The organism is Cohnella cholangitidis, assembly GCF_014107495.1.
GTDB classification, from domain to species: domain Bacteria; phylum Bacillota; class Bacilli; order Paenibacillales; family Paenibacillaceae; genus Cohnella; species Cohnella cholangitidis.
Map to the genome: position 1 here is coordinate 6080311 of NZ_CP041969.1, position 115343 is coordinate 6195653.

Below are 115343 nucleotides of genomic sequence, written 5' to 3' on the forward strand. Positions count from 1 at the left end.
CCAAGAGACGACGATCGAGCAGATCGCCGATCAATCCGACGTATCACCGAGTACCGTTTTTCGTTATTTTCCGACTAAGGAAGCGATCGTCCTGCAAGACGAATTCGATCCGCTTCTGATGGCCTATTATCGTAAGCAGCCCCCGGAGTTAAGTCCGATACAAGCATTCAGGCGGACGGTTAAGGAAGCCTCTGAGATTATTACCGCGGAAGAGCGTAGGGCGATTCGAGAACGGACCGAACTGATCATGTCGGTACCCGAGCTGAGGGCAGCCAATATGAGCCAGTACTCGGATACGCTGCTCATGATTGCCGGATTGATTGCCGAGAGAGTAGGGCGAGAGAGCGAAGATTTAGTTGTTCTTGGTTTAGCGGGCTCGATCGTAGGAGCGATTCTCGGCGCACATATTTACTGCAGCATGAATGCCGAAGCGGATTATGTCGAGACGATTGAACGTACGATCGAGCAGTTTGAAGAAGGATTCCAATTTCAGAATGAATGAAGATGACGCTCCGACAGAGGGGCGTCTTTTTTTGGGTCGTTTTTCATAGTTGTTTCCCGACGCTAATATTTATAGCAAAAAATTGACATGTAATTCCAGACTATTGACATAGATACAATTTGTATCATAATATTAGAGAGTGAAATCGGGAAAGGAGAAGCTCTTTAATGGATAACAAAAGCAAATACAGAGAGTTATGCAAAACGAACTTTGACATCCCTATTTTCTCCATGGATTGGTGGTTGGACATCACGGCAGGCGAGAGAAATTGGGATGTAAGCATCGTAGAGAGAAATGACGAAATCATCGCCAGCCTGCCCTATTACATTACGAAAAAGTACTTTTTTAACATGATCAACATGCCCAAGCTGACCCCGTCGATGGGCGTTTGGATTAAATATCCGAGCCAACAAAAGTATACGACGAAGCTCTCTTACGAAAAGGAGATTTTTCAAGCTTTAATCGAGAACCTTCCGCAGTTCGATTTTTTCTATCAGCACTTCCATTGGTCGATTACGAATTGGATGCCATTTCATTGGCAAGGCTTCAAGCAAAGCACCGACTACACTTACGTGCTCGAGAACACTCAAAATTTGGAGTTGCTATTTTCCGACTTCCGGGAAAATATCCGCCGAGAGATCCGCAAAGCGGAGAAGTTGTTGAAGGTTGTAGAAGAAGAGGATGTCGAAAGGTTTTATCAGATCCATAAAAAGACGTTCGACAGGCAACAGATGAGCAATCCTTATAAATTCGAGTTAATCAAGCAAATCGATGAAGCTTGCCGCGCTCGAAACTGCCGCAAAATGTGGTTCGCCATCGATGATATCGGACAGGTGCATAGCGCGATTTACGTCGTGTGGGATGAACAATCCGCTTATTACATAATGGGAGGTGCCGACCCGCTGCTCAGAACAAGCGGCGCGACGTCGTTGCTGTTATGGACGGCGATCAAGGAAGCTTCCCGGCAAGGAAAGCAATTCGATTTCGTAGGCAGCATGTTCGAGCCGATAGACCGGTTCTTTAGGGGGTTCGGCGCCGTTCAGAAGCCGTATTTGCAAATCTCTAAGACGAACGGGAAGTTGATCAAAAGTTCGTTTTGGATAAAGGAAGGCTTGAAATTGTTACGATGATCGCATAAACGGCGGAATTCAACCCTTGCGAAGCAAGGGTTTTTTATTGTTGTTCGTAACCGATAAGAGATGTGGAGTGGATATCTGTAATATTGTTCTTGACCCCGTACTTAGGTACGGGGATTATCATAATTTTCGAGGAGGTAACGAAGAGATGGCCTATACGATTAGTCAGATTGCCCGCGAATCCAACGTTAATATTGAAACGGTAAGATATTATGAAAAGCGTGGGCTCATCTCGAAGGTTGCGCGCAACGAATCCGGATATCGCATCTATACGCAAGACGACGTCAAAGACATTCAATTTATTAAGAGGGCGCAAGAAATCGGATTTACCCTGGAAGAGATCAGAGAGGTCTTGTACTTGTATAAGCATGATAACGAACGGCACGCGTCGGACATGTACCAGTTCGCTTTAGCTAAGATCCAGCAAATCGATCAGAAAATCGGTCAGTTACAAAACTTCAAATCTCTGTTGGAGTCCGTTACCGATCGGCCGCCGTCCTCGTTGCCGTTATCCAAGTCCCAATGCCCGGTCATTCAAAAATGTACGGAAGGGGAGTAATGACATTGAGCGCGAAAGTCGAAGTATTCGTGGATGGCAGTCCGAGATGCGAGGATGTCGTAAGGCAAGTCAAGGAGCTAGCTTGTTCCAAATGCGAAGTGATCGTTTACAACCTGAATGATCCAATCAGTATCGCAAACATGGCGAACAAAGCTTCGGATTACGGAATCGAAAATTTTCCCGCGGTTACGATAAACGGGAAATTAGTTGAAATCGATAAACTAAAAAACGTAAAAGCATCTCATTCATAACGTGATGAAAGGCAGATCGGCACTCGAATTTCGAGCGTTGAACTGCCTTTTTATTAGAAAAGTTAAAATCGTTCATAAATGTGAAATTACTAAAAATGAATAGAATTAGCACCTATTTACATTTAAAAGAATCGATGACATAATGTTTCGTAGTTACCATGCAAACGTTTGCATTAAAATGTAATTCCATTTCCGACTTATTTCAATCTCCGTGTTTTACGGCCTAAAAGGCTGAAAACAAATAAATACCAAGAGGAGAGTAGGTCATGAGAAGAAAGGGAAGGTCATTTTGGAGTGCGGTTTTGTTCGTGGCTTTATTGTTGCAGACATTCGGCTTTACGGCAGTCGCGCAAGACGACGCGTATTCGCAAACGAGCGGCGCGGCCAATGTTCAAGGTGCCGCGACGCAGAGTTACGGACTTCCGGCTAACACGAAAGACGGTCTTATTTTCCATGCATGGAACTGGTCGTTCGATACGATCACGGACAATCTGCCGGCGATAGCCGCCGCAGGGTTCAAATCGGTTCAAACTTCTCCGATTCAAGGCACGAAGGAAAATTCGATGGGAGGCTCTTATTGGTGGGTTCTGTATCAGCCGGTGAACTTCAAGATCGGAAATGCGCAATTAGGCGGCAGGGATCAATTCAAGCGCCTGTGCGAAGAAGCGGAAAAGCACGGTATCAGCATTATCGTGGACGTTGTCGCTAATCATATGGGCAATGCCGGCGGAGGATCGCTCGAGTACACGCCGGCTTACAATGTCGATCCGGCAATTCGTAATAATCCGTATTTCTGGCATGAGGCCAGGGGGATTACAAGCTATGATAGAAGATGGGAAGTTACGCAGTGGGGAATCGGTCTGCCGGATTTGAATACGGCCAATCAGGAACTGCAGGACATGATTATCGGTTTCCTGAACGATGCGATCAATTTAGGAGCGGACGGCTTCCGATTCGACGCCGCCAAGCATATCGAGCTTCCTAACGATGAGGCCCCGTCCAACTTCTGGCCACGAGTGTTAGGTTCTTTGAACAACAAGCAAAATTTATTCAATTATGGCGAAGTGCTTCAGGGCGGCAAAGATTATATCGGTGCATATGATGATTATATTTCCGTGACGGCTTCCTATTTTGGACGCAACGTCAGGCACGCCGTTGGCTATAATAGCGGTAAAAACGTAAACGATGCCAAACATTTCAGCGTCGACGGAGTGGCTCCAAACAAACTGGTCACCTGGGTGGAATCCCACGACAGTTATGCGAATGATAGCAGCGAATCGACGTATATGAACGATTGGCAAATCAAGATGGGGTGGGCGCTTATCGCTTCCCGCGCGGAAACATCCTCCTTGTTCTTTAACAGACCCGTCACTAATGGCGGAAGATTCGCAAACACTCTTGGAGAGGCGGGTAACAATCTGTGGAAGGATGCCGATATTGCCGCGGTCAACAAATTCCACAATGCGATGGTCGGCCAGAACGAATATTTGAGAACGCAAGGAAACGAAATCATGCTCATCGACCGGGGGACGAAAGGGACGACGATCGTCAACTTGGGCAGCGATGCCCAAATCGATTCCGCAACGAACCTCGCAAATGGCATCTACACGAATAAAGCGAGCGGGGGCGGGACGTTCACCGTATCGAACGGAAGAATAACGGGAAGTATCGGCGGCGGTAAAATCGCCGTTCTGTACCAAGGGACGGACGTGCTTGAACCGACGGTTTCGATCGACGTTCCGGAAGGCGGATTTTATTCCGATACATTGAACGTCAAGATGTCATACGCCAACGCGGATTCGGCGACCTACTCGCTCAACGATGGAACACCGGTGTCCTTCGGCTCCGGACAAAGTATTAGCATCGGAACGGGAGTTCCCTTCGGCTCTACATTCGCGCTTAAGATTACGGCGATTAAAGCTCAACTGCAAACAACCAAGACTTTTACCTTCGTCAAAGAAAATCCTAATCCCGCACTGAAAGTCCATTATTACAAGCCATCCCAGTGGGGCGCTCCTAACCTGTATTATTATGATGATTCGGTATCTCCGACGAAGATCGGTACGGCCTGGCCCGGCGTCGCGATGCAGAGCGAAGGCGATGGATGGTATGTATACGAAGTGCCAAACTGGAAGCAAGCGAAAGTCATTTTTAACTCAGGAGGCAATCAGACTCCGGGTGCTAACCAACCGGGTTATTCGATAACGGGGGAGAAGTGGATCAAAGACGGGGTCGTCACGAATCGTAAGCCGGATAGCGGCAATCAGCTTGTTCCCGTTACGTTTAACGTCAACAACGCCACGACCGTTCCGGGCCAAAACATTTACATCGTAGGCAGCGCAGCAGAGCTTGGCAATTGGAATCCCGCAAACGCGATCGGTCCGGGAGCCAACCCGAACTATCCGAATTGGACGATTACCGTTAACCTGCCGGCAGGGGCGCATGTCCAGTTCAAGGCGGTTAAGAAGGACGCGAACAACCATGTAGTATGGGAGAGCGGCTCTAACCACAGTTACACCGTATCGGCTAGCAATCCGGTAGTGAACTTTAATTTCAACAATTAAGAAGGCATAAGCCGGAGACAGCCCCACCATCCTAATCGGAAGGTGGGGCTGTTGTTTGCCCTGAAACAAGGATATCCAGTCAAACCGTTTACGACCCTACCAAACTAAGGTAATCTATATTCAGACTAGGAGGCGGGTCGAGGTTGCATTTCATACGAGCCATGTTGCGCTATTTTATTCCATATAAGTTTTTGATGGCTATTTTCTTATTCAGTTCATTCATTGAAGTCGCTTACGCAGTTGCCGCGCCGTTGAGCTTGAAATACTTGGTGGACGATGCTTTTACGCCTAAGGACTTTGGAGCGTTTGTCTTCATTTTATGTTTGTTGCTGGGCGGGGGATTTTTGAATATCGTCGCGGGCGCAAGCGCGGACTATTCGATAGGGAAGCTGAGCGGAGAAGTCATTCGGATATTGAGAGAGAGATTATTTAGCCATTTGCAACGACAATCTCTTCCTTTCTATCAACGATATCGGGTTGGCGATCTTGTCACAAGGTTTGCTTCGGACATGTCTTCGATAGAGAGAGTGATCCGTACTTCGAGTCCGTTCTTTATCAAGGAGACTTTAAGTGTCTTGCTCGGGCTCTTCATGTTATTCTCCATTGAATGGAAGCTAACGTTAGCCATGTTGGCCGGTTCGGCGCTCATGTTCCTTGGCCCCCGCTTACTGCAAGGGAGGGCGGAAACCGATAATTTGAAGTACAAGGAAGCCCAAGAGCGATTCTCCAATACGATCGACGAAGCGGTCAAAGGCCACAAAACGATAAAAGGCTTGCATCAACAAGCACGGTATCGGGAGAGGGCAGGAAAGCAAATTCGCGAGTTGTTTTCTTTCGGGATGAAGCTTCACGTAACCAATTCATTGATGGAACGCCTGCCTTTAACGGCATTAATGATATTGAACGGGATCATGATGGGCTTCGGCGGTTATTTGATTTTCCATGACCAAATGTCGGTCGGCGGGTTTATTGCTTTCTTTACTTTATTTATGAGCGTAGGCCAAGCCGGCACCAATCTATCCTTCCTCATTCCGAGCATTATCGAATCCAGCATAAGCTTTCGGAGAATCGAAGAAATCTTCGATCAACAGCCTTCCGTCCAGGAGGCGGCGCGTCCGGTGGAGCTGAGTTCCGATATGGCTTCGTTAGAGATGGACCGGGTTACTTTCGGTTATACGGAAGATACGAATCAATTGCAGGACGTCAGTATGCGCATTACTGCAGGTACTTACGTTGCATTAGTAGGAGCGAGCGGTTCGGGCAAAAGTACGGCTCTGCAGCTATTGTCGCGTTTCTATGATCCGAGGCAAGGCGCGGTTAGAATCAACGATCGCGATCTGCGCACGGTTAGCGAAGCTTCATTGCGCCAGCTGACTACGCTGGTCAGTCAGGATACTTTCCTGTTCAACGCGACAATCAAAGACAACTTGCTGTTAGACAACGCCGATCGTTCGGAAGAGCAGATGCTTGAGGCTGCTAAGAAAGCAAAAATTCACGATGTTATCTCGCAATGGCCTGAAGGCTACGATACATGGATTCATCATGAGGGAGGATCGTTGTCAGGCGGCGAACGACAGAGAATCGCGATTGCCAGGGCACTGTTGCGTCAACCGAAGCTGCTTCTCCTAGACGAGGTGACGTCCGCTTTAGACCCGGCGACCGAAGCGGATATCAATGGCCTGATTCAAGAAATCCGGCCTCATACGACGATCGTATCCGTTACTCATCGGCTGGCGTCCGTAATGGAAGCGGATATGATTCATGTTTTTCAGGGAGGTCGAATCTTGGAGTCCGGCACCCATCAAGAGCTTCTGAGCAAGCAAGGCCTATATGCGGGACTTTGGGACAAGCAGCATGGCTTTCAACTGTCAGGCGATGGGCTCCACGCTACGGTGGACGTGGAATGGCTTGCGAAGCTGCCTTTCTTCCATGGCATCGAGCTTCCGTTGCTTCGCGAGATCGCCGGCATGCTGTCGACCGAAACGTGCAAGGAGGGCGATGTCATCGTACGCGAGGGAGAGGAAGGCCACAAATTTTATATTATCGTTCGCGGTAAATTCGAAATTCTAAAGGCGTTCCCCGGCGAGGGGGAGAAGAAGGTAGCGGCATTAGCCGATGGCGATTATTTCGGCGAGATCGCGCTGCTTAGAGGCATTCCCCGCACCGCCACAGTCAAAGCGGCTAGTCCGGCCGTTCTGTTGTCCGTAAGGCGGGAAACGTTCCATCGGCTTGCGACGCAATATCCGCAAATCGTAGAGACGTTGGAGTTTGCTCTGGAGCAGCGGAAATGATCCGCTTTGTTTTATGGAGGAGCCTGTTCGACTTGGCTTGAGCATAGGAGGCAACAGAACTTGAGAAAATACGGGGTATGGGGCGTTGCCGTTCTCGTTGCACTGTTGGCGGGATGTCAGTCCGTCAGCAAGGAGGAAGAATCGTATCGACAGGGAATGCGATTGATTGAGCAAGGCAGTTATCCGCAAGCCATAGGCGTGCTAACGGATTTAGGCGATTATAAGGAATCGAGAAGCGCCGTTGCTCGATTGAGATATTTGATTAACGGCGATTATATCGGAGCCGGCAACTCCGTGATCGCCGCGATCAAAAGCGATGGCACCGTCGTCTATACAGGAGGATACGAAGACTCGAAGAGCGCTGGGGATTGGAAGCAGTTAACCGCACTATCGACAGACGGAGAGTATATGGAAGGACTGGATGCGAACGGGAAATTATCGACGACTTCTCCCTGGACTTCCGAGCAGCTGCAAGCTTCTACCGTAGGTTCGACATCGGCTATGAGCCTTGTAATAGAGGCTATGCCTAAGTTGGAGCATATCCTAGCATTCGATGGAAATTATCCGGCCAATTTAATCGCGCTGTTAGAGAATGGCGCCGTTAAAGTCGTAAGCGCGAGTATGGTCGAGGAGGACATAGCCGCTGCGGAAGCATGGGTAAAGATCGTGTCCGTTGCCAACGGGGGCCATTACGTAGCGGGATTACATGCGGACGGTACGGTGTCCGTAGCCGGCAATGAACTTATACGAGTCCTTACTAAGGATTGGAAAGACATTGTAGCGATAACGTCCTCAGGCGGACTTATCGGCTTGAAGGAAGACGGCACGGTTGTCGCAGCGGGCGACAACCGGTTCGGAGAGTGCAACGTGGACGGTTGGAACGATATCGTGGCAATCGCCGCGGGAGACCGGCATACCGTCGGATTGCGCAGTGACGGTACGGTAATCTCCACGGGCAGCGGAGCTTTCGGACAACGCGACATCGAAGATTGGAAGGATATCGTTGCCATCGATGCTAGCGAGTATTTCACGCTAGGGTTAAAGCGTGACGGAACATTGGCGATTGCCGGCGATAATAGCACAAGCGGCGGAGCGAAACCGGACATAGCGGATATTTCGGGATTGTTGGTGCCGACCGTTCCCGGGATGTAGCGTCTTACAATGATTTTAAGGCAAGCAACACCGCTCCGATCATCGCGATGACACCGCCTACCTTGCACATGAAATAGTAAAAAACGTTAGGTTCCGGGTCCCGTACCCATATCCAGCGTAACGAGAGAATGAACATTAATTTTTGAAACCTGAGATATCGGTATCCGCACCATCCGTAAATCAATAAGAGGAAAGATAGGCCGAATAAGACCGGGCTGCCTTGTTTGGAGTGATACTCGGAATAGGCGGCGATAACAAGGGAACTAGGAAAGAACCGTTCTTCTCCTTCATGAATAACTCTTTGGCCATTAACGTAAAACGAGGACTCCATTAACGGTTCTCCGCTGGAATCGACGCTCATTAGAGTTCCGGAATGATCGTCGACTTCATATTGATGCCCGTTTGGGTAGAGGATTTTAAATCGCGTGCCTTGCACGTTTGAGCTTCTGCTGATCGTATAGGTTTGACCGTCGATGATGAGTTTTCTATTCTGGATCTCGATTTGCACTTCGACGGAAGGCGCAGCGCCGGAACGGTATCGAATGGACTCGCCGTGCTCCTCATGCGTTTTATATCTGTGCTGATTGATGTAAAATACGGATTCGGAGAAATAGGAACGGGCAAAGAACGCGATGCCGGTTGCCGCTATTATTAAGCAGACAATAACCATTGGTCTCTGGTGTCCGTAAGGTATGATGGCTGTGTAGAGCAACGATGACAATAAAACAAAAAATAGCGTCGGAAGGATGAGCCTTCCGACGCTATTTTTTCGAGGTTAGCCGTTTACCACGTCTCGCCGCTGTCGTAATTGAACTGCCATTCGATTCCGAACTTGTCTTTAAGGCTTCCGTAGCATTTGCTCCAGAACGTTTCTTGGAGCTCCATGCCTACGGTGCCTCCTTCTTTTAATTTGTGAAAGAGCGATTTAATTTTGTCGATGTCTTTGTTGACGACGGAGAGGCTAATGTTGTTTCCCGGGTTAAACGGCATGCCGGGAAAGACATCGGAAAACATCACGTTGCTGCCGTCGAGATTAAGCCGCGTATGCATGACTAAGTTTTTGGCCTCTTCGGGAAGCGGATACTCGGGGTTAGGCGGCGTTTCGCCGAATGTCATGATCTTCGGTCTCTCCGTGCCGAACACCTCTGCATAAAACTCAGCAGCTTCGCGGCAGTTGCCATTGAAATTAAGATAAACATCGATAGACATTTACTTCACTCCTTAATGGTAAATGAGGGAAACAAGCCTTTCATCCCTATTGTATCATTTACCTGTAAATAAAAAAAATACGCATGCCGACATTGAAGGTTCCGCGAATGCGCAAGGGTGATTGAGGTTGAATACGAAGTGCCTATATTGATAATTTACATAAGACGATAGATACTATCTATTAGCGTTGTAATTGACAATAAAATACAGTCAGTGCTAGAGTTGTTTCAACTATAATTCCAATATAAACCATAGGAATTATAAGTTTAATCGAAGTTAACATTGGAGGAAATCATGTTGAAAAAAATCACGGTTTACGTATTGCTGCTCATTGTTGCGATTATCGCAGCCGGTTGCGGATCGAACTCGACTTTGGACGAATCCGCGCAAGTCAAGAAGATCACCGTCGGCACGGCCAACGATTTCGAGCAGGTAGCCTTTCTCGACGAGAACGGTAAGCTGACCGGATACGACGTCGAGGTCATTAAAGAGATCGATAAGCGTCTGGCCGAATATGAATTCGAGTTCCAAACGATGGATTTTTCCAACATCCTACTTAGTCTTGAGACGAAGAAAGTAGATATTGCGGCCCATCTCTTCGAGAAAAATCCGGAGCGGGAACAGAAGTTTTCGTTTAACAAGGAGCCTTACGCTTACTGGAGGAACAAAATCATTGTAGCGGCGAGCAATAACGATCCGATCGAGACCTTAGCCGATTTGGCGGGAAAGAAGGTACTGATCGGGCCGACAAGCGCGCAAGCCCAGTTACTTGAAAAATATAACAAAGAAAACAAAGAAGGCATTGAGATCGTTTACCAGCAAGGGGATGCCAACGACGAGGTTCCGCAGATCTCATCCGGACGCGTATACGCGACGCTCGGAGCCGATTTTCTGCTCCCGATCAAAGATCCAGAAGGCAAGCTCAAAACGGTAGGCAATGCACTTAACGAAGGGAACATTCTGTATGTATTCCGCAAGGACGATGCGGAGTCCCAGAAGCTTGCGGATGCCGTTGATGCGACAATTAAGCAGCTAAAAGCGGACGGTACGCTGGCTAAGCTCAGCACGGAATGGCTTGGTCAAGATTTTTCGAAATAAGAGAGGTCGATCAATAATGGGCATCGCCGTAATCTACGGAAGTTCGCGTCATAACGGAAATTCGGAGCAACTTGCCGATTTGTTAGTCGAAGGATTTGAAGCCGATAAAATTCGTTTGTCCGAGTATATCATTGAGCCTATAAGAGACTACCGCCACGGGGAAAAGGGGCCTTATCCCGATGACGACTATCATCATGTGATCGAACGAGTGCTGGTCCAAGACGTTCTTGTGTTCGCGACGCCGATCTATTGGTACGGCGCGTCGGGTTTAACGAAAACGTTCATCGATCGTTGGTCCCAGTCTTTGCGGGAGGATCGGGCAGGGTTTTTGACAAAATTCGCCACGAAAACGGCTTGGCTCATAGGCGTCGGCGATGACGAGCCGCGAATAAAAGGGAATGCGCTCGTTCAGCAATTCCAGCATATTTTCGATTTTACGGGAACGAAGTTTGCCGGGCATATCCTTGGTCAAGGCAATAAGCCTGGGGATATCGCGCAAGATGCCGAGGCATTGGCGAAGGTACGGGACATCCGAGCAAAATGGCGTCCATGAAGGCGTTCCGGCGGTTGTTCGTTCGACAAAATCCTACCCGCAGCGTTCGACAAACTCTATCATAATTACCACCTTTATTACTATTTACAGTAAAATTTCCCAAAGCTATAGTGAAGGAAGGGAACCGGTTTCCTAAATGAAATGGCTACTGTTGTTTCCAATAGACCACAGAAGGGAGGGACGATTTAGTACTCGTCTAACAAAGTATTTTTTGCATCATGTCAGACTAGAAAACCAATAGAGAAAAAAATAGGATAAGAGGAGAGATCGCAATGAAAGCAATGAAAAAGCTAGTAGCAGGATTGATGATGTTTGCCGTGATTTTTGGTGTTTCCTTCGCAGGATCGGCGTTTGCAGCCGGCAATGAGGTCAAGCTTATCGATTCTCATATTTTCACCTACAAATACGGTTATGTCGAGTTTAGCGGCAACATCGAGGTCGAGAATTTGGGATACGCGAAGGAAGTCGTCGTCCATTACACGACCGACAACGTTCAATGGCACGATATCAATGCTAATTACGTGGGACCTACGGATGCAACTCACGAGAAATGGAAATTTCTGATTTCCACGAGCTCGTTTTCCACCTATCATCCCGAGTTGCAGAACCTCACTTTCATAAAGTTCGCGATTCAATACAAGGTTAACGGCAATATTTACTGGGATAACAACGGAGGCGCGGACTATAACAACGTACCGTATTACATGGGCACGCCTTCCGTTATTTTAGGTAAAGCAAGCGTGCTGAATGGTTATGCGGAATTGTCTAACGGCACTTTCAGCGGCACTTTCTACGTTAAAAATCTAAGCCCGACGAAAACGGTGAAAGTTCGGTACACGACCGATAACTGGGCAACCTATCAAGAAGGAAACGCTACTTACTACAGTAACGCAAATCCTTCGGGCACGGTGGAAAACTGGAAATTCAACTTCAGCGTCCCGGGTGCGACCGAGATCAAGTACGCGTTATCCTTAACCGCAAACGGACAAACGTATTGGGACAATAACTATGGCAATAACTTTGTTCTAAACTAACTAATCCTTCAAGAAACAGGATCGAAGGCGGTTTATTCCGCACTCGGTCCTGTTTTTTATGTTTCCGATTTACACCCATTCCAATCGTGCACGAAAAGTCGGATGGAAGTTAACGACTTCTGCTATTTTATAGATATGCGAAGGAGGTGTTCATGAATTGCTTGAGAACATGAACAAAGCGTTAGCTTACGTTGAAGATAACCTTGATCAAGAGATCGACTTCAAAGAAGTGGCGAGATTGGCTTTGTGCTCGGAGTATCATTTTAAGAGAATGTTTTCTTTCCTAGCCGGTGTATCGCTATCCGAATACATTCGACGCAGACGGCTTACTCTTGCGGCGTTTGAGCTAAACCGGAGCGACATCAAGATCATCGACCTGGCGGTCAAATACGGATACCAATCGCCAGACGCCTTTGCAAGAGCTTTCCAAAGCTTGCACGGGATTACGCCAAGCGAGGCAAAAGGCAAAGGCCAATCGTTAAAGGCCTATCCAAGAATGACCTTTCAGCTGACCATTAAAGGGGGAAACGAAATGAATTACCGCGTGGAACAAAAAGAAGCGTTTCGAATCGTAGGGATCATGAAAAGAGTTCCGATTCGATTCGAAGGCGTGAATCCGGAAATCGCCGCGTTGGCGGGTAGTCTAAATGAAGAGACGATACGATATTTGAAAAAGATATCCAATGTTTCTCCGATTGGAATGCTTAGCGCATCAGCGAATTTCTCCGAAGGGCGAATGGAGGAAAAAGGGGAGCTTGATCATTATATCGGCGTGGCGACGACGGAGGAGTGTCCGGCTCATCTCGCGCAGCTTGAAGTTCCCGCATCGGCTTGGGCCGTATTCGAAGCAGTCGGCCCCTTTCCGGGCACGCTTCAAAACGTATGGGGACGCATTTATTCCGAATGGTTTCCGTCCACGAACTATGAACTTGCGGAAGGGCCGGAAATATTGTGGAACGAACATCCGGACATCTCTTCGCCGACCTACAAAAGCGAAATTTGGATACCCGTAGCCTTAAACCCTCGATCGATTTAACCACTACCCTTCATGAATAAACGACCTTCAGCCGATTTATTGTCTGAAGGTTTTTTTGCGGAATTCAAAGCAAATGGGAAAAAAATACTCAGTCAATAAAACCCTTTTTATTACAGCTCATGTAAATTTTTAATGGTTTTTTAACGGGCGCCTCACTATGATATTGTTAGTTAGTGCATATTTTTACCAATGCCAATCGCAACAGGGGGAGAATAATGAGATCGGTAAGAACGAAATTGCTCGGCTCTTTTTTAATCGTGCTCGTATTTGTCGTCGTGCTAGGGTTGAACGGATTAACGCAAATCAAGAAAATGGGAGATTTTACGAAGGATGTTACGACGAATTGGATGTTCGGGATCGAGACGATTAACCAAGTCAACTTGAACATTGAGCAATTTCTAAGCAATTATTACCAAACCATGATTCAAAAAGATCCCGAGCAAGTAAAGGCATTAAATGAAACAAGCAATTCTTTGGTCGTGTCCATCGATAAGGGGATTATTAAATATGGGGACACATCGGGCGAAGGGGATATGAAAGACTACGAAGCTCTTAAGGATGCTTGGGGACGGTTCCAGAAAGCGCTTGCAACAACCAAGTCGACGACCGCGACTAAAGAGGAACAAGCTCAAGCCATGCAGGACGTGGGACAAGCTTTCGCGGATGTACGGACTTCCGTTAATGCTTTAATCGAATATAACCACAACGGAGCGGAACAAAGCCTGACGGATAGCGACGATATGTACACGCAAACCTCGTCTGCGCTGTTCTATCTCGGGATCGCGATTTTACTTGTCGTCGGGCTTCTGGCTTGGGCATTGATCGTGAACTTGATAAGGCCGTTACGAGCGACGACCAATATGATGAATCGTATTTCCGCTGGTGATCTTAAAGTGGATCCGCTCGTGATCAAACGCAAGGACGAATTCGGCACCATGATGGAATCCGTTAATAAAACATTGGCGAGCTTGCAACAGTCGGTTAGACAAATGCAAGACGCTTCGACATCGGTTGCGACGGCATCCGCGCAGCTGTTTGCCAGCTCCGAGCAAAACTCCGAAGCGGCGAGACACGTATCGGAGTCGATCGGGCATGTGGCAACCGGCTCCGAGGAACAAGCGAACACGGCGACCGAATGCGGTCGCGTCATAGACGAGATGGCCGAAGGCGTGCAGCGAATCGCCGAGACGACCGGCGAAGTATCCGAACTGTCCCAGAACGCGGCAATCCTCGCGAATAACGGGTTGGAGCGCATCGAAGACGTAACGGATCGCATGCACAGAGTGTATCAGTCGGTTGAAAGATCCAGCGATACGATTCGCAAGCTGGAAGAGCAGTCCGTTCAAATCAGCGAAATCTCCGCGCTTATTAGCGATATTGCCGCGCGTACGAATCTGCTTGCTTTGAATGCCGCGATTGAAGCCGCTCGGGCGGGAGAACATGGCAAAGGATTCGCGGTTGTAGCCGGCGAGGTTCGCAAGCTGGCTTCACAGAGCGATGAGTCGTCCCAAGGCATTATCGAGTTGATCTCGTCGATTCAGCACGATACGGTCAGCGCGGCGGAGACGATGAAGAAAAGCTTAGCCGAGGTTCAAGAAGGCGTACTCGCGGTAGAGCATGCCGAGCAAGCGTTTAAGGAGATCGTCGGTTCCACCGGCGATGTATCGAGCCGCGTGCAAGAGGCTGCCGCGGCAGCCGAGCAGCTTGCCGCAAGCTCGGAGGAAGTCGCGGCATCGATCGCGAACATGGGTCACATTGCAAGGCAAACCGCTGGTATGTCGCAGCAGGTTGCCGCTTCTACCGAAGAACAGCTCGCATCTAGCGAAGAGATGACGCAATCCTCGCAGACTTTGTCCGGAATAGCCAAAGACCTGCAGACGATCGTAAAGAAGTTTACGGTATAACTTGGCTCCAAAACATTGATGGCCTATGAATGAACACGATAGCGAACGGCGATTTCTTCCCGGTTAAAACCCGGGCGGAAGTCGCCGTTTTTGCGTTCCCGTGAACGATGATTTCGGCTTTTTTCACAAATATTCAAATTGTTCACTATGAAATCCTTTGATTTGTTCATCTTTTTCGCAATGTTTCTCTACCCCGAGTGCATAGAGCGGCCTTAGACTGTGGTCATGCAACCCGGTTGTACGAAGCCGTTCGCAGGACGCGGTGCGGCTATCGTTCAATCGATTCTGAACAATCGAGTTCACACCTGTGAACGAATAGGGGGAGGCTTACTTCTAATGCCGTCTAGAAAAACGTTATTCGGTGAAATGGTCGCCAATCGGATTTTGTTTTTGATGCTGCTGCCCGCGATCGTTTTTTTTCTAATTAACTCGTACGTTCCCATGGTCGGAATCTATTATGCCTTTACCCGATTCGACTTCAATACGAGCTTATTTAACAGTCAATTCGTTTGGTTCGAAAATTTCGAATTTCTGTGGAAGTCGGGCATCTTGACGAAGCTGACCTTGAACACGCTCGGTTACAATCTCGCATTTATCCTATTCGGCAATGTACTCGCCATAATCTCCGCGGTTCTATTAAGCGAATTAAAAATCAAGTGGTTCAAGAAGCTGACGCAGTCGATCATGTTTTTACCGTACTTTATCTCCTTCGTTATCCTTAGCGTCATCGTCTATAACTTGTTCAGCTACGAGAACGGATTCCTTAACACCTTTTTGAAATCGTTCAGCATGGAGCCGGTCGACGTATACAACACGCCGTGGGTATGGGTTATCCTCGTCGTCGTCTTTTATATTTGGAAAAACCTCGGTTACAGCATGATTATCTACTTGGCGGCCATCACGGGCATTAGCGACGAATACTACGAAGCGGCGAAAATCGATGGAGCTAACATCTTCCAACGTACGTGGTACGTGACGATTCCGATGCTGAAGACGACCTTCATCGTTCTTCTGCTGTTCGCCCTGGGCAGCATTATGAAGGGTCAGTTCGATTTGTTCTATCAATTGATCGGCAACAACGGAGTCCTGTACAACGCGACGGATATTTTGGATACGTACGTATATCGTTCGCTTAAAGTGACCTTCGATATCGGAATGGCAAGCGCGGCAGGCTTGTATCAATCGCTGTTCGGATTCGTCCTGGTCATGACGGTCAATTCGATCATTCGCAAAGTAAACGAAGATTACGCGTTGTTCTAGGGGGGTAACCATGAAGATCAAAGACGACAAATATACGGGATTGTTCCATGGGATTGCCTATTCGGTCATCATCATGGCAACGGCGGCTTGTCTATTCCCTTTCTTGCTAGTCATTTCCGCTTCGTTTACCCAGAACGAATCCATCTTGAAGGACGGATTCCACCTGATTCCGAAAGTGTTTTCTCTGGAAGGTTACCGATTGGTGTTCCGCTTCCCCGAACATATCCTTCGGGCATATGGGGTTACCGCCTTCACGACGGTCGTCGGAACGTTGCTCGGCCTGCTCTTCATTACGATGGCGGGTTACGTTCTGCAGCGAAAAGATTTCAAGTACCGTAACGGATTTTCCTTCTTCATCTATTTCACGACGTTGTTCGGCGGGGGATTGGTACCGTGGTATATCCTCCTTACCAAACATCTTAAGCTGACGGATACGTACACCGTGCTGATCTTCCCGGGATTAATGACTCCGTTTCTCATTATCTTGATGAAAAATTTCATCCGTTCGGCGGTGCCCGACGAAATCATCGAATCCGCCAAAATCGACGGAGCTAACGATTTCAAAATCTATTACCGCATCGTTCTTCAGCTGTCGATGCCCGGAATCGCAACCGTAGGACTGTTCTTGGCGCTGGCGTACTGGAACGATTGGTTTCTTTCCTCGCTGTTCATTAACAACCAAGACTTATACCAGCTTCAGTTCTATCTCTATAACGTAATCAACACGATCCAATTCATTAACCAACTCGGTGCGGGTACGGGGGTTTCGCTCGGAGGGGACATCCCGACGGAATCGACCAAGATGGCTATGGCCATCATCGCCACGGGACCAATCGTGTTCCTCTATCCGTTCGTCCAGCGTTACTTCGTGAGAGGTTTGACGATCGGAGCCGTTAAAGGATGAAATTGGGGTTATTCCCGCAGAGGAATTTCAACCTTCTGCGGCTAACATATTAAACACGCGAAAAGGGAGGATTCAAATGAAGAAGAAAGGCAAGCTCTTATCTTCGGTACTGGCAAGCTTTATGATCGTTTCCGCATTGGCGGGTTGCAGCGGCAGCGACGGGAATAATTCGAGTCCCAGCGCCTCTCAGGCAAGCAATGCCTCGCCGTCCGAATCCGCTTCGGCATCCGCTTCGTCTTCGGCTTCATCGAGCGCCGGACTTGATACTTCCAAGAAAGTCGAGCTCCAGTTCTATATGCTCGGCGACGCGCCTAAAGATTTGCCTACGATTCAAGCCGAAATCAACAAAATGGCGGAAGCGGAATTGAACGCGACCGTAAAATTCAACTTCACCTCTTGGACGGACTGGGATCAGAAATACAAGCTGTTATTATCGTCCGGCCAGCCGGTAGACCTGATATTTACCGCGGAATGGACGCAATACCAATCTTACGCGAAGAGCGGAGCATTCCTGCCGCTAGACGAGCTGCTGCCTGCGGCCGCTCCCAAACTCCAACAATTCGTGCCTCAAGACATGTGGGACGCCGTAAGAATCGACGGGAAAATCTATACCGTTCCGGCAACTTACAAAGAGTATGTCAACAACGGCTTCGTCTACCGCGAAGATCTTCGGGAGAAGCACAATCTCCCGGTACCTAAAGATATTGCCAGCTTTGAAGCGTATCTTGACGGAATTAAAGCCAATGAGCCGGGCATCCAACCCTTGTCCATGAACTCAGACGTTAGACAGAATCTGATGGACGTCTTCCGGGAAGTCAACGACGATACGATCGGCGGCCCTCTTCCTTACGGCGTAGGCATTAAATACAATAAACCGGGCGAATTTTACTCGTATTGGGGCTCCGATGAGCAGAAGAAAGATCTGGAAACGATTCAACGTTGGCAGCAGAAGGGCTTTTTCGCCAAAAACGTACTGAACGTCAAAGACACGTTGCAGGACCCGATCACAAGCGGTAAAGCCGCTGCCATACTAGGAGATAATCCGACCCGTTACAACGATACGTTAAGAAAAATGCAATCGACCCATCCGGACTGGAAGCTCGGTTACACTCCATACGCGGAAACGAGAGGTTTCGCGACGCCGGTGCATCCGATCCATAACGGCTTCGCTATTCCGCAAAGCAGTAAAAATCCGGAACGCGCGCTTGCCTTCTACGAGAAGATGGTTACGGACAAACGGTACAATCAATTAACGCAATACGGCATCGAAGGCAAGAACTATACAGTAGAAGACGGATACTATACAATGGTTGGCGACAGCACGTCCAACGGTTTCTTGCGCGAAGGCATGCAAGGCTGGGCATGGAGAAATCCCGAGTACATGCTGTTCGATAAGAGCTACGACGGCGTTAAAGCGATATTCGATCAACTCGACAAGATCGCCAAACCCGATTTGTTCACCGGCTTCGTCGAGGATTATTCCTCCTATCAGCCGGAGAGGGCGGCCCTGGAACAAGTCGAGAAGCAATATTTCTATCCGTTATACGCCGGGCTTGTCAAAGACATAGACGAAGGCGTACAGACGGCTATGGACAAAGCGAAAAGCGCCGGACTCGAGAAAATACATGCTTCTTATAAACAGCAGTGGCTGGATTACGTTGCGAAAAACGGAATTAAATAGAACCGATCGCAACCGTTATAGGAATACCGGGTTCCCTAAGCGAAGGCTTAGGGCTCGGTATTTACGGAATAATTGCCGGCTAGTCGATAAGCTTCTGGAGGTGGTCGGTATGAGCTTTAGAAAAACAGGGGAGAGCAAGGGCTTCTACGGCAAGATGCTGCTTAGCATCGTTTTGTGCACCGCTCTGACTCTAACCGTTTCTTCTACGATTTTAATCGTGTTTTTTAACCGGATCGTTCTCAATCAAGTGTACCAATCCGACTTGAACAACTTAACGTTAACGAGCCGCGAAGTGCTCAACATGACCGAAAACGCGCAGTCTCTTACTTTCCAAATATACCGGAATCTCAACGTCATGAAGCTGTTGTTTTATTCCAATCCGAACATTTACGATACGATAGGGGCTATGGGCGAACTGTCCAATTACTTGAATTCCATGCCTTATATCGAATCGATTTACGTATATAACCCTAGATCATCAAACGTCTATATTGCTTCCGATTCCGGGCAAAACGGCGTGCTTACCAAAAACGAACTGACCGACAAAGAGATCTTGAACCTGCTGGATCATTATAAGGATTACAAACCGTTCACTCCTATTCCGCGGACTTACAAAACAGGCGATTCCGAAGAGGAGCAGAAAAGCGTATACACCTATTTGTGCTACGACGCGATCGGCGCCAAGGGCAGCGTAAATTCCGCGATTATCGTCAACATTTCGGCGGAATGGATCAATAAAGATATCGGCAACCGAAATCCGAATCATTCGGGCGAGTCTTTTATTATCGACAACCGCGGTACGTTGCTGAACGGAGAGAACTTGCAGCCGGATATATCCGACTCCATACTCGGTCCCATTCTTAATACGGAAGAAGCAGGGTTTCGAATCCAAAAGGTAGCGGGCGTAAAGTCGTTTATTTCCTATACGGTGCCGGACACGCTGGAATGGCGCTACGTACGCGTAACTCCGTACCGGTTAATTACGCAAAAGGTCGACGATATTTTATGGACCACGATTTGGATTGCCGGCGGAATTATCGTGGCGGGCTTGTTCCTATCCTGGTATTTGTCCCGCAGGTTATACGTTCCTTATGGACGAATGGCTAATCGAATGCACGCGCTTGAGAACGAGAAGAGAAACAATCTGTATACGATACGCCAGCAGTTTCTGCGCAGCCTCATTCAAGGAACGGAAGCGATCAATATGAAATCGCTTCGTTCCAAGATGACGGAATGGGGCGTATCCGTAGATTTTAATAAAAGGTACAGGCTCATCTTGATCAGAATCGATGGCTTCCGGGAATTCTCGGAACAGAAGGGCGCCGATCTTCGGGTGTATAAGTATGCCATGATGAATATCGGGTCGGAGCTCGCCATGCAGTCCTTTTCCGTCGAGACAGTGGAGCTGGAAGATGACCGCGTTCTGATTATCGTAGGCGAATCGTCCGACGTGGACATCGAGAATGAAGGATATTTGCATTCTTTGCTGCTTCAGATTCGCCAAGCGGTTCACGAGCACTTGAAGATCGGCATCTCGTTGGCCTATTCCCCTATTGAAGAGCAAGTGCTCCAATTACATGGGGCCTTTAGGCAGACGAACGATGCATCCGATCACCGGTTCTTTACCGGCCATGGAGCAATAATTCGCGTTAAGGACGTCGAGCTGACAAGAGCGGAAAATTACGTCTTTCCGGTCGATAAGGAGAAAAAACTCGTAGACTTCATGATGGCAGGGAGGATGGAGGAGGCGAAGACGGTATGCCGGACTATGATCAACGAGACTGCGTCCTATCCGCTTCTCGTAGTCCAGTCTGCGGTTACGAGGCTGAACATTACCATTAACAGCGTCATTCATACTTTTCAGAAAAATCGGATAGTGGATTCCATTGCCGGCAAGGATCCAGCAATTCCGCCGATGGAGCAGCTCGAAACGATACTGGAGCTAGATAATCGGTTCACGCAAATTTTCGACGAGCTCCGGGAGAAGCTGGAGGGCAAACGCAATATGAAACACGAAGAGCTCATTCGTCGAGTCAACGAAACCATCGATATCCATTACGGAGACCCTAACCTAAGCTTAAACGGGATAGCGGCCGAACTCGATATTACGCCGAGTTATTTGGGCAAAATTTATAAGCAAGCGACCATGCATGCTTTATTAGACGTAATCAATCGTGTCAGAATCGAGAAGTCTGCCGAGATGCTTAGGAATACGGATAGCCCGATAGCGGAAATCGCCGAGAAATCCGGGTTTACCAATTCATCTTATTATTATAGAATGTTCAAACGGCATTACGGTTTAACGCCTACGGATTTTCGTAAAAGCATTAGCCGTAATCAACAAGAAAGACTTGGTTAGCTTATAAATAAAGCCCCGTATCGGAAGCGACCGATACGGGGCTTTGGATTAATGGGCGATGTCCGCCCACATTTCGTCTTCGACGTCCAACTGAATTTGCGAAGGGTAAACGCGTAGTCCGAACTGTTGGAGAACGTACCGCATAATGGCTTCCTTAAGGTTGGCTTCGATCAGGAAACGGCCACGCCCTTGAATCCAAACCTCGGCGCTGAAGCCTTGATCCTCATCGTACAGAAGCTCCACCTCGACTGAATCGACGGAAACCTCATGCCTCTCCGCCATATGAAGACAGATCGCGTTAACGATTTGATCCATGGTTAATCTCATCTGCGGTTACCAGCGTCTTTGGTTAGGATCGTTCGATTGCCTGCGGCGTTTAATCGCATTGTAAATCCCTCTGACAGCAATGAACAACACGATCAAAGCTGCTACGTTAACGATTAGGCCAAGCATGTTTGCGAAAAATCCGGTCCCGAACATGCCTCCGAACAACAAGCCGGCCAACCCGCCGATCATTAATCCTTTCATGAAGCTGCCGCCGCTGAAAAATCCGCGTTTCGTAGAAGCTCCCGTTGAAGATGTTGCCGAAGATTTATTTGCAGTCGAGCTTTTGCTCACGCTATCTTGTGATTGTGCCGGCGTTTTGTTGAAGGATTTTTTTCCCGAGCTGAACGATCTTGGGCGAGCATCCGCGCTGTCGACCGGAATCGTGACGGCTGCGGTGAATGCGAATAAGCTGAGCACGAGCAGTGCTTTTTTCCACATGATGTTGGTTCCTCCTGCGATAGTTGTTATTGCTTACGTATATTTCATACGCGCATAGGGTTTCGGGGTTTCAAAATAAGATAGGGATGCCAGCTAGTAAATTTTGAGGTATGCTTGTCACTAGGAAGCGGAAGAACGAGGAAAGAGGAGTTATACGATGACAACGATTGCGTATCCCTTTGAATATATCCGATATTTAGCAGAGTACAACGGTTCGCGAGATTATTTCGAATGTCACGAGATCATGGAGGAGTATTGGAAGGAACATCCCGAGTCGGAGTATTCGACTTGTTGGCTGGTGCTCATTCGGATTTCCGTCTGTTTGTATCACGGAAGGCGCGGGAATTGGACTGGGGCGATCAAGCTTATGAGGAAAGCAGCCGGCGAGGCGAATGCCGATCAATTCGAAGAATTGGGGCTGGATGGCAAGAAGCTTGTGGAGGAGATCAAACGAGCGGCGATCGTATGGGCGGAGCCGGGAGTCGTATATGAGGATTTACAATTGCCGATACGCGATCTAAGCCTGCGTGAAGCTGCGCAACGGTTATGCCGCGAGCTCGGTTATGAGTGGGGATCCTCCGGCATCGAAGCAGGAGAAGAGGTCATTCACCGGCATCTGACGAGAGACCGAAGCGAAGTCACGCAAGCGAGGGCGGAATCGGCTAAACGCAAAGCGCTTATACGCGAGATTGCAAATACCGATAACCGTCCGTGACCATTTCGAGCTCTCCCGTATCGGGATGGATGATCAATCCGTGTACGGGCGTGCCGGGAGGGAGCAGCGGATGATTGCGCACGATCTCGACGCTGTTCTCGACGCTCTCCTTGACGCTGTCGAAACCCGTTAACCAACGGAAGAGATTAATTCCGGAATGTCGTAGCGTATGGATGACGTGCTGCTCTACGCCGCGAGCCTCCATATGAGCGACTACGTTGTTCGGATCGATCCCGGTCATCCCGCATTCGTGGTGGCCGATAATGAATACTTCATGCGCATTCAATTCGTATAAAGCAACGAGAATGCTGCGCATGATGTTGCCGAACGGGGATGTCAAGATGGCGCCGGCGTTCTTGATGATCTTGGCGTCGCCGTTCTTGAGGTTCATCGCTTTGGGCAGCAGCTCGGTTAGTCGCGCATCCATGCAAGTGACGATGACGATGCGTTTATCCGGGAACTTGGTCGTCAAATATTCCTCGTAATTTCTATTTTCGACGAAATCTTTGTTGAAAGCCATAATATCGTCTTTAATCCGCAACGCAATTCCCTCCAGTTCAATCTATCTCGCGGCGTCCGCCGTGCGTTTATCTTCCAGCCTCAAACGATTGCTATAGATTTGCCCGTCGCTTGCCAATTGGAAAGCGCGATGGTCCGGCAAGTAAGTAACGCGCATGGATTCGTCGAAAAAAACCTCGTGACGCTGCTCGAACCATACTTCGAAGACGTTGCTCTCCGCTTGCAAATCGCCGGTTTCCGGAGCATTCAACGCCCAGAACGTGGCGACACCGTCCATGGAGCATCCGCAGCCTTCCGAATCGGAAACGAGCTTCCAAGTCGTGGCGTCCGCGCCGAATCTAGCTTGTACTTCTTTGATGGCCTGTTCGCTCCAATGTATTTTCATCCGTACGATCTCCTCTCCGGGAAACAAGTTGCATGTGCCAATATTTAACCCGGTAAGTTGATTATAAATTTAGCTGGGGGTATGATCAAGTTGACAATATCTATAATTTAGAAAGGCCGTGAACCTATGAGCACCGTGGAGTTGGCGGTATCATCGCCATTAAAGCGTTTTCGTGAGATCATAAGCCAAATCAAACAATACGAAGAAATTTTAGGCGTAGTCTATTGGGATATGAGGACGGGCGCGCCGCGCAAAGGAATCGAGCTTCGTTCGGAAGCGGTTGGCGCGTTGTCTTCCGAGACGTTTAAGCTGTCTACGTCGAGCGAACTAGGAGAATTGCTTGCGAAGCTTAACGAGCCCGAAATCCAAGCGGAACTGAGCGAGATCGATCGCCGCCTCGTCGAGGAATCGACGAAGGAATACGAGCGCAACCGGAAAATACCTCCCGAGCTGCACCGCGAGTACGTCGTCCTGACATCCCAAGCCGAGTCCGCTTGGGAGGAGGCGAAGGAAAACAACGATTTCGCGGGTTTCGTCCCTTATTTGGAGAAAATCGTCGCCATTAACCGTCGGTTCATCGAGCTATGGGGAGTGAAGTCGACTCCGTACGATACTCTATTGGATATGTACGAGCCGGGACTAACGACGGTTGAATTAGATCGATTGTTCGGAGAGCTGAGAGCGCGTCTTGTTCCGTTGGCGGAACAAATCGCCAATGCCAAGGATAAGCCGGATACTTCATTCCTCGAGGGAACGTTCGATAAGGAAGCGCAGAAAACGTTCAGCAAGCTCATTCTGAAGGAAATGGGTTACGATTTCGAGGCCGGCAGGCTCGACGAGAGCGTTCATCCCTTTGCGACGGGGTTGAGCATCGGCGACGTGCGGATTACGACCCGCTATTTGACCGACGATATCACAAGCGCTTTGTTCGGAACGATCCATGAAGGCGGGCATGCCCTGTATGAGCAGAACATTGATCCGGAGCTTGCGCGGACCACTTTGAGCACGGGGACTTCAATGGGGATCCATGAATCGCAGTCTCGGCTGTGGGAAAATATGGTCGGGCGCAGCCTCGGATTCTGGAAACGGTATTTACCGGATCTGAAAGCCCATTTCCCGGGCCAATTAGATAACGTGACCGCCGAACAGTTCTATCGCGGGATCAACGTCGTTCAGCCGTCGCTAATTAGAATCGAAGCGGATGAACTCACTTATAATTTGCATATCATGATTAGATACGAGATCGAGAAAATGCTGTTTAATGAAGATTTGAACCCGCGCGATTTGCCTGAAGTATGGAACAAGAAGTATTCGGAGGCGCTCGGAATTACGCCGTCGACCGATTCGGAAGGCGTATTGCAGGACGTTCATTGGTCGGGCGGGGCTTTCGGTTATTTCCCTTCGTATTCTCTCGGGAACATGTACGGGGCGCAGATGGTGGACGTCGCGCGCCGGGAGATCCCGGACTTGGATGATCAAATCGCTTCCGGACAGCTGTTGCCTCTAAAAGAATGGTTGACGAAGCAAGTGTATCAATACGGCAAACTGCTTCAGCCTGCCGAGATTATCGAACGAATCAGCGGCAAACCGTTGCAGTCATCGTATCTATGCGACTACTTGGAAAATAAATACCGGGAAATTTATCGCCTGTAAGGGAAGGAGAGTTACGATTTTGACGTCCGCGAAGAGAATGTCGAGACTGGGTCTCGTGATGCTCTTGACCGCGGCGCTGCTTCCGGCCGACTCCCTAGTAACGACTGCATTCGCCGTGGATAAGCTGCCAGTCATAGGAGCCAAGGTTGTAAAGCAGAAGGGGAATAATGCGAACATACCTTCGCAGAATGGAATTACCGCTAGCAAACCATCCGAGCAAACGATCGGATCGACGGGATTCGAAAACCGATCGTCGGATGGCTGGGTTTCCCATACGGGGAATGAAACCGTAACGGTAACGGATTCCGACGCGAAGAGCGGCAACAATAGCTTGTTCACGTCCAATCGCCATGAACCGTTTCAAGGTCCGTCTCTCAACGTAACAGGCAAAATACATAAAGGCAATAAGTATCGGATAAAGGTTTGGGCCAAGCTGGCGAAAGGAGAAGCGGATGCCAAGCTAAAGCTTACGATGCAGCGCAAGATCAAGTCGACCGTTTCGTATGAATCGATAGTAGGCGAATCCAACGTTACGGACGGAGAGTGGGTGCCGTTTACCGGCATTTACACGGTGGACCGGCAAGCGGATTCGATGACCGTCTATTTGGAATCGAGCAATCCTAACGTATCGTACTATATCGACGACTTCGAGCTTACGTATATTCCGCAATTGGAGATAGAAGACATTCCTCGGCTGTATAAGAAATTCGAAGGGAAGTTTAAGCTCGGAGTCGCGGTAGAACCGGAGCAGACGAAGGACCAATACGCCAAGTTAGTCAGCAAGCACTACAATTCGCTCGTCGGCAGCAACGTCATGAAGCCCGTATCGATCATGCCGGCCGAGAACCGATTCACGTGGGACAAAACCGATCGGCTTATCGCGTTCGCCAAGAAGAACGGGATGGACATTCGTTTCCATACTTTGGTATGGCATCAACAAACGGGAGAATGGATGTTCAAGGATAAAGCCGGAGCGGAAATGACGCCAACGCCGGAGAACAAGAAGCTGCTTCTTGAGCGGTTGGAAACCTATATTCGGGCAGTCGTTGGCCGATACGGGCGCGATATTACCGACTGGGACGTCGTGAACGAAATTATCGATCCGAATCGTCCGGACGGACTGCGGGATACGAAGTGGTATCAAATCGCGGGCACCGATTATATCAAACTCGCGTTCCGGGTTACGCGCGAAGTACTGGATGAAATGGGCGTCGATCATGCTCGTCTGTACATCAACGATTATGATACCCATGATCCGGTGAAACGGGATATATTATATGATTTAATCGAGGATTTGCGGGAAGAGGGAGTTCCGATTGACGGGGTAGGGCACCAAATGCACGTGAATATCTCGAATCCGTCGCTAGAGGAAATCCGCGCATCGATCGAGAAGTTCGCCGCCCTGGGATTGGATAATCAAATTACCGAGCTTGATGTTAGCGTATATACGAACGGTACGGATACGATGGCGGAAGTTCCTGAACGATTGTTAGTCGTTCAAGCTCGCCGATATAAGCAGTTGTTTGATCTATTCGAGGAGTTGCACGAAAATATCAGTAACGTAACGTTATGGGGCACGGATGACGGTACGACGTGGTTAACGAAATACCCGATCGAGAGGCTCGATATGCCGTTGCTGTTCGACCACCAACTTCAATCCAAATTCGCTTACTGGGCATTAATCGATTCCGAGCAAATACCCGATAAGCTCTAACTTGCCGAGGTAAACGATGCTAATGGGATTTCGCGTCATCAAGACCGCTGCCGCTACTCTGACTGCAATCGGGACGGCAGTGCTGTTCGGAACGGAAAACCCGCTGTCGGCGGGATTACTGGCGATACTCGGAGTGGATACGACGCGGTGGCGGGGATTGCGCACCGTGTTCGCCCGTTTTTCGGCATCGCTTCTCAGCCTGCTGCTGGCTTCCCTTTTGTTCGAAGCCATAGGTTTTCAAATCTGGGTATTATCCTTATATATCCTTATCGCGTTTCCCTTGTTCGCCAGATTCGGTTTGAAGGACGGTCTCGTTACCGGAGCCGTAGTCGTCTTCCATGTATTCGCCAAAGGGGAAGTCTCTTTTCGCGTGATCGGCACGGAGCTGGAGTTGCTGGCGATCGGCTTGGGTTGGGCGACCGTCTTTAATCTTCTCTATACGCCTAAATATTATGGAAAGCTTAAAGAACTGAGAGCCGTCACGGAGTCGGGCTTCTCGGATATTTTCCGTCAACTGGCCATCCATTTGCGCAATCCGGAGTCGGTATGGAGCGGCGAGGAAGTGCTCATGACGGGAGCCGCCATCGAGGAAGGAATCGAAATCTCCCAACGCGCGCGCGAAAACAGGCTGATCCCCCAGGACGAGCCATGGCAGCTGTACTTTCAGATGCGGAGGCAGCAAATGGAATCCATTCAATTAATGATGGAATCCGTAGCGTTCGTTTCGCGGCACGTCCCGCAAGCCGAACTGATCGCGGTATTGTTCGACAGGCTGACGGAGGACGTCAAATCGGACTATTACGAAGGCGAAACGGAGCGAATGCTGTCCGAATTGGAGAAAAGCTTCAGAGGAATGCCGTTGCCGGCCACCAGGGACGAGTTCGAGACCCGCTCGGCTCTCTTTCAACTCACTCGCGAATTGAGGCGCTATTTGGGAATAGCGAGCCGCGAGAAAAAACAAAAGTCAATTTCCGCCCAAGCGATCATACAATGAAACGTAAAGTCTATCCCGGCGAAGCCGAGTCTATCGGAGCCGGGAAACGGTTGCGGGTTGCATGAACACATTTTTGTCACTCTAGACGAATGTCCTGCATAGACTTTAAGTGACTTGATCGTATGGAGGAGGTCTACTGAAATGGCTATTGCGGATAAACGGCTGCAGCGCAGGGAAATCATCACGAAGGCGGTTTGCGGCAAAGGCCGTAAGTTCTCGACGATTACCCACACCGTAACGCCGCCGCACCACCCGACCAGCATACTGGGCGCGTGGATCATCAATCATCAGTATGAAGCGGTGAAATCAGGGGACGGAATCGAAGTCATCGGGTCTTACGATATTAACATCTGGTATTCGTACAACAAAAACTCGCAAACCGATGTCGCGAAGGAAACGATCTCCTATGTTGAGCTCGTTCCCCTTTCGTACGTAGATCCGAAGCATCGCTCTTCCACGGAAGAGGTTTCTGCGGATGCGACGCAGGAGCCTAATTGCGTGGAAGCGACGATCAGTTCCAATGGTTCATCCGTGCTCATCCGCGTCGAACGGGAATTCGCCGTGGCGATGGTTGCGGAAACGAAGGTGTGTGTCGTAGTAGATCCGAATGGATTCGACGACGAAGGGAAAGACGTCGACTTCGGCCTTGGCGACGATGGAGATTTCGAGGATCTCGATTCCGATTTACTGGAAGACGATTTGTAATCGGTTCGGTCATCGGCCGGTACTTAAGTCTATGCAGAGGCGGAACAATAGTCGAGGGCGGATGCCCTGTCGTAACAACAGGATAAGCCTGTTTTTAGCAGCGGCGCACATAGGGAAGGGTCATTCGGCTTCGGCGTTTATGCGCCGCCTGCGGGACGGCCCTTCCCGTGTTTCGCGGGAGGAGGCTCCTAATGATTGGGCATGAAGGGACCGTATGGCTCTATAATAGTGGCGGCAAGCGTAGAAGCGCGTTGGAGCGGACGGGGCTGCCGGAGCTGAGCGACCTTGCCTTGGCCGGAAGGCACGATTGCGTCATGCTGGTCGGAAATGCGGAAGAGAGTAGTATTGAGGCATCGAGATCGGCAACGTCGTTATCCCCTTGGCTCATGAACGATAGCGCGGCACGGGTAGCGGCACTGCGCAGCGAAGAGATAGAGCGTCGGCTTCGACGGGAAGGTGTCCCGGCGAACATGAGAGCCGACGATCATTCCAGATCAAGCACCCCTATTACGGTGCTCGTTTGGGGACACGATGCCATCGAGATGAGACGATCCTTTCCGGATACCAAGAAATTTAATGAGGTTAAATACAGGGATGACCCTTGGAATAAATCGCTTATTACGAAAGAGCATCCGATCTGGAAAGCGGCGGAAAGAACGTCCGTGCGCGCGGTTTATTTGCTTGGTCTCGACTATGGCCGAGTCGAGCTGTTGTTAACCGAGAGCGGAAAGCTCATCGTCACCGAGGTCGCAGCGGAGTTGAAGATGGTCGGAGGGGAATCGCTTTTCCGGTTGCGGGAAATGGTCCAAGCGTTCTCGGCCGCTTGGGCCGCGGAAACGTCCGGAGGAGTGCGAGTAAAGCTCGGCGCCGATCCGGAATTCCTCTTGTTATCGAGGGAGGGGCGAGTCGTTCCGGCTTCGAAGTATTTTACGCCGAAAGGGGAAGCGGGGTGCGATTCCGTCCGTATACGGGGAGAGAAACGTTGGCCTTTAGTCGAGCTAAGGCCTAGGCCCACGGAAAATCCGAATCATTTGACTTCGGATTTGCGTCGGCTGCTTGCGTTAGCGACGGAACGGACGGCGGGAGCTTCGCTCACTTGGAAAGCCGGCGGGCTGCCGGTTCCCGGATTGCCGTTAGGCGGCCATGTCCATTTGAGCGGAGCGGCCTTAACCGGCGAACGCTTACGCGCGCTGGATAACGCGGTCGCGTTGCCGCTTCGCTTGCTTGAGCCGGCCGAAGCGGCGCGCAGGCGTCCTCGCTACGGCTCGCTTGGAGACGTGCGACGCCAGCCGCATGGCGGATTCGAATATCGGACGCCTCCAAGCTGGCTGGTATCCCCCCGTCTGGCGCTAGCGACTTTCGCGCTTGCCAAAGTCGCCGCGGAGCACTCGCGCGAGCTCGCAACCGACCGTCCGCTCGATGAAGAGCGGTATCGCGAAGCGTTCTATTCGGGTGAACGCCAACCGTTGTTAACGGCCGTTTCAAGAATATACCGGGCTATATCGGGAACATCCGGTTATGCAGCCTATCGAGAGCCCATCGATTTTTTGTTCGATGCGATTTCTCGAGGACGCAGTTGGGATGAGGGTGCGGATATCCGGACGAAATGGCGTATCCCGATAAATTGACGCGAAAGCGGAACAAGCTGTATCGGTTATCGTCGTTTGCCGTAATTCGGACGGTTGTTGGACAACCTTAGTTCAAGGCGATGACAATGATGATTCTCATACGGGGGCTTTAACAATGGAACATAAAGAATGGCATCCGGACACAGAACCGGATATCGGGCGGAGAAAAAGAGAGCATATCGAAGTCTGCCTTCAAGAGGACGTGCAAGGAAGAAGCGAAGGTAACGGATTCGATCGGTACAGGTTCCGCCATCAAGGCCTACCCGAAATCGACTACCGGATGATCGATACGTCGACGGAATTTCTCTCCCGCGCCTTGAAAGTTCCCCTCATGGTCAGTTCGATGACCGGAGGGACGGACGAATCCGGACGAATCAACGTGCGGTTGGCGGAAATCGCCGAGCATAGAGGATGGGCTATGGGATTAGGCTCGCTAAGGGCCGCTATAGAAGTTCCGCATACGGCAAGAAGTTATCAAGTGAGAAAGTATGCGCCGACCATTCCGATCGTTGCTAATCTGGGCGCTGTCCAATTGAACTATGGATACGGGATAGCGGAATGCCGCCGGGCGGTCGAGATGACGGAAGCGAATGGGCTAGTTCTACACCTTAACGGGATGCAAGAGCTGTTTCAGAACGGCGGAGATATCGATTTCAGCGGATTGCTAAGCAAGATCGAACGTTTATGCATGGAAGCGGAATTTCCGATCGGAGTAAAGGAAGTGGGGTGGGGCATTGACGGATCTGCGGCTAAAACGCTGATAGAGGCCGGCGTGTCCTTCGTTGACGTTGCCGGGGCGGGAGGCACTTCCTGGATCGAAGTGGAGAAACATCGTTCGGAAGATCCGGTTAAGAGGGAAGCGGCAAAAGCGTTCGAAGATTGGGGAACGCCTACCGCTCAGTGTATCTTGGAAACTAGGGAGGCATTGCCGGAGGTCTTCTTGATCGGCAGCGGAGGCTTGGCGAATGGCGTGGACGCCGCCAAGGCATTGGCGCTCGGCGCCAATCTTGCCTCGTTCGGCCGGGCGTTATTGGCACCGGCCGTGCATTCGTCCGAGCAGCTGTCCCGATTGTTCGAAAGGCTGGAGTTCGAATTGAAAGCGGCGATGTTCGGAATCGGAGCCGCCGACGTAAGTCAGTTAAACCATACGAACCGGCTTCTGGGAAGATGAGTCTCGGGAAGCCGGGCATATCTTTTTGGACGGAAGCTGTCCCGGTACAATTCATTTTTGCTATAATGAGATATTGAACTTGTTAAGTACTGCTTAAGATACCGGGAGGAAGACCATGGCTGGATATACCCCCATGATGGAGCAATATTTATCGGTTAAGGCGACGGCTAAAGATGCTTTGCTGTTTTTCCGTCTTGGCGATTTCTATGAAATGTTTTTCGAGGATGCGATAACCGCTTCGCGCGAGTTGGAGATTACGTTAACCGGACGCGGCGCCGGCCAAGAGGAACGGATTCCGATGTGCGGCGTTCCGCATCATGCCGCTGAAGGATACATAGCGAGGCTGATCGACAAAGGCTACAAAGTAGCCGTATGCGAACAGGTGGAGGATCCGGCAAGCACCAAGGGCGTCGTTAAGCGCGAGATCGTCCGCATCGTCACGCCGGGTACGGTCATGGATTCGAAAATGCTGGGCGACGCTTCGAACAATTTTATCGTCGGGGCCGCGCAGCAAGGCGGACGCGTCGGCATAGCCGCATGCGATTTGACGACGGGCGAGCTGTACGTGACTTCCTTCGCCGAGTCGCGCGAAGCGGTAAAAAACATTATGAACGTATACAGGCCGGCGGAAGCGGTCGGAGACGAGGCATCGATCGCTGCGATTAACGCCGATCTTAACCCGACGTCCCGCGCAGTGCTGACAACCGTGCGGGAAGAGGCCGATCTGACGAGACTCGTCAGCCAATTTCCGGACGAGCCTTGGAGCGCGCATGAAGCGGTTCGCCAACAAGCGGTGTCGCGCCTTGTTGCTTATTTGGACGAGACTCAGAAGCGGTCGCTTGCGCATCTGCGTTCCGTTAAAGCCTACGATTCCGAAGCTTACATGTCTCTCGACGCGTTCACGAGACGTAATCTGGAATTGACGGAAACGGTGCGCGATCGTTCAAGGAAGGGCTCGTTGCTGAGCTTGCTCGATCGGACCCGAACGGCGATGGGCGCGCGATTGCTGAAGCGGTGGATCGACCAGCCCCTGCTGAACCGCGACGAAGCGGAGCGCAGGCTGGATGCCGTCGAAGCCTTAAATAAAGACTGGATCAAGCGCAAGGAGCTTCGCGACGAGCTGGGAGAGGTGTACGATCTCGAGCGGCTCGCGGGAAGAATCGCTTATGGAACCGCCAACGCTAGAGATTTGAACGCGCTGAAAAATTCCTTGCGACGCATTCCTTCGATTCAAGAACTGTGTCAAAGCCTGAACGCGTCGCCTTTGAGCGCGTTAGCGGATCGTATGGATGCGTGCGCCGATATCGCGGACGCCATCGAGAAAGCCATCTCGGACGAACCGCCCGTGACGCTGAAGGACGGAGGCATCATACGTCAGGGCTACGACAAGAAGCTCGACGAGCTGCGCGAGGCGAGCCAGAACGGCAAGCAATGGATCGCCGAACTGGAACGGATGGAGCGCGAAGCAACGGGAATTAAATCTTTGAAAATCGGCTTTAACAAAGTTTTCGGCTACTACTTGGAGGTAACTCGGGCGAACTTGGTCAATCTTCCGGAAGGAAGGTACGAGAGGAAGCAGACGCTGGCGAACGCCGAGAGATACGTCACTCCCGAGCTTAAGGAGAAGGAAGCTCTTATCCTTGAAGCGGAAGATCGGATGTTCGATCTGGAGTACGAGAGCTTCATCGCTTTGCGCGACAGCATCGCCGGCCAGATGGCCAGGCTGCAGCGGCTTGCGGAAAGCGTAGCGGCGCTCGACGTTCTTCAGGCTTTCGCGGAAGCGAGCGCCGAGAGGAGATATACGCGACCGAATTGGACGGAAGGCGACGGGTACGATCTGATCATAGAAGACGGCAGGCATCCGGTCGTGGAATCGGTGAACGAGAACGGAGTGTTCATCGCGAACGAAACCTCGTTGACCGCCTCCGGGGGTTCGATTCTGTTAATAACGGGACCGAATATGGCGGGTAAAAGCACGTACATGCGTCAAGTGGCGATGATTACGATCATGGCGCAGATCGGTTGCTTCGTGCCGGCTCGTCGGGCGATACTGCCGTTCGTCGATCGCATTTTCACGCGGATCGGCGCTGCCGACGACCTTGTCGGCGGACAAAGTACGTTCATGGTCGAGATGAAAGATATCCAAGTGATGACGGAACAGGCGACTTCTAAGAGCCTTATCATTATCGACGAGCTCGGACGCGGAACTTCGACGGACGAGGGGATGGCGATCGCCCAGTCGGTCATCGAATACGTACATGACCACATCGGCTGCAAAGCGCTAGTGTCGACCCATTTCCATGAATTGGCGCATCTTGAGAACTCGCTGCCCGGCTTGCGCAACGGCTGCATGGCCGTCAAAGAAAGCGCGGACGGCGTCACTTTCCTGCGTAAGCTGGTGCCGGGCGCGGCGGATTCCAGTTATGGAATTTACTGCGCGCAGTTAGCCGGATTGCCTGAGACGATCGTATCCCGCGCGTATACGCTGCTGAGCGACCACGGCTCCATCGAGAGCATCGCAGCTCGGAATAGCGTTACGGTCAAGGAAACGGCAGCGACGTTAACCGAGACGGACGAAACGGCAGCCCGTTTGGGCAAGCCTGCCGAACACTCTCCCGGCATCGTGCAACTTTCCATGTTCGCGGAAGCGACGGCTCCGTCCAAGCCGGCGAAACCGAACGCGAACGATAAACTGTTAGAGAAGCTTAGAAAGCTTGACGTCATGAGAATGACACCTATGCAAGCGTTGGAATGGTTAAACGACGCGAGGAACCAATTGGCGGAAAGCGGGGATCATTAATGAACGTATTCAAGAAATTGCGCATCGCTCTAGCTCTTCTGCTCACGGTCGCTTTACTGACGGTAGGGGCTCCGGTCGCGTTAGGGGCCACCGAAGATCAGGTCGAGGAAGTCCGAGAACTGCTCGAGCAATACCACCTCAGCAAACCTAACGATGATGAATTGACCGATAAGGAAATGGAAGATATGGTCGATTCCCTTCACGATCCTTACACGCAATATTTCGACGAGGACCAATGGGAATCGTTCAATTCGTCCCTGGAGCAAACGTTCGTAGGCGTCGGAATCGTCATGATCGAGGACCAAGGAGTCGTATACGTCGAGGATGTCATACCCGGAAGCCCGGCGGAAGCGGCCGGCGTTCAACCGGGCGACGTGCTTGCGGGCGCCGACGGCAAATCTTTCAAAGGAAAATCATCTTCGGAAATACAGAAAGAGCTGCGCGGAGCGGAAGGTACGGTCGTCGGATTAAGCGTGACGCGCGGCGGCAAAGCGCTGAAATTCAAATTGACGCGAAAATCGGTGCAAATTCCGGTAGTTACGACGAAGATGCTCGACAAAGGCGTAGGTTACTTGTCGCTATCGGGATTCACCTTGGAAGCAGGCAAGGAATTCAAACAGCAATTGTCGAAGCTGGAGAAGAACGGGCTGACGTCATTGGTGCTTGATCTGCGCGACAACGGCGGCGGTTACGTTAACGCCGCCCAGGATATTGCCGGCTCGTTCGTAGAGAAAGGCGTTCTTGCCCACATGCGCGACCGGGAAGGCGTTGACGAGCCTTTAGATATAAGCGGCACGTCCAAACCCTATTCCGTCGTCGTTCTCGTGAACGGGAATTCGGCAAGCGCATCCGAATTGCTCTCCGGAGCGTTGCAAGATTACGGAGTAGCCAAGCTGGTCGGCACGAAGACTTACGGCAAAGGCGTCGTGCAATCCCTTATCCCCGTCAAGAGCGGCGGGATGCTTAAAGTGACGATACAGGAGTACTATACTCCGACCGGACGCAAAGTAGATAAAGTGGGGTTGACGCCGGACCTGGTCGTGAACGGGGTTGCCGAGCAGTTAATCGGCGCCTACCGTTTGGCGGGAGGCAAAAAACTGTCCGTGACTTCCGGCAAAGGCGTCCTGACGGTCAACGGAGTGCGGATGGCGCAACCTGGAGCAGCTTGGAAGGAAAATACCGTCTGGTATGTCAATCTGAAGCTGGCCGCGACCGTGATCGGCGCTAAACTAAGCTATAATTCTAAAAATCATACTTACACGCTTGCGAAAGGCGATCAGGTTCAAACGATCAAGACTACCGATTCCCGCTTGAAGATGAAAGATGGCCGATCCAATATCGACGTAAGGTTGTTGAAAAAATGGTTCTCCGGCTTTACGTATTCCGCCGGGGGAGACACGATTAAGCTAATCGCGAGCTAAAAGGAAGGAGCGAATCGGCATGGGTATCATTCGTCCCCTCGACGAACATTTAGCGAATCAGATCGCGGCAGGCGAGGTGGTCGAACGGCCGGCCTCCGTCCTGAAGGAATTGATCGAGAACGCCGTGGACGCCGGCGCGACGAGAATCGACGTGTCCGCGGAGGAAGGCGGCTTGCAGCTGTTGCGGGTTGCGGACGACGGCGGCGGCATTCAGCCGGACGACGTCCTGCTTGCTTTCCAGCGTCATGCGACGAGTAAAATCTCGACGGGCAAAGATCTGTTCCAGATCGCTACCTTAGGGTTCCGGGGAGAAGCATTGCCAAGTATCGCGGCTGTCGCCAAGGTGAAATGCGTAAGCGCAACGGATGACAGCGGATTAGGCCGACTGCTTGAGATCGAAGGAGGCGCTATTCTCGCCAATCGGGAGACGAGCGCGCCGAAGGGCACGGAGATGGTCGTTAAAGATTTGTTCTATAATACGCCCGCCAGACTTAAATACATGAAGACGATTCAGACGGAGCTGGGACATCTGTCCGATGTCGTTTACCGGCAAGCGCTTGCTCGTCCCGACATCGCGTTCACGTTTTCCCATAACGGCAACATCCTGCTGCGCACGCCGGGCAACGGCGATCTTCGCCAAGTGGTAGCGGCGATTTACGGAACGGCTTCGGCGAAAGCGATGCTCGAAGTGCAAGACGAAAGTCCGGACTACTCTCTGAACGGGCTAACCGCCATGCCGATCGAAACGCGGGCGAATCGCAATGCGGTGACCGTGCTGGTCAATGGCCGATACGTTCGCAGCCAAGCCGTCGTTCAGCCGCTCATGCAAGCCTACCATACTTTGTTGCCGTTGCACCGTTTCCCGCTCACGGTTATAGAGCTGAAGATGCATCCAAGCCTGGTGGACGTCAACGTACATCCCGCCAAGCTTGAAGTAAGATTCAGCAAAGAGAACGAGCTGCGCTCCTTCGTGGAAAGCGCGATTAAAAAGGCGCTGAGCTCGGAAGCCTATATCCCGTCGGGCGCCGCGACGCGCACGCCCAAATCGCATACATGGGTTCAGGACCAGATCCGTTTTCAAGTTCCCGCGGAGGCGGCTGCTTCAACGCAACCGGTCGTTGCGGAACCCGAGTCGGAGTACCGGGTTTCAACGCCGAATCCCTCTAGTCCTGCTTTTCCCGCTAGGAGCGAACTTGCTTCGCCGGCAGGACGAACCGCCAGTTATAACTCGGAGAGAGCCGCTTCGGTCCGTTGGACGGAGAAGCCCGTCGCGGAAAAAATCCCCGAACAAGTATGGGAACGGGCATTCGCTCAGCCCGATCGCAAGCCTCAAGCGCCGGAGTTTCCGGAACTGAGCTGGATCGGGCAGTTGCACGGCACGTACATCGTCGCCCAGAATCCGACGGGATTGTACTTAATCGATCAACATGCCGCCCATGAGCGGATTCACTACGAATTTTACTATGATAAATTCGGGCGACCCGAGGAAGCGAGCCAAGAGCTGCTTCTACCGGTTACGCTGGAGTTCGCGCCGGACGAAGGCACGGTTCTGCGCGGACGAATGGCAGCATTCCAAAGCGCGGGCGTATACATGGAGGATTTCGGCGGCAATACCTTTATTATACGTGCCGTTCCGCATTGGTTTCCCGGCGGCGACGAAGCCGCGATCGTGCGCGAAATGGCGGAATGGGTCATTCAAGAGCGCAGCGTCGACTTGCATGCCTTGAGAGAGAAGGCGGCGATTATGTGCTCGTGCAAAGCCTCCATCAAAGCCAATCAAGCGCTCACGAGAGAGTCCGGCGAGAAGCTGCTGGAACGATTGGCCGCATGCCGGCAGCCGTACACTTGCCCTCACGGACGTCCGATCGTCGTAAGCTTCAGCACGTACGAGCTCGAAAAAATGTTTAAGCGGGTGACGTCTTGATCGTTACGACCTCGGAGAGCCCGTCGGCTTGCACGGTAAATCAGGCAAATCTGTTAGCTTCCGAACTGCAAGCCGCGTATGTTCCGCGCGCTAACAAAACGATTCGCGCTTTGCGCGAGAATTGGGACGCGGATGAGATTGTCGTCGTCGGTCCCCGGGAAATCCGGCTCATGCAGGAGGGGCAGCCGCCGTTTTATTTTCACCCGAGCATGGCGCTTGTTCGGTTAAAGAGGTTAATAGCTGGGGGCAAAGATACGCTTGTGGCGGTATCGGGAGTTATGCCCGGCGATTCGGTGCTGGATTGCACGGCGGGGTTATGCTCGGATTCCCTAGTGTTCAGCTATGCGGTTGGACAACAGGGGCAGGTCACAGCATTGGAAGCCTCGCGCCTGTTGCATGCGATCGTGAGGGAGGGCCTTCGTACGTACGAGACGGGCATTCCCGTTATCGATCAGGCAATGAGAGCGATTCAACCCGTTCATGGACGGCATACGGAGCATCTGGCCTCTATGCGGAACAATAGCGTAGACGTCGTCTATTTCGATCCGATGTTCGAGCGCCCCGTCACGACCTCGAGCTCGATGGTTCCGCTTCGCTCCCAAGCTCTGAGAGAACCTTTGTCGGCCGATGCCGTTAGGGAGGCGATCCGCGTCGCCCGCAAGAAAGTGGTGCTTAAAGATCATCGCGACAGCGGCCGATTCGAACGGCTGGGCTTCCGCCTAGCCCGGGTATCCGCATCGTCGGTAGCATACGGAGTGATAGATATTGAATAACGAATCGGAAGACAACCGTCCTCCGTTGCTCGTCTTGGTCGGTCCGACAGCAGTCGGCAAAACCGCGCTTAGCCTTAAGCTGGCCCAAGCTTTGAACGCGGAAATCATTAGCGGAGATTCGATGCAGGTGTATCGCGGCATGGACATCGGCACGGCTAAACTAATGCCCGAAGACCGGGAAGGAGTTCCTCATCATCTCATCGATATCTGCGAGCCTGAGCATCCTTTTTCCGTATCCGAGTTTCAAAGCTTGTGCAAGCGGCATATTCAAGATATTCATGGCAGAGGCCGGCTGCCGTTTATCGTTGGAGGGACGGGATTATACGTAGAGTCCGTTTGTTACGGATTTCAATTCCGGGACATCGGAGCGGACGAAGCGTACAGGGCGGAAATGCGCGACTTCGCGCGCGAACACGGAGCGCAGGCGTTGCACGATCGCTTGAACGCGATCGATCCGGTTACCGCGTCCAAGCTTCATCCGAACGACGAAGGCAGGGTCATAAGGGCGCTGGAAGTTTATCGTCTGACAGGCAAGCCGCTGTCCGAGTCGCAAGAGCAGAAACGCGGGGATGACAAGAAGTCTCCTTATCGGTTGTGCATCGTCGGGTTGACGATGGATCGCGCGGAATTGTACGGCCGAATCGAGCAACGCGTCGATGCCATGCTGGCGGACGGCTTGGTAGATGAAGTTCGCTCTTTGCTGGAAGTGGGCGTGCCGAGGGACTCGGTCTCTATGCGCGGACTCGGTTATAAGGAAATTGCGGCATACTTGGCTGGAGAGACGAGCTACGAGGAAGCGGTAGCCATTCTCAAGCGGGACACGAGGCATTTCGCCAAGAGGCAGCTGAGCTGGTTTCGCCACATGAAAGCGCTGGAATGGGTAGATGTTGGCGAAGCGGCAAAAAACAACGATCTTTTCCCGCGGATTTGTGCTATAATAGCAGGAAAGTTTAAGATTGATATTGAATATATTTCTTCATAAATCAGAGTAGCGGTGGGGGGTACGGCCAATGAACAAGTCCATTAACATCCAGGATACATTTCTCAATCAACTTCGCAAAGACAGCATTCCGGTCACTGTTTATTTGACCAACGGGTTTCAAATTCGCGGCGTTGTCCGCGCCTTTGACAACTTCACCATCGTGATCGATAGCGAGGGGCGCCAACAGATGGTTTACAAGCATGCGATCAGCACGTTTATGCCACAGCGCAACGTTTCCCTTATGCATCAAGAAAGCGGATCCGACAATTAATCCGAAGTCCATCGGGCAACGGGTTCGTGAAACTTTTCCAAGGTAATAAGCGTCTAACACAATAGGCCGGCACCTGAGCAACCCCTCACCGGGTTGTTCTTTCTTTATGGGGCCTATCGATCCGGCTACGGGTAGAGTCGCTTATGTTGGGTAAATTAGAGAAAAGAGAGAGTACCGGATAGAAGGGGAGAATAAGATGAACCAACCTGAAGTTCACAGCAATTCGGGCATAGCGGGAAGAGGGTCAAAGAACGGTAAGGTTAAAGGCAAAGGGAAAGGCAAAGGACCTCGCAAAGGAAGAAAAAAGGCTGCGCTAATCTGGCTTTTCTTCGTGGCGTTGTTCGGAATCGTTTGCGCGGTCGTCGGTTATTTGCTAGTCATCTTGAACGGCGAGCGCATTCTCAGCGCGAATATTAATAAATTGAACTTGGACCAAGCGTCGATTATCGTGGACAGCAACGACAATCAGGTAGCCAAGCTATACGTTGCCGAAGGAAATCGGGAATTCGTGCCGTTCGCTGATATTCCGAAAATCGTGCAGGACGCTTTCGTGGCGACCGAGGATAAGCGGTTCTATGAGCATAGCGGGGTAGATTTGCTCGGGATCGGCCGAGCGCTAGTGAAAGATATTATCGCCAGAAGCGCCGTGGAAGGCGCGAGTACGATTACGCAGCAGTTGGCCAAAAACTTGTTCCTGAACGCCGACAAGACGATATTCCGCAAAGGGACGGAAGCTTCCATCGCGCTCGCTCTCGAGCAGCAGAAGAGCAAGCAGGAAATATTGGAGCTCTACCTGAATCGGATTTATTTCGGTAAAGGACAATATGGAGTCAAGACGGCGGCGAAATACTATTTCGGCGTGTCCGATCTCGATAAGCTGAAGTTATGGCAAGTGGCTACATTGGCCGGTATCCCCAAAGCTCCGGGCGTATATAATCCGATCTCCAATCCGGAGAAATCGATGGAGCGCAGAGCCGTCGTGCTGAAATTGATGTTCGACCAAGGATTGATAACGGAAGAAGAGAAGGAAGCCGCGGCAAAGGTCGTATACAAGGCGACGGCGGCAACCGGGAAGAACGCGAAGTATTTGACTTACGTCGATTACGTCGTGGACGAAGCGGTGGAAAGAACCGGCCTAACCGAGGAAGAATTGAGAAGCGCCGGTTATACCATTAAGACGACGATAAATACGAAAGCCCAACTGGCGATGGAACAGGAGTTCGCCAACGCCGAACGGTTCGATAAGAGCGTCGACGACAAGATCGTTCAAGGATCCATGGTCATCATGGATCAGCATGACGGCTCGTTGATCGCGATGGTCGGGGGAAGGAATTACGAGACGCAAGGCTGGAACCGCGTGACGAAGAAGCGGCAGCCCGGTTCTTCCTTCAAACCGATCATGGACTACGGTCCGGCTATCGAGACGGGAGACTACTTCCCTTGGTCCCTCGTGCAGGACGAGAAAAAATGTTACGGAGACTACTGTCCTTCGAACACGAACGGCTACAAGGGAGCTATTCCGATGAAAGAAGCGATCAAGGAGTCCCGCAACGTGTCCGCGGTTTGGTTGCTTAATGAAATCGGAATCGGAAAAGGAATGGATTTCGCGGAGAAACTCGGCATAGATCTGGAAAAAGAAGACCGTAACCTCTCATCGGCGTTAGGCGGATTATACCGCGGCGTTACCCCTCTCCAAATGGCAAGAGCATACGGTGCTTTCGCGAACGGAGGGAAGCTGCAGGATCCGCACAGTATACTGGAAATCGTCAACAGCTCGGGAAAATCCATTTATAAGTACGACGATTCCAACGTCAAGCGGGTCATGGACGAGAAAACCGCTTACTACGTGACCGACTTGCTTAAAGGAGTCGTCCAGAAGGGCGGTACCGGAGTAAGAGCGGCTATCAGCGGCCGTACGGTCGCCGGTAAGACGGGGACGACGCAGGCCGGCATTCCGGGCTACAAGACGAGCAAGAACCGCGACGCCTGGTTCGTCGGGTTTACGCCGGAGTGGACGGCCGCGGTATGGATGGGATACGACGAAACCGACAAGCAGCACTTGCTGGATTCCAGCAGCAGCAAATCCGCGCAATTGTTTTCGGCGGTCATGTCCAAGGCGCTGGAAGGCGTCAAACGCCAAAGCTTCCCCGTTCCTGCCGACATGCAGGAAGATGAGGAAGAACCTACGCTTCCGGGCGTGAGCGGGCTAATGGCCTCCTACTCGCCGGAGTTGATCACGGTTGAATTGATGTGGGGACCAGTCGAGGGCAAAGATATTACCTACAAGGTCTACCGCAAAGGCAATGACGAGGCGGAGTTCAGGCTGTTGGCGGAAACGGCGGAACCCGCGTACGACGATCTTGCCATATTGCCGGATCAGACGTTCACCTATTACGTTACTGCTTATCAAGCTGACAAGAAGCTGGAAAGCGAGCCTTCCGAGCAAGTCACGGTCACGATTACGAGCGGCATGGAAGTCACGCCTCCTCCCGGAGAGGGGGACGGGGAGAACATCCCGCCGGATCAATCCGGGGAACCTGGCGAAGCCACGGAGCCGCCTCCGATCGAGATCGAGGTTCCGGGCGAATCTCCTTCCCTGACGCCGCCGCCAACGGAGAGTCCGTCGGAGACCCCTTCGCCATCTCCTTCTCCCAACGAGAACGCAGTGACGCAGTCAGAAGAGGTCCCCGTACAAAACTCCGCGCAGCCATGATAAACGGATAAGCAACGACAAACAGCCGAACCCGGCCGGGTTCGGCTGTTTGTGTATCCGGAAGTGGAGCGGGCGGTTAGTCAACTGGTTCGCGCAGGCAAGTTGTGGTAAGCTTTGAGTATATGGAGCTGTCTATGAGGCAGCAATGGGTCACATACTATCGTTGGACGGACGGAAAGGAATTGCCTATGAAACGTAAATTTTCGGATCGGGCCAATTGGCGGCGAATCTTAAAGAAAAGCTACGCTTGCATCCCTATGGAAGAGCCTCAGTTCAGAGGTTTCGTCACTTTATATCGCATCCATGAGCTGAGGGATCCATTGTGGAAGGAATACAACGGCCGTAAAATGTGCTTGGCCGATCGCGGTTATTTGTGGATGCAGCATTTTCCGCGCGGAGAGCATTTCGTGGTCACCACGATGTTCGATGACAAGGGACAGGTCGTTCAGTGGTATATCGATATTTGCAAAATCCAAGGGCTTACGGATCAGCAGGTGCCGTGGTTCGATGATTTGTTTCTGGACATCGTCGTTCTGCCGACGGGAGAGAAGCTTCTGCTTGACGAGGATGAGCTGGAAGAGGCGCTCGACGAGGGGCAGATCACTCCCCGAGATTCAGCGATGGCGCAGAAAACGGCTAGACGTTTAATGGAGTTAATTAATCACAATAAATTTCCGTATTTCGACCTGAGCTTGACGCATCGTAAACAGTTGCTCGACAAGCTAGGGTGGGAGAAAGGAACCGTTTAATGAACGGATTTGCCAAAGGTAAAGGATACCCAACGTCATTGATCTATGCTGTTCCCAAACGGCGTCCGAGGTGGCTGAAGTGGACATTATGGTTAGTTTTGGCAGGTGCGATCGCGCTTCTCGCGTGGTGCTCGATTTTGTATTATTGGATTACCCGATTCGAAGGAACGCCGGCTCCGGGTACTCCTATTCAAGCAGACGTAGGCATCGTGCTTGGAGCCACTTTGTGGAACGACGAGCCAAGCCCGGGCCTGAAGGAAAGGTTGGATCACGCGCTCGCCTTGTATCGATCCGGATCGTTCAAGAGCTTCATCGTGACCGGCGGATTGGACGCCAACGGGGCGACGATTACAGAGGCGGAAGGAATGCGCAACTATTTGATCGGACAGGGGGTGCCTGCGGGCGCAATCCTGATGGACTCGCTGTCCAGGAGCACATACGAGAATCTGGTCTTCGCGCAACGAATCATGGAAGATCATGATTGGAAGTCCGCCGTCATCGTGACCCACGACTATCATGGATCCAGAGCGGCCGATATCGCCGAGAAGGTGGGATATCATCCCGTTCAAGTCAGCATAACGAAATCCAAAGTGTTAAAGATGTCTTACCATGAAACCCGCGAAGTACTTGCCTATACGAAATGGCTCGCCACTAAGCTCTTCCTATGACTAGGGATCGGACGAACGGAATACATTGGTATTGCGGCATATTCGTCGACACAAGCCATATGGGGTGAAGCTTGATGAACGCTAAAGCGAGCACGTCGGACGCAAGGGAAGCTTCGGCCGCGCAGAAAAGGCCCTCCCGCCAGATCAACGTGATTTTGCGTAATTCGGAACACGATTCGGCGCCCGGAACCGCGAATGCGGCGGATGTTTCGGGAAGCTCGAAAACGTTGCCTCAATCCGGTCCATGGGCGGAATGGCGGAAGGAGCTCGACCGGATGGTCGGGTTAGACAACATTAAGGAGCTTGTGTACGAAATATACGCTTTGCTGCAGATTATGCAGTATCGTCAGGATGCCAGTTTGCAAGCCCACGCTCACGTCTACCATATGATTTTCAAAGGAAATCCCGGTACGGGCAAAACGACCGTAGCGAGGCTGCTCGCTAAGCTGTTTCAGAGTATGGGGCTGCTTGCGAAAGGACATCTCGTAGAAGTGGAAAGAGCGGATCTCGTCGGGGAATACATCGGGCATACGGCTCAGAAGACAAGGGAATTGGTTAAAAAATCGCTGGGCGGCGTATTGTTCGTAGACGAAGCCTATAGTCTGGCCCGAGGCGGCGAGAAGGACTTCGGCAAGGAAGCGATCGATACGTTAGTGAAAGCGATGGAAGATTATAAAAATCAGTTCGTGCTCATCCTTGCGGGTTATACGCTGGAGATTGAGACGTTCTTAATGACGAATCCGGGACTTCCTTCCCGATTTCCGATCCAGATGGAGTTTCCCGATTACTCGGTCGATCAGCTTGTGCAGATCGCCGAAGGCATGACGAAAGAAAGAGATTACACGTTGATGCCCCAATCCCTGTTCAAGCTGCGCCAGTTGCTCGTTCAGGAGAAGGCGGATTCGGAATACGATTTCAGCAATGCCAGATACGTCCGCAACGTTTTGGAGCGGGCCATTCGCAATCAAGCGGTTCGGCTCTTGTCCCAATACCCGGTTCAATCTCCCGGGCGGTCTGAGCTGATGGCGATTCGCCCAGAGGATATTCGTAATTTGACATAGCGCTAACCGCAATGAGAAAGAGGGTTATGAATGAGACAAAGTACATACGAAACGGGAGCCGGGGAACAGGAAAAAGCGTTGCTTGTCAGTCTGGTCACCGACGATGTCAGAAGATCGGGCGCCGACCCGCAGCATTCCATAGAAGAACTCGCATCGCTGGCTGATACGGCCGGCGTTGCGGTTATCGATTCCATTATGCAAAACCTGGACGTACCGGACAAAAGATATTTCGTCGGCAAAGGCAAAGCCCAGGAAATCCGCGAGTTGGCGGAGCAGACCGGCGCGACGACCGCGATCTTCGATCAAGAGTTGTCCGGCGCGCAGGTGCGCAACCTGGAAGAAATACTGGACATGAAGATTATCGACCGCACCCAGCTCATTTTGGATATATTCGCGGGACGCGCCAAGACGCGGGAGGGCATTCTTCAGGTGGAGCTTGCCCAGCTGTCTTATTTGCTTCCGAGATTGTCCGGTCATGGCAAAAATCTATCCCGGCTAGGCGGAGGGATCGGTACGAGGGGACCGGGCGAAACGAAGCTGGAGACCGACCGCAGGCACATCCGCAACCGGATTACCGAGCTGAAACGCCAATTAGAAGCGGTAACGGCCCATCGGAACCTGCATCGCGAGCGCCGGCGCAAAGTCGGCGCGGTTCAGGTCGCGCTCGTCGGCTATACGAACGCGGGCAAATCGACTTTGCTTAGACAGTTGACGGAAGCCGACGTCCTGGCGGAAGACAAGCTGTTCGCCACCTTGGATCCGACTTCGCGCAACTTGATATTGCCGAGCGGCAAAGAGATTATTTTAACGGATACGGTCGGTTTTATCCAGAACTTGCCACATGATCTCGTAGCGGCTTTTCGCGCCACTTTGGAAGAGGCGGCGGAAGCCGATCTTCTGCTTCATGTCGTTGATGCTTCGTCTCCTATGCGCGTTCGTCAGCAGAAGGTCGTGGATGAAGTGCTTCAGGAGCTTGGCGCGGGAGGCAAACCGACTCTGATCGTTTATAACAAAATCGATCTCAGCTCGGAGGAAGCTTTGTCGATGTTGACCGGCGGGCAGGACACGATTCGGGTAAACGCCTTTTTCGAGCAGGATATGACGCGTCTTAGGGAAGCGATCGAGGATCGGATTCTCGGCGAAGTGGCGGAGTTCCGGATTCCGGCGTCCCGCGGCGATTTGGCGGCATTAGTATACCGCGTCGGCGAAGTCTTGGAGCAGGATACGGACGAGGACTTCCTGGTGCTTAGCGTTCGGCTTAATCCGGCGGACATGGAGAAATCGGGACGAGCGCTCGAGCCATATCGCGCATCCGAGTAAATATCGTTTGTTTTTTCGATTCAGAAAGGGAGAACATAATGCAGGTCCAAATACAAACAGAGTTTGAGCAGCAATGGGAGCAGTGGGCGGAAGCGGCGGAAGAACTGGCGGCTTCGCGGTTTCGCGTCATCGATCGGATCGTGGAGAACAATCAGGGAAAGGTTATTCGTGCTTTCCAGAAGCACCGGGTGAGCGATTTTCATTTCGCGGCGTCTACCGGATACGGATATAACGACAGCGGCCGCGAGGTACTCGATCTCGTGTACGCTGACGTATTCGGAGCCGAAGCGGCTATCGTAAGACCGCATCTCGTTTCGGGAACGCATACGATATCGGCAGCCTTGTTCGGTTGCTTGCGTCCCGGAGACGAACTGCTGTTCGTTACGGGGCGGCCGTACGATACGCTGCATAAAGTCATCGGCAAGCCGGGAGACGGATTAGGTTCATTGGCCGATTGGGGCGTCCATTCGAAAATCGTGCCGTTGCAAGCGGACGGAAGCGTCGATTGGGACGGCGTAGCGGCCGCGACGACGGAACGAACGAAAGTGTTCGCGATCCAACGTTCGAGAGGTTATGACTGGAGGCCGTCTTTCAGCGTGGATCAGATCGGAGAGATGGTATCCCGTATTAAATCGATATGTCCCGAAGGGATCATATTTGTAGATAATTGCTACGGAGAGTTTACGGAAGAGAAGGAACCTACCGAAGTCGGCGTCGATTTGATCGCAGGGTCGCTCATCAAGAATCCGGGCGGCGGTCTGGCCGCTAGCGGCGGATATATCGCCGGCAAACAGCGTTTGGTCGAGCTCGCCGCTTATCGAATGACGGCTCCCGGAATCGGTGGAGAAGTCGGAGCGATGCTCGGAACGACGCGTTCGATCTATCAGGGATTGTTCCTCGCTCCGCTGCTCGTGGGACAAGCCGTTCGCGGCAGCATTTTCGCATCGGCGATTTTCGCGAAGCTTGGCTTCGAGACTCATCCCCGTTGGGACGATCCCCGCACGGATCTTATTCAGGCGATCCGATTCGATGGCGCCGATCAACTCGTTCATTTCGTTCAATCGATTCAAAAAGCGGCGGCGGTCGATGCCCATGTCGTGCCAGAACCGTGGGATATGCCGGGTTACGAGCATCCCGTCATCATGGCTGCGGGAACGTTCATTCAAGGGGGGAGCTTGGAGCTGTCGGCCGACGCTCCGGTTCGCGAGCCTTATATCGCCTATATGCAGGGAGGGCTCACTTACGCGCATGTGAAGTTTGCCGTAAAACAAGCTCTTAAGGAGTTTCGGACGCGCGGATATTTGTGAGTTTCGTCGCCAGAAACCTTACATGCCTTGACATGTTTTGGGGTCGAGGGTACAATGTAAGTGATTTCAATAACAACAAGTCAAGTTGGAAGGTTGGTATGACATGGGCGACGAGATTCGCAGGAATATGGCGTTGTTTCCGATCGGCATCGTAATGAAGCTGACCGACCTAACCGCCCGCCAAATTCGCTATTATGAGCAGCACGAATTGATTCAGCCGGCTCGTACGGACGGCAACCAACGTTTATTTTCTTTCAATGATGTCGAGAGATTAATGGAAATTAAATCGTTGATCGAGAAGGGCGTAAATATCGCCGGAATCAAACAAGTCATGAACCCGGTAGGGCAGGACGAGAACGAAGGAACGATTATTAACGAGGTATCCGAAGTCAAGAGACGCGAGATGAGCGATTCCCAGCTTCACCGGATGCTCAAGCAACAGCTCATGACCGGCAAGCGGCCGGGTCAGGTTTCTCTGATTCAGGGCGAGTTATCCCGTTTTTCAAAAACAAATAAGACTAATATGAAGCATTCTAGGAGGCTGTCATGACTTATACCCGCGAGGACATTACTCGGATTGCCAAAGAACAGAACGTTCGGTTCATTCGTTTGCAGTTTACGGATTTGCTGGGATCGATCAAGAACGTGGAAATTCCGGTCAGCCAATTGGAGAAGGCGCTCGACAACAAAATGATGTTCGACGGCTCTTCGATCGAAGGGTATGTTCGCATCGAGGAATCGGACATGTACCTGTATCCGGATCTGAGCACTTGGGTCGTATTCCCGTGGGTTACGGAGAATAAAGTCGCCCGTCTTATTTGCGACATCTATATGCCGGACGGAACGCCGTTCGCGGGAGATCCGCGCGGCATTCTGAAACGCGCTTTGCAAGAAGCGGAAGAGATGGGGTTCACGACGATGAACGTCGGTCCCGAGCCGGAGTTTTTCCTGTTCCAGACCGATGAGAAGGGCAACCCTACGATGGAGCTTAACGATCAAGGCGGATATTTCGACTTGGCGCCGACGGATCTGGGCGAGAACTGCCGCCGCGATATCGTGCTGATGCTGGAAGAGATGGGCTTCGAAATCGAAGCTTCTCACCATGAGGTCGCTCCGGGCCAACACGAAATCGACTTCAAATACGCTCCCGCCATTAAAGCGGCAGACCAAATTCAAACGTTCAAGCTCGTCGTTAAGACGATCGCGCGCCAACATGGCTTGCACGCGACGTTCATGCCTAAGCCGCTGTTCGGAATGAACGGCTCCGGCATGCACGCTCATCAATCGTTGTTCCGCGGCAAAGAGAACGCCTTTTATGACGCGAACGACAAGCTCGGCTTAAGTAACGTTGCCCGTCATTACATGGCAGGCATACTGCGCCATGCCCGCGGAATCGCGGCGATTACGAATCCGACAGTCAACTCTTATAAACGTCTCGTGCCTGGTTACGAAGCGCCTTGTTACGTAGCCTGGTCCGCAAGCAACCGCAGTCCGATGATTCGGATTCCGGCGTCCCGCGGCTTAAGCACGCGTATCGAAGTTCGTAACCCGGATCCGGCTGCTAATCCGTATTTGGCTCTCGCCGTCATGTTGAAAGCCGGCTTGGACGGAATCAACAACAAATTGCCGATTCCGGCGCCGGTCGATCGCAACATCTACGTGATGAGCGAAGAAGAGCGTCAAGACGCAGGCATTCCGAGCCTTCCGATCAACTTGAAGGAAGCTCTCGCCGAATTGCTGCGCGACGACATTATTTGCGAAGCGCTTGGCGATCATGCGTTAAGCCACTTCTACGAGCTGAAAGAAATCGAGTGGGATATGTACCGGACGCAAGTCCACCAGTGGGAACGCGACCAGTACTTGACGATGTATTAATAAGCGGAACGGAACCCTTCGGCGCTTTGGCGCTGAGGGGTTTTCTTTCGTAACCCCGTAACCCCGTAACCCCGCAACCCCGCAACCCCGCAACCCCGCAACCCGAACTAATGAATAACTGTATAAATACAGTTAAATGATAAGAAATCCGAGCAATCAACTGAAATAAATGTATAAATACGTTTATTTCTTTCAATAACTATAAATTTTGCGGGTTTCACACAGGATAACTGTATAAATCCAGTTATTTTAGCCAACACGGCTAACTATCAACTTTTTAACTGTATTAATACATTTAATTTTGAGGTTAAGCGTAGAAATGACAGACAACATTATTTTTAAGCAAGATTCATGAGGGATGAGTTTTAGAGAGGAAACGGAAACGGACCTCTAGCAGAGTCTATAGATAAAGATGAAAATCCCCATAGGCGCACATTAACTAACAAAGGACTGCCTCGACAGGTCATCAATCGACCAACTGAGACAGTCCTTTGTAAACAAACAACGATAGATCTTACATGAAAGATCGGATTAAGCCGATTACTTTGCCCAGAATGCTCACATTCGGCAAACGAATAGGCTCCATGCTGGAATTCTCGGGCTGAAGACGAATGTGGTCTTTCTCTTTGTAGAAGGTTTTGACGGTTGCCTCGTTTTCTTCGGTCATCGCGACGACAATGTCTCCGTTCAACGCAGTAGGCTGTTGACGAACAATAACGTAGTCGCCGTTGTGGATTCCGGCTTCGATCATACTATCGCCCGCTACGGAAAGCATGAAGACCGGCTGGTCGCCTACCATATTAATTGGAAGCGGATAGTATTCCTCGATGTTCTCCGTAGCCGTAATCGGTACCCCTGCCGTAACTTTTCCTAAGAGGGGGATCGGACGGACGGAGGACGAGATTCTGTAAATGGAGTCGTCTTCGTCTCCGAGAATCTCGATTGCCCGAGGTTTGGTCGGATCGCGACGAATAAGGCCTTTCTTCTCCAAGCGGTCGAGATGACCGTGGACAGTAGAGCTGGAAGCGAGCCCTACGGCTTCGCCGATCTCGCGGACGGAAGGAGGATAACCCTTCTCCCGTACTTCATTCTTGATGAATTCAAGTATGGAATTCTGGCGATTGGACATCTTGGACACGCCAAACCCTCCCTATGTATTAGCTCATGATGACAAATTATAACACAGAACCCGAGTTCGTACAAACATTCGTTCTTCCGAACAAACGTTCCGAATTTTGTTGACATGAACATACGTTCGTGTTACGATGACACCAGAACAAATGTTTGGGGTGAACTTAATGGTGCATTCTTGGGTAACCGTAGGCTCTGCTAACGTATCTAACATCCGTAAATCTGCTCCTTATAAGTCGGGACGTGCTGTCATGCAGCGTACTTCCGCGGCTCGGAATTGGAAGTTTGCAAGGAGCGTTTTCTTTTTGTTCGCATTCCTGATTCTGTTTAGCGGTTTCGCGCTTTTCCATACATTCGCTTCCTCGGAAGAAACAACGCCTGCTACTAGCGAGGAGATTGTAATTTCCGTAGACAGCGGTGATACGCTATGGGAAATCGCCAGAGACTACAAGAAGGATTCCATGGATACGCGCCAAGCCGTTCATCATATCGTTCAAAGGAATGGGCTGTCTACTTCCGAGGTCAGTGTTGGCCAGTCATTGATTATACCGGCTCGGATAATTCCATAACCTATATTTAACAACACTTCCAGACCGGAGACTTCCGGTCTTTTTTTTGCGTATGCGCTCTTCTTGACAACATATCTGCGAAAATGGCAAAGTAGAGTAGGATTGAAAGGGGAGTGAGACTGAAATGGAAATGGACAAATTGATCAATAGAATTAACGAGTTATCCCGTAAAAATAAAACCGAAGGCTTGAACGAGAGCGAGCTAGCCGAGCGCGATCTTCTCCGTCGGCAATATATTTCAATATTCAAACAAAATTTCCGTCAGGAACTGGATCGTATCGAGATCGTCGACGAACCGGGCGAGCCTACGATCAAGCATTAATAAGGAGGAAGTTTATGTCCCGCTCATGGGAACGAATGGTTGAGAAAAATTCTAAGCAAATTAACAAGCGCCGCAAAAAAGAAGGCAAAAAAGGCATTAGCTCCAGCGCGCCGCAGATCGATCGTTTTCAAGGACGGAATTACGTCGTTCCGATTTTGTTGCTCATGCTGATCGTGTTATATATTACGCTCGCGCAGCCTTGGTCCGACTCCTTCATGCAAGACCAGACGCTGTTCTGGGTAACGATCGGATGTTATGTCGTCCTAGCGTTGTTCTACTATATGCGCCGTCCTTATTTGGCCGTCAGCCGAGACACGCTTGAAACGCGTAAGTTTACCGGGTATAAAACATTGCGTCCGACTGAAATTCGTAAAATTACGATCCAACCGGGGTATGTCATCGTGGAATCCGTTAAGGGCGCGAATTGGGTTTTCTCGCGATTAATGAATCGCTTCCCGATCGAACGCATGGAGGAAAGGCTGAAGACGTTCACGGAGCTTCATAAGATTGATTGGGAAGTTAAAAAGAAGTGAGGAGAAATCACCATGTCGGTCAAGGCTGTTCTGTTTGATTTGGACGATACGTTATTGTGGGACGACCGGAGCGTAAGCGAGGCGTTTAAGGACACTTGCAGATTGGCCGCGGAAGCGGTCGGACTGAATGAGGAAGAGCTTGAAGCGTCCGTGCGTCGCGAAGCCCGAGCGCTGTACGAAACTTACGAAACTTTCGGATTTACGCAGATGATCGGGATCAATCCATTCGAAGCTCTGTGGGGAAAATTCGAACGCGGAGAACATCCGATGTTTCGTAAGCTGCAGCAACTGGCACCGGATTATCGCGTGAACGCTTGGACGAAAGGACTTGCCGCGGTTGGCGTGGACAACCCCGAGCTAGGCCGGAAATTAGCTGAATTTTTCCCAGCCCAACGGCGCAATTTGAAGTACGTATACGAGGAAACATTCGCCGTTTTGGACGAGCTGAAAGGCAAGTACAAGCTGCTGCTTCTGACCAACGGTTCTCCCGACCTTCAGCAAGAGAAGCTGGACGGGATGCCCGATCTGATTCCTTATTTCGATTCCATCGTCATCTCGGGCAACTTCGGCGAAGGCAAACCATCGCCGAAACTGTTTGCTCACGCGATGGAGCAAATCGGGATTTCCCCTGAAGAAGGCATCATGGTAGGGGATAAGCTGACGACCGATATTCTTGGCGCGAATCGCGTCGGAATGACATCGGTATGGATCAATCGTCACGGTGCCGTTCGTAACGACGAGATCATTCCGGCTTACGAGATCAAGTCGCTGACCGAGCTTCACGGACTACTCAAACAATTGGGATAAACGTAAACAGTCTTCCGCCTCGATGCGGGAGGCTTTTTTTTGCGACTTATTGTGACTTAGTTACAGAAGGACTAGTCCGTTGACCGTTACTATGGAAATAGGAAACGGAAAATAACGGAGGGATACGAATGAAAAACGTAGGAAGCATGGATATGGTTTTGCGGATGCTCTTAGGAATGGCGCTTATCAGTCTGTTATTCATCGTAGATGGCAATATGAAATTTATCGGAGTGTTGGGAATCCCGGTGATGTTAACAGGATTGATGAGATTCTGTCTCATGTATAGAATGTTGGGCATCAATACTTGTAAGCGTTGAGGCAACGAACAAAAAAGGAGCCCTCCCGTCAGGGGAGAGGCTCCTATAACGTTTAGATGATTACTTTACGAACGTAGGATCTTCGTATGGATCGGCGATCCAACCTGCCGGCTCGATGAATAGGCGAACCGCGACGATGGCCTTGTTATCCATCAAGGTAAAGAAGTGAGGCTGGCCCTCCGGTACGGAAATGACGTCGCCTGCGCTCAGTTCGACATCGAAATATCCGGTTTGCTCATCGCCTTTAATTATGAAGATTCCACGACCGGCCGTAATGGCACGAACTTCGTCTTCGGTGTGCGTGTGGACTTGCTCGAATTTTTTCAGCAACTCGGGTAAGTTCGGCGTTGCTTCGGACAGGGCGACGATGTCCCATACTTTGTAACCGCGTCTTTCGGCCAGATCGCGAATTTCCGTGTCGTAAGAAGATAGAAGGGTATTTTTCTCCTCGTCGGACAAGACGAACTTCTCATACAGCTGCGAAGGAAGTTTGCTCACATCCCAGTGCTCGTACAAAACGTTTTGTTTTGTAAGAAACTCGAGTACTTGGTCTTCGTTCTCAATTCGTTCGTTAGTATTACGGATACGAATTTGCGCCATTTTCAATTCCTCTTTTCCCAATAAGAATTTATGCATTTATTATAGTCCAAATCCGAAGCACTGTCGATGTACATCTTTTCGTTCCTGATGGATTCTGTTACTATAGAGTTTAATGATTTGACAGACAGGGGAAGCGAACTAATTATGACTTTAACGCAAAATAAACCGTCTCTGCAAGAGGCGCTGAAAAGCAGAATTCTTATACTCGACGGTGCAATGGGAACGATGATCCAACAAGCGAATCTGACGGCGGAAGATTTCGGCGGCGAAGAGCTTGACGGATGCAACGAGCTCCTTGTTCTCACGCGTCCCGACGTTATCTCTGGCATACATGAAGCTTATCTTGAAGCAGGCGCGGATATTATCGAGACGAATACGTTCGGCTCGACCGCCGTCGTCCTCTCCGAATACGATATTCCCGAGAAAGCCAGAGAGATCAACCTTGCTGCCGCCAGGTTGGCTCGCGCGGCGTGCGACAAATATTCCACTCCGGATAAACCGCGTTTCGCGGCCGGAGCTCTAGGGCCGACAACGAAGACGCTCTCCGTTACGGGCGGCGTAACTTTCGACCAGCTCGTCGCCGACTACCAGGACCAAGTCGTCGCTTTAATTGAAGGCGGAGTCGATTGCATTCTGATCGAGACGTGTCAGGACACTTTGAACGTTAAGGCCGCGAGCATCGGCGTGCGCCAAGCGTTCAAACAGATGGGGCAGGAGCTGCCGATCATGATCAGCGGCACGATCGAACCGATGGGAACGACGCTTGCCGGACAGAATATCGAATCCTTCTACATCTCTCTAGAGCACTTGAATCCGATCTCGATGGGATTAAACTGCGCGACCGGTCCGGAATTCATGCGCGATCACATTCGAACGTTGTCAGGTATCGCGAAATCCGCCGTCAGCTGTTATCCGAACGCGGGTTTGCCGGATGAGAACGGTAACTATCACGAATCCCCGGATTCTTTGGCGAAGAAATTGAAAGGATTCGCCGAGCAAGGCTGGATTAACGTTGCCGGAGGCTGCTGCGGGACAACGCCGGCGCATATCGCGGCCATGGCGGAAGCGATGAAGGGTATGTCTCCGCGTCAGATCGTTGGGGAGCATCCACCCGCGGTTTCCGGTATCGAGACGGTGTATATCGAGAACGATAACCGACCGTACATGGTCGGTGAGCGTACGAACGTTCTGGGATCGCGTAAATTCAAACGGCTGATCGCGGAAGGCAAGTACGAAGAAGCGTCGGAGATCGCAAGAGCTCAAGTGAAGACGGGGGCGCACGTCATCGATATTTGCCTTCAGGATCCGGATCGCGAAGAGTCCTCCGATATGAAGCAGTTTCTGGAATTCGCCACGAAAAAAGTAAAGGTACCTTTCATGGTCGATACGACGGATGCTTCCGTCATCGACATGTCACTGAAATATATACAGGGTAAATCGATCATTAACTCCATTAACCTTGAGGATGGAGAGGAGAAGTTCGAGAAAATCGTTCCGATCCTGCACCGTTACGGAGCTGCCGTCGTCGTCGGTACGATCGACGAGAGGGGACAAGCGATATCTCGCGAGGACAAACGCGATGTCGCGATTCGTTCCCACGACTTGCTCGTGAATAAATACGGACTTAAGGCGGAAGATTTGATCTTCGATCCGCTCGTATTCCCGGTCGGAACGGGAGACGAGCAATATATAGGTTCGGCCAAGGAAACGATCGAAGGTATTCGTTTGATCAAAGAAGCTTTGCCTGCTTGCCAGACGATTCTTGGTATAAGCAACATTTCATTCGGTTTGCCTGAAGCCGGGCGCGAAGTGTTGAATTCGGTATTCCTGTACGAATGTACGAAAGCCGGATTGGATTATGCCATCGTCAACACCGAGAAGCTGGAAAGGTACGCATCGATTCCCGAACACGAGCGGAAACTATCCGAAGATCTGCTTTACAATACGAATGACGACACTCTAGCCGCATTCGTTGCCGCGTTCCGCGACAAGAAGGTGGAGAAGAAGGTTAAGGTCGAGAACCTTACGCTCGAAGAACGCCTTGCCAATTACGTGGTCGAAGGAAGCAAGGAAGGGCTGGCTCCGGACCTTGACGAAGCGTTAGGCAAATACGCGCCGCTCGATATTATCAACGGTCCTCTTATGGCCGGGATGTCGGAAGTCGGACGTCTGTTTAACAATAACGAGCTAATCGTAGCGGAAGTGCTGCAGAGCGCCGAGGTCATGAAAGCGTCGGTAGCTCAGCTAGAGCCGCACATGGAGAAGAAGGAGTCGGCGGTCAAAGGGAAAATCATGCTCGCGACGGTCAAAGGCGACGTCCATGATATCGGCAAAAACCTCGTCGAGATCATTCTGTCCAACAATGGCTATCAAATCATTAATTTGGGCATTAAAGTGCCGCCGGATCAAATCATCGAAGCGGCTCGCAAGGAAAATCCGGACGCGATCGGATTATCCGGGTTGCTAGTTAAGTCTGCGCAGCAGATGGTCATCACGGCACAGGATTTGCGCAACGCCGGAATAGACGCTCCGATTCTTGTCGGAGGCGCGGCGCTAACGCGCAAATTCACGAAAAACCGGATCGCCCCCGAATACGACGGCGTTGTGCTCTATGCGAAGGACGCGATGGACGGCCTCGATCTCGCGAACAAGTTGAGCGATCCCGGCCATCGGGCGCGTATCATCGAAGAGCACTGGGCAGCGCAAGCGAAGCTGGCGGAAGAGGCGGAACAACCTGCGAAGGTGCTTCCGGAGCTGACGAGAGCACGCCGTTCCAACATTTCGCCCGATGCGCCGGTATTTACGCCGCCGGATTACGACCGGCACGTATTGAGGGATTATCCGATGTCTCACGTGCTTCCTTATGTGAACATGCAGATGCTGCTCGGTCATCACCTTGGGTTGAAAGGCAACGTAGACGAGTTGCTCGCCGCCGGGGACGAAAGAACGGTGAACCTGAAAGAGACGGTCGACGATATCATGAAACAATCGCAGGCGCAGGGTTGGTTGAATCCGCAAGCGATGTATCGTTTCTTCCCGGCCCAATCCGAAGGCAACGATATCATCATCTACGATCCCGAGGACCTGTCCCGGGTGCTGAAGCGGTTTACGTTCCCTCGCCAACAAGTAGAGCCGTTCCTGTGCCTAGCGGATTTCTTGAAATCCGTCGAGAGCGGAATTATGGACAGCGTCGGATTCCTTGTTGTCACCGCTGGCCAAGGCGCGCGCGAGCAAGGGGAGAAGTGGAAGGAAAGCGGGGATTATTTACGCTCCCATGCTTTGCTGGCGACGGCGTTGGAAGTCGCGGAAGGTATGGCGGAGCGCGTTCATCATATCATGCGGGATAGCTGGGGATTCCCGGACCCTGCGGATATGACGATGAAGAAGCGGTTCGGAGCCCGTTATCAAGGCATCCGGGTGTCGTTCGGCTACCCGGCGTGCCCGGATTTGGAAGATCAAGCTCCGCTATTCGAGCTTATGCGACCGGAGGATATCGGCGTCCATCTGACCGAAGGGTTCATGATGGAGCCGGAAGCATCCGTGTCCGCTATGGTATTCGCTCACCCGGAAGCGCAGTATTTCAACGTCGAGAAGACGTAAAATAATGAATGGAAACGTAAAATCCCCGGTAGTTCGCCTCTTAACGAGTGCGTTCTCCGGGGATTTTTTCCGATTAGTACTATTCTAATTCATCGTTACGAATTCGCGTTTTTCTCGTCTTCGATCTCGCTGCGCATGCTTTGAATCGCATTACGTCGTCCTTCGTTTTTGGCGGTAAGAACATCGGCTTCCTGCGGATTCAATTCTTCGGAATGCTCATCGAGATAATGCTCGGATTCCTCAAGATTCTCGATCGTGTTTTGAACGGCTTCTTGCAGCTTCGCTACATTGTCTGAGCGGTCGTCCGGTTTGGCCATCTGTTAGTCACTCCTTGATTCATTTGAGTTCGCTTGCCCGACGAGTAGTATGGTTCAAACGACGCGCTGCTATTCGTGATAATGGCACAATTAGCAAAACCTCGAAATAGGATAATCTGTCGTTAACAGTACTCTGTTATGTTGGAAGTAACGTTAACGAAAGGGGAATGACTAGTGGATACAGGCTCGCATTTGTTATTCGGGGTCACGTTGGCCGGCCTTGCGTCATTTAGCCCGGAAGTGGCTTCCGAGCCGTGGTTGGCGGCTGCCGTTCTTTCCGTTACGCTTATGGGTTCGCACGCGCCCGATCTGGATTCTATCCTTCGCTGGAAGGGCCAGGATGTTTATCTGAGGCACCACCGCGGACTTAGTCATTCGATACCCGCATGGTTCGCATGGGCCGCCGCAATCGGTGCATTAGCGTCATGGGGGTGGGGGGGAGGCGAGCATATTTTCATGCTGATGGGTTTTGCTTTTGCCGCCGTGTCCCTTCACGTGTTATTCGATTGGACGAACGCCTACGGCGTACAGATGTTGCTTCCTTTCCGCAAAGCATGGCTTCATCTGGACGCCGTTTGTTTAACGGATCCTTTGCTGGTTATCGCGCATACGGCATCAGCGGTCATATTTGCGGTTTCAGGGGCGGGGCCGCTCGCGAAGTGGGCTTGCGCAATTTCATGGGGACTTACTATAGCGTATGTCGCATGGAGAATCGTCCATCACGAAGTCGTCGTTCGAAGAGTCAGAAGAAGGTATCGTCGCTGGAAGGCGGTACACGTTCTCCCGGGATTATGGTGGTTTCGTTGGCAATACGTCGTCCAAACGGACGAGGGCTACGAGATGGGAACGATCGACGGCAAGAGGTGGCTTCCTTGCAAGCATTTGCCCTTTAGTTCGCATCACGAATGCGTGGAGGCTACGCGCCATGTCTCCGCGGTCAGGACGTTGCAGGAATTCGCGAAACGCGAATACGTCAGCTGGTCGGTCGAGTCCGATGGAAGTTATTTGGTTACGTGGACCGATCTTCGCTTTTGGCGGGAAAAAGATTGGCCGTATCGGGCCGAAGTCAGATTGGACGGTCAAATGAACGTAGTGGCCGAAAAGATCGGATGGTATAAGAAAGCGTGGGAAGCTCCATACGTTTAATCTAATAGTTTGCAAGTAATGCCCTTCGGATAGCTCGCTTGATTGCGTGCTTCGGAAGGGCATTTTTTATGGGGCATGCCATTATGAGGCCGGTCGGCTCGATCTTCTTCAGCGGGAAATACTTTCCCGGGAAAGCGCAGGAGCCGACACGAATTGTCGCATTTGGCTCTATTGTTGCGAAACGGGAAGACAATTCATCCGTTTAACGAACGCATTTGTCGAAAATCGGTTATAGACTCCCGTTGATGTGCGAACATGTATTCTGTACAATGGATGTATTATGAGATTAGGGAGAATTGCCATGAATCCGTGGACGGAAAAAACGGAGTCGGTGGAGGAGTGGCTCGGGCTGCTGCGAAGCCGGCCGGAGCTGATGGAGAACGTAACGTACTGGCATACCCAGCCCGCCAAGCCGCCGCGGACGGTTCGGTTGCCGGAGCACGTGCATCCTAAACTTGCCCATGCGCTCCAGCAGAAGGGCATTACGCAATTATATACGCATCAAGCGGCTTCTTTTCGAGCCGTCGCCGACGGGCATCACATCGTAACCGTTACGCCGACTGCTTCCGGAAAGACGTTATGTTATAATCTTCCGGTTATCCAGAAGCTTCTGGAGGATGACAGCGCTAGAGCGCTGTACTTGTTCCCGACGAAAGCGTTGGCCCAGGATCAAGTAGCCGAGCTTCAGGAGCTCGCCAACCTCATGGAAGCCGATATCAAGACGCATACTTATGACGGAGACACTCCGCCTACCGTGCGGCAGGCGATCCGCAACGCCGGCCATATCGTAGTCACGAACCCGGACATGCTCCATTCGGCCATATTGCCGCACCATACGAAATGGGTTAAGCTTTTCGAAAATATTAAGTACATTATTATAGATGAGTTGCATGCCTACCGAGGCGTATTCGGAAGCCATGTCGCTAACGTCATTAGAAGACTGAAGCGGATTTGCCGGTTTTACGGCAGCAATCCGCAGTTTCTATGCGCTTCTGCGACGATTCGCAACCCTCAGGAGCACGCTGAACGTTTAATCGGCGAACGGGTAGCGCTCGTTGACGATAATGGCGCTCCGACCGGAGAGAAGCACATGGTGTTCTACAACCCTCCGGTCGTCAACAAGCAGCTCGGCATTCGGCGGAGCAGCGTACTGGAATCGCAGAAGCTTGCGGCGATGCTGCTCAAAAGCGGCATTCAGACGATCGTGTTCGCCCGCAGCCGGGTAAGAGTGGAGATTCTTCTTACCTATTTGCAGGAAAACATCAAACACGAGCTTGGCAAGAAGTCTATTAGAGGTTATCGCGGAGGTTATTTGCCCAAGCTGCGCAGGGAAATCGAACGAGGCTTGCGGAACGGAGAAATACGCGGAGTCGTCAGCACGAACGCTCTGGAGCTCGGCATCGACATCGGGCAGCTGCAGGCGTGCGTGTTGAACGGATATCCGGGAACGATCGCCAGCACTTGGCAGCAATCGGGTCGGGCGGGAAGAAGACAAGGAAGCTCGGTGACGTTCCTCGTCGCCAGTAGCAATCCGCTGGACCAGTATTTGATCCAGAATCCGGATTACTTCTTAGGCCGTCCGCCGGAAGAAGCCCGGATCCATCCGGACAATTTGCTCATTTTGCTCGACCATCTGAAATGCGCCGCTTACGAGCTTCCTTTCGAGGAGGGAGACAGCTTCGGCGGAGAGAAGCTGACGGATCTGCTGGAATTTCTAGCGGAGGAGAAGGTGCTTCATCGAGTGGGCAACCGCTGGTACTGGATGGAGCAAGCATTCCCGGCCCATAATATCTCGCTGCGCTCGGCGGCGCAAGAGAACTTCGTGATCATCGATCAGACCGAAGGGCATCGCGTAATCGGCGAAGTAGACCGGTTCAGCGCTCCGACGCTCATACACGAGGAAGCGATATACCTGCACGAAGGGGTACAATACCAAGTAGAGAAGCTGGATTATCCGGAGAAAAAAGCATACGTGAGAGAAGTGAACGTGGATTACTTTACGGACGCGAATCTGGCTGTGGAACTTAAGGTGCTTCACGTCGACCTGGAGTCGTCCTCCGGGCCGCTTGAGCGCCAGTACGGCGAGGTCACGGTGATGGCCAAACCGACGATATTCAAAAAAATCCGGTTACGGACGCATGAGAACATCGGTTCGGGTCCGATCCATTTGCCGGAGGAAATCTTGCATACGAGCGGTTATTGGTTTTCGTTTTCGGAGGAAGAATCCGGCAAGCGCAGCGCCAACGACATGCAGATGGCTTTGTTAGGGCTCGCGAACGTGCTGATTCATCTCGCGCCGTTGCACTTAATGTGCGATCCGCTCGATATTCGCGTGGTGCCTCAGGTGAAGTCGACGCACACGAAACGTCCGACGATCTACTTCTACGATCGATATCCCGGAGGCATCGGCTTAAGCCAGCGTCTATACGAGAAGCATGACGAGCTGTTGGAAGAAGCCCAGAGGCTGATTACGGGTTGCGGCTGCTTAAGCGGTTGCCCGGCTTGCGTGGGGCCGATCGAAGAAGTGGGATTATTGGGTAAAGATCTGGCGCTGACGTTGCTGCAAGGGACGAGGGAAAGCTCATGAGCGGATTGAGGGAAAAGCTTGGCCGATTGCGGGCAAGCACGGCTGATCCTACGGTCGCGCCGGAATCCATATCGACGGCTCAGGCAGAAGCGTCTCCCCTATCGCCGGATTTCGCGAGTATCGGAGTTCATCTTCACCGTAACGAGGCAGGCGAGTTTCTTCTGCGAAAGGTAGAGTATCCGCTGCCTTACAAGCATGGCAGCTATGATCTGGCGGATCTGATTTCCGTCGCGTCTCATCTACAGCCGATCGCTTCGCGTCAGAATCGACAAAGCCCGGCCGCTTCGATCGAACCGCGCGGCCTCTTGTTCCTCGATACCGAAACGACCGGGCTTGGCGTAGGTACGGGTAACGTTCCGTTCATGATCGGATTCGGTTATTATACCGAGAGAGCCTTCGTCGTCGAACAGACCCTTATCCGTCATCCCGGCGAAGAAAGAGCCATGCTTACTTATTTATTGGGACATATGAAGGACAAGACGCATCTAGTCACTTATAATGGAAGAACGTTCGATTGGCCCGTGATCGTCAACCGTTTTATTCTAAACGGCTGGCGCCAGAGCGGGCAGGAGCCGGACCATCTCGATTTTCTGCATCCTTCGAGAGCGCTATGGCGGAACACGCTGCCCTCCTGCCGGTTAAGCATGGTTGAGGAAGCCAGGCTAGGCATACAGAGAGGGCACGACGTTCCGGGATCTTTGGCTCCGTCCTTATATTTTCAATACTTAGCCGACGGCAACGGTCAACATCTCCATGGCGTTTATGCCCATAACGAGAAAGATATTTTGACTTTGGCTTCTCTCTGCGTTCACTTCGGATTGTTATTAAGCGGTAACGCAGCAATAGAAGATCGCAAAGGTCTCGAAGGCGAGGAACTGTTTCGTACCGCTTGTTGGCTGGAACAACATCATCGCACGGAAATCGCGGAGCGGCTGTTCGCCCGACTGAGCGAGATGGAAGACGTCGCCGAAGGCGGCGGTTGGAGCTTGGCATTGGCTGCGCGTTACAAGCGCGCCGGACAGCATGAACGAGCGCTGCCGCTGTGGAGAAGAGCCGCGGACAAGGCGGAAAACTCATCCTTGCCTAAGCTGGATGCCCACGTGGAGCTGGCGATCTATTACGAGCATCGCGACAAACAATTATTAATGGCATTAAATTATGCGGAGAGAGCTTTGGAATTATCTTTGCGCAGAACCAGGCTCATTAGCAATGCCGCGAAGCGGCAAGAAGAGAAGGAAGCTTTGCAACGCAGGGTAGCTAGACTGAAGGATAAAGCGTCGCGCGAAAGGAAGTAACGCACATCATGATTTCACTTCTTAATCAGAATAAGGAATACTCCGTGCCGGAAGCGCTCTTGTTCGACCTGGATGGTACCTTATACCGAGGCAACGAACGGATTGCGGGGGCGGATCGGCTAATCGCGTCCATGCAGAGCAGAGGGTTGCCCTGTCTGTTCGTGACCAACAATTCAACCCGCACGCGCGAAGAGGTAGCGGAACATCTCGAGCACATGGGAATTCCGGCGGAAGATGAAGCGATCGTCACGTCGGCCATTGCCGCCGCGTATTACGTTAAGATGCAACATCCCGGTGCCGATACATACGTTATAGGGGAAAGAGGTTTGCGCGTCGCGCTGACGGATGCCGGATTGCGTGTACTGGATGAACGCGAACCAGGCAAACGCGCTGAAATCGTCGTTCAAGGATTGGATCGAAAGGTCACGTACGATCAGATCACGGTTGCCGTGAAACATCTGCTGAATGGAGCCGTTTACGTGCAGACGAATCCGGACCGTCTGCTGCCGGTCGACGGAGGATTTCTTCCCGGAGCGGGAAGCCTAGGAGCGATGCTTCAAACGGCATCGGGCGTGGAGCCGATCGTCATCGGCAAGCCGTCGACGATTCTTATGGATTATTCGTTGAAAATATCCGGTACGGCCCCGGACAAGTCATGGGTGATCGGGGACAATCCGTATACGGATCTGGCAGCGGCTCGCAATGCCGGCTGTCCTTCGATTCTGGTGTTGACGGGGTTGTGTACGGCCGACAATTGGCGGGAGCATTGCGCGGCGGCCGAGGTGTCCCCCGATGCGGTGTGCGAAGTCCGGACCAATTGGAACAGTTGTTGAACGAATTATTGCAAGCGAAGGGTTAAACTTTCGCGACTCCTATTCTTGGTGCGCTTACGAGCAGAAGGGAAGAACATAAAATGCCGGAATTACCGGAAATGGAACATTATCGCTCTCAACTATCGGAGCTTCTATGCGGACAGAAAATTACTGGCGTTACCGTCAATCGTGAGGCTACGATTAATGAATCGATCGAAAATTTCACAGCGGGCCTAACGGACCGCAGCATTCTCTTCGTAGAGCGCAAAGGCAAGCATTTACTCTTCCATCTGGATGACGGACGTCGTTTGCACCTTCATCTTATGCTCGGAGGATGGCTAGCGTTTGGCGAACAAGGGCCGAAGAAGGATAGCCACTTTCAGGTCATTTTGACATTCGGCAACGGCTATTCGCTGTATTTCGGCGGCTTGCGTCTTGGTTATCTCCATCGGATTACCGCAAAGGCGGCTATCGAAGAGTTGAAGGAGCTCGGACCCGATCCGTTCGATTCGCGCTTGACGTCGGAAGCGTTCAAGAAGCGATTAGCCGGGAAAAAAGGGAAGCTGAAGACGACGTTAACCGATCAACGGTTTTTGGCCGGGATCGGCAACTGTTACAGCGACGAGATTTGTTTCGATGCCAAGATTCATCCTGCTCTATCGTCTAACGAGTTGGATGAGGCGCAGATTGAACATCTTTATACCTCTATGCGCAAAGTACTTACGGAGGCTAAAGAAGCTGGAGGTTACATGGAACATCCGCTCACGACAAGCGATACGGTGACCGGCGGCTACAATGCGAAATGCCGGGTATACGACCGTCAAGAGGAGCCTTGCTATGATTGCGGTACGGAGATTAAGCTGGAAACGTTAACCGGCCGCAAAATGTTTTACTGTCCCGTATGTCAACCACGGTCCTAAAATGATTAGAGCCGGAAGCCACGTAAGCACGAGACAGGGGTATAGAAAAGCGGCCGAATACGCGGTTTCCATCGGAGGAAGCGCGTTTCAGTATTTCCCGAAAAATCCTCGCACGCTAGAGCTTAAGGCATTCAACAGAACCGATGCCGCGAAATGCGCCGAATGGTGCAGGCTGCACGGGATTTCCTCGATCGCTCACGGGCCATATCCCGTCAACCCGGCTTCGGAGGGCGAAGCGGCGCGGAGAATGACGCTATGCACGCTTAACGATCTAGACATTGCCGAGGCTTGCGGTTCGATCGGAGTGATCGTTCATTTCGGGCATGGCAAAGGGAAAGATCCGTTACAAGGCTATCGAAATATCATACAATGGATCAATAGCGTAACCGAGCATTGGCACGGCGAGGCGCTCATCCTGTTGGAAAATCAAGCTGGAGATCACGGACCGATGGGGACGGCGCCGGAGGAATTGGTGCAAATTCGTTCTCTAGTCCAGCAGCCGGACAAAGTCGGCTTTTGCCTAGACACGTGCCATTTGTTCGCCAGCGGGGAATGGAAGCATGGAGAATGGTCGTCGTTCGCGGAACGAGCGAGGCGGATCGGCTTCTGGGATCATGTTCGGGCAGTGCATTTGAATGATTCCCGTTATCCTTCCGGTTCGCGCAAAGATCGCCACGCCGCAATCGCGGAAGGCTGGATCGGCCGGGAGGGGTTCCTGGACGTGTTCGCAACGCCGGAGCTATTCGATGTTCCTTTCGTCTTGGAGACGCCCGCAAGCATGGACGGGACGCATCGGGATCAGCTTACGCTCGTGAAGCAATTGTCGGGGGAGGCGTTCAAATGATTAACGTATATTTAGATGACGTAAGACCTTGCCCGCGGGGGTTCATCGCGGCCCGTTCGGCGGAAGAATGCTTATTGCTTCTGTCCGTCAGCGACGTCCGTTTCTTATCGCTTGATTTCGAGCTTGGTTACGGCCAACCTAACGGTCTTGAGGTCGTTCGCGGCATTATCGTAAGCGGGAAATACCCGAAGGAAATTTTCGTCCATTCCTCGAGCCCCATGGGCAGAGCTCAGATGGTTGCCGAGCTTAGAGCGGCGAACCCGCCAGGCGTTATTATTCATGACGGGCCGGTTCCATCAACCCTTCTTGATGCGGTCGCGTCGGGAGATAACGGCGATGCGTGAATGGGATGCCGGCGATTGGAAACGCGAGTGGACGTTCACGCCGACGCCGTTCGCGCTTTTCGTCCATACGCCGTTGTGCGGGACTTGCCTTGCGGCCAAGCGCATACTTGCCGTAGCGGTAGAAATCGTTCCCGAGGTGCAAGTGATGTCGGCGAACATTAACGTCATGCCGGATTTGGCGCAAACGTTCCAAATCGAGAGCGTGCCGTGTCTGCTGATTAAACGCGATAACGGAACTTGGATCAAACAATATCGGTTCCCCTCCGTCACGGAGCTTGTGGAACAGTTAAGGAACGAGAGGGATAGATCATGATTCATTTACAAGGTTTAACATTTCGCAGAGGTGAACGGGAAATTCTTCGCGGAGTCGATCTTACGGTCAATCCCGGAGAGCACTGGACGCTCTTAGGACGCAACGGCTGCGGAAAGTCGACGATTCTGGAGATGATTACGGGTTATTTGTTTCCGACCTCCGGCAAGATCGATGTGCTAGGCCATCGTTATGGCCAAGTAGACGTGAGGGAAGTTCGCAAGCAAATCGGATACATAAGCCCTTCCTTGATCGAGAAAATGACGCTGAGGGATCCGTTGTGGGAAATCGTGGCGAGCGGCGCGTTCGCTTATTTGCGGTTTTACGAAGAAGTAGCGGACGAAGTTCGGGAGCGGGCATACGCGGAGTTGGACAGAGTCGGCTTGCGTTCGCTGGCCGAGCAACCGTTCGGTACCTTATCGCAAGGAGAGCGGAAGAAAGCGCTGCTAGCGCGTACGATGATGGCTTCTCCTCAATTGCTTATCTTGGACGAGCCTTGCGCGGGATTGGATTTGTACGAACGCGAGAAGTTTCTTAATGCCTTATCCGAGTTATCGACGAATAAGTTGTCCATGCTATACGTAACCCATCATATCGAAGAGATCATTCCGTTGTTCACTCATGTTGCGTTGATGGCGCAGGGTCAGCTTGTCGGGACCGGTCTTAAACGCGATGTGCTTACGCCGGAGAAGCTGCGCGAAGCTTACGATTTGCCGATCGAGATTAATTGGAAGGGCGACCGGCCGTGGATCGAAGTCGGGAAGGTGGCAGGACAATGATCACATTCGTCGGAACGGCGAATCCCGGATTTTCCCCTTATGCAATGGAAGAGCTGCGTAGAAGAATCAAGGGCACTAAAGTATCGGGGTTAGCCCCTGGAGAAACGTTCTCCTTTACGAGCGGGGAACACGACACGACACAATTGCTGACCGATCTTCGCCGCAAAGAGCCGATTTTCCTTAGGCATATGTTCCCGATTGAGGTTGAGCAAGATGTTTCGGAGAGCTCGGACGATACCGCGCTTAAGTTGAAAGCCTACGCCGCGACGTTGGGGGAACGCGTCCTAGGCAAGAAGGTCGCGATTCAGGTCCGCAAGGAGCAGGATAGCCCATTCCCTTATACATCCGCCGAAGGCAGGGATATTATCGCTTCCGTCGTACGCGAGCTCGGCGGGGAAGCCGTAGCGCGCGAATCCGATTGGATCGTATCGGTGTACGCGACGAAGAAGAAGCTGTATATGGGTTGTTCGCTGCCCAAGGACAACCTGTCGGATTGGCCGGGCGGAGCGGTTCGGTTCCGTAAAGACGAAGGTTTGATCTCGCGGGCGGCATTCAAGCTGCTGGAAGCGGAGCGGGCGTTCGATTTGCCGCTCAATCGGTTCTCGAACGCGCTGGATTTGGGCGCAGCCCCCGGAGGATGGACGTCCGTGCTTCTCGATAGAGGCTTGAAGGTGACCGCGGTGGATCCGGCGGAGATGGATCCCTCGTTGGAACTGCATCCGAATTTGCGCCATATGCGGCGCAACGCCGCCGACGTATCCTTCGCGCCGGGAAGCTTCGATCTACTCGTATGCGACATGAGCTGGGATCCGTATCACACTTGCCGCATCGTTTCGGAACTTGCTCACGTGCTGTCGGCCGGGGCTTCGGGAATCATTACGTTGAAGCTGATGTATCGCAAACCGTTCCAGAGCATTCAGGATCTCATGGAGGATTACAGCCATGAATTCGATATTCGCAAAGTAAAACAGTTGTTTCACAATCGGGAAGAAGTTACAATGTGGGTGAAGAGAAAATAAATCACCGTATCGGGAAAGCATCCCGCATCCGGGCGAAGTCTTGCTAACGCAAGGTTTCGCTCCGTGGTGCGGTTTTTTTTATTCCGTCATTGAAGAGGGGGATGCCAGATGCAGGAACAGATACAGCAACGGTGCCAAGATGGTCTTATGCTCACGTCGGGCAACTTTACGGAGAGCGGTACCGGATTTTGACGCCGATCGGCAAAGGAGGGATGGGGCGCGTTTATTTAGCGGAGGACATTCGGCTCGGCTGTAAGCAGAGAGCGTTAAAGCTTACTCGTCCGTTGCCGGACGAGAGGAGAAGCTTCTTGCCGGAAGCGCAACTGCTGAGCGAATTAGACCATCCGCACCTCCCGGCGATCGTGGATTATTATCCTCCCGATCCGGAAGGGGTTGCTTGCATCGTCATGGATTATATTGCGGGAGATACGCTAGCGGAAAGATTGGAACGTTACGGGTATCATCTCCCGTTTAGCTTCGTTCTTGGAGTATTGATCGAATTATGCGAAGTTTTGGTTTATTTGCATGCGCAGACGCCGTCCATCGTGTTTCGCGATTTGAAGCCGGCGAACGTCTTATTGGATCGGCACAATAAAGCGATGTTAGTCGACTTCGGCATTGCTCGCCGTTACCGGGACGACGTGCATAAAGATACGCTGCAGCTCGGTACGCCCGGTTTTGCGGCACCCGAGCAGCTGCGGGGCGAGCAGTCCGACGGACGAACCGATTTGTACGGAATAGGAGCAATAGCTTATTTTCTGTTAACCGGAGGACAATTCGCCATCCGTCATCGAGGAGAGATGAAGCGGGTGCTCCAACAAGACGTTCCGGCTCAGTTTGCCTCTTTGTTGGAACGTTTGCTGGATAGCCAGCCGGACAACCGTCCTCAATCGGCGAAGGAACTATTAGGTGAACTCGTGTACATCCGGGAGCCAGCCGATGACGTCGGCATGTCGCAACGTCGACAGTTACATAGCTATGTTCACGATCCTTACGACCCGCGCGAGTACGGGAGCAAGGAGCAAACCGTCGTCATCGGCATGGCATCGGCATATCCGGGAGCAGGAGGAACCTTCTCTTCGCTCGCACTCTCTTCCTCACTGGCCAGAAGCGGAATCTCGCATGCTTTAGTGGAATGCCCGGGAAGCGATGCCGAGCTCTACGCGCTCCTTAACGGAACGAGAAGAATGCCCAAGGGAGCGGTATATGCGCAGGCGAACGGTCAACAAGCCGCCGCTCCGGCTTGGCGTGACGGATATGCGGCTTATTATCCATTGGAGCCAAATGAAGCCGGTACTCAACCGCCGGAATTTGCTTTTGCAAGCTGGCTTCGCAGATTAGGGGCGCCTATCGTCGTGCTTGACCTCTCGAGCAGGTGGGAACAACCTGCCATTAAGGAGTGGATGATGAGATCGGTGGATCAGCTGGCGATTATCGCCGATTGTTATCCGATGAAATGGTCGAGACGTCGGCAGCAATCCTGCATGGAAATTTTGAAGCTTGCTAACCAACGCAACATTCGAAGCTTCTGGATAGCCAACCGCGACCAACCGTTCCCCGACAGAAAACAGTGGCTTTCCTTGTTTCCCGATAAACCGGAAATCTATTTACCCGATTTGGCGGGGCCCGCCATGCTGAATTCGTTATGGCACGGCGAGGGATTGTTTTCTAATCATCCTGCTATGCAGAAGGCGGAGCGGGCATTTAACCATTGGATAGTCAGCATCACTAAGCGCAGATAAGGGAATCGGAGTTGTTCCGGCAGCTCCGTTGTTCGACGGATTTTCCAAGCCTTTGACAGGCATGTTACAATAAAGATGGGAGAAAGCGTTTAATAGGGGAGAAATCAGCATGTCGGGCAACCGCTGGCGGAGGCTGGAAGTAGGATTAACGGCATTAAAGCTCGGAGTGTCCTCGTTCGGCGGACCGATTGCCCATATCGGATATTTTCGCCAGGAGTATGTCGTCCGCAAGAAATGGTTGTCCGAGCAGTCGTTTGGGGATTTGGCGGCACTGTGTCAGTTTCTGCCCGGGCCTGCCAGCAGTCAATTAGGAATCGCGATCGGCATTCAACGTGCCGGGCTTCTTGGCGGAATGTTCGCTTGGCTTGGTTTTACGCTTCCATCCGCATTGCTTCTCATTGCTTTTGCCTATGGACTACAGTGGGGAGGCATCGTGGATTCCGGCTGGTTAACGGGTTTGCAGTTGGCTGCCGTAGCCGTGGTCGCGCAAGCGGTCTGGAGCATGGCGCACGTCCATGCGCCCGACAAACCGAGAATCGCGATTGCTGCACTCTCGTCATGCTGTGCGATACTTATTCCCGGCACCGCGGGTCAGATTGTTCCTATCGTAGCAAGCGGAGTTGCCGGTGCATTTTTACTGAAGCCTCAAGCCGTCGGCTCGTCAAACGAACAGCATCCAAATGTGAAAGCTGCTACAGCGATAATTTTTCTAGCAGGATTCTTCATTCTGCTTATTCTTCTTCCGATCCTATCCGCGATGAATCATGATCCGTTATGGCAGCTAGCGGACATCGGGTATCGGGCAGGGGCCCTGGTGTTCGGCGGAGGGCATGTCGTTTTGCCGATGCTGGAACATCACGTTATAGCTATGGGAATCGTGAACGAACAACAGTTTATGGCCGGTTACGGAGCCGCTCAGGCTGTTCCCGGACCTTTGTTTACTTTCGCTGCTTACTTGGGCGCCGTCTCTTCCAGCGGTATAGAAGGATTGATTAGGGCAACAGTGATGTTGATGTTTATTTTTCTTCCTTCCTATCTGTTAGTTGCCGGCGTGTTGCCTTTCTGGTCGCGATTGCGGAATCGCACGCGGATTAGAGCGGCTTTGAACGGAGTTAACGCATCCGTAGTCGGAATATTGTTTGCCGCGCTTTATGATCCTGTTTGGACTAGCTCGGTTAACGATAAATTGGATTTTATCTTTGTCGTTATCGGATTTGTATTGCTCGTCGTCTGGAAATGCCCGCCTTGGTTGTTAGTGTTTTTGGCGGCGGCGTCAGGATGGCTGCTATAGCGGCTAATGGGCTTGTACTTATTATCGTGGGGTGACTGAAATGAACAACGAGAATATTTTGATCATAGAAGATGAAGACGCGATCGCGAGAATATTGCAGTTGGAGCTGGAACATGAAGGCTACGGCGTCGGACGTGCCGCGGATGGCCGCAAAGGCTTGGAGATGGCGAACACGGGAGAGTGGGATTTGGTGCTGCTCGACGTAATGCTGCCCGAATTGAACGGCATCGAAGTGCTGCGCAGACTACGGCAGAACGACGGGGCGGTGCCCGTCATTCTTCTGACCGCCAGAGATACCGTGCCGGATAAGGTGAGCGGTTTCGAGCACGGAGCGAATGATTATATTACGAAACCCTTTGCCATGGAGGAGCTGCTCGCAAGGGTACGGAATTTGTTGCGTATCTTCAAAGCGTCCCGAGAAGGGGAGAGCGAGGATATTCTCAAGATCGGGGATTTGTCCATCGAGCTCATAACCCGCAAAGTATACCGTAAGGACCACTCGATCGAGCTTACGCCGCGCGAGTTCGAATTGCTGCTTTATCTGGCCAGGCATAAGAACGGGGAGAAGACCCGCGACGAAATTTTGTCCGACGTGTGGGGATACGAGTACATCGGAGATACGAACGTCGTAGACGTCTATATCCGTTATTTACGGCAAAAGATGGACAAGGGGTACCGTCATAAGCTGCTTCATACGGTACGCGGAGTCGGTTATATGCTGAAGGAGCCCGATGCATGACCCTCAGATCCCGATTTACCTTATTTACGGTTTTCTGGCTCATTTTTATCCTGATTCTGTATAACATATTCGTTTATTTTTTCGTCATTCGGGTAACGACGCGCGGCGAACTGCAATTGCTCACCAACAAAGCGGACCTGATCATCGAAACGCTTCGCAAACAGGAAATGCGCGGTCTTGAAGACCCGAAGCTTCTAAGCGATATGTATAACTACAACGAGATGATCAGAATCGTTACCGGCGACGTGCGGGTTGTGAATAAGGTCGGGACGGACGAAGAACTGTTGTCCATTCCGCCGCAAATGCAGGTGTACAACCTATCCGAGACGCGTCAAATTAACGGGCAACGGGTGCTGTTTTTGTCGATGCCTTTTTCGAAAAAGGACACCTGATCGGCACGGTCGAAGCTGCACGCCGGTTGACGGTTCTGGATAGTTATTTGCAAATACTGGTAGGCGCGTTAAGCGTCACGAGTATCGGAGCGATCGTATTCGCGATATTCGGAACGTACTGGTTCACCTCGCGATTGACCGGGCCAATCGGCCAGATGGTTCAGACGATGAGGGAAATCGATCGAAGCGGAAAGCTGTATAGGGTTAAGTTGAACGGAAGGGAAGAATCGGTAGAGCTGCAGCAAATGGTGAGAGCTTTTAATCAAATGATCGATCGATTAGATCGAACGATCGAACACCAGAAGCACTTCGTTGCCGACGCATCCCACGAATTGAAAACTCCGCTCACGGTTATTTCGAGCTATGCGGATATGCTAAAGCGCTGGGGAAGAGACAACGCAGAAGTCCGGGATGAAGCGATTGAAGCGATCTCAAGGGAAACCGAAAGGCTTCAGAACTTGATTCGATCGATGCTTACTTTAGCGGAAGCCGAACAGGATGATTGGCTTAACGTTTCGCGGTTCGAAGTGACGACCGTCGTGCGGGAGCTCTCCGAGGTGCTAGGCAAGACGTTCCATCGGGAAATCCGCGTCCATTCCGATAACCATTCCGTTCATATGAAGGGCGATAAGGAAAAAATCAGGCAATTGCTGCTCATTCTGATCGATAATGCGATCAAATACAGCAAGGAGCCGATCGATGTTCGCATTCGTACGCAGAAGAACGGGATCAAGCTGGAAGTGACAGATTACGGCATTGGCGTTCCGGAGAGCGAAATTCCTTATATGTTCGAGCGTTTCTACCGGGTGGACGAGGCTCGCCACCGTTCGACGGGAGGAAGCGGACTGGGGCTTTCGATCGCAAAGAAAATTATCGATATTCACGAAGGTAACGTAGAAGTATACAGTAAGCCTGGTAACGGGACTACGATTTCCATTCAATTGCCGCGTAAATTATAGTTTTAAACAAGGAAAGCATGAAAAAACCGGCAATTCGGATTTACCGAAATCTGCCGGTTTTTTAATGCAACTTTACGTGGATCGTAGACGTTATAAACAATAATAAGAGAATTAGAGAACGCGACGCGCAGTCACGTAGTTCTTTTTCCAGTAGCTGGAGCTAAGCGAAGAGATCATAACGCCTGGTTTGCCGTAAGTGTGCAGCATTTTGTTACTGCCGACATAGACGCCGACGTGCCCGATTCGGGTGCCTGTACGAGAAGGGACTTTAAAGAAAACGAGATCGCCCTTCTTCAGATTGCTTTTGGCGACTTTATATCCGCGTTTGGCTTGCGAGCTGGATACGCGCGGAAGTTTAACTCCGTACTTGCCGTAAATATATTGCGTGAAGCTGGAACAATCGAAAGCGGAAGTCGAACCGGAAGGTGCACCGAACCGGTACTTTACTCCCATATATTTTTTGCCCAGCGATATGATTTTCTCCGCTTTAGTTGCCGCCGAAGCTTGGGGTGCTTGTGCCAAAGAAATTCCGGTAAACCCGATGACCGCGCAAAGGCTGACGCCGACTACCTTACGGACTAGTGTGTTTTTGATGCTCATGTTGTTGTTCCCTCCATGTAATCGTGTGCAGTTGCTATGGACCTGAGTATATCAGACTATAAGTCCCCTAATGATTCCCAAGGAGAGAATAAGAGCGAGCACAAGAACGGTTTGAACCGCTTTCTTAGAAAACGATGAGAATTCTCTCATATGTATCGCTTATTTGCCTGGTTCAAGTAATTCCGCGTTTATACTAATAGCAATGCAACTTGCCCCTTATTAATGAATTCCTATAATATAGGAAGTGAGTATGGGGTATTTAGTCATGTTTCCAAACGGAGTTCAGGGGACGGGAGGTGTCTTTTTGCTTAAGCAGCTAAGAGTATCGGACGGAAATCGCATGCATCCGGTAACGATAAGAAACTATGAAAGGGGGGATTTCGCGAAATTGATCTCTCTGCAAGCTCTCTGCTTTCCTCCGCCGTTTCCTTCGGAGCTATGGTGGAACGAAGAGCAGTTAAGCGAGCATGTGACCCGATTTCCCGAAGGAGCGCTATGCGCCGAGCTTGAAGGCGAGATCGTGGGATCCATGACCGCGCTGCGGATAACGTTAGACGATCGGCATACTCACGATTGGGCTTCCGTAACCGATGAAGGCTACATAAGAAATCATGAGCCCACTGGCGATACCCTTTACGTCGTAGACATTTGCGTTGCGCCCGGCTATCGAAAGCTAGGGCTCGGCAAGTGGTTAATGCAATCGATGTACGAGACTGTCGTGCATCTAGGCTGCAACCGTTTGCTGGGAGGCGGACGGATGCCCGGTTATCACCTTCATGCGGGCAAGTTAACGCCACAGCAGTATGTGGATGAAGTAACAACCGGGGGAAAGTACGATCCCGTATTAACTTTCTTGTTAAATTGCGGGAGGTTGCCCGTCGGCATTATTCCCGATTATTTAGACGACGAACAATCCGCTCACTATGCAGCGTTGATGGAATGGCGAAACCCTTTCAAATGAGAGTTCAAAAGTCAGGTTTTCAGCACAACCCCTAAGAAGGAGCGAGAATGATGGAATATATACGCGTAAGATCAATCGAGGAACCTCATTTTGCCGCGATGCACCGTTTGATGAGTTCGATTTTCCCTGCGGAGGAAGTGCTGGAATTCGATCTATGGAAGGAACCGATAGAAGATCCGGATATTCACGTATACGTAGCGCTTCATGAGGGCAACGTCGTAGGAGCTACGGAATACCGCTATTATCCGGATCTCCGCGTAGCGATGACCGACTTTACGATCATCGGCGTGATGGGACTCGGCATCGGACGATTCTTATACGTGCAGCGCGCTCAGGATCTAGAGCGCCTTCAACGCGAGAGCGGTACGTCTTCGATTGGAATGTTCGCTGAAATTTATAGGCCGCATGCCGTATCGTCGTTCAAATTCGGCAATGTGCTTCCGATGCATCCCGCGGTAAGAAGAGAAGTGCTGTCGCATATCGGATACGAGAAACTCGATTTCGCTTACGTGCATCCTTCGTGGGATCATGAAGGCAAGGCGGTTACGGAGCTTGACCTAGGCTTTTTGCCGACGGACGAGACAATGCGGACGTTGCCGGCCGCACTCATCGTGCGGTTCCTTACTACTTACTACACCGCTCTTCCGAATAAGCCGCAGGAATGGTTGGAGATGATAAGGCGGCTCGAGGACCGTACCGAGATCGATCTTCTGCCGCTTTAGGTTAACGGCGGTGGATTTTTCCTTTATATTTGCCTGAATGGATGATTTGCAAGTCAAACTTGATCGATTGGATATCCGGGACGTCCTCGACGTCCCGGATATATTTTTTCCAAACCGAGTGATGATATTTATAAATAGGATAACCCAGATTCAGCACGTCGGCATTAAACTCTCGTCCGGAATCGTAGGTCAAACGGATGTTTTTCTCGATATGTTCCATAATTCGTGCTCTCATTTCGTCCTGCGACATGTTTTCCAGCATCTCATCCAGAAAAGCTTTAAGTTTGACCTCGATCTTGTAGGATAGTTTGCCGTTGTCAATGGAATACCGGACTTTGATTTTTTGCGTATGGACCACGAAGGTGATGATCGGTTTGTTATTCTCTAAGAGGATGAGCGGCGCCCGTCTCATATTTTTGTCCAGATACTGTTTGCCTTGCAATCGTTCGGTATCGAGTTCGCCCGACCACTTTTCCTTGCCGAAAAAATACATGCCGGACATCTTTAATTCCCGCAGCGTTTTACCGCCTTCCTTCCAGTTGGATTTATCGGTTGAAAGGATGGGGATCATGGCGGTTTTTCCTTTTTCGTAAAAGTCGGCCAGGAATCGGTTAAGATAGATCGGTTTTATGAAGGAAGACTGCTTATAGGTTTCGAGCGGCTTCATGAGGATGGAGTCGTATGCGGATAAGTTGAAATAGGGGTGGTTGAACAGAAACTTATCCATCGGCTCCTCCGTTCCGAACACCCATAAATTATAACGGATTTCACGATATCGGTTGACCAGATCCGTTAGATCCACCAACCCTATTTTTTGCAACGCTTTTTTGGAAAGGACAAGCGTTTTGATATGACCGTAATAGATGGGGATTTGTTCGGTTTCATAGAGCTGGAACAACGCATCGCCGATCGAAATGCCTTTTCCGATTCCGATGACTTGCGTCTGTTTGCTTGCGGAAGGGGTTCCTTCTCTTTTGGCTATAGCGGAGAAGTCTGTCGATTGCAAGTACACGACGAATTGATTTTTGTCGTAATCGATGCCTAATGTCGTTAAATAATTCATGCGGTCGATATTTTTAAAATCCCAGCATCCCGTAAGCAAGCTTGCGATTAGACATACGGCCAGCAGCGTGCGGACCAGTTTAATCCTCTTCAAATTCGGCTCATTCCTTTACGGCTTCTTGTTGAGATATTTCGGCACGAAGGATTTTAATTTCCGAGGGTAATTGAGGATGGATCTTCCGATGTCTTTTAGCGAGACCGGCGCGAACGGAGCGATATACGAGACGCCATATGAAGACAATCCAGACAAATAGACGATAACAACAATAACGGAGATCATGAAACCGTACATGCCAAGCAAAGAAGACAAAAAGACGGCCGCATACCTGATGATACTCACGGAGCCCGATAACGTTTGACTGATTAAAGTCGAACCGGAAACGATGGAAATGGCAGCTATGACGACCATCGACGGTGAGGTCAGGCCGGCGCGTATCGCCGCTTCTCCAATAATCAGCCCTCCAACGACCGTTAACGTTTGTCCGATCATCGAGGGAAGCCGGTAGCCGGCTTCCTTGAAGGTCTCCAATAAGGTCAGCACAAGAAACATTTCCATCGGGGTACTGAACGGAACGCCGAATCTCGTGTTCACGATAGTAGCCAGCAGAGGAAACGGTATTTGATCCTGATGGTAACCCGTTAACGCGATATAGAAGGACGGAAGGAACATCGCTACCAGAAGGCTCAGCAAGCGCAACAATTGTCCGAAAGAGGAGGAAATGTAATTGAAATGATTATCCTCCGGCGTTTTCAGCAGCATCGTTAAGGTTGCAGGTCCGATCATCGCCCCTGGAACGCCGTCGATTAACAAGGCGAAGCGGCCTCTAAGTACGCAGCTGGTTAGAAAATCGGGCCGTCCCGTGTAGATCGATAACGGAAAAAGGCTATACGGATGATCCGAAATCCTTTCCTCGAGCTGCGTAGCGCTATTTAATTCCTCTATTTGATCCGATAATTCGCGTAATCTGACGCGAATGTCGTTCAAAAGGCCGGGATTGATTTTGTCGGTATCATAGACGATGCTGACCCGCGTACGGGTCTTGGTTCCGACCCTCATCGTTTCTATGGCAACCGTATTAACGGGCAGCCGTCTTCTGATCAACGCTAAGTTCGTGTCAACCGATTCTACAAAACCGTCCTTAGGTCCTCGAATAGATACTTCGATATTCGTTTCTTCCGTCTGGCGAACCGGAATTTGCGGAGAGCAATACGCGAACATGGCGGATAGGTGCGAAATCTCGATCACGATCGTTCCCTTGAAAAGCAGGTCATCGCATATGCCGACAGTCATATTATCCAAGCGTTCGATTTGGATCGCGGCGAATTTTTCGATCTCTTCGAACGTATTCATTTCATCGCGGCTGTACAGTCTCTTGAATTCGGGAAGCAAGTTACGGTTGATCATCTTTTCGTCGCATAACGTTTTACAATACAGCAGGGTTATGTTAGAACGGATGCCCAATGGAATCGAGCTATATCTTACGTCGGCGCAATGCGCATAAGCATCGACCAACGTCTGCATAGGTTTCGATAGGCTCATGACGGATTCACCCGCTTGGATTTATTCGGCAATGCAATTAATAAGTAGAGAACGGCCGTAAACGACAGCATCGCATAAAAGCATAAAGGGAAGTAGAATCTACTGAGCAAGTCAACGAATGTAATGTCCCCGACGGGGAAAAGAATCATGCAAAATACGAGCAATGAGGCTATGGGCAGAACGAGTTTCTTCGTGCCGCAGACCTCGGTTATCAACAGGAAAGTAAAGCTTAACCGGACGAACGCACCGCTGACCCATTGAAAGATCGACAGAAAATCAAGATGCTCGAGGAAGTCGCCGATCTTAACGAGCCGCCATTCTTCGAACGCGGGATACCTTTGCAGAGCGCTTTCTTCCGGCCCGAACTCCGCTATTCCCCCAATCAACGGGCCCAAAGTGAGTCCCGAGAGCAAGAAGGCGATCAGAAGAATATGCCGTTTTTGAATCGGGGTTGAAATTCGGTGCTGAACGAATAACAATAAGAGAATCTCGACTAAACCGGTTCCCGGATAGGATACTCCTCTCCCAACGGAGGCGTATCCCTCTTCGAATACAGGAAATAGAAGACTGTAGTCCTTATGAGGAATGTTGGCGACCATGACGAATTCTCCGAAAAGGACGATAAACGGAAATAAGATCGCGGCGGAATAGGCAACCGACCGTAAACCTTTGGAAGCCGTAAACATAGCCAGTATGATGAATGATGCGGCAATGACCAGAGGCGGTGTTTGCGGTAAATAGGAGGCATTCGTCCAAGTCGTTAAGTCTTTGCCCGTTATGGCGGCTGAAAGAACGAGGTAAACCGATAGGGTGCAAGCGATCCAACGGGATAGCCATTTGCCGTAACGCGATTCGATTTCATTCAGATAGGACCGTTGATTCGTCAGTTTGGAGATTTGGGCTACTATCAGGAAGAAAGGGATTAGAACGACAAAAGTTACGATCGTCGAGATCCATGAATCCCTTCCGGATGCATCCAACAACAAAGGGATGACGAGAACGTGATTCATCATTCCGATAGAAAGGATAAGAACCATGCTGATCTGGAGCAGGGAGAAGGTTTGGTTTTTCAACAGCATTAACTCCTTGGACGGTGTGGCATGCTTCATGTAAATCGTTTCCTGCTCCCCCGTAAAATATACGAATAAGTAAGGAGAACGCAGATGAGAATTACGTTTATAGGAACTGGAGATTCCATGGGGACGCCAAGAGTTTATTGCGATTGCGCGGTATGCGCTGAAGCGCGCGCGACGGGGGAAAACCGCCGCCTTCGATCCTCGCTTCTGCTCGAGGCCGAGGGACAATCGCCGTTATTGCTGGACTGCGGACCGGATTGGAGAGCTCAGATGGAAGGGCTCGGCCTTAGAATGATATCTCAAGGCCTGCTCACGCATGCGCATTTCGACCACATCGGCGGATTGACGGAATGGGCGGATAGTTGCAGATGGACGGAAAAAAAGGCGCGACTGTTCGCTCCGCAAGAAGTATTCGCCGAAATACGCTCGCGATTCCCGTGGATCGAGCGTCAGCTTACGATGGAAGATAATGATCAAGGAATGGCCTACGGACAATGGCGGATCGCCCCATGGAAAGTGAATCACGGAAAAAACGGGTACTCTTATGCTTATCATTTCGAGAACGCGATGACGGGAGTTAAGTGGGCCTATTGCTCGGATGCGATTAATTTGACGGCACGCCAAAAAGCGCCGTTAGCGGGGTTGTCGCTATTGGTACTCGGGACAAGCTATGCGAAAGAACCGTTTCCGATGGATACGCGATCCGTTTACGATATGGCGGAAGCTTTGCGACTCGCCGAGGAAGTAAAGCCGGGCAAGCTCGTTTTCACGCATCTCTCGCATGACGTGGACGTTCGCAAGGATTACGGATTGCCTAAAGGCGTAATGCTCGCTTCAACAGGGTTAAGCCTGACCGTTTAGTCTCGGCTTCGAATAACGAGCACTATTCCATCCGTGATCGTAATCGTTCCGACGGGGGCATCAAGAACGTTGCTGATTCCCAGAGACGATCCCAACTGAATGGCAGCCTGATGAAGCGGGTAACGAAATCCTTCTAAAGTAATTCCCCTTACTTCAAGCGTTAGCGGGAGCAGCGAGATATAAGGGAAATAAGAGTTCCGCTCTAACCGAAGAGTATCGGCGCACAGTCGTATTTCGTTATGTTCGTCGAGCAATTTGAGCGAACAACCGTGTTCATGCGCGAGCCGAAGAAGTTGAACGTTGGCTAGGCCGTGGTCGAAGCGGGTTCCCAGCGCTCCTACGAGAGTGATCTCCCGAAAGCCTCGGGCGATTGCTTCCCTTACGGCGAGCTCCGTGTCGGACCAGTCTTTATCCACCGCGTCGCACGTTATCAATTCGAGCGCGCTATCGCGGATGAACTCCATTCGATCCGGCGTTACGGAATCGAAGTCGCCTACGGCAAGGTGAGGGACGCGGCCGTGGCGAAGTAGAAAATCGGCTCCGCGATCGGCGCCGATCAAATAAACGTCATCAAGCGGTTGAGAGTCTATCGCCCATTGTCCTAAACGGCCTCCCGTGAATATGTAAGCGCGAGTATATGGATGATCATTCATAGACATGATGGGGGAGAACCTCCAAAGGAATACAAGATTCGATGTCGAACGCACATCGTGCACTTTTCGTGATGTCGGGACGGCTCATTAAACAGCCCTTCATAGTATAACGGAAAATGACCGTTGCGGAACAGCGAAGCTTCCCGCTACAATGAGTAAGGATTCATACTAGTCGACATTTATTGCAGGCTGTATGCTTCGTATAGGAGCCCGCGGAGGAGAGACCTAAGTTGGATTTGGACGAAATTTTTCATGTGTTTAGCTTAATCGGGACGATTGCTTTCGCCGTCAGCGGTGCGATCGTGGCCATGGAAGAAGAATACGATATTTTGGGCGTGTTCGTATTAGGCCTTGTAACCGCGTTCGGAGGCGGAGTCATCCGTAATTTGCTTATCGGCGTCCCCGTTACGACGCTGTGGAGCCAAGGGCTTTTCCTCAAAATCGCGTGCATTTCGATACTGGTCGTATTCGTGTTGCCGATAACGCTCATTCATCATTGGAAACGCGGGGAAGCGTTTTTCGACGCGATCGGCCTTGCCGCGTTCGCCATTCAGGGCGCCTTGTATGCGGTTAAGGCCAACCTTCCGCTAAGCGCCGTAATGGTGGCTGCTATGCTCACGGGCATCGGCGGGGGGATGGTTCGGGATATTATGGCGGGGCGCAAGCCGCTCGTGTTGAGGGACGAGATCTACGCGATGTGGGCCATCGGAGCCGGGCTCGCGATCGGGATCGCGGATCTTCAGAAGCCGTGGGAACTGTTCACGCTTTTCATTATTGTCGTATTGTTCAGGATGTTGTCGGTCTATTATAAATGGAAGCTGCCGCGCCGTTCGTTGCGCGGCACGTCTGGAGGCTAATCATGAGTTATTCCGTTCTATTCGTTTGTCTGGGCAATATTTGCCGTTCGCCGATGGCGGAGGCGGTGTTTCGTCATAAGGTAGAGAAGGAAGGGCTGGAAGGAGCGATCACGATCGATTCCGCCGGAACCGGAGATTGGCATATCGGTCGCCCTCCGCACGAGGGGACTCGCAAGCTGCTGGATCGCCATTCGATTTCCTACGAGGGGATGAAAGCCAGACAACTTGCCGTTCAAGACGGCGGAGACTTCGACTTGATCGTGGCGATGGATTCGAAGAACGAGCGAGATATCGTGGAGAGGCTAGGAGGTTCGTCGCGGTCGAAGGTCATTCGGTTTCTGTCGCTATTGCCGGAGAAAGGGATGGCTGACGTTCCGGATCCCTATTATTCGGGTAACTTCGACGAGACGTACGAGCTGGTGTCGGAAGGGTGCGAGAAGTTGTTGGAGTACGTGAAAAGGAAGATGAGCGATGAGCGATAAACCGGACATCGCGGACGTTGGTCCATCTGTTCCGCTGCCTCTGTCTTTCAAGCAGATCGGAATGGTTACGCAGGATGAACTTACTCGCCGAATGGAACCCGTTAAGACGCTTATAGAAGATGACGCTCGGCTATATCGGATGATTAAAGACAAGGAAACCGGCGAGCACTATTTGCATTATGCGTTGTTCCACATAAACGTGGCGGGAGGAGGCGCGGAAGAAGAATATCACCATCTGCTTCCGTTGGAGCATGACGACGTTATTGCTTTGGCGCTGGGAGCTCCGCTTACGGAGTATCCGAGCGAGTGGAACAAAGCGTACTTGCGCAATGGCCCCGATGGCGGATTCGTCTGGTTCGATCCGAGCGGAGCGGCGGAAGAGGAATCAGGCTATGCCGAGACGGAAGCCTATATTCGCGAGCAACTGTTAGCTTTTCGACGGCAAGGGTCGCACGGAGAGGAAGAAGTGAAGCGGCTATTGGACGCGATAGACAACCATCTTCCTCCTCGTACGGAATTCGAATAGTCGTAAGCTAATTTCGGAACAGAGGCGTTGGCCCTAAGAATGCGGCTAGCGCCTCTGGCAACTCGTTTTGCCAAAATCCCCATTTGTGTTCCCCGTCTTTTTCTACATAGCGCAGCTTCGCGCCTCGTTCTTCTAACATGCGTACCGCGTTTCTATTCAACTCAACGAAATCGAAAGTTCCCCGATCCGTCGCGTATTCCGTCTCTTGAAGGCCGACCAACATCCACAGCTTAAGCTTCTCCAATGAAGAAAATCGTTCGATCTGCTCTACGTAAACACCATAGTATGCGCCGGAGAGCGAGATGATCCGATTGAATAGGTTAGGATACGTCAGCGCGAGAGACAACGAGATCGCGCCCCCGAGCGAGTCGCCGATCAATACTCTTTGGTCGGGTACGTCGCGAACCGGATAATGGGATTCTACCCAAGGGATGAGCTCTTCCGCGAAAAAACGGGTATATAGGGAGTAACGTTCGCCGTCGGGCGCATATTCCGACGTACGGTGGGCGATATTCACGTCAACTCCGACGATAATGAACGGATCCCAGTTTTCTTCTAGAATAAGTTTCTGGGAATGGGTGGCGATTCGCCCGAAATTAAAAAATTCTTCCCCGTCCTGGCAATAAACGACAGGATAACTGATCCATTGTTGAAAACCAGGCGGCAAATAAACTCGAATACTGCGGTTTCCTTCCGGAAGAAATTCGCTGGGGACTTCATGTTTGTGAATCGTTCTCTTGAATAACGGATTGTCGCTCAATGGACAAACCTCCTTGCTAGGTATGGGAAATCACAGGCATGGGTAAACCAATTGAAGGCTTAAGACTTCGGATTGTATTACACTGTTGCACAAATTTTATGTTCCTGTTATATAAACATGAAAAGGTCAAAAGCTATATAAATAAAGGATTTTTAGAGTTTTTCTTTGACCAAAACACTTAAACAGGGATATAATAATTCTATAACAGAAAGCCCTCTTCCACAATTAAAGATGAGGTGAACCTTATGAGCAAAGTATCCACTGAAGCACCGGTCGCGAAGATCGGCGCGCAATCGCACGAAGTTAGGTCCGAAAATGTAACGCCATTGCAAGTATTGTCTCCGGAAGGCGAGGTCGTCAACCCGGAACGCATGCCTAAGCTTTCCGACGATCAACTGAAAGAAATCATGTACCGCATGGTATTCACGCGCACATGGGATGATCGCGCGGTTAATCTTGGCCGCCAAGGCCGTCTCGGCTTCTACGCTCCGGTCTCCGGACAAGAAGCGACAATGGTCGGAAGCGAATACGCGCTGACGAAGGAAGATTTCATTTGTCCGGGTTATCGCGATATGCCGCAATTGGTATGGCATGGATTGCCGCTGTATCAAGCATTCTTATATTCCCGCGGTCATCAGCACGGCGGGCAAATTCCCGAGGGCGTTAACGTATTGATGCCTCAAATTATTATCGGCGCGCAAATTTTGCACGCAACCGGTATCGCGATGGGCTTCAAGCTCAAAGGCGAGAAACGCGTCGCTATCACTTATACGGGTGACGGCGGTTCTTCCGAAGGCGATTTCTACGAGGGCATGAACTTCGCCGGTTCGTTTAATCTGCCGGTTATCTATTTCGTACAAAACAACGGCTACGCGATTACGACTCCGTTCGCTAAGCAAACCGCGGCCCAATCGATTGCCCACAAAGCGTTGGCAGCCGGTATTCGCGGTCAGCAAATCGACGGCATGGACGTGTTGGCTGTTATTTCCGCGGTACAAGAAGCTGCCGAGGTCGGTCGCAACGGCGGCGGAGCAACGTTGATCGAAGCGTTGACTTACCGTTTCCGTCCGCACTCCATGGCGGATGACGCCAGCAAATACCGGACCAAAGAAGAAGAGCAAGAGTGGAGCTTGAAGGATCCGCTAGTGCGCTTCGGCAAGTTTTTGGAGAAAAAAGGCCTTTGGACCGAAGAAGATACGGCTCGCGTGAAAGAAGAAGCGAAAAACGCGGTAAACGAGCATATCAAAAAAGCGGAGCAAACGGAAAAGATGACCGTAGCGGGATTGATCGATTCGATGTTCGAAACGACTCCTGCGCATCTTGAAGAGCAAAAAGCCGATTTCCAATAAACATACGAGGCGACTGGCGGGCGATATCCAATCGCTAACGCACCAGATCGTTCTTGGCGAGGAGAGTTTAACAGCATGGCTCAAATGAATATGAAAGAAGCGATTCGCGACGCAATGCGCGTTGAGCTGAAGCGCGACCCTAACGTTATTCTTTTTGGCGAAGACGTAGGTAAAGTCGGCGGCGTGTTTCGCGCGACGGAAGGCTTGCAAGGGGAATTCGGCGAAACTCGCGTATTCGATACGCCGCTTGCGGAATCCGCGATCGGCGGTCTCGCGGTCGGTCTGGGAACGCAAGGTTTCCGTCCGATTGCCGAAATTCAGTTCGTAGGCTTTATCTATGAAGCATTGGATCAAATGTTCGTACAAGCGGCTCGGATGCGTTACCGTTCCGGCGGACGTTACCATTCTCCGATCGTATTCCGTACTCCGTTCGGCGGCGGCGTTAAAGCTGCTGAACTGCATACGGATTCCCTGGAAGGTTTGGCGATCCAAACTCCGGGAATCAAAGTCGTCATTCCATCTAATCCATACGATGCCAAAGGCCTTATGATCTCGGCTATTCGCGATAACGATCCCGTATTTTTCATGGAGCACTTGAACTTGTACCATGCGTTCCGCGACGAAGTCCCTGAAGGAGAGTACACGGTACCGATCGGTAAAGCGAAAGTCGTTCGCGAAGGTAAAGACGTTACCATCCTTACTTACGGGTTAATGGTGCACACTTCTCTGAAAGCCGCGGAAGAGCTCGAGAAAAACGGCGTTTCCGCCGAAGTCATCGACTTGCGTACACTGCTTCCGCTTGATATCGACACCATCGTAGCGTCGATTCAAAAAACAAACCGGGCTATCGTCGTTCAGGAAGCTCAGAAAACTTCCGGAGCCGCTGCGGAAATTATCGCCCAAATCAACGAAAAAGCTATTCTGCACTTGGAAGCGCCGGTGCTTCGTTGCGCAGGTCCTGATACCGTGTATCCGTTCGCGCAAATCGAGGATGCATGGTTGCCTTCGATCGCGCGTATCGTGAAAACCGCAAATCAGGTTCTTCAGTTCTAATTGAGGAGGTTTCCGTGTGACTAGATTCGAATATCGGTTCCCGGAGCTCGGCGAGGGGCTGCATGAAGGCGAAATCGTCAAAATGCACATCGCACCGGGACAGACGGTAACAGACGAAGATATTATTATGGAAGTACAGAACGATAAAGCAATCGTGGAAGTTCCTTGTCCGGTTAACGGGAAAGTCGTAGAAGTGCGCGCCAAAGACGGACAGGTTATGCACGTCGGCGAAGTCGTTGCCATTATCGAAGCGGAAGGCGACGTGCCGGATCAAGGTCCCGCGGCCGAAGATCACGCTCCGGCTGCCAGCGGCAACAGCGCGACCGGCGGCGCGGACACGCAAGGCCAACCGGCTCAACAGCCTGCCGTTGAAGCGGCGCCAGCTCCGGCTGCGACCGAAGCGGCTAAACCGGCTTCCGGCGGAATCGTGCTGGCTACGCCGAGCGTGCGCAAGCTTGCTCGCGAGAAAGGCGTTGCGATCTCCGAAGTGTCCGGCAGCGGCAAGAACGGCCGCATTACCCGCGACGACGTACTAGGATTCGCATCCGGCGGCGCACCGAAAGCAACTCAAGCGGCAACGGCATCCGAATCGGCGGCACCTGCAAGCGCAGCTGCACCGAAAGCAGCTGTGTCCGTAAGCGGACCTGGCGTCGAAGAGCGCGTTCCGTTCAAAGGAATCCGCAAAGCGATTGCTAACGCAATGGTTAAATCTGTTTACACTGCACCGCACGTTACATTGATGGATGAAGTAGACGTTTCCGGCCTTGTCGCTCTGCGCAACAGAGCTAAGCCGATCGCCGAGAAGAAAGGCGTTAAGCTTACTTACTTGCCGTTCATCGTCAAGGCGCTCGTGGCGGCTTGCCGCGAATTCCCGGTCATGAACGCAACGATCGACGAAGCGGCTAACGAAATCGTCTATAAGAAATACTACAATATCGGTATCGCAACCGACACCGATAACGGTTTGATCGTTCCGGTCATCTTCGACGCGGATCGCAAGAACGTCTGGTCCGTTGCGAACGAGATTCGCGATCTCGCGACTCGCGGACGCGACGGCAAATTGACGGCGGGCGAACTGAAAGGCAGCACGATCTCGATCACGAATATCGGCTCAGCTGGAGGCATGTTCTTTACTCCGGTTATTAACTTCCCTGAGGTTGCGATCTTGGGAACGGGCCGCATTACCGAGAAAGCCGTCGTCAAGAACGGCGAAATCGTTGCCGCTCCCGTCATGGCATTGTCTCTAAGCTTTGACCACCGCATCATCGACGGCGCTACGGCGCAAAACTTCATGAACTACATTAAGCAGCTTCTCAGCGATCCTGAGTTGCTCGTTATGGAGGTGTAATCCATGGTCGTAGGAGACGCTTCTCTAGACATCGACTTGTTAGTAGTAGGTGCGGGACCTGGCGGTTACGTAGCCGCAATCCGTGCCGCTCAATTGGGACAAAAAGTCATTATCGCGGACAAAGCCAAATTCGGCGGCGTCTGCTTGAACGTAGGTTGTATTCCTTCCAAAGCGCTTATTAACTCCGCTCATCATTACGAGTCGATGCTGCATGCATCGGATTACGGTTTATCGGCAGAGAAGGTAGGCGTGGATTTCGGTAAAGTACAAGAGTACAAAACGTCCGTCGTCAACAAAATGACGGGCGGAGTGGAAATGCTGCTGAAAGCGAACAAAGTGGAAATGTTTAACGGCGAAGTTATGTTCATCAACGAAAACGAAGCCCGCTTGTTCAATGATCAGGAAGCTCCGCGCTACCGTTTCAAAAACTGCATTATCGCGACCGGATCCCGTCCGATCGAGTTGAAGCCGTTCCCGTTCGGCGGACGCATTCTGTCCTCGACGGAAGCGCTCAGCTTGCCGGAATTGCCGAAGAGCCTCATTGTCATCGGCGGCGGTTATATCGGTATCGAGCTTGGCCAAATGTATTCCAAATTCGGAACGAAAGTAACCGTGCTCGAAGGCGCGGATACGATTCTTCCGGGCTTCGACAAAGACATGAGCCAATTAGTCGTTAAGAAGCTTAAGAAAGCTAACGTAGACATCGTTAACGGAGCTTTGGCCAAAGGCGCAGAGCAAACCGATAAAGACGTTACCGTTACTTACGAGGTAGGCGGAGAGCAAAAGTCGGTTACGGCCGACTACTTGCTCGTTACCGTTGGCCGCCGTCCGAATACGGACGGAGAGCTTGGGCTTGATCTTATCGGCGTTAAAGTCGGCGAGCGCGGTTTGATCGAAGTAGACGATCAATGCCGTACGAACATCAAGCACATCTTCGCGATCGGAGACATCGTTCCGGGCGCGGCTCTGGCGCACAAAGCTTCTTATGAAGCGAAAGTCGCGGCGGAAGCGATTGCCGGATTGCCTTCGAAAGTCGATTATAAATGTATTCCAGCCGTAGCGTTCTCCGATCCGGAATGCGCAAGCGTAGGCTACACGGAGAAGGAAGCGAAGGAAAAAGGCCACAAAGCGAAGTCCAGCAAATTCCCGTTCGGCGGTAATGGCCGTGCGGTTACGCTGAACGGAGCAGACGGCTTCCTGAAAATCGTTCACGACGTGGATACGGGCCTCGTGCTCGGCGCTCAAATCGCCGGCGTTGAAGCGTCCAACATGATCGCAGAGCTTGGACTGGCGATCGAGATGGGCGCAACGATCGAGGATATCGCGCTTACGATCCATGCGCATCCGACATTAGCGGAAATTACGATGGACGCGGCTGAACTTGCTATGGGTCACCCGATCCATACATTAGCTCCGAAATCTTAATCCGTACGAACAATAACCTTTATGAAGGCTCACGGCATATCGTGACAGCCTTCATAAAGGTTTATTTTATATCCTTAAATAACGATTCATCGGCGCGGGTTTGAAGAATATATTGCAGTAGAGCAGGGATTATAAAGGAGCGACAACCTATGACAGAAGACGCAAGGCCGATGAGCCGATCCCGATCGATCATGACTGAGCTCGTCTTTCCGACCGATACGAACCATCACGGTACGATGTTCGGCGGCACGCTGATGAAATATATCGACAAGATTTCCGCGATCTCCGCGATGAGACATTGCGGCAAACCGGTCGTAACGGCTTCTACGGACAGCCTCGATTTCTTGGCGCCGATTCGGATGGGGGAGGCGGTCGAGCTGGAGGCGTTCGTCACATCGACGAACCGCACCTCCATGGAAGTGTACGTGGTCGTACGGGCGGAGAATCTGTTCACCGGCGACCGAAGGGTAACATGTACCGCTTTTTCAACGTTCGTCGCGGTTGACGAGAACGGAAAGCCGGTCGCGGTTCCGCTGGTCATACCGGAGAACGACGCCGAACGGAAGCTGTTCGACAGCGCCTCCGAGCGATACGATCTGCGCAAGAAAAGGCGTTCCCAGCGCTTTTCATCGACAGAGTAGCGAGCGGAGTGGTACAATAAGCAACAAAACAAGCTACGTTGAGGTGTGTTCATCTTGCGCAATTATTTAGATTTGCTTCAAGAAGTGTTGGATAACGGAGTGAAAAAAGAAGATCGTACGGGCACAGGAACTTTATCGGTATTCGGCAGACAGCTTCGTTACGATCTGTCCAAAGGGTTTCCGCTCGTCACGACGAAACGAATCCATCTAAAATCGGTCGTTCATGAGCTTCTATGGTTCTTACGAGGCGATACGAATATTCATTACCTGAAAGAGCATGGGGTCAGAATATGGGACGAATGGGCCGACGAGAACGGCGATCTGGGTCCCGTATATGGGTCGCAATGGCGTGCTTGGGAGACGACGGACGGCCGAACGATCGATCAGATTCAGCAAGTCGTCGACGCGATCAAGAAAAATCCGGATTCCCGCAGGCACCTCGTAAGCGCATGGAACGTAGCCGTCATCGACGAGATGAAGCTTCCGCCATGTCATTTCGTATTCCAGTTCTACGTTGCGGGAGGTAAGTTGTCATGCATGCTTACGATGCGCTCCGTCGATACGTTCCTTGGCTTGCCGTTTAACATTGCTTCCTACGCTTTACTGACGCACATGATCGCCCAGCAATGCGATCTCGAAGTCGGAGAGTTCATCTGGTCCGGAGGCGACGTCCATATTTACAGCAACCATCTGGAGCAAGTGAAGCTGCAGTTGACGCGCGATCCGCTGCCTTTGCCGAAGCTGAACATCTTGCGTAAACCCGACTCTATTTTCGATTATAAGTTTGAAGATTTCGAGTTTGCCGGCTATGAGCACCATCCGTCAATCAAAGCAACGGTAGCCGTATAAAATCATGTCGAATAGCTCGCTTCCCTCGTCAGATTAGGTCGGGGGAAGCGTTTTTTGTGTCGAGGCTCGGGTAGGCAGTGACATGTCGGTATGATATAATATTTAAATCTGCAAATAACAACACTTTATTGTAAAGGAATGCTACGATGACTGTTACATTAATTGCCGCCGTCGCGTCCAATGGAGTCATAGGAACGAATAACGAATTGCCTTGGCGATTGCCTGCCGATATGAAATATTTTATAAAGCATACGATCGGGAAACCGGTTTTGATGGGCCGCAAAACTTTCGAGTCTCTGGGAAAACCATTGAAGGATCGGACAAACGTCATATTGTCGCGTACGCTAAAGGAAGCGCCTGAAGGCTGCGAGCTGGTTGCAACGATACCGGAAGCGCTCGCCAAGTATAACGACGTTGATTTAATGGTTATTGGCGGAGCGGATATTTACGCGCAAATGCTTGATGTCGCGGATCGGCTGCAATTAACGGAGATCGGGCAAGCATTCGAGGGGGATGCTTATTTTCCCAGCTTCGACAAACGGGTGTGGAAGCTGGTCTCGCGCGAGGAAGGCATCCAAGACGACAAAAACCAACTTCCTTACGCATTTTGCGTTTATGAACGCGCAGTGACGAAATAGTACAAACAATATTACGGATAATCTATTCTGACAACAGGGTTCATTTGTTAGGATGATCTATCATCAACAATCAATTGTTATATACGCGAACAAGCGAAGAAAAACGACAGATGGAGGAAAAGAAGATGTCGACGCCTACGGGATTTATGGAATATAAACGCGAACTGCCTAGCGACCGCGATCCGCTAGAGCGCATCAAGGATTGGAATGAATTCCACCGGATGTTCTCCGAAGAACAGCTTCGCACGCAAGGGCGCGCTGCATGGATTGCGGAACCCCATATTGTCATACGGGCATGGAAATCGGAGGCAGCGTCTCCGGTTGTCCGGTAAACAACCTGATTCCGGAATGGAACAGTCTCATCTATCGCGGGCTGTGGAGAGAAGCTTACGAGCGACTGAACAAGACGAATAATTTTCCCGAGTTTACCGGACGCGTCTGCCCGGCGCCTTGCGAGGGCTCTTGCACGGTAGGGCTGATCGGCGATCCCGTTACGATCAAGACGATCGAACAAGCGATCATCGACCGTGCTTTCGAGGAAGGCTGGGTCGTACCGCAGCCTCCTAAGCATCGTACGGGCAAGAAAGTTGCAGTCGTCGGTTCGGGTCCCGCAGGCCTTGCTACCGCAGCTCAACTAAACAAAGCCGGACACACCGTTACCGTATACGAGAGAGCTGATCGCGTTGGCGGATTGTTGACTTACGGTATTCCTTCCATGAAACTAGAGAAAAACATCGTGCAACGCCGCGTCGATTTGCTGGCTGACGAAGGAATCGAATTCGTCGTCAATACGGAAATCGGCAAAGACATTTCTTCGCAAGAGCTGCTTAAACAATACGACGCGGTCGTCTTGTGCGGCGGAGCGACCAAAGCGCGTCCGATCGGCAACGTCGAGGGCCATGGGCTTAAAGGCATCTACCAAGCGATGGATTATTTGAACAGCACGATCAAGAGCTATCTGGATAACGGTCTGCAAGAAGGGACGTACATCTCCGGACAAAATAAAAACGTCATCGTCATCGGCGGCGGCGACACGGGTACGGACTGCGTCGCTACCGCGTTGCGCCACGGTTGCGCAAGCGTTACGCAATTCGGTACGCACGCTAAAGCGCCACTTGAGCGCGATGCTGCCAATAATCCGTGGCCGGAGTATCCGAACGTCTACACGCTGGATTACGCTCATGAAGAAGCGAAGGCGTTGTACGGCGAAGATCCGCGAGCATTCTCCGTGTTGACGAAGAAATTCGTCGGCGACGAGAACGGCAACGTGAAAGAACTCCACACGGTACAAATTCGCCGTTACGTGGACGAGCAGGGGCGCAAAATCTACGAAGAAATTCCGGGCACCGAGAAAGTATGGCCTGCCGATCTCGTCCTTGTTGCCGTTGGCTTCGAAGGGCCGGAACGGACGATCATCGATCAACTGGAGCTGGAAACGGATCGTCGCACGAATGTTAAAGCCGCTTACGGCAAATACAAGACGAACGTGGATAAAGTGTTCGCGGCTGGCGATATGAGACGAGGTCAAAGCTTGATCGTCTGGGCGATCAACGAAGGCCGCGAAGCGCGCGCGAAGTCGATAAATTCTTGATGGGAAGCACGCAGCTCCCATGATGACCGGGTAAGAGCAGGAGAGGTCGTTCCGATAGTCGGGGACGGCCTCTTTTGCCGAATAGGGAAGGAGAACTGCAGATGATTAGATATGGCGACGAACAGTGGAGCGAACTAAAGTTCGCAAGCTTTCGTTATGAAGCAGAGAGAAGGGACGGCCAATGGGTCGACGTCTTTCTCAGCCCTGAGTTAAAGGAAGAAACGCCGCTTCCGGCGGATCTGATCGACTTCTCGATCATGGCGATATGCACGCACAACGGCCATCCGATTCAATTGGTCACTCTTGATGAAGGCATGGATTGCGAATATCAGCTAACGGAATGGGAGCAGGAACAGATTAACGCATTCATCAGGACCGATGAAGTCAGAAACGCTATCCTTAAAGCCGTTTCGACAGTCGAGTCTTAGCGTTTAATCGGATATTTGTTCGGAAGACGGAACGTAATGGTTCGATGGACAGGCTTCCCCCAAATCTTTCCTCTATGGTACACTGGTGAGACAGTCATTAGGCGATGGGGGAGGCGTAGATATGGATCGCGCAGTCGTGCTTTCGCCGACGGATATCAATACGATCCGGCGGTATGTCCATACGAAGTATGCGCCTCTTCCTGGCAAACGCAGGGCGGAGATCGTGGCCGACGCGATTCGCCGGACGCTGCAGCAACGCCTGCCTGACGTACCCGAAGCGATGAAGAACGAGATGGTCGATCGACTGATTTTTCGTTGCCTTGTCGGAGAGCAGAGAGACGTTAAGCCGGATGACGTATTGGATTTATGCGCTGAGCTTCACACGGACGAGATGACGTTTCGAGAGCATTTGCTAGAACCGATTCTTCAATGGACGAATGAACGATCGCCCGGTCGATGGAACGCGGAACAATTAGCTTCCAGGTTGGTTCGAAGGAAACCTTCTACGCTGGCTATCGTTCAAGATTTGTCGGTCGATATGGAACAGGACGCGCAGCCGGGCGAGCTATCGGAACAGGGATTGGATTTATTCAAGCTATTCCGGAGCAAAACTTCAGCCGTCTTAACGTTGACTTTGCTCGGAGTCGTCATCGTAAGTGCGATCGGTACTACTATATGGCTTAATAAACCTGAATCCTCGGTCTCCGAGATGGCTGCTGAACCGCCCGTCGTGGCAAGTCCGCCGGTCGTGTTGCCGGATATGGGGATGCCTGAACGGCTGCGATTCACGGAGATCGACGTTGACACGTTGAAAGCTTACCTAAGAAGCAGGGAGTCCATGTTGGAGAAGGAACCCTATTTCAGCGCAATCATAGATAATGCTCGGGAATATGATATTCATCCCCATCTGTTATTCGCGATAACGGGGCAAGAACAAGGCTTTGTGCCGAAGACTAGCAAAGACGCCAAACTTATAGCCAACAATCCGTTTAACGTCGGACATAGCTGGATGGAGTACAATACGGATATCCATAACTCGGCGGGTATCGCATCCCGATTGATTGTTAAGCTCGCCAAGAGCCGGCCTGAAGGGCACGATCCGTTCGAATGGTTTAACAAGACGTATGCGGAGGATCCGTTATGGTCGGACGGAGTCAGGAAAATATTCGATAAATTAAACAGTTTGCCGCCATCTCGTTAAACAAAAGCCGGACGACTGCACTATGTGCGGTTCGTCCGGCTTTGTTCTGTTACGAATCTGAGTTAACGGGATAACTTAGCCCTGTTTTCGTTCAAATATCCATGTATGGCCGGCGGTACTTCCGGCAGCGACGTTAAAGTTAACAAGGCTCCGCTTGGCGTGGCGTCGATCGGAATGACGTTGTAAGTCCATTCCGCTTCCTGCTTCAAATAGACGGCGTTAATCCCGCAATGCAGGGCAGGCAACACATCGGTTCGGACCGAATTGCCGATCATCCACGTCGTAGTCCGATCAAAGCGGCCTTCGGATAAAATTTGCTCCAACGCTTCGGTATTTTTATGCTGACGCACATAGATACGGTCTTGGAAATAGCGTTCCAGGTTCATGCTTTCGATTTTCCGATATTGGATAAGGGTGTCGCCCCCGGTATAGAGATGAAGCTCGTGCCCGCTGTTTGCCAGCGATTCCAACGTTTCCTCCATGTTAGGGTACGGTTCGACTTCTAGCTCGTAGACGCTGTTCCCGAGTTTCCACAGTTTATCTTCTTCCAGCGGGGAGGAAGCCCGGCCGGTTATGTTCTGGTAATACCGGTACGTATCGATAAACGATTGCGGGAAATGTTCGCTCTTGAAGCCGAGAACATGGACGCCGGCAATGTCGATTTCCGTTTGTTTGGCAGCGATGTCGGCACGGGAAATTCCCAACGGACCATACCAGGTGGTCATTTCATCGGCGAATTGATCAAGGATAAAATGAAAATACTTGTTGCAATAGACAAGCGTATCGTCAAGGTCAAACATGATTTTTTGGCTCATAGGCTTGCTGTGCTCCTAACTCTAATGCGAAATCCGACCTTAATCAGAATATCCTCCGATCATGGTTATCGTGTCGGCAGCTTCGTCCAATTTTCGTATACATTTTTTATTATGGCGGTTGAAATAACGTTTGTAAATGCGAGGAAAGAGGAAAACTACAAAGAAACCCTTCGAACGACGAAGGGTGGGAGGTGAAACTTCATGACTAAAGGCAAAAGTCAGCTCGAGCAACGGAACAACTTGAAGGCTAAAGACAAAGAGCACGAAATACAAGTTTCCAAAATGACGCGTTACCCGCCTAGCTTAAACGGGATCAATAAAAATCTGCCTTAATTTAAGGCAAGCATTCCCGCTTCTACCGAAGACGGCTACTTAGGCAAGCTTGGGGCGCTTCACGCATATTTGACGATCTTCTCCGCGAGGTTGCGCTTAATCAATCGAATGCGTTGACGAACATAGAAGTCGTAGCTGCCCCCGCTTAACTCGCGGGGGCTCATTGTATTCCCTGTGTCGTTATCAATGATGACGAGCTTCCCGTCGTCGTAAAATTTGAAAGTTAAGTCTCGAGACGGTTTGGACCCTCTGGGAGGTTCCAAGTAACGGAGATGTTCACAGTTCACCATCCATTATCCCACCTATGGAAACATAATTTAGAACGTATGTTCTTGTTTTGATTATACCAAACATTTGTTCGTATGGCAAGCGATGACATAATGACTTACACTAGATTTATATCGGATTGAAGGGATAGGGCATCTATGATCGTAATTTCAGGATTAACACGTAAAATTCCCGACGGGAAGACGATTTTAGACCATGTAAATACACGTTTGGAACCGGGGACGTTCATCGCCGTCGTCGGATCTAGCGGCAGCGGCAAATCCGCGTTGCTCAAGGCGCTAGCGCTTAAGGAAGTATGGACGTCCGGCGAGTATAAGGTCGAAGGCAAGGATTTGATGGAAGCCGGCTTCGTAGCCAAAATGCGGTTTCGCAGACAGATCGCATACCTGGAACAGAAACCGCTCCTGTACGAGAAAAAAACGGCGCTTAAGAACGTTCTTATCGGAGCATCGGAGCAGACGCCGTTATGGCGCAGGGTTACGGGAATCGTGAAGAGCGACGTACATATGGGCGCAATGGACATGCTCGAGCAAGTCGGTTTAATGGATCGCGCGCAGCAAACGGTGGAAAAGATGAGCGGGGGAGAGCGCCAACGGATAGCGATCGCGCGCGCTCTCGTTCACGGAGCGAAGCTTGTGCTGGCGGACGAGCCCGTGTCGGGCTTGGATCCGCACTCGTCCGAAGAGATGATGAGAACGTTAAAGAAGCTTTGTCATGAGCGTGGGACTACGATCGTTGCCGCTTTGCACCGCGTTGAATTGGCCGAGAAATTCGCCGATGAGATATGGGGGATGCAAGACGGAAGATTAGTCATTAACATTAGAGGCAGGAGACTAACCGCATCCGAGAAGCTTCGTTTGACTTAAGAGGCTGCCGCCTAATATCGCATCGTTCGCTAGCTGGTCGCGTAGCGGAAGGCGACTAGACGGCAGTTCTTGGAGCTTGCGAAGATAACCTACGAAGTCGGATCGGATTTGCCTTCCGGGCTTGCTCCATTCGCCAGATCGTGTAAAGAAGTGATTTTGCCGTGAGGTTGCTGGTTCTGCTTACGGCTTTTCCAGGTGCTTTCTCTGCGGCGTTTGGAAGTAGGCATGCGATTCCACCTTTCGTATGGTCGTTGGTGTTACATGAGTTATCGTGGCGTTTGCCTTTGTAGCTTATACACGAATCGCTGAAAGTGCTCTGAAGGAGATCGGTTAATCGTATGGGAGAGAATGAAATCGTGCCAGCATACCCGCTGTTGTCACTTAATATCGGGAAAGTTCAAACCAGCACGTACAAAGGAAAAGAAGCCCAATCGGCAATCGGCAAAAGTAAAGTCGATCATGTCGTAACGCTTACCGAGCTAGGGTTTACCGGCGACGAGCAGGCGGATCTCGTGAACCACGGCGGAGCCGACAAAGCGATATGCGTATATAGCCATGACCATTATGCGCATTGGGAAGCCGTCCTTCATCGTTCGTTATCCTACGGCGCGTTCGGAGAGAATTTCACGGTGGGAAGCATGGAGGAACAACAGGTTCACATCGGGGATATTTATCAAGTCGGTTCCGCGATCGTGCAAATTAGCCAACCTCGACAACCTTGCTGGAAGCTGGCGATGAAGTGGGGATTGGATGAACTGCCCTTGCTCGTGACGAATAGCGGCGCAACCGGATTTTATTATCGCGTGCTTGAGACCGGCGAAGTGAGGGGCGGCGACGATTTGAAGCTAGTGCGAACTCACTCGAGCCGGATTACGGTGGCCGAAGCAAACAGGGTTATGCATAAGGACAAGGAAGACGTTGAAGGCATACGCCGTCTGCTTGCCGTGCCGGAATTATCGGCGAGCTGGGTAAATTCATTGAGCAAGAGATTGGAACGGCTTGAGCGGGCAAATATGGAAAAGTAACGTGAAGGGCAGCCGAAGGGCTGCTTTTTTTATTTCGAAAGGAGGGATCTAACCTACCTGCGGAGTGCCTGTTTGGGGTACTCCGCTTTTTGCATATTTCACATTAATGAAGAGATAATCGATGAGCCTTCAAACTTAGAGGGCATTGTTTTTTTTTGCGTAAAATCATTCGATAAACCGAGACAACTACAAGCAATGCCTTCGCCCTTGGAACATATAATGGGAGCAGGGAGGCGATGAAGGTGAACACGGCTCAGCGTTTGGGATTCGGAAAAGAGGATAAATTGCTGATCGTGAACGCGGACGATTTCGGGCTTTGCCGCAGCGTGAACGAGACAATCGTAGAGATGTTGGCCGAGAAGACGATTTGCTCGACTACCGTCATGATGAACTGCTCCTGGTCCGCAGAGGCGATTTCCCTTGTTCGACATACGATCCCGAACGCGGACGTCGGAGTCCATTGGACGTTAACGAGCGAGTGGCCTAACTATAAGTGGGGACCGATTTGCCGCGGCCGATCGATGAGCAGCCTATCCGGCGCGGATGGCTGGTTTCCCGAAACGATCGCCGATGCGGAACGGCGAGCCGACCCCGAAGAGGTGCGCCATGAATTGATAGCCCAGACGGAAGCCGCGCTTCGAGCCGGGGTGGCCATCACGCATGCCGATAATCATATGGGGAGCTTATATGGCTTTCATTCGGGTAAAGATTTGCTTCCGATCGCCTTCGACATTTGCGCGCGTTATCATCTGCCCTTCAGATTACCCCGTAGGCTGTTGCCGATTGGCGGAAGAGTGATTTCGACGGAGCTGATCGAACGGGCTAAAGCGAGAGTGAGCCAGGCCGAGGACAGGGGGATCGTGCTCCCGGATTACGTGCTTGGACCGGAATACGCGCTGAATGCCGGAGAATCGTACGATTCCGTGAAAAGAGAAGGGATCGACCTGATCCGCGGATTGTTGCCCGGCGTTACGGAGTGGATATCCCATCCCGCGAGATCGACGGATGAATTGAGGGCTTTTCACGGTCATCCCGACAAACGCGAGATGGAGGTAGATTTCTGGAGAGACAAAGAGGTGCGCGCGACGTTACGGGAGGAAAAGATTACGTTAATAGGGTGGAGAGACTTGCAACAACTGCAAATGAGTTTGTCTGGGTAGAAACGTGGCAATAGCTGGTCCAAAATAAGGAGGATTTTCGATTTTTATCGCGAAATAATTAATGTTTGTATATTGCAAATTTTCTGAATTATCTCCATTTACAAGCGAAAGGGGATTACAGAACAACATGGTTATGCTGCCTAAGGTAAACGAGCTCGGTTTTTTTGAAATTCGTCTGGAGTCGATCGGCGGGCTAGGTGCCAATCTGGCAGGCAAAATGCTAGCGGAAGCGGGAGTCATGGGCGTAGGGTTGAACGGAGTAAGCTTCAGCTCTTACGGCTCGGAGAAGAAAGGATCGCCGGTAAAGGCGCACATTCGATTCTGCGACATTAACACGCGGATTCGGGATACGTCCCCGGTAGAGAGGCCGCATGTCATCGGCATTTTTCACGAGAACCTGTCCAAGACCGTCAACGTCATTTCCGGGATGTATGAAGACAGCATCGTGCTGGTCAACTCCAAGAAATCTCCCGAACAGCTCAAGGACCAGTTCAAACTGAAGGGCGGCATTATCGCCGTTGTTGACGCGACGGGCATCGCCATGAGCGAGAATAATCGCGTAAACATGGCCATGCTGGGCGGATTGTTCCGTCTCTGCGGATTCCTCGATGCGGAATTCATGAAGGGAGTCATTCGCAAATCTTTGGAGAAAAAATATCCGGCTGCCGTACAGCCGGCATTGAACACGTTTCAACGAGGCTACGACGAGGTGAAATTTCAAACTTACGAGCTGGCGGACGGGGATGCGATGCCGGATTTCATACGGATGGACACGCCGGTACTTGGTTACGAGACGCAGCCGATAGGCGGATTGGTTATTAATCCGGGCAATAGCATTTTGAAGGATTTGAGCATTTCCCGCGCCGGTATGATGCCGCACTTCGCTGACGACAAATGCATTCATTGCGCGGCATGCGATAATGTCTGCCCGGATTTCTGCTTCGTATGGGAAGAGCAGACGGACAAGAAGGGCAGACCGCAAATGTTTCTTCAGGGCATCGATTATCAATATTGCAAGGGATGCCTGAAATGCGTCCAAGCCTGTCCGACGGAAGCCCTTTCCTCTGAATTGGAAGAGGACGGTTACGCGGAAGGCCATCGAGTGCCGCATAAATTCCATTTGGCGATTTAAGCAGAGTGCAAGAGTTCGAAGAGAGATAGAACGTCTAGCGTTCGTTCAACGAGAAACCGATAGGAAAGGTGGAGTCTGAATGTCGATCGATATTCGCAAGGAAACGGTCCGTCAAGGTACCGTAGAGCAACGAATCGTCTATGAATCAGGCAACGAGATGGCCGCATACGCCGCACACCAGATTAACTATCACGTCATGGGATACTTCCCGATATCGCCGTCGACGGAAGTCGCGCAATTTCTCGATCTCATGAAAGCGAACGGACAGCATGATATCGTCTTGATTCCGGCGGATGGAGAGCACGGTTCGGCGGGCGTCTGTTACGGCGCCTCGACCGCTGGCGGCCGAGTGTTTAACGCAACGTCGGCAAACGGCTATTTGTACATGCTGGAGCAGATGCCCGTACAATCGGGAACGCGTTTTCCGATGGTCTTGAATCTCGTTTGTCGTTCCGTTTCGGGACCGCTCGATATTCACGGCGACCATTCGGATTTGTATTTCGCCTTGAATACGGGCTGGCCGATCGTGCTGTGCCGCGACCCGCAAGCCGTATACGATATGAATATTATCGCGTTGAAGCTCGCGGAGGATCCCGAAGTCCGCTTGCCGGTACTCGTAGCTTCCGACGGTTACTTTACGAGCCATCAGAAGCGCCGGGTTATGACCTTCACTCACAGGGAGGACGTGCAAAGATTCGTCGGGGAGCGTCCGCCAGAAGGATTCCAGCACGTGCTTGACCGGAACAATCCGATTACTGTCGGACCTTACATGAACGAACCGGACTATATTAACAACTGTTATCAGCAGAGCATGGCCATGTATCGCGCGGAAGCCGTCTATGATCGCATACAGAAGGAATACGCGGAATTAACGGGCAGGGAATATCCAATTCTCGAGCTTTACCGGATGGAGGATGCGGAAGTCGCCGTATTTCTGCTGAATTCGTCGGCCGAGATCATAAAAGACGTCGTCGACCAGCTGCGTTCCCAAGGCATCAAAGCGGGAGCTATTTCTCCGAATATAATCCGTCCGTTCCCGGCGAAGGCGATTACAGAAGCGTTGAAGAACGTAAAAGCGGTCACGGTAGGAGACCGCGCCGATTCTTACGGCGGCCATGGCGGCAATATGGTTATGGAAGTACGGGCCGCGCTTCAACAATACGGCAATTCGACCACGTTGGTCATTAGCCGGATTTACGGTTTGGGAGGGAAGGACTTCTATGCCGAGGACGGCATGCAAATGTTCGAGTTCGCTATCGACGCGATGAAGAAGGGTTTCGTCGAGAAGCCGTACGATTACCATGGCATTACGGCGGGCGATCCGGCAAAAGCTCCGAAACGGGTGCTCGAGCCTATGAAGTACGAAGATTTGAAGACCGGACTTATCACGGTGACTCCCGACGAGACGACGGGCAAAGTCAATGTAAGGATTCCGCCGCTTCGTTCGTTGACCAAGAAGCCGAAACGGATCGCACCGGGACATGGGGCATGTCCGGGTTGCGGGATCTTCTCCGGGCTGGAATTGTTCTTCAAGGGGATCGAGGGCGATATCGTCGCCTTGTTCCATACGGGCTGCGCGATGGTCGTGACGACGGGGTATCCTTATTCGGCGCATAAGGCGACTTACATCCATAACTTGTTCCAGAACGGTGCTGCGACGATGTCTGGGGTCGTGGAGATGTTTCACGAGCGGAAGCGTCGCGGAGAGTTAGATGAATACGGTTTGAAGGATGATTTTACCTTCGTTATGATTACAGGGGACGGAGGAATGGATATCGGCATGGGACCGGCGATCGGTGCCGCTCTTCGCAACCACCGGATGATCATTCTCGAGTACGATAACGAAGGATATATGAATACGGGAGCGCAGCTTTCTTATTCCACCCCGATGGGCCACCGGACTTCGACGTCCAACGTGGGCAAGCATCAAGGAGGCAAAGTATTCCACCATAAGGATACGGCGCAGATTATGGCCGCAACGAATATTCCTTACGTATTCACGGGGAGCGAAGCCAGTCCGCAGGATCTTGTTAGGAAAGGCGCCAAGGCGCAATGGTACGCGCAGAACGTGGGAATGGTATACGGTAAAATATTGATCACTTGTCCGTTGAACTGGCTGTCCGAAGACAAGGACGGCGCGGATATTATCGATTATGCGGTGAACACTTGCTTCTTCCCGCTCTATGAGGTCGAGAGAGGCATTACGACGATTACGTATAACCCCGAAGAGAAAGGGAAAAGGGTTCCCGTAGGCGATTGGTTGAAGATGATGGGCAAAACGAAGCATCTGTCCAAACCGGAATACGCGGAAACGCTAAGAGAGTTCGAGAACGAGATCGAGCGGCGCTGGAACATGTTGAAGGCGAAGCACGAGAACCCTTATTTGTAGGGGGGAAACTTGCAATGCCATTCGCGTTAAAGCATACGGCGACGGGAACGCTTCTATCCTGCGTCCAGAGGAATGGGTATAAGTTGGCTTACTACGGGCTGATGCTGTGGGAGCAGTCTCCGGAACAGCGCGAAATCGCGGAGGCATTGGCGGAAGCGGGAATCGCCCCGCATGAAGAAGCTGGAACGGCTAGCGATTGGGAAGTGTTGGCTTTGTCGGAATATGAAGCAAAGATCGCTAACGTCAAGCTGCGCAACGATCCGCGTAAAGTCGTTTATTACCGTGACGGGGTTATCACAGCGGTCGATTAGGTCCAAAGCCAGTAAAATTTTTATAAGAAATCAATGAGGAAAAGAAGAGATACATGCCCCGCCAAAACTAAATTCGATTAAGAATGAGATGAAGGTGCCCCTAAGTCATTTTGAAATGACTTTTGGGGCACCTCCTGTTTTATTATGATTCACGCAAAGACATTCCTAGAAGCTGTTTAAACAATCGATAGGGCAAAAAAGTTTGTTTATACAAGGTGCTCGCGAACGTGACGATAAGCTCTTGCTCGGGGACGACGAAAATATATTGGCCTCCGTACCCCATGGCAAAGTAAACGGCAGGAGATAATGGCTGTTGCTGGTCATCCGCCATTACCCACCAATGATAGCCATAAGATCCAATATGCTCGTATGTGTGATACCTGGCTTTCGTGCTTTCGCTAATCCATCGTTCCGGAACGATTTGCATGCTGTTCCGTTTTCCTTGATGAAGCATCAATTGTCCGAGCTTCATTAGATCAGGCGCCTTCAACTCAAGTCCGAATCCGCCGATCACGATGCCTTTGGCGTCGGAATACCAACGGTATTGTTCGATTCCGAGCGGCTTGAACAATAAACTTTCCGCGTATTCCGAGGTCGTCATCCCTGAAACCTGTTGCAAGATGCCGCTGAGCAGATGCGAACTTCCCGAGTCGTAAAACATCCTTCTGCCAGGCGCGTATTTCATCGGGCGAGAGAGGATGAAGCGCACCCAGTTCGGACTATTGATCATCGGATTCGGCAGCCCGCCCCAATCTCCCATTTCCGGCCAATCCCAACCGGGGGTCATCGTAAGCAGGTTCTCGATCGTAATCGCGTTCTTGTCCGACGAAGCCGCATCGGAATAATACTCGGAGATCGGAACGTCTATGCCCGGGATTTCGCCGCGTTCGATGGCTATTCCGACAAGCAGGCCGAGCACGCTTTTGGTAATGGAGTTGATCTTATGAAGCTTATCTTTGGAATGGGAGTTACGGGCATGCGTATAGATAACCCTATCGCGCAGGAATACTTCGCAGCAGTCGATTTTCGTTTTGGAAACTTGCTGGTCCAAGAAGTCAAGGTTGAGGGAAATGGTCAATCGATTTGCCACCTAATATTTATAGTTTCGCTAGTTATCCGGGAGAATGGAAGCTTCTTTACGTCCGTTCGTCCGAATTAAATCGGTTACCTTCTGCAGGCGCAACACTTCGTTAGGCTTAAGTTCGCGTTGAAAGTATCCATACATATAGGCCGCTTCAAGGAAGCCGAGCCCGGGATAACAGACGACCTGTTGATGTGAATAAGGGTTATCGAGCAGCACCTGCCATTCTCCTTCCCGCCGGTTAGCGGGAATAGTAGCGAGAGCTTCGTTCTTGGCGAGAGAGATGAGCTCGAATTCGTCCCAGACGGCGCTCCAAGAGGGGCTGAACCGTTCCGGCGCCGGGAACAACGAACGCGCTCGCGAAATTTTCATCCTCAACTTATCGGCCTCGACGTCCGAGTAATTTTTCAAGCCATTACGAAAGTCCTCGATGAACGTATAGAAGGCAAAATATCCTGCAGCTTCCATTGCTAATCTAAACGATAGCTCATCTTCAAGGCGAGCGATTTGCATATAATGGTTGAAGGTTACCTCAGACATCCTTGACAACTCCTTAACAGACATAATATGTCAACGATCTTTGAATATTATACCGTACGGTGTGGCATTGCGCCCGGCTTTTTTATGATATAATGAGAAACAATGCGCAAGACCGCGGAAAGCTTTATGGGAGGGAAACACGAGATGAGTCGGCGTTTTGTGATCGAAGCTGTAATGATCGCTATTTACGGGCAGTTGCTTCTACCGAAGCGTCCTGTCGAATACAGATTACCTTATACGTCGGTCATGGAGCTCTATGATATGAAAGATAGCCCAGAGCCGGTCATGCCTGAACCGGATGACGACGCGTACGTGAAGTCCAAAATCGGAGAAATGATTAGTTATTTCGAAGATCCGTTTAATAAGAAGAAGATAGAACGCGCATTAATGGCACCGTGGCGAGAAAGCCCGCCGTTGCCGATCAATGACCATGTATCGCTAGTTATCGTTAACGCGGCAGAGAACATGCAGTACGGGGAATTGTTTGACCCGATCGAAACGGAAATCATCCTCATGTCGATTCGTTTGCAAAGTCCTGTGTTGACCGATCAAATCGAATTCCAGGACAAAGTCGTGCAGAATGCCATTCCGGTGCAACTCTTCGACATCGATGATTTCGAATTCGCAGTAGAAGAGGGAACGAACGCGACGGGCGAGTACACGGAATAAGGAAGCTGCCGAGATTCTCGGCAGCTTTTGCTTCTCCGATTAACAATATTTATGCCTTTCTATCCTTGTCGGAATCGTCTATGACATAAACTTTCTCCCGTAATTCCGAAGGACTGCGGAGGCCGTTTATGCTTGATTGGAGGGAATGTTGGTGAATCATCTATTTGCCCGTTGGATGGCGAAGAGATTACATAGGCGACAGAAGCTTGAGCAAGCGCTTCGCTGGTATGAAAAATGGGGAGTCGCCAAGATGTCTTTGGACGAACGGGTGGATTATGCCGGCCTGCTGCATGACAACGACAAATCGGAAAAGGCAGTCAGCTTATTGACGGAATTGCTGAAGCAACAAGAGTTCCCTCATGCGTACGAAAGACGAGCCCATATTTATAATGAGCTTGGTAAAGACGAGGAAGCGATCGCGGACATGAACGCTGCGATCAGAGTCGATTCGGAGCCCTATATTTACTGGTATACGAGAGCGATAGCCTATCACGATCGGGGACAATACGAGTTTGCCGTTCGCGATTTCAAGGAAGCGCTGAATAGAAGGGAAGATTCGAAGGCTTCTACCTATTACGAATTAGGCAACGTATATATGAAGCTAGGCCAGTTCGAGGATGCGGAAGCCTGCTATCGGGAAGCGACCGCCGATCCGGCGAAAGCGATTCCACATTATTATTACAGGCAAGCCCAAGCGCTGGAACAAATGAACCGCACGGAAGAAGCCCAATCCGTTATTGCGGAAGCGATCAATCTGCAGGATCAGTGGCAGAGGTTAGACGACCGAGGAGCGGCTAATCTCAAATCGAGGACGAATTATTCTCATGCCGCCGTCGCGAGTTTCATTAAGGGCGTAAAGGATGAATTCGGTTTTCGGTTATTCCAATCCAAGCTGTACGAGAATAACGGGGATTTAATGACGGCTCTAAGTTCGATCAATCAAGCGTTGCGGTCTTATCCTCAAGCGGGGGAGCTTCTGCTTCGTAAAGGCAATATACTCAGGCAGCTTGAACGTTTCGAGGAAGCGATGGCCATCCTAGAAGAGCTTAAAAACAGTAATCCGTTATGGTTGCCGGTTTATATGGAATTAAGCAGCGTTCACCGTTCCAAAGGCCAGTACGAGGAAATGATTCAAGAGCTTCAAGCGGCAAAGCGGCATTTTCCGGATCATACGGTTGTTCGATTCTGGCTTACGGATGCTCTTCGGGAAGCAGGGCGGGCAGAGGAAGCTCGCATGGAAAACGAAGAGTTGACCGAGATCGAGCCGGACGATCCTCTTAACTGGAAGCAGCGCGCGGAAATCTCGATCGACGCCGAACGCTATCAAGACGCCGAGGATGCGTATTCCAGAGCTCTTCAGCTAGAGGAGTCGGCTGACTTCTACATGCGCCGCAGTTACTCTCGTTACATGGAGGACCGATTCGAAGAGGCGATGCTTGACATTCAAGCGACGGTAAAGCTCGATGAAAGCCTGCTTAAGGAAAGCAAAACGGCGTATGCGTTAGGCGAGCTCTACGTAGGAATGGGGAATTGGGAGCTTGCGGAAGCCGAATATTCAAGGGCGTTAGCGCTAGAACCGGACAATCCCGTCATCTATGAACGACGGGCGCGTACCCGATTTGCCGACAATCGTCTGGCGGATGCTTTGGAGGATTGCAATCGGGGGTTGCAGATCGACATTATGAACGCCCGATTAACATGGCTTAGAGGGTTGATCCAGTATCGGCTGGACGATCATGAGGCCGCGCTGGTCGATTCGTTAGCTTACGCCGAGCTTCTGCCGGAAGATTCGCAGGGGCATTATAATTTAGGGCTGATCTACAATCATCTAGACCGCTATGACGAAGCTATCGCGTCCTTCACCAAAGTCATCGAACTGAATCCGTTCGAAGCCCAAGCGTACTTGGAGAGAGCATCGATCCTCTATCACCATTCCTTCGATCGCATTCGCGCAACCGACGATTTGGCCCAATGGCTGCTTTATGCCGGCGGAGAGAAACCGCAAGGAGACCGCTTCGCGTTGCTAAACGAGATTCGAGGATTCGACGACGAGATGCGGGAGCGGGCTAAGGAGCAATTCCTCCAAGTATATGGAAGCAGCAGGTACCTGTCGTGAGATTAGGCGTGATAACGCGACTATGTTAAAATGATCAAATAGATATAATTACGATTAATGAAGTTCGTATAGAATCTTGAAAATTGGAGTGATATGCGCATGAAATATAGAGTGCTTGGAAAAACCGGTTTGAAGGTGTCCGTCGTAGGCGTCGGGACTTGGCAATTCGGAGGGGAATGGGGAAGAGCTTACGAGCAGCATGAAGCGAAAGCCATTTTGAACCGTGCGCAAGAGCTCGGAATCAACCTGATCGACACGGCGGAATGTTATGGGGATCATCTCTCGGAATCGCTTATCGGCGAAGCCATCCGCGGGAATCGGCATGAATGGGTCGTCGCGACGAAGTTCGGCCATCATTTCCACCGCAACTTCGATCGTACCGACGTATACGATCCGGCCGACGTCGTTAAGCAGCTAGAGCTGTCGCTAAGGGCGTTGAAAACGGACTACGTGGATTTATATCAATTCCATTCCGGACCGGACGCTTCCTTTGATCGTAATGATTTATGGGAGACGTTAGATAAACAAGTCCAAGCGGGCAAAATTCGCCATCTCGGCATTTCTATCGGGTCGAACGAGAATATTCACCAAACGTCCCAAGCAACCAAAGTGAATGCCGGGGCTATTCAAGTCGTCTATAATCGATTAGATCGGAAGCCGGAGAAGGAAGTTTTCCCCTCCTGTATAGAACAGAACTTAGGAGTGTTGGCGCGGGTTCCGCTTGCCAGCGGGTTGCTTAGCGGCAAGTACAAACCGGGTGCGACCTTTGCGTCCGATGACGTCAGATCGAGAAGAGATGCGGCTTTGCTTGAACAACAGATGAAGGAAGTAGATGCGATCGGTCGCGAAGAAGTGCCGGAAGGAACGGATATGGCGGCATGGGCTCTTGCTTGGTGCCTTCAACATCCTGCGGTTACTAGCGTTATTCCGGGCTGTAAGGACGTCGCGCAGGTGGAAGCGAACGCGGCCGCGGTCGAGCTTGTGGAGGCGGGTTATCCGCATGATTAATAAGATCGTTCCGGTTTATGTCCTAACCGGATTTCTTGGGAGCGGCAAAACGACATTACTGAATCGCTTACTCGAAGATGCCAAAGATCGGGGATGGAAACCGGCCATTCTACTGAACGAGGTCGGAGACGTCAACGTGGAAGGCCAATTGATCGAGAAGGACATCCCGATGGCCGAATTGCTGGGAGGCTGCATCTGCTGCACCAGTCGCGGAGATCTCGGATTAGAGCTCGTACAGTTAGTTCAGGACAACGATCCTGACGTCATCTGGATCGAATCGACGGGCATCGCGCAACCTCTTGAGATTATGGAAGGCGTGACGGAAGCTTCCTTGTACGCCAAATTAGAGCTGAAGAACGTCGTGACGGTCGTGGACAGCCGGCATTTGCTAGACAAGCTGCGGATCGGTTCGGGTAAAACCTTCAAGCTCATGAAGGAACAAATCCGAGCCGGGAATATCATCGTGCTGAATAAGAGCGATCTGGTGCAAGCCGACGATCTGACGGAGCTTCAAAGTGCTCTTAAGGATTGGAATCCCAATGCCCTAATCGTGACTGCTACGAGAAGCGAGATCGATCCTTCCCTTATATATGAGCGTCTGGTATCAATTGAATCGACTACGGCAGAACATGTTCATGATCACAATTGCAGTCATGGGAGTTGCGAACATGGACATCATGATCACGAGACGCTCCACGATCACGTGAACGCAGTCACTTATTATTTCAAAGGGAGCGTAGATAGCGTTCAATTCGAGTCTTTCTTACAGAAGCTCCCCGACGATATTTATCGCGCGAAAGGCATCGTCTCGTTTTCGGACGCCGCCAGCTTGTTTTTGTTCCAATATGCATACCGGGAATCTGATTTTATTCGTATAACGCCGCAGAAGCCCGTGAATAACGTCGCCGTATTTATCGGGGAAGGGTTCTCTCGATCCGAACTTATCTCGCAATTAGAGCTGCTTGACAATCAGGCTTAGTAGGGAGCCATTTTACGTTTGAGCTTATACATGCCCGATTGGTCGATCCTTACGGAAACTTTTATTTCGCCAAGGTTGATCGGTTTCAGGGGAATAGTGCCTCCAGAGGTAAGCTTGTTCCATTGTTTGAATCGTTTGCGGTAAAGTACGTGCTCCAAGTCTAAGAGATCGGCACCGTTGTTCTGCCCGGATTGATGCGTTGCTTTAATCTGTTCGGCGATCTGTTGATCGGCCAATTGTTCATATTCCTTTTTGGACTTAAGTTTCCACATCTCGATAATCGCGGCGGCTACGCGGACTTCGATGTTGAATACGGGCTCTCCTCCCGCGTCCGTCACGCGGATCTTTGACTTGGGTTTCTCTAATTTGAGTTCGGCGTATACTTCGTTACCCTGCCGGATAATAATCCGGGAGCCGAGAGCTTTATCTACAAGCCATCTTATGCCCAGCGTATTCTTATAGGAGATCCAATGTTTATAGGCAAGATTGTGCATCGCGAAGATCCCATCGATCTCCAGCTTCGGATCAGGTTTATTATCGCGATCCCAAGTATGCTCGGAAACGCTCAGGGAAGGAAGCAGCACCGTTTGACCCGGTTCTCTTAATTCGCGGATAAAACGGGAAAGTCTCATGGGGGCAATTAGAGGACGCTGATTGTAATTCGTCTCCGGAGAGTACAGAATGGAATTGATAGGCGATAGATTAAAAAAGGGCTTTGTCGTAAACAGTTCTTTTATCTCTTTCTTCGTTCCGTAAACCCACGGTGTATATCGGATTTCCGGATAACGGATCAAGGAGTCGAATACTCCTAGCAAGTCTCCGTATTTGAGCAAGTTCTCCGAGAGCACGATGGAATTCAAGTGGCCCCAAAATACGGTTTGCTGCGAAGTTTGATACATTTCGATAATCGCCTCGGACAAAGAATCGCCTTCGGCGTGCCCGACCCAGACGATCGAAGGTTTGTCGCTTTTTCCTCCTTCGGATTTAGCTACGCTTGCGAAATCAAGCTGTTGCACGTACACTTGGTATTTGTTGTTCGCATAATCGATGCCGATGCCTGTGTAATAGTTAACGTCCTGTAAGGATTTGATGTCCCAACATCCAGACAGCATTAAGCACATGCATAGCAATAGCGCAGCGCATAGGCATCTTCTCATCAAGAGTTCTCTCCTTGCTGGCTAGAATCTTTCGGCGCGTACATCGTAGGTCTTTTATTCCACAGCTTCCATGGTAAAGAGACGATGGAGTTTAATACGTCCTTGAATCGAATCGGGGAAAGCGGAGTCATAAACGGAACTCCGAACGAGGTTAGCGACGACAAATACAGGACGATCAGAAAGACGGATAGGAATAACCCGAACATCCCGAATAAGCAGCATAAGGCGAGTACGCAAAATCGAATTACCGTAACGGAGCCGCTCAGCGATTGATTTACGAGCGTGAAGGTGGAGACGGCGGTAACGGCCGATACGACCAGCGTTGTCGGTCCGGTAATTCCTGCGGATATCGCGGCTTCGCCCACGATTAAACCTCCTACAACGGCAACGGTTTGCCCCACGGCCTTAGGCAGGCGCATGCCTGCTTCTCGGAACAATTCGAACAATCCGAGCATGAGGAATAGGTCTATAGGACCCGATAAGGGCAAGCCGAGCCGGGCTACCACTACGGTCGCCAGCAACGGAAACGGAATTTGATCCAAATTAAAGGCGGAGATCGATACCCAGAAGCCGGGGAACAAGATCGCGACTGACAAACCGAGCAGTCTGAGCAATCTTTCAAGCGTGACGTAATAAAACGGCAAATGAAGGTCTTCCGGCGATTTGATTAATGACATTAAATTTGTCGGTCCTACCAGTACCATCGGAGATCCGTCAACGACGATCGCAAAACGGCCTTTGAGCAGGCTTTCCGTAATATAGTCGGGTCTGCCCATGTATTCGATCAACGGAAACAGCGAATAAGAAGTATCCGATAATCCTTCTTCAAGCAATTGGCTCGAGAGCACTCCGTCGACCTCGATTTTTCCCAGCCTTGTTCTGACTTCGTTCAGGAGATCGGCATTGGTGATATCCGTCATAAAGAGCAAGGCGATGGAAGTTTTGCTTCGACTGCCTAGCTGATAATACTCGATCCCGAGCGTCGGCGTTTTGAGCCGTTTGCGAACTAGGGCGACGTTCGTGTCGATCGATTCCGTGAACCCGTCGCGCGGTCCTTTGATGGATATTTCCGTATTGGATTCGCTCGGCGAACGTTGCGGAGGATTGGCCATCTGGAAGGCGTACAGCTCGCGCGTTTCTTCGAAGAAGAGCACCAGATTTCCGGAAAACACCTGCTGGATCATATTCTCGATGGCATCAGGGCCGACGATATGATAAATATTTTGCGATTCAAAAGGGATCTCCGAGAACGGAGAAGGGTTGCCCGCCGATGGATAGGAAAGCAATTTTCTGAGCTGAATGTACAGAAAATCGTTTAGCTGCTTAGTGTCGATCATCGTGTCGCAGTAGATTAACAAGGGGTTCGATTGCTTCGTCTCGGTATCCTTGAAATAGTGATGGAGATTCACGTCCGCCGACTTGTCGAATAGTCTGAACAGTTCCTCGCGGCTTAGCTCGTTCAGAGAGAGGCGCGGTTTGGCGTTCTTGTCCCCATCTTGATCGCGCTTAGAACCATTACGGTCTACATAGAACGCTTTGCGAAACAATTTATCCATGTTCATACGGTTCTACCTCGTTTAATTAAGATCAGCAACAGCAACAAAAACGGAAACCCGTAGAAGAACGCCATGACGGACGGAAAGTAATACTGCTTCAGAAAATGAAAGAACAATGAGTCGCTAAGCTTGTTCGAAGATACGCCGATGATTAACGCGATCGCGGTTGCGAGCATCCAGGCTCCTTTCCATTTGTTGCGGCTCAATTTCAGCAGATCGAACAGTAAATAGAAGGCAAGCGACAATCGAACCAACGCCCCCGAGGTCCATTGGTAGATCGATAAGAAATCAAGATGGGAAATGAACTTCCCGATAAGAACCATTCGCCACTGCTCGAACGCCGGATATCTCTGATCAGCGGCCTCCTGAGGACCGAAGATGGCGATAGCGGCTATGATCGGACCGAAAACCAAACCGGTTACGGCCAACGTTAAAACCAGAAGCGATGACAATCGTACTTTTTTACTAAGATGATGTTGAATCCCAAGCAGCATGACGAATTCGACTAGTCCTCCTAGTGTGTAGACAGTGCCGTGAAGTATGGGTGGATAACCGTGCGTGAAGACGGGAAACAGGTAGGAATAATCTTTGAATTGAAAGTTAACGCTCATCACGAACAATCCGAACGCCATTACGGCCGGCAGTAAGAGTCCCGCCGCTATGGCGAGCGTTCGCAATCCGGCTAACGCGGCAAACAATCCGCATATCGCATATAGGCTAACGGTGATCGGATAAGGAGTTTTGGGCAAATAGGTGACTTTGGTCCATGAGGACGTATCGCGTAACGTAACGAACATGATCGTGACGCATAACGCGATTAATGGCACGATAATTAACCAAGCGACTATGGCGTTGTAATGGGATTTGAACCATTCGAAAAGCGACTGCTGCTTGGTGAGCTTCATGACGAAATACAGAATGATCGTCCATAAGATGAGCGGAGGAATGGCGATCAAAGCGCTGATCCAGGAGTCTCTGAGAGAGACCTGCAAAATTAACGGAACGATGATGACATGATTCGTAATTCCTACGGCAAGCGTGAGCAGGAACATGGCCTGTACGACATTGATTTTGGATTGCGGCATAAAGCAGCTCCATTCTCCTCGGAATTTCCATTATTATGGATAACTAATGCGGGCTTTATGCTAGAAATTGGATGGGAATATCCGTTGAACAACCTTCTTGTCTCAGGTATGCTGAAACAATGGCATTCCCGGACAGCAGGGAAAATCTACAACAAGAAGAAGGAAACCCTATGAAACTCGTGAAAGTGGAAACGGATGAGCAGCTAAACGAAGCTTTTGCTATTCGAGTAGAAGTATTCGTAGAGGAACAAGGCGTTCCCAGAGAACTTGAATTGGATGAATTAGACGCATCCCCGGCTGCATGCAACCATTATCTTGTCATGGAAGGGAACGATTCGATCGCGACAGGGCGCTTCAAGACCTATGAGCCCGGCGTCGCGAAGATGCAGAGAATTGCTGTCGTAAAGCCTTCACGAGGCTTAGGCGTCGGGAAATTCCTGTTGCTCGAGATGGAAAAGGAAGCCGAACGGATGGGGTATCGTTATTCTTTATTGGACGCGCAGCGCGCGGCCGAGGAATTTTACCAAAAGCTAGGCTATGTGACCGAGTCGGAAGAACCTTTCCTGGACGCGGATATTTGGCACGTGCGCATGCGCAAAAGCTTGTCCTAAACGATTCCCGCGTCGTGACATTTATCAGGACGGTGGACGTATCGTTTATATTTTTTTGAAATCTATCAATCTAGCAGTGCTTTTGCATTATCGCAACTAGATTAGAAGGAGCAAGTGATGAATAAGAGGTTAATGCTATTAATTCTGTCCTTTATTATGCTGTTCTCGGTTCCGCTGCAGCTTAACGCCGAAGGCAATGCGAACGCCAAGGAGAAGCTTGTCCTGTTTCAAGGATCGAAAAAGATGATTCATAACGGCTCTACGGTATTAGCCGCGCAACCGATTACGACATCCAAAGGCGTTACATACGTTGCCGCCAGATCGTTCATGAATGAAATCTACGGAAAGATCGTTTATGACTCTAAAAATAATCAAGGCACGCTGACCTTCGGAAGTTCCGTACTCGTTATGCGCAGCGGCAAATCTTCTTATACGCTTAACGGAGCCGTGAAAAACAGCGCGTCCGGAAAGCCGTATTTGCTTAACGGTACGCTAATGATTCCATTGCGCTTAGTCGCGCAAAGCTTCGGGTTGAAAGTGACCAACTTTACCAAAGAGAAGAGAGTAGAGCTGACTTGGGAATCCGTGCCGGTCGCGAATTTCTCGGTATCGAATACGAATCCTTATGCCCAGCAGACGGAAGTCAAATATAATGATCAGTCTTATCATCCCAAAGGGCTCAAGATCATCGACGAGCGTTGGGAGAACAATTACGAGATTTTCGATCAAGCAGGAACCTATACGGTGTCGCACTGGGTACAAGACGAGACCGGGGTTTGGAGCGAGCCTTACACGGTAACGATACGGGTAAAACCGCCTAATCAACCGCCCGTTGCCCGATTCGGCACGTTGAAGGATACTTATCGAATTGGCGAATATATCACGTACAACGATTTGAGCACGGACGACGAGAATCGAATCGTAAAACGGGAATGGTCTAATAACTTCCCCGGCTTCTTCGCTCCCGGTCCGCAAACCGTCACTCTAACCGTAACGGACGCGAACGGCGCGGTTAACGAATTCTCGAAGACGATCACGATTTCGGATGAAGTGATGTACACCAAAGAACAATTCGACCTCGTCTATACGGAAATCGGCGAGAAGTTCGGAATTCAGGGGTCGTCGGTCTTATCGTTGCCTACGATTCCGTATTGGATTAATGACAGAGAGCAAACGCTGATCCGAGCGAATAGTCCGGAATCGATTATCGAGGAGGGCATCACCTACGAAGACACGGTGTCGGGGAACGTTAGATTCCTGTTGCATAATTTGAACAAACGTTCGAAGCCGGTCAAATTCTACGTGCTGCTGACGAACAATAACGCAACGACGGCTACCGTCAGATTGGGAGCCAAGGGGATGGCCGGTCCCAATCCGTTCGTTTCAACGGTCGGAAAAGCGGTGACGGGCAGATTCCTCGAATCGATCCAAAATCCGTCTTACTCTTATGTATATATTCCTCCCGGCGAGAGCAGGGTGATCTTCAAGGAATACAGCGACAAAACGGTTATGCCGGGGGACGTATACTCTATGTATGCGGACGTCCAAATGAAGGATCAGCTTAAGTTCCAAGTTATCGTTGTAGACGAAAACCGCAACCTCATGAAAATGCTGCCTTATTTGAAAGTTCTGCCGAGCAACGACCGGCATATTCGCGGCACTTTCGAGAACGCCAACCGGATGATGTACGTGAACCAAACGATCGGAAACGAGAAAAGCCGAATGGTTCTGGCGGATAACTTCGTGGACACGCGGATCAGCGGAATCGACAAAACGACGAATACTCCCGTTCTCAATATGGGCAATTACGGGGTTCTGTACACGCTTAGATTAAGCAACGTACAGCCGCATACCGCGATTGTCGTTAACCCGCGAGGAGGGCATTACGCGGGGGCGTTCTCCGTTAACGGCAAAGTGGTTTATACGACTACTAACAGCATTTTGCTTAACCCGAACGAAGTAGGAATGTTATATAAGTCGGGGGATACGCAAGAAACCGTCACGATTACTTTTACTCCCGCGAATGGCAGCATGTTACCGATTAATCTACTCTTTTTGCCAATGCCTAGTCCCGAATGATAGGATCTCGAGCCGTTCTAATTACAACCCGCGTAAATCGCGGGTTTTTTGCATGGAATAAAACAATTGATATTTTGTTGTATTTGCAACATAATAAAAGTATATTGCTATCTAGGAGTGACAAATACGATATGATGATTAATATAAAAAAGTGTACTCTTGAGGATTTACACGTTCTTCAAGACCTAAGCGTTGAAACTTTCAATGAGACATTTAAGCATCAGAATTCATCCCAAAATATGAAAGCCTATTTGGACAAGGCATTTAACTTAAAACAATTGCAAACAGAATTGTCCAATCCCTATTCGGAGTTCCTTTTCATTTTCTTTGATACAGAAGTCGCTGGGTATTTAAAGATAAACACCTATGCTGCTCAATCTGAAAATATGGGCACTGAATCGTTAGAAATCGAGAGGATTTATGTAAGAAAAAAATATCAGAACAATGGACTTGGTAAATATCTGATAAATAAAGCTATAGAAATAGCAACGGAAAAGGGAAAAAAGAAAATTTGGCTAGGCGTTTGGGAAAAAAATGCG

The 115343-nt window shown here is 51.1% G+C and carries 110 protein-coding genes and 1 pseudogene (2 of these 111 only partly in view); 88 read left to right on the forward strand and 23 right to left on the reverse strand.

Translation table 11 applies throughout. The annotated features are described in order from the left end of the window. From FPL14_RS27905 to FPL14_RS27935, 7 genes are all read left to right on the forward strand, one after another. Nucleotides 1–502, forward strand: the 3' portion of a protein-coding gene (locus FPL14_RS27905) for an acyl-CoA-like ligand-binding transcription factor (protein WP_182300784.1). Its footprint begins 107 nt before the window's first position; 502 of the gene's 609 nt are visible here — the last part of the coding sequence; its start codon lies off the left edge, out of view; its stop codon occupies nt 500–502. 167 nt (nt 503–669) lie between these two features. After that, entirely contained in the window at nt 670–1632 is a 963-nt protein-coding gene (locus tag FPL14_RS27910) for a GNAT family N-acetyltransferase (protein WP_182300785.1), read from the forward strand. A gap of 154 nt (nt 1633–1786) precedes the next feature. Next, entirely contained in the window at nt 1787–2197 is a 411-nt protein-coding gene (locus FPL14_RS27915) for a heavy metal-responsive transcriptional regulator (RefSeq protein WP_182300786.1), read from the forward strand. Nucleotides 2198–2202: 5 nt separating this feature from the next. Continuing rightward, on the forward strand, nt 2203–2448 hold the full coding sequence (locus FPL14_RS27920; protein ID WP_220471191.1) for a glutaredoxin: 246 nt from the start codon (nt 2203–2205) through the stop codon (nt 2446–2448). A gap of 266 nt (nt 2449–2714) precedes the next feature. Continuing rightward, the gene (locus FPL14_RS27925) at nt 2715–5012 is read left to right on the forward strand and encodes a carbohydrate-binding module family 20 domain-containing protein (protein ID WP_182300788.1); all 2298 of its coding nucleotides are present in this window, start codon (nt 2715–2717) and stop codon (nt 5010–5012) included. Nucleotides 5013–5155: 143 nt separating this feature from the next. Next, nucleotides 5156–7303: an ABC transporter transmembrane domain-containing protein gene (locus FPL14_RS27930; RefSeq protein WP_182300789.1), complete on the forward strand. Its 2148-nt coding sequence runs from the start codon at nt 5156–5158 to the stop codon at nt 7301–7303. Nucleotides 7304–7363: 60 nt separating this feature from the next. Beyond that, entirely contained in the window at nt 7364–8455 is a 1092-nt protein-coding gene (locus tag FPL14_RS27935; RefSeq protein WP_182300790.1) for an RCC1 domain-containing protein, read from the forward strand. Nucleotides 8456–8459: 4 nt separating this feature from the next. Here FPL14_RS27935 and FPL14_RS27940 read toward each other — a convergent pair whose 3' ends face one another. Together FPL14_RS27940 and FPL14_RS27945 are read right to left on the reverse strand one after the other, a co-directional pair. Then, nucleotides 8460–9125, reverse strand: coding sequence for a DUF6199 family natural product biosynthesis protein (locus FPL14_RS27940; protein ID WP_182300791.1), 666 nt, complete (start codon nt 9123–9125; stop codon nt 8460–8462). Between the two features lie 113 nt (nt 9126–9238). After that, nucleotides 9239–9664 carry a VOC family protein gene (locus FPL14_RS27945; RefSeq protein ID WP_182300792.1) on the reverse strand — a complete coding sequence of 142 codons (426 nt, stop codon included), beginning with the start codon at nt 9662–9664 and terminating at the stop codon, nt 9239–9241. A 297-nt stretch (nt 9665–9961) separates the two neighbouring features. On the opposite strand from FPL14_RS27945, the gene FPL14_RS27950 reads away from it, so the two are divergent. The 9 genes from FPL14_RS27950 to FPL14_RS27990 all read left to right on the forward strand — a co-directional run bounded on the left by FPL14_RS27950 (nt 9962) and on the right by FPL14_RS27990 (nt 21493). Then, nucleotides 9962–10762 carry a transporter substrate-binding domain-containing protein gene (locus FPL14_RS27950; protein ID WP_229264023.1) on the forward strand — a complete coding sequence of 267 codons (801 nt, stop codon included), beginning with the start codon at nt 9962–9964 and terminating at the stop codon, nt 10760–10762. Between the two features lie 16 nt (nt 10763–10778). Next, complete coding sequence (locus FPL14_RS27955) at nt 10779–11315, forward strand: flavodoxin family protein (RefSeq protein ID WP_182300794.1); 537 nt, start codon at nt 10779–10781, stop codon at nt 11313–11315. A 272-nt stretch (nt 11316–11587) separates the two neighbouring features. Continuing rightward, nucleotides 11588–12349 carry a carbohydrate-binding protein gene (locus tag FPL14_RS27960; protein WP_182300795.1) on the forward strand — a complete coding sequence of 254 codons (762 nt, stop codon included), beginning with the start codon at nt 11588–11590 and terminating at the stop codon, nt 12347–12349. A 169-nt stretch (nt 12350–12518) separates the two neighbouring features. Then, nucleotides 12519–13385, forward strand: coding sequence for an AraC family transcriptional regulator (locus FPL14_RS27965; RefSeq protein ID WP_182304196.1), 867 nt, complete (start codon nt 12519–12521; stop codon nt 13383–13385). Nucleotides 13386–13600: 215 nt separating this feature from the next. Further along, entirely contained in the window at nt 13601–15289 is a 1689-nt protein-coding gene (locus tag FPL14_RS27970) for a methyl-accepting chemotaxis protein (RefSeq protein ID WP_182300796.1), read from the forward strand. Nucleotides 15290–15625: 336 nt separating this feature from the next. Further along, nucleotides 15626–16549, forward strand: a complete 924-nt coding sequence (locus FPL14_RS27975) for an ABC transporter permease (protein ID WP_182300797.1) — start codon at nt 15626–15628, stop codon at nt 16547–16549. A gap of 10 nt (nt 16550–16559) precedes the next feature. Further along, on the forward strand, nt 16560–17453 hold the full coding sequence (locus tag FPL14_RS27980; RefSeq protein ID WP_182300798.1) for a carbohydrate ABC transporter permease: 894 nt from the start codon (nt 16560–16562) through the stop codon (nt 17451–17453). Nucleotides 17454–17529: 76 nt separating this feature from the next. After that, entirely contained in the window at nt 17530–19134 is a 1605-nt protein-coding gene (locus FPL14_RS27985; RefSeq protein ID WP_182300799.1) for an extracellular solute-binding protein, read from the forward strand. A gap of 109 nt (nt 19135–19243) precedes the next feature. Then, nucleotides 19244–21493 (forward strand): AraC family transcriptional regulator, encoded by a 2250-nt coding sequence (locus tag FPL14_RS27990; protein WP_182300800.1) that lies wholly within the window; start codon nt 19244–19246, stop codon nt 21491–21493. Nucleotides 21494–21541: 48 nt separating this feature from the next. Here the strand turns inward: FPL14_RS27990 and FPL14_RS27995 are convergent, their stop codons facing one another. Continuing rightward, complete coding sequence (locus tag FPL14_RS27995; RefSeq protein ID WP_229263699.1) at nt 21542–21808, reverse strand: DUF2653 family protein; 267 nt, start codon at nt 21806–21808, stop codon at nt 21542–21544. A gap of 18 nt (nt 21809–21826) precedes the next feature. After that, complete coding sequence (locus FPL14_RS28000) at nt 21827–22258, reverse strand: hypothetical protein (protein WP_182300802.1); 432 nt, start codon at nt 22256–22258, stop codon at nt 21827–21829. Nucleotides 22259–22415: 157 nt separating this feature from the next. On the opposite strand from FPL14_RS28000, the gene FPL14_RS28005 reads away from it, so the two are divergent. Further along, nucleotides 22416–22973 carry a DUF309 domain-containing protein gene (locus FPL14_RS28005; RefSeq protein ID WP_182300803.1) on the forward strand — a complete coding sequence of 186 codons (558 nt, stop codon included), beginning with the start codon at nt 22416–22418 and terminating at the stop codon, nt 22971–22973. Here FPL14_RS28005 and FPL14_RS28010 read toward each other — a convergent pair. Next, the gene (locus tag FPL14_RS28010) at nt 22936–23493 is read right to left on the reverse strand and encodes a beta-class carbonic anhydrase (RefSeq protein ID WP_182304197.1); all 558 of its coding nucleotides are present in this window, start codon (nt 23491–23493) and stop codon (nt 22936–22938) included. The genes FPL14_RS28005 and FPL14_RS28010 overlap by 38 nt on opposite strands. 42 nt (nt 23494–23535) lie before the next feature. Continuing rightward, nucleotides 23536–23877, reverse strand: coding sequence for an iron-sulfur cluster biosynthesis family protein (locus FPL14_RS28015; RefSeq protein ID WP_182300804.1), 342 nt, complete (start codon nt 23875–23877; stop codon nt 23536–23538). A gap of 126 nt (nt 23878–24003) precedes the next feature. On the opposite strand from FPL14_RS28015, the gene FPL14_RS28020 reads away from it, so the two are divergent. The 20 genes from FPL14_RS28020 to glnA all read left to right on the forward strand — a co-directional run bounded on the left by FPL14_RS28020 (nt 24004) and on the right by glnA (nt 49606). Next, nucleotides 24004–25530, forward strand: a complete 1527-nt coding sequence (locus tag FPL14_RS28020; RefSeq protein ID WP_182300805.1) for a carboxypeptidase M32 — start codon at nt 24004–24006, stop codon at nt 25528–25530. Between the two features lie 19 nt (nt 25531–25549). Next, nucleotides 25550–27244 carry an endo-1,4-beta-xylanase gene (locus FPL14_RS28025; protein ID WP_182300806.1) on the forward strand — a complete coding sequence of 565 codons (1695 nt, stop codon included), beginning with the start codon at nt 25550–25552 and terminating at the stop codon, nt 27242–27244. A 16-nt stretch (nt 27245–27260) separates the two neighbouring features. Beyond that, nucleotides 27261–28238 (forward strand): aromatic acid exporter family protein, encoded by a 978-nt coding sequence (locus FPL14_RS28030; RefSeq protein WP_229263701.1) that lies wholly within the window; start codon nt 27261–27263, stop codon nt 28236–28238. Between the two features lie 141 nt (nt 28239–28379). Continuing rightward, nucleotides 28380–28943: an outer spore coat protein CotE gene (locus FPL14_RS28035; protein ID WP_182300807.1), complete on the forward strand. Its 564-nt coding sequence runs from the start codon at nt 28380–28382 to the stop codon at nt 28941–28943. A 191-nt stretch (nt 28944–29134) separates the two neighbouring features. Further along, complete coding sequence (locus FPL14_RS28040; protein ID WP_182300808.1) at nt 29135–30571, forward strand: putative amidoligase domain-containing protein; 1437 nt, start codon at nt 29135–29137, stop codon at nt 30569–30571. 115 nt (nt 30572–30686) lie between these two features. Then, complete coding sequence (gene fni, locus FPL14_RS28045) at nt 30687–31742, forward strand: type 2 isopentenyl-diphosphate Delta-isomerase (RefSeq protein ID WP_182300809.1); 1056 nt, start codon at nt 30687–30689, stop codon at nt 31740–31742. A gap of 115 nt (nt 31743–31857) precedes the next feature. Beyond that, nucleotides 31858–34542 carry a DNA mismatch repair protein MutS gene (mutS, locus tag FPL14_RS28050; protein WP_182300810.1) on the forward strand — a complete coding sequence of 895 codons (2685 nt, stop codon included), beginning with the start codon at nt 31858–31860 and terminating at the stop codon, nt 34540–34542. Further along, the gene (locus FPL14_RS28055; RefSeq protein ID WP_182300811.1) at nt 34542–35963 is read left to right on the forward strand and encodes a S41 family peptidase; all 1422 of its coding nucleotides are present in this window, start codon (nt 34542–34544) and stop codon (nt 35961–35963) included. Before mutS ends, FPL14_RS28055 begins: the two co-directional genes overlap by 1 nt. Nucleotides 35964–35982: 19 nt before the next feature. Beyond that, a complete protein-coding gene (gene mutL / locus FPL14_RS28060; RefSeq protein WP_182300812.1) occupies nt 35983–37887 on the forward strand; it encodes a DNA mismatch repair endonuclease MutL in 1905 nt (634 codons plus the stop codon). Next, a complete protein-coding gene (locus tag FPL14_RS28065) occupies nt 37884–38660 on the forward strand; it encodes a class I SAM-dependent methyltransferase (protein ID WP_182300813.1) in 777 nt (258 codons plus the stop codon). The genes mutL and FPL14_RS28065 overlap by 4 nt, the downstream gene beginning before the upstream one ends. Continuing rightward, complete coding sequence (gene miaA, locus FPL14_RS28070; protein ID WP_407644631.1) at nt 38653–39642, forward strand: tRNA (adenosine(37)-N6)-dimethylallyltransferase MiaA; 990 nt, start codon at nt 38653–38655, stop codon at nt 39640–39642. The genes FPL14_RS28065 and miaA overlap by 8 nt, the downstream gene beginning before the upstream one ends. Before the next feature lie 28 nt (nt 39643–39670). Then, nucleotides 39671–39913, forward strand: a complete 243-nt coding sequence (gene hfq / locus FPL14_RS28075; protein ID WP_182300814.1) for an RNA chaperone Hfq — start codon at nt 39671–39673, stop codon at nt 39911–39913. Between the two features lie 196 nt (nt 39914–40109). Beyond that, nucleotides 40110–42626, forward strand: coding sequence for a transglycosylase domain-containing protein (locus FPL14_RS28080; protein WP_182300815.1), 2517 nt, complete (start codon nt 40110–40112; stop codon nt 42624–42626). Nucleotides 42627–42814: 188 nt separating this feature from the next. Further along, nucleotides 42815–43375: a ribonuclease FAU-1 family protein gene (locus FPL14_RS28085; protein WP_182304200.1), complete on the forward strand. Its 561-nt coding sequence runs from the start codon at nt 42815–42817 to the stop codon at nt 43373–43375. After that, on the forward strand, nt 43375–44043 hold the full coding sequence (locus FPL14_RS28090) for a YdcF family protein (protein WP_182300816.1): 669 nt from the start codon (nt 43375–43377) through the stop codon (nt 44041–44043). Before FPL14_RS28085 ends, FPL14_RS28090 begins: the two co-directional genes overlap by 1 nt. A 74-nt stretch (nt 44044–44117) precedes the next feature. Then, on the forward strand, nt 44118–45104 hold the full coding sequence (locus FPL14_RS28095; protein ID WP_182300817.1) for an AAA family ATPase: 987 nt from the start codon (nt 44118–44120) through the stop codon (nt 45102–45104). A gap of 30 nt (nt 45105–45134) precedes the next feature. Beyond that, the gene (gene hflX, locus FPL14_RS28100) at nt 45135–46424 is read left to right on the forward strand and encodes a GTPase HflX (protein WP_182300818.1); all 1290 of its coding nucleotides are present in this window, start codon (nt 45135–45137) and stop codon (nt 46422–46424) included. A gap of 38 nt (nt 46425–46462) precedes the next feature. Further along, the gene (locus FPL14_RS28105) at nt 46463–47731 is read left to right on the forward strand and encodes a methionine gamma-lyase family protein (protein ID WP_182300819.1); all 1269 of its coding nucleotides are present in this window, start codon (nt 46463–46465) and stop codon (nt 47729–47731) included. A gap of 103 nt (nt 47732–47834) precedes the next feature. Next, complete coding sequence (locus tag FPL14_RS28110) at nt 47835–48281, forward strand: MerR family transcriptional regulator (RefSeq protein WP_182300820.1); 447 nt, start codon at nt 47835–47837, stop codon at nt 48279–48281. Next, complete coding sequence (glnA, locus tag FPL14_RS28115) at nt 48278–49606, forward strand: type I glutamate--ammonia ligase (protein WP_182300821.1); 1329 nt, start codon at nt 48278–48280, stop codon at nt 49604–49606. Before FPL14_RS28110 ends, glnA begins: the two co-directional genes overlap by 4 nt. 514 nt (nt 49607–50120) lie before the next feature. Here glnA and lexA read toward each other — a convergent pair. After that, nucleotides 50121–50744, reverse strand: a complete 624-nt coding sequence (lexA, locus tag FPL14_RS28120) for a transcriptional repressor LexA (protein WP_182300822.1) — start codon at nt 50742–50744, stop codon at nt 50121–50123. A 160-nt stretch (nt 50745–50904) separates the two neighbouring features. Between lexA and yneA the strand changes: the two genes are divergently transcribed. From yneA to FPL14_RS28145, 5 genes are all read left to right on the forward strand, one after another. Next, nucleotides 50905–51306, forward strand: coding sequence for a cell division suppressor protein YneA (gene yneA, locus FPL14_RS28125; RefSeq protein WP_182300823.1), 402 nt, complete (start codon nt 50905–50907; stop codon nt 51304–51306). Between the two features lie 124 nt (nt 51307–51430). Then, nucleotides 51431–51628 (forward strand): DUF896 domain-containing protein, encoded by a 198-nt coding sequence (locus FPL14_RS28130; protein WP_182300824.1) that lies wholly within the window; start codon nt 51431–51433, stop codon nt 51626–51628. 14 nt (nt 51629–51642) lie between these two features. Next, nucleotides 51643–52161: a hypothetical protein gene (locus FPL14_RS28135; protein ID WP_182300825.1), complete on the forward strand. Its 519-nt coding sequence runs from the start codon at nt 51643–51645 to the stop codon at nt 52159–52161. A 12-nt stretch (nt 52162–52173) separates the two neighbouring features. Further along, nucleotides 52174–52968, forward strand: coding sequence for an HAD family hydrolase (locus FPL14_RS28140; RefSeq protein ID WP_182300826.1), 795 nt, complete (start codon nt 52174–52176; stop codon nt 52966–52968). Between the two features lie 128 nt (nt 52969–53096). Next, the gene (locus FPL14_RS28145) at nt 53097–53285 is read left to right on the forward strand and encodes a YgaP family membrane protein (RefSeq protein ID WP_182300827.1); all 189 of its coding nucleotides are present in this window, start codon (nt 53097–53099) and stop codon (nt 53283–53285) included. A gap of 60 nt (nt 53286–53345) precedes the next feature. Here FPL14_RS28145 and FPL14_RS28150 read toward each other — a convergent pair whose 3' ends face one another. Continuing rightward, a complete protein-coding gene (locus FPL14_RS28150; RefSeq protein WP_182300828.1) occupies nt 53346–53885 on the reverse strand; it encodes a cupin domain-containing protein in 540 nt (179 codons plus the stop codon). A 144-nt stretch (nt 53886–54029) separates the two neighbouring features. Here FPL14_RS28150 and metH point away from each other — a divergent pair, with 144 nt between their 5' ends. After that, on the forward strand, nt 54030–57485 hold the full coding sequence (gene metH / locus FPL14_RS28155) for a methionine synthase (protein WP_182300829.1): 3456 nt from the start codon (nt 54030–54032) through the stop codon (nt 57483–57485). 95 nt (nt 57486–57580) lie between these two features. Here metH and tlp read toward each other — a convergent pair whose 3' ends face one another. Then, entirely contained in the window at nt 57581–57802 is a 222-nt protein-coding gene (gene tlp / locus FPL14_RS28160) for a small acid-soluble spore protein Tlp (protein WP_182300830.1), read from the reverse strand. Nucleotides 57803–57976: 174 nt separating this feature from the next. Here tlp and FPL14_RS28165 point away from each other — a divergent pair, with 174 nt between their 5' ends. The 15 genes from FPL14_RS28165 to FPL14_RS28230 all read left to right on the forward strand — a co-directional run bounded on the left by FPL14_RS28165 (nt 57977) and on the right by FPL14_RS28230 (nt 72981). Continuing rightward, a complete protein-coding gene (locus tag FPL14_RS28165) occupies nt 57977–58948 on the forward strand; it encodes a metal-dependent hydrolase (protein WP_182300831.1) in 972 nt (323 codons plus the stop codon). Between the two features lie 301 nt (nt 58949–59249). Next, on the forward strand, nt 59250–61535 hold the full coding sequence (locus FPL14_RS28170) for a DEAD/DEAH box helicase (protein ID WP_182300832.1): 2286 nt from the start codon (nt 59250–59252) through the stop codon (nt 61533–61535). Beyond that, a complete protein-coding gene (locus FPL14_RS28175; protein WP_182300833.1) occupies nt 61532–62830 on the forward strand; it encodes a ribonuclease H-like domain-containing protein in 1299 nt (432 codons plus the stop codon). The genes FPL14_RS28170 and FPL14_RS28175 overlap by 4 nt, the downstream gene beginning before the upstream one ends. Nucleotides 62831–62838: 8 nt before the next feature. Next, nucleotides 62839–63663, forward strand: a complete 825-nt coding sequence (locus tag FPL14_RS28180; RefSeq protein ID WP_182300834.1) for an HAD-IIA family hydrolase — start codon at nt 62839–62841, stop codon at nt 63661–63663. Between the two features lie 80 nt (nt 63664–63743). Next, entirely contained in the window at nt 63744–64562 is an 819-nt protein-coding gene (gene mutM / locus FPL14_RS28185; RefSeq protein WP_182300835.1) for a bifunctional DNA-formamidopyrimidine glycosylase/DNA-(apurinic or apyrimidinic site) lyase, read from the forward strand. Nucleotide 64563: 1 nt separating this feature from the next. Continuing rightward, complete coding sequence (locus FPL14_RS28190) at nt 64564–65406, forward strand: deoxyribonuclease IV (RefSeq protein WP_182300836.1); 843 nt, start codon at nt 64564–64566, stop codon at nt 65404–65406. Next, entirely contained in the window at nt 65403–65750 is a 348-nt protein-coding gene (locus FPL14_RS28195) for a cyclic-phosphate processing receiver domain-containing protein (RefSeq protein ID WP_182300837.1), read from the forward strand. Before FPL14_RS28190 ends, FPL14_RS28195 begins: the two co-directional genes overlap by 4 nt. Continuing rightward, nucleotides 65743–66063, forward strand: a complete 321-nt coding sequence (locus FPL14_RS28200) for a thioredoxin family protein (RefSeq protein ID WP_182300838.1) — start codon at nt 65743–65745, stop codon at nt 66061–66063. The genes FPL14_RS28195 and FPL14_RS28200 overlap by 8 nt, the downstream gene beginning before the upstream one ends. Beyond that, on the forward strand, nt 66060–66839 hold the full coding sequence (locus FPL14_RS28205; RefSeq protein WP_182300839.1) for an ABC transporter ATP-binding protein: 780 nt from the start codon (nt 66060–66062) through the stop codon (nt 66837–66839). The genes FPL14_RS28200 and FPL14_RS28205 overlap by 4 nt, the downstream gene beginning before the upstream one ends. Continuing rightward, nucleotides 66836–67858, forward strand: coding sequence for a 23S rRNA (cytidine(2498)-2'-O)-methyltransferase RlmM (locus FPL14_RS28210; protein WP_182300840.1), 1023 nt, complete (start codon nt 66836–66838; stop codon nt 67856–67858). Before FPL14_RS28205 ends, FPL14_RS28210 begins: the two co-directional genes overlap by 4 nt. Nucleotides 67859–67959: 101 nt before the next feature. After that, nucleotides 67960–69600 (forward strand): serine/threonine protein kinase, encoded by a 1641-nt coding sequence (locus FPL14_RS28215; protein WP_182300841.1) that lies wholly within the window; start codon nt 67960–67962, stop codon nt 69598–69600. Between the two features lie 109 nt (nt 69601–69709). Further along, nucleotides 69710–70891 carry a chromate efflux transporter gene (gene chrA, locus FPL14_RS28220; RefSeq protein ID WP_182300842.1) on the forward strand — a complete coding sequence of 394 codons (1182 nt, stop codon included), beginning with the start codon at nt 69710–69712 and terminating at the stop codon, nt 70889–70891. Between the two features lie 40 nt (nt 70892–70931). Then, the gene (locus FPL14_RS28225) at nt 70932–71630 is read left to right on the forward strand and encodes a response regulator transcription factor (RefSeq protein ID WP_182300843.1); all 699 of its coding nucleotides are present in this window, start codon (nt 70932–70934) and stop codon (nt 71628–71630) included. Then, on the forward strand, nt 71627–72022 hold the full coding sequence (locus tag FPL14_RS30205; RefSeq protein ID WP_229263702.1) for a hypothetical protein: 396 nt from the start codon (nt 71627–71629) through the stop codon (nt 72020–72022). Before FPL14_RS28225 ends, FPL14_RS30205 begins: the two co-directional genes overlap by 4 nt. A 26-nt stretch (nt 72023–72048) precedes the next feature. Further along, entirely contained in the window at nt 72049–72981 is a 933-nt protein-coding gene (locus FPL14_RS28230) for a sensor histidine kinase (RefSeq protein ID WP_229263703.1), read from the forward strand. A 111-nt stretch (nt 72982–73092) separates the two neighbouring features. Here FPL14_RS28230 and FPL14_RS28235 read toward each other — a convergent pair whose 3' ends face one another. Beyond that, complete coding sequence (locus FPL14_RS28235) at nt 73093–73581, reverse strand: C40 family peptidase (protein WP_182300844.1); 489 nt, start codon at nt 73579–73581, stop codon at nt 73093–73095. Nucleotides 73582–73921: 340 nt separating this feature from the next. Between FPL14_RS28235 and FPL14_RS28240 the strand changes: the two genes are divergently transcribed. Then, nucleotides 73922–74542 (forward strand): GNAT family N-acetyltransferase, encoded by a 621-nt coding sequence (locus tag FPL14_RS28240; RefSeq protein WP_229264026.1) that lies wholly within the window; start codon nt 73922–73924, stop codon nt 74540–74542. Between the two features lie 50 nt (nt 74543–74592). Further along, nucleotides 74593–75264 (forward strand): GNAT family N-acetyltransferase, encoded by a 672-nt coding sequence (locus FPL14_RS28245; protein ID WP_182304201.1) that lies wholly within the window; start codon nt 74593–74595, stop codon nt 75262–75264. A 1-nt stretch (nt 75265) separates the two neighbouring features. Here FPL14_RS28245 and FPL14_RS28250 read toward each other — a convergent pair whose 3' ends face one another. From FPL14_RS28250 to FPL14_RS28260, 3 genes are read right to left on the reverse strand one after another with little or no spacing between them, the layout of a single operon-like run. After that, complete coding sequence (locus tag FPL14_RS28250; protein WP_182300846.1) at nt 75266–76420, reverse strand: Ger(x)C family spore germination protein; 1155 nt, start codon at nt 76418–76420, stop codon at nt 75266–75268. Nucleotides 76421–76435: 15 nt separating this feature from the next. Further along, on the reverse strand, nt 76436–77866 hold the full coding sequence (locus tag FPL14_RS28255) for a spore germination protein (RefSeq protein ID WP_182300847.1): 1431 nt from the start codon (nt 77864–77866) through the stop codon (nt 76436–76438). Beyond that, on the reverse strand, nt 77863–78975 hold the full coding sequence (locus FPL14_RS28260; RefSeq protein ID WP_182300848.1) for a GerAB/ArcD/ProY family transporter: 1113 nt from the start codon (nt 78973–78975) through the stop codon (nt 77863–77865). The genes FPL14_RS28255 and FPL14_RS28260 overlap by 4 nt, the downstream gene beginning before the upstream one ends. A gap of 54 nt (nt 78976–79029) precedes the next feature. Here FPL14_RS28260 and FPL14_RS28265 point away from each other — a divergent pair, with 54 nt between their 5' ends. Continuing rightward, complete coding sequence (locus FPL14_RS28265) at nt 79030–79803, forward strand: MBL fold metallo-hydrolase (protein ID WP_182300849.1); 774 nt, start codon at nt 79030–79032, stop codon at nt 79801–79803. Here FPL14_RS28265 and FPL14_RS28270 read toward each other — a convergent pair. Continuing rightward, complete coding sequence (locus FPL14_RS28270; RefSeq protein WP_324617853.1) at nt 79800–80462, reverse strand: thiamine diphosphokinase; 663 nt, start codon at nt 80460–80462, stop codon at nt 79800–79802. The genes FPL14_RS28265 and FPL14_RS28270 overlap by 4 nt on opposite strands. 224 nt (nt 80463–80686) lie before the next feature. Here FPL14_RS28270 and FPL14_RS28275 point away from each other — a divergent pair, with 224 nt between their 5' ends. Genes FPL14_RS28275 through FPL14_RS28285 form a run of 3 tightly spaced genes read left to right on the forward strand, consistent with a single transcriptional unit; the run spans nt 80687 to nt 82321 of the window. Continuing rightward, nucleotides 80687–81313, forward strand: a complete 627-nt coding sequence (locus tag FPL14_RS28275) for a trimeric intracellular cation channel family protein (protein WP_182300850.1) — start codon at nt 80687–80689, stop codon at nt 81311–81313. A 2-nt stretch (nt 81314–81315) separates the two neighbouring features. Beyond that, nucleotides 81316–81795 carry a low molecular weight protein-tyrosine-phosphatase gene (locus tag FPL14_RS28280; RefSeq protein WP_182300851.1) on the forward strand — a complete coding sequence of 160 codons (480 nt, stop codon included), beginning with the start codon at nt 81316–81318 and terminating at the stop codon, nt 81793–81795. Beyond that, nucleotides 81785–82321 carry a hypothetical protein gene (locus FPL14_RS28285; RefSeq protein ID WP_182300852.1) on the forward strand — a complete coding sequence of 179 codons (537 nt, stop codon included), beginning with the start codon at nt 81785–81787 and terminating at the stop codon, nt 82319–82321. The genes FPL14_RS28280 and FPL14_RS28285 overlap by 11 nt, the downstream gene beginning before the upstream one ends. Before the next feature lie 7 nt (nt 82322–82328). Here FPL14_RS28285 and FPL14_RS28290 read toward each other — a convergent pair whose 3' ends face one another. Beyond that, nucleotides 82329–83081 carry an alpha/beta hydrolase gene (locus tag FPL14_RS28290; RefSeq protein WP_182300853.1) on the reverse strand — a complete coding sequence of 251 codons (753 nt, stop codon included), beginning with the start codon at nt 83079–83081 and terminating at the stop codon, nt 82329–82331. A gap of 245 nt (nt 83082–83326) precedes the next feature. Here FPL14_RS28290 and pdhA point away from each other — a divergent pair, with 245 nt between their 5' ends. From pdhA to FPL14_RS28340, 10 genes and pseudogenes are all read left to right on the forward strand, one after another. Next, nucleotides 83327–84430: a pyruvate dehydrogenase (acetyl-transferring) E1 component subunit alpha gene (gene pdhA / locus FPL14_RS28295; protein ID WP_182300854.1), complete on the forward strand. Its 1104-nt coding sequence runs from the start codon at nt 83327–83329 to the stop codon at nt 84428–84430. Between the two features lie 75 nt (nt 84431–84505). Then, on the forward strand, nt 84506–85483 hold the full coding sequence (locus FPL14_RS28300; RefSeq protein WP_182300855.1) for an alpha-ketoacid dehydrogenase subunit beta: 978 nt from the start codon (nt 84506–84508) through the stop codon (nt 85481–85483). Between the two features lie 16 nt (nt 85484–85499). Then, nucleotides 85500–86831 carry a dihydrolipoamide acetyltransferase family protein gene (locus FPL14_RS28305; protein WP_182300856.1) on the forward strand — a complete coding sequence of 444 codons (1332 nt, stop codon included), beginning with the start codon at nt 85500–85502 and terminating at the stop codon, nt 86829–86831. Between the two features lie 3 nt (nt 86832–86834). After that, entirely contained in the window at nt 86835–88256 is a 1422-nt protein-coding gene (gene lpdA / locus FPL14_RS28310) for a dihydrolipoyl dehydrogenase (RefSeq protein WP_182300857.1), read from the forward strand. 149 nt (nt 88257–88405) lie between these two features. Beyond that, complete coding sequence (locus tag FPL14_RS28315) at nt 88406–88897, forward strand: acyl-CoA thioesterase (RefSeq protein ID WP_182300858.1); 492 nt, start codon at nt 88406–88408, stop codon at nt 88895–88897. A 54-nt stretch (nt 88898–88951) separates the two neighbouring features. Continuing rightward, entirely contained in the window at nt 88952–89746 is a 795-nt protein-coding gene (gene thyA / locus FPL14_RS28320; RefSeq protein WP_182300859.1) for a thymidylate synthase, read from the forward strand. Between the two features lie 146 nt (nt 89747–89892). Next, nucleotides 89893–90384: a dihydrofolate reductase gene (locus FPL14_RS28325; RefSeq protein WP_182300860.1), complete on the forward strand. Its 492-nt coding sequence runs from the start codon at nt 89893–89895 to the stop codon at nt 90382–90384. A gap of 125 nt (nt 90385–90509) precedes the next feature. After that, nucleotides 90510–91998, forward strand: a pseudogene (locus FPL14_RS28330) (glutamate synthase subunit beta). 78 nt (nt 91999–92076) lie between these two features. After that, nucleotides 92077–92403 carry a hypothetical protein gene (locus tag FPL14_RS28335; protein ID WP_182300861.1) on the forward strand — a complete coding sequence of 109 codons (327 nt, stop codon included), beginning with the start codon at nt 92077–92079 and terminating at the stop codon, nt 92401–92403. Between the two features lie 121 nt (nt 92404–92524). Beyond that, the gene (locus FPL14_RS28340) at nt 92525–93604 is read left to right on the forward strand and encodes a hypothetical protein (RefSeq protein WP_182300862.1); all 1080 of its coding nucleotides are present in this window, start codon (nt 92525–92527) and stop codon (nt 93602–93604) included. A 62-nt stretch (nt 93605–93666) separates the two neighbouring features. Here FPL14_RS28340 and FPL14_RS28345 read toward each other — a convergent pair whose 3' ends face one another. Then, nucleotides 93667–94419 carry an HAD family hydrolase gene (locus tag FPL14_RS28345; RefSeq protein WP_182300863.1) on the reverse strand — a complete coding sequence of 251 codons (753 nt, stop codon included), beginning with the start codon at nt 94417–94419 and terminating at the stop codon, nt 93667–93669. 201 nt (nt 94420–94620) lie between these two features. Here FPL14_RS28345 and FPL14_RS30435 point away from each other — a divergent pair, with 201 nt between their 5' ends. Further along, complete coding sequence (locus FPL14_RS30435; RefSeq protein ID WP_267875394.1) at nt 94621–94752, forward strand: hypothetical protein; 132 nt, start codon at nt 94621–94623, stop codon at nt 94750–94752. Between the two features lie 59 nt (nt 94753–94811). Here FPL14_RS30435 and FPL14_RS28350 read toward each other — a convergent pair whose 3' ends face one another. Beyond that, nucleotides 94812–95042 carry a hypothetical protein gene (locus FPL14_RS28350; protein WP_182300864.1) on the reverse strand — a complete coding sequence of 77 codons (231 nt, stop codon included), beginning with the start codon at nt 95040–95042 and terminating at the stop codon, nt 94812–94814. A gap of 135 nt (nt 95043–95177) precedes the next feature. Here FPL14_RS28350 and FPL14_RS28355 point away from each other — a divergent pair, with 135 nt between their 5' ends. Further along, a complete protein-coding gene (locus FPL14_RS28355; RefSeq protein ID WP_182300865.1) occupies nt 95178–95906 on the forward strand; it encodes a phosphonate ABC transporter ATP-binding protein in 729 nt (242 codons plus the stop codon). 89 nt (nt 95907–95995) lie between these two features. Here FPL14_RS28355 and FPL14_RS28360 read toward each other — a convergent pair whose 3' ends face one another. Further along, nucleotides 95996–96133 (reverse strand): DUF6254 family protein, encoded by a 138-nt coding sequence (locus FPL14_RS28360; protein WP_182300866.1) that lies wholly within the window; start codon nt 96131–96133, stop codon nt 95996–95998. A 126-nt stretch (nt 96134–96259) separates the two neighbouring features. Here FPL14_RS28360 and FPL14_RS28365 point away from each other — a divergent pair, with 126 nt between their 5' ends. From FPL14_RS28365 to FPL14_RS28385, 5 genes are all read left to right on the forward strand, one after another. Continuing rightward, nucleotides 96260–96931: an MOSC domain-containing protein gene (locus tag FPL14_RS28365; protein WP_182304203.1), complete on the forward strand. Its 672-nt coding sequence runs from the start codon at nt 96260–96262 to the stop codon at nt 96929–96931. A 242-nt stretch (nt 96932–97173) separates the two neighbouring features. Continuing rightward, nucleotides 97174–98091: a polysaccharide deacetylase family protein gene (locus FPL14_RS28370; RefSeq protein WP_182300868.1), complete on the forward strand. Its 918-nt coding sequence runs from the start codon at nt 97174–97176 to the stop codon at nt 98089–98091. Nucleotides 98092–98218: 127 nt separating this feature from the next. Further along, the gene (locus tag FPL14_RS28375; protein ID WP_182300870.1) at nt 98219–99223 is read left to right on the forward strand and encodes a 2-oxoacid:acceptor oxidoreductase family protein; all 1005 of its coding nucleotides are present in this window, start codon (nt 98219–98221) and stop codon (nt 99221–99223) included. Nucleotides 99224–99302: 79 nt separating this feature from the next. Next, nucleotides 99303–101612 carry a thiamine pyrophosphate-dependent enzyme gene (locus tag FPL14_RS28380; RefSeq protein WP_182300872.1) on the forward strand — a complete coding sequence of 770 codons (2310 nt, stop codon included), beginning with the start codon at nt 99303–99305 and terminating at the stop codon, nt 101610–101612. Between the two features lie 14 nt (nt 101613–101626). Next, nucleotides 101627–101923, forward strand: a complete 297-nt coding sequence (locus FPL14_RS28385; RefSeq protein WP_182300874.1) for a hypothetical protein — start codon at nt 101627–101629, stop codon at nt 101921–101923. A 142-nt stretch (nt 101924–102065) separates the two neighbouring features. On the opposite strand, the gene FPL14_RS28390 is transcribed toward FPL14_RS28385, so the two are convergent. Both FPL14_RS28390 and FPL14_RS28395 read right to left on the reverse strand, forming a co-directional pair. Then, the gene (locus tag FPL14_RS28390; RefSeq protein ID WP_182300876.1) at nt 102066–103001 is read right to left on the reverse strand and encodes a serine hydrolase domain-containing protein; all 936 of its coding nucleotides are present in this window, start codon (nt 102999–103001) and stop codon (nt 102066–102068) included. Between the two features lie 30 nt (nt 103002–103031). Continuing rightward, a complete protein-coding gene (locus tag FPL14_RS28395; RefSeq protein ID WP_182300878.1) occupies nt 103032–103544 on the reverse strand; it encodes a hypothetical protein in 513 nt (170 codons plus the stop codon). A 144-nt stretch (nt 103545–103688) separates the two neighbouring features. Here FPL14_RS28395 and FPL14_RS28400 point away from each other — a divergent pair, with 144 nt between their 5' ends. The 4 genes from FPL14_RS28400 (at nt 103689) to FPL14_RS28415 (ending at nt 108316) form a co-directional block, all read left to right on the forward strand. Continuing rightward, a complete protein-coding gene (locus FPL14_RS28400; RefSeq protein ID WP_182300880.1) occupies nt 103689–104213 on the forward strand; it encodes an ADP-heptose synthase in 525 nt (174 codons plus the stop codon). 151 nt (nt 104214–104364) lie between these two features. Then, nucleotides 104365–106329 (forward strand): tetratricopeptide repeat protein, encoded by a 1965-nt coding sequence (locus FPL14_RS28405; protein WP_182300881.1) that lies wholly within the window; start codon nt 104365–104367, stop codon nt 106327–106329. 99 nt (nt 106330–106428) lie between these two features. Beyond that, nucleotides 106429–107337: an aldo/keto reductase gene (locus FPL14_RS28410; RefSeq protein WP_182300882.1), complete on the forward strand. Its 909-nt coding sequence runs from the start codon at nt 106429–106431 to the stop codon at nt 107335–107337. Beyond that, complete coding sequence (locus FPL14_RS28415) at nt 107330–108316, forward strand: CobW family GTP-binding protein (RefSeq protein ID WP_182300883.1); 987 nt, start codon at nt 107330–107332, stop codon at nt 108314–108316. Before FPL14_RS28410 ends, FPL14_RS28415 begins: the two co-directional genes overlap by 8 nt. Here FPL14_RS28415 and FPL14_RS28420 read toward each other — a convergent pair. The 3 genes from FPL14_RS28420 to FPL14_RS28430 are packed head-to-tail and all read right to left on the reverse strand — an operon-like array spanning nt 108313 to nt 112114. Continuing rightward, complete coding sequence (locus FPL14_RS28420) at nt 108313–109473, reverse strand: Ger(x)C family spore germination protein (protein ID WP_182300884.1); 1161 nt, start codon at nt 109471–109473, stop codon at nt 108313–108315. The two genes, FPL14_RS28415 and FPL14_RS28420, sit on opposite strands and share 4 nt — an antisense overlap. Then, nucleotides 109473–111035 (reverse strand): spore germination protein, encoded by a 1563-nt coding sequence (locus tag FPL14_RS28425; protein WP_182300885.1) that lies wholly within the window; start codon nt 111033–111035, stop codon nt 109473–109475. Before FPL14_RS28425 ends, FPL14_RS28420 begins: the two co-directional genes overlap by 1 nt. Continuing rightward, nucleotides 111032–112114: a GerAB/ArcD/ProY family transporter gene (locus FPL14_RS28430; protein WP_182300886.1), complete on the reverse strand. Its 1083-nt coding sequence runs from the start codon at nt 112112–112114 to the stop codon at nt 111032–111034. Before FPL14_RS28430 ends, FPL14_RS28425 begins: the two co-directional genes overlap by 4 nt. A gap of 170 nt (nt 112115–112284) precedes the next feature. Between FPL14_RS28430 and FPL14_RS28435 the strand changes: the two genes are divergently transcribed. From FPL14_RS28435 to FPL14_RS28445, 3 genes are all read left to right on the forward strand, one after another. Further along, nucleotides 112285–112725, forward strand: a complete 441-nt coding sequence (locus FPL14_RS28435; protein WP_182300888.1) for a GNAT family N-acetyltransferase — start codon at nt 112285–112287, stop codon at nt 112723–112725. Between the two features lie 117 nt (nt 112726–112842). Beyond that, entirely contained in the window at nt 112843–114804 is a 1962-nt protein-coding gene (locus FPL14_RS28440) for a copper amine oxidase N-terminal domain-containing protein (RefSeq protein WP_182300890.1), read from the forward strand. 131 nt (nt 114805–114935) lie between these two features. Next, nucleotides 114936–115343, forward strand: the 5' portion of a protein-coding gene (locus FPL14_RS28445; RefSeq protein WP_182300891.1) for a spermidine/spermine N(1)-acetyltransferase. It continues 111 nt past the right edge of the window; only the first 408 of its 519 coding nucleotides appear in the window; the start codon lies at nt 114936–114938; the stop codon falls past the right edge of the window.

Excerpts from the sequence above, each read along its gene's own strand:
- FPL14_RS27910 (WP_182300785.1), top strand. The coding sequence starts at position 670 with ATGGATAACAAAAGCAAATACAGAGAGTTATGCAAAACGAACTTTGAC.
- FPL14_RS27915 (WP_182300786.1), top strand. The coding sequence starts at position 1,787 with ATGGCCTATACGATTAGTCAGATTGCCCGCGAATCCAACGTTAATATT.
- FPL14_RS27925 (WP_182300788.1), top strand. The coding sequence starts at position 2,715 with ATGAGAAGAAAGGGAAGGTCATTTTGGAGTGCGGTTTTGTTCGTGGCT.
- FPL14_RS27940 (WP_182300791.1), bottom strand. The coding sequence starts at position 9,125 with ATGGTTATTGTCTGCTTAATAATAGCGGCAACCGGCATCGCGTTCTTT.
- FPL14_RS27945 (WP_182300792.1), bottom strand. The coding sequence starts at position 9,664 with ATGTCTATCGATGTTTATCTTAATTTCAATGGCAACTGCCGCGAAGCT.
- FPL14_RS27955 (WP_182300794.1), top strand. The coding sequence starts at position 10,779 with ATGGGCATCGCCGTAATCTACGGAAGTTCGCGTCATAACGGAAATTCG.
- FPL14_RS27960 (WP_182300795.1), top strand. The coding sequence starts at position 11,588 with ATGAAAGCAATGAAAAAGCTAGTAGCAGGATTGATGATGTTTGCCGTG.
- FPL14_RS27965 (WP_182304196.1), top strand. The coding sequence starts at position 12,519 with ATGAACAAAGCGTTAGCTTACGTTGAAGATAACCTTGATCAAGAGATC.
- FPL14_RS27970 (WP_182300796.1), top strand. The coding sequence starts at position 13,601 with ATGAGATCGGTAAGAACGAAATTGCTCGGCTCTTTTTTAATCGTGCTC.
- FPL14_RS27975 (WP_182300797.1), top strand. The coding sequence starts at position 15,626 with ATGCCGTCTAGAAAAACGTTATTCGGTGAAATGGTCGCCAATCGGATT.
- FPL14_RS27980 (WP_182300798.1), top strand. The coding sequence starts at position 16,560 with ATGAAGATCAAAGACGACAAATATACGGGATTGTTCCATGGGATTGCC.
- FPL14_RS27985 (WP_182300799.1), top strand. The coding sequence starts at position 17,530 with ATGAAGAAGAAAGGCAAGCTCTTATCTTCGGTACTGGCAAGCTTTATG.
- FPL14_RS27990 (WP_182300800.1), top strand. The coding sequence starts at position 19,244 with ATGAGCTTTAGAAAAACAGGGGAGAGCAAGGGCTTCTACGGCAAGATG.
- FPL14_RS27995 (WP_229263699.1), bottom strand. The coding sequence starts at position 21,808 with ATGGATCAAATCGTTAACGCGATCTGTCTTCATATGGCGGAGAGGCAT.
- FPL14_RS28000 (WP_182300802.1), bottom strand. The coding sequence starts at position 22,258 with ATGTGGAAAAAAGCACTGCTCGTGCTCAGCTTATTCGCATTCACCGCA.
- FPL14_RS28005 (WP_182300803.1), top strand. The coding sequence starts at position 22,416 with ATGACAACGATTGCGTATCCCTTTGAATATATCCGATATTTAGCAGAG.
- FPL14_RS28010 (WP_182304197.1), bottom strand. The coding sequence starts at position 23,493 with ATGGCTTTCAACAAAGATTTCGTCGAAAATAGAAATTACGAGGAATAT.
- FPL14_RS28015 (WP_182300804.1), bottom strand. The coding sequence starts at position 23,877 with ATGAAAATACATTGGAGCGAACAGGCCATCAAAGAAGTACAAGCTAGA.
- FPL14_RS28020 (WP_182300805.1), top strand. The coding sequence starts at position 24,004 with ATGAGCACCGTGGAGTTGGCGGTATCATCGCCATTAAAGCGTTTTCGT.
- FPL14_RS28030 (WP_229263701.1), top strand. The coding sequence starts at position 27,261 with ATGCTAATGGGATTTCGCGTCATCAAGACCGCTGCCGCTACTCTGACT.
- FPL14_RS28035 (WP_182300807.1), top strand. The coding sequence starts at position 28,380 with ATGGCTATTGCGGATAAACGGCTGCAGCGCAGGGAAATCATCACGAAG.
- FPL14_RS28040 (WP_182300808.1), top strand. The coding sequence starts at position 29,135 with ATGATTGGGCATGAAGGGACCGTATGGCTCTATAATAGTGGCGGCAAG.
- fni (WP_182300809.1), top strand. The coding sequence starts at position 30,687 with ATGGAACATAAAGAATGGCATCCGGACACAGAACCGGATATCGGGCGG.
- mutS (WP_182300810.1), top strand. The coding sequence starts at position 31,858 with ATGGCTGGATATACCCCCATGATGGAGCAATATTTATCGGTTAAGGCG.
- FPL14_RS28055 (WP_182300811.1), top strand. The coding sequence starts at position 34,542 with ATGAACGTATTCAAGAAATTGCGCATCGCTCTAGCTCTTCTGCTCACG.
- mutL (WP_182300812.1), top strand. The coding sequence starts at position 35,983 with ATGGGTATCATTCGTCCCCTCGACGAACATTTAGCGAATCAGATCGCG.
- hfq (WP_182300814.1), top strand. The coding sequence starts at position 39,671 with ATGAACAAGTCCATTAACATCCAGGATACATTTCTCAATCAACTTCGC.
- FPL14_RS28080 (WP_182300815.1), top strand. The coding sequence starts at position 40,110 with ATGAACCAACCTGAAGTTCACAGCAATTCGGGCATAGCGGGAAGAGGG.
- FPL14_RS28085 (WP_182304200.1), top strand. The coding sequence starts at position 42,815 with ATGAAACGTAAATTTTCGGATCGGGCCAATTGGCGGCGAATCTTAAAG.
- FPL14_RS28090 (WP_182300816.1), top strand. The coding sequence starts at position 43,375 with ATGAACGGATTTGCCAAAGGTAAAGGATACCCAACGTCATTGATCTAT.
- FPL14_RS28095 (WP_182300817.1), top strand. The coding sequence starts at position 44,118 with ATGAACGCTAAAGCGAGCACGTCGGACGCAAGGGAAGCTTCGGCCGCG.
- hflX (WP_182300818.1), top strand. The coding sequence starts at position 45,135 with ATGAGACAAAGTACATACGAAACGGGAGCCGGGGAACAGGAAAAAGCG.
- FPL14_RS28105 (WP_182300819.1), top strand. The coding sequence starts at position 46,463 with ATGCAGGTCCAAATACAAACAGAGTTTGAGCAGCAATGGGAGCAGTGG.
- FPL14_RS28110 (WP_182300820.1), top strand. The coding sequence starts at position 47,835 with ATGGGCGACGAGATTCGCAGGAATATGGCGTTGTTTCCGATCGGCATC.
- glnA (WP_182300821.1), top strand. The coding sequence starts at position 48,278 with ATGACTTATACCCGCGAGGACATTACTCGGATTGCCAAAGAACAGAAC.
- yneA (WP_182300823.1), top strand. The coding sequence starts at position 50,905 with ATGGTGCATTCTTGGGTAACCGTAGGCTCTGCTAACGTATCTAACATC.
- FPL14_RS28130 (WP_182300824.1), top strand. The coding sequence starts at position 51,431 with ATGGAAATGGACAAATTGATCAATAGAATTAACGAGTTATCCCGTAAA.
- FPL14_RS28135 (WP_182300825.1), top strand. The coding sequence starts at position 51,643 with ATGTCCCGCTCATGGGAACGAATGGTTGAGAAAAATTCTAAGCAAATT.
- FPL14_RS28140 (WP_182300826.1), top strand. The coding sequence starts at position 52,174 with ATGTCGGTCAAGGCTGTTCTGTTTGATTTGGACGATACGTTATTGTGG.
- FPL14_RS28145 (WP_182300827.1), top strand. The coding sequence starts at position 53,097 with ATGAAAAACGTAGGAAGCATGGATATGGTTTTGCGGATGCTCTTAGGA.
- FPL14_RS28150 (WP_182300828.1), bottom strand. The coding sequence starts at position 53,885 with ATGGCGCAAATTCGTATCCGTAATACTAACGAACGAATTGAGAACGAA.
- metH (WP_182300829.1), top strand. The coding sequence starts at position 54,030 with ATGACTTTAACGCAAAATAAACCGTCTCTGCAAGAGGCGCTGAAAAGC.
- tlp (WP_182300830.1), bottom strand. The coding sequence starts at position 57,802 with ATGGCCAAACCGGACGACCGCTCAGACAATGTAGCGAAGCTGCAAGAA.
- FPL14_RS28170 (WP_182300832.1), top strand. The coding sequence starts at position 59,250 with ATGAATCCGTGGACGGAAAAAACGGAGTCGGTGGAGGAGTGGCTCGGG.
- FPL14_RS28175 (WP_182300833.1), top strand. The coding sequence starts at position 61,532 with ATGAGCGGATTGAGGGAAAAGCTTGGCCGATTGCGGGCAAGCACGGCT.
- FPL14_RS28180 (WP_182300834.1), top strand. The coding sequence starts at position 62,839 with ATGATTTCACTTCTTAATCAGAATAAGGAATACTCCGTGCCGGAAGCG.
- mutM (WP_182300835.1), top strand. The coding sequence starts at position 63,744 with ATGCCGGAATTACCGGAAATGGAACATTATCGCTCTCAACTATCGGAG.
- FPL14_RS28190 (WP_182300836.1), top strand. The coding sequence starts at position 64,564 with ATGATTAGAGCCGGAAGCCACGTAAGCACGAGACAGGGGTATAGAAAA.
- FPL14_RS28195 (WP_182300837.1), top strand. The coding sequence starts at position 65,403 with ATGATTAACGTATATTTAGATGACGTAAGACCTTGCCCGCGGGGGTTC.
- FPL14_RS28200 (WP_182300838.1), top strand. The coding sequence starts at position 65,743 with ATGCGTGAATGGGATGCCGGCGATTGGAAACGCGAGTGGACGTTCACG.
- FPL14_RS28205 (WP_182300839.1), top strand. The coding sequence starts at position 66,060 with ATGATTCATTTACAAGGTTTAACATTTCGCAGAGGTGAACGGGAAATT.
- FPL14_RS28210 (WP_182300840.1), top strand. The coding sequence starts at position 66,836 with ATGATCACATTCGTCGGAACGGCGAATCCCGGATTTTCCCCTTATGCA.
- FPL14_RS28215 (WP_182300841.1), top strand. The coding sequence starts at position 67,960 with ATGCCAGATGCAGGAACAGATACAGCAACGGTGCCAAGATGGTCTTAT.
- chrA (WP_182300842.1), top strand. The coding sequence starts at position 69,710 with ATGTCGGGCAACCGCTGGCGGAGGCTGGAAGTAGGATTAACGGCATTA.
- FPL14_RS28225 (WP_182300843.1), top strand. The coding sequence starts at position 70,932 with ATGAACAACGAGAATATTTTGATCATAGAAGATGAAGACGCGATCGCG.
- FPL14_RS30205 (WP_229263702.1), top strand. The coding sequence starts at position 71,627 with ATGACCCTCAGATCCCGATTTACCTTATTTACGGTTTTCTGGCTCATT.
- FPL14_RS28235 (WP_182300844.1), bottom strand. The coding sequence starts at position 73,581 with ATGAGCATCAAAAACACACTAGTCCGTAAGGTAGTCGGCGTCAGCCTT.
- FPL14_RS28240 (WP_229264026.1), top strand. The coding sequence starts at position 73,922 with ATGCATCCGGTAACGATAAGAAACTATGAAAGGGGGGATTTCGCGAAA.
- FPL14_RS28245 (WP_182304201.1), top strand. The coding sequence starts at position 74,593 with ATGGAATATATACGCGTAAGATCAATCGAGGAACCTCATTTTGCCGCG.
- FPL14_RS28255 (WP_182300847.1), bottom strand. The coding sequence starts at position 77,866 with ATGAGCCTATCGAAACCTATGCAGACGTTGGTCGATGCTTATGCGCAT.
- FPL14_RS28260 (WP_182300848.1), bottom strand. The coding sequence starts at position 78,975 with ATGAAGCATGCCACACCGTCCAAGGAGTTAATGCTGTTGAAAAACCAA.
- FPL14_RS28265 (WP_182300849.1), top strand. The coding sequence starts at position 79,030 with ATGAGAATTACGTTTATAGGAACTGGAGATTCCATGGGGACGCCAAGA.
- FPL14_RS28270 (WP_324617853.1), bottom strand. The coding sequence starts at position 80,462 with ATGTCTATGAATGATCATCCATATACTCGCGCTTACATATTCACGGGA.
- FPL14_RS28280 (WP_182300851.1), top strand. The coding sequence starts at position 81,316 with ATGAGTTATTCCGTTCTATTCGTTTGTCTGGGCAATATTTGCCGTTCG.
- FPL14_RS28285 (WP_182300852.1), top strand. The coding sequence starts at position 81,785 with ATGAGCGATAAACCGGACATCGCGGACGTTGGTCCATCTGTTCCGCTG.
- pdhA (WP_182300854.1), top strand. The coding sequence starts at position 83,327 with ATGAGCAAAGTATCCACTGAAGCACCGGTCGCGAAGATCGGCGCGCAA.
- FPL14_RS28300 (WP_182300855.1), top strand. The coding sequence starts at position 84,506 with ATGGCTCAAATGAATATGAAAGAAGCGATTCGCGACGCAATGCGCGTT.
- lpdA (WP_182300857.1), top strand. The coding sequence starts at position 86,835 with ATGGTCGTAGGAGACGCTTCTCTAGACATCGACTTGTTAGTAGTAGGT.
- FPL14_RS28315 (WP_182300858.1), top strand. The coding sequence starts at position 88,406 with ATGACAGAAGACGCAAGGCCGATGAGCCGATCCCGATCGATCATGACT.
- FPL14_RS28325 (WP_182300860.1), top strand. The coding sequence starts at position 89,893 with ATGACTGTTACATTAATTGCCGCCGTCGCGTCCAATGGAGTCATAGGA.
- FPL14_RS28335 (WP_182300861.1), top strand. The coding sequence starts at position 92,077 with ATGATTAGATATGGCGACGAACAGTGGAGCGAACTAAAGTTCGCAAGC.
- FPL14_RS28340 (WP_182300862.1), top strand. The coding sequence starts at position 92,525 with ATGGATCGCGCAGTCGTGCTTTCGCCGACGGATATCAATACGATCCGG.
- FPL14_RS28345 (WP_182300863.1), bottom strand. The coding sequence starts at position 94,419 with ATGAGCCAAAAAATCATGTTTGACCTTGACGATACGCTTGTCTATTGC.
- FPL14_RS30435 (WP_267875394.1), top strand. The coding sequence starts at position 94,621 with ATGACTAAAGGCAAAAGTCAGCTCGAGCAACGGAACAACTTGAAGGCT.
- FPL14_RS28350 (WP_182300864.1), bottom strand. The coding sequence starts at position 95,042 with ATGGTGAACTGTGAACATCTCCGTTACTTGGAACCTCCCAGAGGGTCC.
- FPL14_RS28355 (WP_182300865.1), top strand. The coding sequence starts at position 95,178 with ATGATCGTAATTTCAGGATTAACACGTAAAATTCCCGACGGGAAGACG.
- FPL14_RS28360 (WP_182300866.1), bottom strand. The coding sequence starts at position 96,133 with ATGCCTACTTCCAAACGCCGCAGAGAAAGCACCTGGAAAAGCCGTAAG.
- FPL14_RS28375 (WP_182300870.1), top strand. The coding sequence starts at position 98,219 with ATGGTTATGCTGCCTAAGGTAAACGAGCTCGGTTTTTTTGAAATTCGT.
- FPL14_RS28380 (WP_182300872.1), top strand. The coding sequence starts at position 99,303 with ATGTCGATCGATATTCGCAAGGAAACGGTCCGTCAAGGTACCGTAGAG.
- FPL14_RS28385 (WP_182300874.1), top strand. The coding sequence starts at position 101,627 with ATGCCATTCGCGTTAAAGCATACGGCGACGGGAACGCTTCTATCCTGC.
- FPL14_RS28395 (WP_182300878.1), bottom strand. The coding sequence starts at position 103,544 with ATGTCTGAGGTAACCTTCAACCATTATATGCAAATCGCTCGCCTTGAA.
- FPL14_RS28400 (WP_182300880.1), top strand. The coding sequence starts at position 103,689 with ATGAGTCGGCGTTTTGTGATCGAAGCTGTAATGATCGCTATTTACGGG.
- FPL14_RS28410 (WP_182300882.1), top strand. The coding sequence starts at position 106,429 with ATGAAATATAGAGTGCTTGGAAAAACCGGTTTGAAGGTGTCCGTCGTA.
- FPL14_RS28415 (WP_182300883.1), top strand. The coding sequence starts at position 107,330 with ATGATTAATAAGATCGTTCCGGTTTATGTCCTAACCGGATTTCTTGGG.
- FPL14_RS28420 (WP_182300884.1), bottom strand. The coding sequence starts at position 109,473 with ATGAGAAGATGCCTATGCGCTGCGCTATTGCTATGCATGTGCTTAATG.
- FPL14_RS28425 (WP_182300885.1), bottom strand. The coding sequence starts at position 111,035 with ATGAACATGGATAAATTGTTTCGCAAAGCGTTCTATGTAGACCGTAAT.
- FPL14_RS28430 (WP_182300886.1), bottom strand. The coding sequence starts at position 112,114 with ATGCCGCAATCCAAAATCAATGTCGTACAGGCCATGTTCCTGCTCACG.
- FPL14_RS28435 (WP_182300888.1), top strand. The coding sequence starts at position 112,285 with ATGAAACTCGTGAAAGTGGAAACGGATGAGCAGCTAAACGAAGCTTTT.
- FPL14_RS28440 (WP_182300890.1), top strand. The coding sequence starts at position 112,843 with ATGAATAAGAGGTTAATGCTATTAATTCTGTCCTTTATTATGCTGTTC.